The following is a 115,343-nucleotide window of genomic DNA, read 5'->3' on the forward strand; positions in this document are numbered from 1 at the left end:
TGCCACCTTCCATATGCAGGGCCACTGGGATGCCGACGGCACCCAGATGGCGGCAGCCATTTGCCGCGTGGTCACCAAACGCGGCGGCGCCAAGCCCGCGGTGCGCGCATTCCCTTGGTGGATGGTCGCGCTGGCATCACCCTTTGTGGCGACCCTGCGGGAACTGCGCGAGATGCGGTATTTGTGGCATGTGCCGCTGGGCATGGACAACACCAAGCTGGTGGCGACGCTTGGGTATGAGCCGCACACACCACTGGACGAAGCGGTGGAGGCTGCGCTGGAAGGCATGGGTTGTTTTGCGGCTGAAGCCGCCGCCGCGATAAAGTCCGGCGTTGTGCGCATAGCCGCCCATTGAGCGATAACAATAGGGGCTGCACCGCAACAGTCAGGCAGACAGACACACAGCCCCCATCGCAAGGAGTTCTTTCCATGGCAGCAACGGCATCCGAAAAAATCAAAGGCCCCGCGTCGTATTTCCCATCCATCGAGAAAACCTACGGCCACCCCATGGACCATTGGTTTGGCCTGGTGCGTCAACAGCAACAGAGCATGAAACACATGGAGATCGTGAACTGGCTCAAGGCGGAGCATGGCATGGGGCATGGGCATGCCAATGCGGTTGTGGCGTTTTGTTTGGCGAAGGGGAAGACCTGAGCTTGAATCGTTCAAGTAGATAGCCCCAACAGATTCCCGCTTTGGACCTTACTCAAGCCCAAGAATACTGTTGACGGATTGCTCCAGCATTTCGACGAGCTCCGGGTCCATGTATTTGTATTCATCTGGAATGTCCAGAACATGGATTGGCTTGTTGTCCAGCAGCCGGGTGAACTCGGCCTTGAGCCTGGATTTGTGCTTTTCTTCCATGACCATGATCACGTTGGCCCATTGGATGTCCTCGGCAGACACTGTGTGGCGGGCGTTGGGGCTTGTCCCCGCTGAGCGCGCCGAGACAGTTGGGTGCTTTCGCCACAGTTGTTCAGCGGTTGGGCTGCGCCATTGATTTTTGCTGCAGATGAACAACACGTTGCGCTTCACGTCAGACTTTGGTCTAGTGGTTGTCTGCACCATCAACCATCCAGGCGGGAATATCGCGCTTCATATGCAGCACCCGCCAAACGTCGATGTGGTCCTCATGTTCTACGTAGAACACGAGGTACGGGTATTTGTGCAAAGACCAGGAGCGTAGTTCAGGAATACCCAACTCATGCGCATAGCGCGGTGAGCCCGTTGCGGGGTGCTTGCCGATGTGTGCGTAGGCACGTTCCAGCGCGTCCACAAATCCAAGCGCAGCAGTCGGCGCGTCCTGTTCTAAGTAATGCGCAATGGCCTGCTCGGTATCGCCCAGTGCCAACGTGCGCTGAATCAGCGCCTTGGACTTCACTTGGATTTCTTGCTGGTGATGCGCTTGCGCAGGGTATCGAAGTAGTTGGCATCTACAGGTGCCGTTGGTGCAGATTGGGCACCTGCAAGTAACAGACCGCGCAGCTGTTGCCGATCCTGATCTTTGCGGATCAGTTCACGCACGTACTCGCTACTGGTTCCGAAGCCACGCGAGCCAACTTGCGTATCAACGAATTCCTTGAGGCCTTCGGGCAGGGAAATGTTCATGGTGCTCATGCTGGCCATTTTAGGGAGTTTGGCAAAATTTGCCAAACTAGGCGTCATATGTTGACGGGATCAGCAAGTTCTTGGAGTCTCCTAGCCTGCGGAATCAACACTTTCAGTGACACCTAGTCCAAGACATCAGGAGAAATCCGGAAGTGTCTTTGCAGTTTTGCCAGCAATTCCTCATTGGCGCCATCGATTGCTTTGAGTTTTTGTTCCTGGTTGGGCCAAGTGAAGAACTGATAGAGCTTAGTCGCGAGGTTTGTGTCTATTTCCAGTACTTCCTGGAAAACTTGCCAAGAACACTGAGAAGGTTCGTACAGCGGCCACCCGGTTTGGTCGCCGTTGTAGATCGCTGCGAGGCCACGCAAACTGGAGTGAGAAATTGCCATGCCCGACGGGTTGGCAATGTTCTCAATACCTGAAAGGTAATGTGCTATCCGGTCTAGCGTTTTGGTAGTTTTGCCAAGTGCATCTTCGAGCCTCTTTGCGTGTTGTTCGAGTGCTGTGGACTCCTGCAGAGTACCGAGCAAACTCTGCAAATCCATATGGAATGTTTCGGTCAAACGTTTTCCCTCACCTTGATGAAAGTAGGAAACTTCAACAGAAAAGTCCTGAACGATCTTGTCAGTGCCCAACCAAACACCGACGCCATAGAAAAATGATAGAAGTCGCTTTGGTGGGAGCGTTTTTATCCCACGGGATAGGGGTTTTGGTTCCCCATGCTCCCATTTCAAACGCTCTGAGAATTGAAATTCAACGTCTGTGGCTGAGTAGGTTCCTACATTCTCGACACAGAACTGGAGCAGTTGACCCTGAACTATGTCAATACGAACAGATATCAGCGGTGGAAGAGCTATCTGCCGATTTCGTACATCGCGTATCTCGTAGTCTTCCATCGGAGCACATTTGAAATTGTGTCGTTTGTAATACCGATGAGTGTGTCTGTCCTGGTGTGGGCCTCGATCACTTGCGGGCACGGAAACGGCGTAGATGAACCGGCTTTCAGAGAGGGCAATCTCGGTTATTCGCAGGCCTAGCAGTTTCGGGGCAACATTGCTTTGAATTTTGTTTTCTATCCATTCCTTGTGATTGCGGTCTTCATTCGACAAGCCCTCATCAACGCTTTCAGCGCAGTGGTCATTCTCAACAATGCCGTAAATGATGACCCCGCCGTCTGAGTTTGCGAATGCAGAGATGTCTTTTGATATTTCATCCAGCTTCCCTCTAACGAGTGCTTCGCTGGCCTTAAATTCAAGATGAAGTGACTCCGATTCACGAGCTGCAATGAGGGCGTGTACTTCGGATAAGGTGGTGGGATGTCGGTAGGGCGTAAGCGTTGTCATCATGTGCTTTTTTTGTGAAGAGTGGCTTTCCAAGCCTGCTCAGTCAATGTAAACGCAATGCCATTGATCTCAAACCACCCCAGCCCTCTCCAACATCGCATGCAGCAGCACATTGCACCCCGCCGTGATGTGCTCTGGCTTCGCATCCTCAATCTCGTTGTGGCTGATACCGTCCTTGCAGGGGATAAAAATCATCCCGGCAGGTGCCAGCTTGGCCATGTAGACGGCGTCGTGGCCAGCGCCTGACACGGCAGGCATATTGCTGTAGCCCAGCTTCTTGGCGGCGCGGCCCACGGCGTCCACGCAGTCCGGGTGGAAGGCGATGGCGTTGTAGCTGGACACCAGTTCAATTTTGACGTCCACGCGGTGTTCCTTGGCCACTTTGGCGGCGAAGGCCTTTACCTCGTCGGCCATTTTGTCCACCAGCACGTCGGTGCTGTTGCGCAGGTCGATGCTGAACTTCACACTGCCAGGGATCACGTTGCGGCTATTGGGGAAGACCTGCACCATGCCCACGGTGCCTCGGCCGTGGGGCGGGTGGCGGTGGGCGGCGGCCACCACGTCTTGCATGATGTGGGTGGCGGCCAGAAGCGCGTCTTTGCGCAGCGCCATGGGGGTGGGGCCGGCATGGGCTTCCATGCCGGTCACGGTGCAGTCAAACCAGCGGATACCCAGCACTCCACTGACCACGCCAATGGTTTTGTTGTTGTCTTCCAGCACCGGGCCTTGTTCGATGTGGGTCTCGAAGTACGCGCCTATGGGGTGGTCGCCGGGCTCTTGGGTGCCGATGTAGCCAATGCGCTCCAGCTCGCCCTTGACGGTCTTGCCTTCGGTGTCCGTCGCTGCATAGGCATGCTCCAGCGTGAAGGCCTTGGCGAACACGCCTGAGCCCATCATCACCGGCACAAAACGCGAGCCTTCTTCATTCGTCCAGAACGCCACCTCAATCGGCGCTTCGGTTTCTATGCACAGGTCGTTCAGCGTGCGCACCACTTCCAGCCCCGCCAGCACGCCGTAGTTGCCGTCGAACTTGCCGCCGGTGGGTTGGGTGTCGATATGGCTGCCGGTCATGATGGGCGGCAGGCTGTTGTTGCGCCCGGCGCGGCGCATGAAACCGTTGCCGATCTTGTCGATGGTGACCGTCATGCCCGCTTCCTCGGCCCAGCGCAGCACCAGGTCGCGGCCCTGTTTGTCCAGATCGGTCAGCGTCAGGCGGCACACGCCGCCCTTGGGCGTGGCGCCAATTTTGGCCAGTTCCATCAGCGAGGCCCACAGGCGGTCACCGTTGATGTGGATGTTGGAGATGTCCAGCACAGTGTCGATGTGGGTATCGATGTGGGTGTCGGCGTCGATATCGATGTGCGTTTTGCTGCTCATGGTGGTGATTCCTTTACCTATAACCTTACCGCTTTACGGCGGTGGGTGCCAAGGTCTCGGCGCGCAGCTTGGTCGCCGCAAAGTTGGTGCCAAAGGCCGGGCGTTTGATGTAGCGCCCCTTGCCCTGCACGGCGCGCAGGTCGCCCTGCACAAATACCAACTCGCCCTGGCTGATGGTGTGGCTGGGGATGCCTTTGACGGTACGGCCTTCAAAGATGTTGAAGTCGCCCTTGCTGAACTGCGTCTTGGCGGACAGGGTCTTGGTTCCCGCCGGGTCCCAGACCACGATGTCGGCATCTGCCCCCGCCGACACACTGCCCTTTTGCGGGTAGATGTTGAACAGCTTGGCGGTGTTTACCGAGGTGATGGCGACAAACTCGGATGGTGTCAGGCGCCCGGTGTTGACACCTTCGTCCCAGATGACGGCCAGGCGTTCTTCGACACCACCGCAGCCGTTGGGGATCTTGCTGAAGTCGTCTTTGCCCGCGGCTTTTTGCGCGGCGCAGAAGGTGCAGTGGTCCGTTGCCGTGGTGTGCAGGTTGCCGCTTTGCAGGCCGCGCCACAGAAAATCCTGGTTGCCCTTGGGGCGGAATGGGGGGCTCATGACGTGCGCGGCGGCGGTGGCGAAGTCGGGATGGCGGTAGACGCTGTCGTCTATGACCAGGTGGCCGGCCAGCACCTCGCCGTACACACGCTGGCCGCGGGCGCGGGCGCGGGCGATGGCCTCGGCCGCTTCAATGCAGCTGACGTGCACCACGTAGATAGGCACGTTCAACACATCGGCGATGGCGATGGCGCGGTTGGCGGCTTCGGCCTCGACCATGGGTGGGCGGGATAGGGGGTGGCCTTCGGGGCCTTTGATGCCCATCTCGGCCACGGTCTTTTGCAGCAAGAAGACCAGCTCGCCATTCTCGGCATGTACGGTGGGCATGGCGCCCAACTCGACGCAGCGCTTGAAGCTGTTCACCAGGGTTTCGTCGTCACACATGATGGCGTTTTTGTAGGCCATGAAGTGTTTGAAGCTGTTGATGCCCTCTTGCTGCACCAGCGTGCCCATGTCGCGTTTGACGCTCTCGTCCCACCAGGTGATGGCGACGTGGAAGGAATAGTCGCCCGCCGATTTTTCGGCCCAGCCGCGCCAGGTCTGGTAGGCCTCCATGATGGACTGCTGCGGGTTGGGGATGACGAAGTCGATGATGCTGGTGTTGCCACCCGCCAGGCCGGCCGCCGTGCCGGTGTAGAAGTCGTCCATGGTGGTGGTGCCCATGAACGGCAGCTGCATGTGGGTGTGCGGGTCTATGCCGCCCGGCATCACGTATTGGCCACCGGCATCCACCACGGTGGCGCCCGCAGGGGCGGCCAGGTTCTCGCCCACGGCGGTGATCTTGCCGTCTTGCGTGATCACATCGGCTTTAAAGGCCCTGTCAGCGTTGACGACCGTGCCGCCACGGATGAAGAGAGTTGTCATAAATACTCCTAATTTTGTAGCAATACACGAAGCATTCTCGGGGGCTAGAGGCCGATTTCGCTTAAAGACCCTAGGCTGAAGGGGCTACACGCATGGGGTTGTTGGCATGTGTTGTCCAGTCCGCGTATTTATCGCTCACAACCTGCCCGGTGCGCAAGTCTTTTTCGCCGGGTGCCAAGTCGCGCAGCGTGATGCATTCTGGCACCGGGCAGACGGTCACGCACAGGTTGCAGCCCACACATTCGTCTTCTTTGACCTCGAAGAAACGTTTGCCGTCCTTCATGTTGGTGATGGCCTGGTGGCTGGTGTCTTCACAGGCGATGTGGCAGCGCCCGCACTGGATGCAGCTGTCCTGGTTGATGACGGCCTTGCTGATGTGGTTCAGGTTCAGGTACTGCCAGTTGGTGACCGTGGGCACGGCCTTGCCGACGATTTCACTCACACTCTTGAAACCCATCTCGTCCATGTAGTTGGACAAACCGTCGCTCATCTCCTGCACAATCTTGAAGCCGTAGACCATGGCGGCCGTGCAGACCTGCACCGTGCCACTGCCCAGTGCGATGAAGTCCAGCGCGTCGCGCCAGTTGCCAATGCCGCCAATGCCGCTGATGGGCAGGCCGGCGGTTTGTGGATCGCGCGCAATCTCGGCCACCATGTTCAACGCAATCGGTTTGACGGCCGGGCCGCAATAACCGCCGTGGCTGCCCTTGCCACCAGTGCTGGGCGACATGGTCAGCGTGTACGGGTCCACACCCATGATGGAGTTGATGGTGTTGATCAGGCTCACCGCGTCGGCACCGCCCTTTTTGGCGGCGCGGGCCGGCATGCGCACGTCGGTGATGTTGGGTGTGAGTTTCACGATGACGGGCAGCTTGCTGTACTGCTTGCACCATTCCGTCACCATCTGGATGTATTCCGGCACCTGGCCCACGGCGGCACCCATGCCGCGTTCACTCATGCCGTGCGGGCAGCCGAAGTTCAGCTCGATGCCATCGGCACCCGTATCGACCAAGCGTGCCAGGATGTCTTTCCACGATTTTTCTTCACATGGCACCATCAGCGAGACGACCATGGCGCGGTCGGGCCAGTTGCGCTTGACCTCGGTGATCTCGCGCAGGTTGAGCTCCAGGTCGCGGTCGGTAATCAGTTCGATGTTGTTGAAGCCCATCAGCCTGCGGTCGGGCGTGAGCAATGCGCCATAGCGGGGACCATTGACGTTGACGACCGGTGGCCCGGCCTCGCCCAGCGTTTTCCAGACCACACCACCCCAACCGGCTTCAAATGCGCGGTTGACGTTGTAGGCCTTGTCGGTGGGCGGGGCGGATGCCAGCCAGAAGGGGTTGGGGCTTTTGATGCCGACGAAATTGGTGGCGAGATTGGCCATGGTGCTTCTCCAATACTGTGTTCGTGGCGCTTAGGCGTTGAGGAATGCGTGGATGGCGTGGGCCGATTGTTTGCCATGCTCCACCGCTTCCACCGTCAGGTCCAGCCCACCGGCACGGCAGTCGCCACCGGCCCAGACGCCGGTCAGGTTGGTGGTGCCCGCGGCATCTGTTGCAATACGGCCACCCTCCAGCGCGAAACCGGCTGCAGCCAGCACCGGGTTGCCGAGCTTCTGGCCAATGGCCTTGAGCACGGTGTCGGCCTCGAATGTGGTCTCTCGTCCGGTGGTTTGCATCTTGCCGTCGACCATGGCTTGCTCAGCGAAGCGCACGCCAGTCACATAACCATCGCGACCCAGAATATCTACCGGCGCCAGCCAGTGGTGGATGGTGACGCCATTGGTTTGCGCCCATTCCAGTTCTTCGGCAGAAGCCGACATGCCCTCGGGACCCCGCCGGTAGACCATGTGCACACTCTGGGCGCCCAGCAGCTTGCTTTGCACAGCAGCGTCTACCGCCGTCATGCCGCCGCCAATAACGACCACACGGCGGCCCACGGGCAAGGTGGACAGGTCCGGCGTCTGGCGCAGCGTGGCGATGAAGTCCACCGCGTCTTGCACGCCTTGCAGGGCCTCGCCCGGCACGTCCAGCGCGTGTGTGGTGGCCAGACCCAGTCCCAGGAACACGGCGTCGTAGTCCTTGCGCAGGGCTTCCAGCTGGGCGGTGGTCTCCAGCTTCCAGTTGGCTTGGATGGTGATGCCGCCAATGTCCAGCAGCCACTGCACTTCGCGCTGGGCGAAGTTGTTGGGCGTCTTGTAGCTGGCCAGGCCGTATTCGTTCAGGCCGCCGGCCTTGGGCTTGGCGTCGAACACCACCACGTCGTGGCCTTTGCGCGCCAGCGTGTAGGCACAGGCCAGGCCGGCGGGGCCAGCGCCGACCACAGCGATCTTTTTGCCGGTGGCCTTTTCGCGGGTGAATATCTGGGGTTTGTCGCTTTCCATCAGCGCATCCACCGCATGGCGCTGCAGACGGCCAATCGCTACCGGGCGGTCTTCTTGTGTGTTGCGCACACACACGGCCTCGCACAGGTTTTCGGTGGGGCAGACCCGGGCGCACATGCCACCTAACGGGTTGGACTCCAAAATGGTGCGTGCCGAACCGCGCAGGTTGTCGTCTGCAATACGCTTGATGAAGGACGGCACGTCGATGCTGGTGGGGCAGGCCGTGGCGCAGGGTGCGTCGTAACAATAGAGGCAGCGCTCGGCCTCCAGCAGGGCCTGCGTGCGGGTCAACCGCGGGGTGGCGTCGGCAAAACGCTGCGCGTAGTCGCTGGCGACCAGGCGGCCGGGGCGAACATCGGGTTGGGGAGAGGTGGACACGCTGGCAACTCCTGTTCAATAAAATCTGACCGTTTAGTCAAGTTCTCGCTGTCATGCTAGCAAGTGTGGTGCCAGTTTGTATCTAGGGGTTTATCCGCGGCCGGCGTCAGCCGTTGCCGCCAGCCATTCACGAAACAGCTTCAGGGCCGCGGGCTCATCGCCCCGCAGAGGCACCACCAGGTAATACGCCCGCTCGCCGCGCAGGGGTTGGTCGCAGGCCACCACCAGATCGCCACGCGCCAGCTCGGTCTCTATTAATAGACGCGGCACCAGGGCCACGCCCAGGCCGTAGATGGCGGCCGTAGCCGTCATCGAGAACAACTCGTAGCGGGGCCCGGATAAGGCGTGGGGCGTGGCAACCCCCATGGCGTCAAACCACTGGCTCCAGCCAAAAGGGCGCGTGCTTTGCTGCAGCAGCGGCAGCTCGGCGACAGCCTCGGGGCTCAATGGCCCGGTTTGGCCCAGCAGACCCGGCGCACACACCGGCAACACGTCTTCATGCACCAACAGCGTGGCCTGTGTGCCGGCCCAGTTGGCCACCTGCTCGGCGGTGCCGGCAAACAGCGCGCCGTCAAAACCGGTGTCGGCAAACAAAAAGGGCCGGGTGCGGGTCTCGATGTGCACCACGATGTTCGGGTGTTGTGCCTGCAATTGGGGCAGGCGCGGGATCAGCCAGCGGGTGGCAAACGTGGGTACCGCCGCCAGATGCACCGCACCTTGGGTGCCCTGGGTAGACATGGCGTTCAGCGTATCGCGCTCCAACGCCAGCAGGCGCTCGGCCACCTGGGCGGCGTACTCACGGCCGCGCGGGGTCAGCGCAACACCGTGGCGGGTGCGGGTGAACAGCGCCTGGCCCAGGTATTCCTCCAGCGCAGCCACCTGGCGCGACACTGCGCTTTGCGTCAAGGCCAGTTCCTGTGCGGCGCGGGTGTAACTTTCGTGGCGGGCGGCCGCTTCAAAACACAGCAGCGTGTGGGTGGCAGGAATCTTGCGTCGCATGGTGGGCCAGTGTAGCCAGCCCCAAAACACCCGTGTAAAGCACTCGGATGTTGACCTTTTGTAAGGCCGGCCAAGGGATGCAGACCCTAAAATGGCGGCCTTCGCAGTGGATGTTTCCGCCGATATTTTTTTTGTTAGCGCCCATGTCCGCCGTTAGTTTTTTGATTTCCGACCCCAGCCCTGCACTGCAAACCTTCACACAGCAACTGCTGTCCGGGTATGGCTTCGATGCCGCGGCGATAAAAACCGCTTCCACCCCGCATGCTGCCGCGGAAATTGCGGCATCACACAAACCCGATTTTCTGATCACCGACTGGTTTGCCAAGGAAGCCCTCACCGGTATTGCGCTGCACAAAACCCTGCTCAAAGACAACCCCAACTGCCAGTTTGCACTGCTGTCACAGGCCAGCAGCCCCACGCACCAACAAGAGGCCGATGAAGCAGGTGCCTTGTTTTTGCTGGCCAAGCCCTTCACTGCCGATGCCATGCGCTCGGCCGTACGCACCGCACTGGAGCAATTGGCGCCGCTGCATCCCGGCATTGCCAGCAAGCTCGGCGCCCACCAGGCCAGCGCCAAGCCCGCCCGACCCGTCTATGTGGCGCCCCCCAGCCTGCCGCAGTTCAAACCCGGCGACCGGGTGGTCTACGCCAACCGCACGGAGTCCGTCAAACACGTGATCCTGCGTCGCGGGGAACTGGTGTTGCAACTGGACGGCATTCCGGGCATGGTGGAAGCCACCAAGGTCAAACGCCTCTGATGTAGCCGTGCACATGGCCAGGTATGCGCCCAACGCATACCTGGGTGACAAACAATCGTTTGTTCTTGCCTGGGTTCGGCACTACGATGCGGGGTGAAACACCCCTTATTCGGAGACTCCCCCATGGCACACGCAGCATCCTTCAATTGGCAAGACCCTTTTTTGCTGGACAGCCAGCTCAGTGACGACGAACGCATGGTGCGCGATGCCGCTGCCGCCTACTGCCAGGACAAACTGCTACCCCGTGTGACCCAGGCCTTCCGCGACGGCACAACCGACCCCGCCATCTTCCGCGAAATGGGTGAACTGGGCCTGTTGGGCCCCACCATCCCCGAGCAATACGGCGGCCCCAGCCTCAACTACGTGTCTTACGGCCTGATTGCCCGCGAGGTGGAGCGTGTGGACAGCGGCTACCGCTCGATGATGAGCGTGCAAAGCAGCCTGGTCATGGTGCCGATTTTTGAGTTTGGCACCGAGGCGCAACGCCAGAAGTATTTGCCCAAACTGGCCACCGGTGAATGGATTGGCTGTTTTGGCCTGACCGAACCCGACCACGGCTCCGACCCCGGCTCCATGGCCACCCGCGCCCACAAAGTGGCCGGTGGCTACAAGTTGAGCGGCAGCAAGATGTGGATCTCCAACAGCCCGATTGCCGATGTGTTTGTGGTCTGGGCCAAAGAGGTGAGCGAAGGCGGCCAGGTCGGCCCGATTCGCGGATTTGTGTTGGAAAAAGGCATGGCCGGCTTGAGCGCTCCCGCGATCCACGGCAAGGTGGGCCTGCGCGCCTCCATCACCGGTGAAATCGTCATGGACGGCGTGTTCTGCCCCGAAGAGAACGCCTTTCCCGAAGTGCGTGGCCTGAAGGGCCCGTTCACCTGCCTGAACAGCGCCCGTTATGGCATTGCTTGGGGTGCGCTGGGTGCGGCAGAAGACTGCTGGCTGCGGGCACGCCAGTACACCATGGACCGCAAACAGTTTGGCAAACCCCTGGCGGCCAACCAGTTGATCCAGAAGAAGCTGGCGGACATGCAGACCGAAATTGCGCTGGGCTTGCAGGGGTGTCTGCGGCTGGGGCGGATGAAGGATGAGGGGACTGCTTCTGTGGAGATCACTTCTATCTTGAAGCGGAACTCGTGTGGCAAGTCGTTGGATATTGCGCGCTTGGCGCGGGACATGATGGGGGGCAATGGGATTTCGGACGAGTTTGGGGTGGCGCGGCATTTGGTGAATCTGGAAGTGGTCAACACGTACGAAGGCACCCATGACATCCATGCTTTGATTTTGGGACGTGCGCAGACTGGGATTGCTGCTTTCTGAATATGTTTTTTTGAGGGAGGCCGTGTGCTGCGCAGCTTTTGTAGGTCCCCACTCTCCCCCAACCCCTCTCGCCCCGCCGGGCGAGAGGGGAGCCTTAACAGCCGATCGGGTTGCTTCGCGCCGAATACGGAACTACAGGAGTGGCGTCGCCAACGAATGGGTAAACATAGAGTGGTTGCCAACGGTCGTAGAGGCCTCCAACTGTTGCGGTGCTCGCGCTGGCGGGCTCGCGTAGCGGCCCGCTTTGGGTGCGCAAGCCCCTCAGCCGTTGACTACGACCGCAACGCAAGAAGCATGAGCACACCAACACGTACCGCAACCTCACATAGGTAGCACCGTATTCGAAGCGAACAGACAAAATCGGCTGTTAAGGCTCCCCTCTCGCCCGGCGGGGCGAGAGGGGTTGGGGGAGAGTGGGGACCTACAAAAGCTGCGCAGCCAAAGCCCTAACTGCCAATAAACGTAGACGTAGAAAGCCAGCAATGAAAACTGAAGAAAAACCCTCCGCCCTCCCCCACATCAAGGTCCTGGACCTCTCCCGCGTCCTGGCCGGCCCCTGGTGCACCCAAATGCTGGCCGACATGGGCGCCGACGTCGTCAAGGTAGAAAAGCCAAAAGAAGGCGACGACACCCGCCACTGGGGTCCCCCCTTCCTGCAGGACGCCAATGGCAAAGACACGGAACACGCCACCTACTTCACCGCCTGCAACCGCAACAAACGCTCGGTCACCATCGACATGGCTAAGCCTGAAGGCCAGGCACTGATACGCCAGATGGCGGCCAACAGTGACGTGCTGGTGGAAAACTTCAAGGTCGGCGGCCTGGCCAAATACGGGCTGGACTACGAGAGCCTGAAGACCATCAACCCTCGCCTGATCTACTGCTCGATCACCGGCTTTGGCCAAGACGGACCCTACGCCGAGCGCGCCGGTTACGACCTGATGATCCAGGCCATGAGCGGCATGATGAGCATCACCGGCAACCCCCCAGGCACGCCGGGCGGCGGGCCGCTGCGGGTGGGTGTGGCGCTGACCGATTTGTTCACCGGGGTGTATGCCTGCAGCGCCATCTTGGCGGCCATCGAGGTGCGCCACCGCACCGGCGTGGGCCAGTACATCGACATGGCGCTGCTGGACGTGGGCATGGCGATTCTGGCCAACCAGGCGGCGGGGTTCTTGAACACGGGCAAGGTGCCGCAGCGCCAGGGCAACAGCCACCCTAGCCTGGTGCCCTACCAGTCGCTGCCAACCTTGGACGGTGCCATGCTGCTGGCCGTGGGCAATGACGGCCAGTTTGCCCGCTTTTGCGAAGTGGCCGGCCAGCCCCAGTGGGCACATGACCCGCGTTACACCACCAACACGCTGCGGGTGGCCAACCGCGAGTCCCTGATCCCGCAGATCGAGGCGGTAACACGCACCCAGACCACCGCCCAGTGGGTGGCCCTGCTGGAGCACAAGGCTGTGCCCTGCGGCCCCATCAACGCCGTGGACCAGGCCTTTGCCGATGCCCAGGTCGTAGCCCGTGGCCTTAAGGTAAATCAGCCTCTAGCCCCCGTGATTGCTGACAGTACCGCTATCACTTCAGTAGCAAGCGTGGCCAGCCCCTTGCGGATGCTGGATACACCACCGGTGTTGCACCGGCCGCCACCCGCACTGGGGGAACACACCGATGCGGTACTGGCCGGGCTGGGCCTGGACGCCGCGGCCATCACCCGTTTGCGCGACCAGGGCGTGGTCTAACAACGCGCCGCCGGGCCGCCCCAAGGCGCGTTAGCCCCCTTGGGGGGCAGAGAGCCACACGCAGTGGGCGAACGTGGGGGCCATATTGCACCCTTGGGGTTTCCAAATGCCTCTGCTATCCTGAGGCATGGTCACCCCCTTGCGTGACCTCCCAAGCCAGGTGGCATGAAGAAGTCCTCCGACCCGGTACACCTTTGTGCAGAAGTCGCGCTCATCGTAGCGCTGACGGAGAGCCTGGTCATGTTTGCCCTGCCCGAGCTGGCGCCCGGCCTGACCCCGCTGGGCAAGACCCTGGTCAACGTGATACTGCTGGTTCTGCTGGCCGGGCCCGCCGTGTACTGGCGTTGTGCCATCCACTTGCGCCGCCAACACAGCAGTGTGGAAAACACTACACCCCCGTCCGCTGCCACCAGCACTGCCAAGGGGGGCACACAGACCCCCTTCAATATTGGCGCCGCCATTGGGCTGACAGCCTTGGCCCAGGTGCTGGGCCTGGCTGCCACCGCGGCGCTGGTGGTGTGGCTCAAGCAGGATCTGGACAAGGACGCCCAGATCCTGTTTGACCGGGGGGCCGAGCGCATCGAAACCGAGGTCAAGCGCCGCTTCAACCAACCCTTGCAGGGGCTCAAGGGTGCACGCGGCGCCTATGCCGCCAGCAGGACCATATCGCGCCGGGAGTTCAAGGCGTTTGTGGAGTCGCGCGACCTGGCCGCCGAGCTGCCGGGCATACGGGGTTTTGGTTTTGTGGCCAGGGTGCCGCGGGACAAGCTGCGCGCCTTCATCACCGCTGAGCGGGCCGACTTTGCCCCCCACTTCGACGTGCGCACCCAGGGCGATGCGGCCGACCTGTTTGTTGTCAAGTTCATAGAACCCCTGACCAACAACTGGGCCGCACTGGGCCTGGACCTGGGGCAGGAGGCTGTGCGCCGCGAAGCGCTGGAGCGGGCCATGAACACCGGGCAAGCCGCCCTGAGCGGCAAGCTGACGCTGGTGCAGGATGCCAAACAGTCGCCGGGGCTGCTGTATTTTCTGCCGGTCTACCGCCAAGGCGTAGACCCCGTCACGGTGGCGCAACACCAGGCCGCGCTGGTGGGCCTGTTATACGCACCCATGGCCGCCAGTGAACTGCTGGATGGTGTGGCCCATATTGCCGATAACGGCATCCGTGTGGAGTTGTGGGACGGTGTGGTGGGCGACCCGCAGCACCTGTTGTATGACTCCGAAAGCAGCGCGCCAGCACAGGCGCCCGACGGCGCAGGGTCGCTGGGCACAGCGCAGGTCCTGGAGCAGGTCCACCCGGTTGCGGTTGGTGGGCGGGTGCTGCAGCTGCGCCTGCGCAGCAATGCCCTGTTCAACGCCACACAAGACCGCTCCAGCCTGGCGCTGGCCGCCATTTCCGGCGCCATGGCCAGCATGTTGGGCGCACTGAGTGTGTGGCTGCTGGCGCTGGGGCGTCTGCGTGCCCAGCGCCTGGCCGAGCGCATGACCGCGGACCTGGACCGCCTGGCCCGTGTGGTGCAGCACACCAACAACGCGGTCACCATTGCCGACCCCTTTATGCGTATCACCTGGGTCAACGAAGGTTTCACCCAGTTGACCGGCTACACGCTGGAGGAGGCACTGGGCAAAACACCGGGCGAGCTGGTGGGCAGTGGCAAGGCCGACCCTGCCGTCATCGCACGATTGCGGTCCGCCGTGGAGCGCGAAGAAGCCTGCCGGGTCGAGGTACTGAACCGCGCCAAAAACGGCAGGGAGTTCTGGGTGGACACCGAGGTGCAACCCACCCGCGACGCCGAGGGCGTGCTGATCGGTTTCATGGAAATCGGCACCGACATCACCATGCAGAAACAGGTCCAGCAAACCCTGGCCGAGATGTCGGACCGCATGGCGCTGGCCATAGAGGGCGGCAGCGACGGTTTGTGGGACTGGATGGACCTGAAGGCGCAACCGCAGTGGTGGTCGCCCAGTTATTACCAGCTCATCGGTTATGCACCCCACGAGCTGCCGGCGTCCGTAGAGGCGTTCAACCGCATCCTGCACCCCGAACATGTGCAGCGCTGCCACGATGCCGCCGCCGCGGCCATCACCGGCACCCGGGACTACGACGTGGAGCACCTGCTGCACACCCGGGACCAGGGTTACCGCTGGTTTCGCACACGGGCCAAGGTATTCCGCAATGCGGCGGGGCGTGCGGTGCGCATGGCCGGCTCCACACAAGACATCCACGACCGCAAGTTGGCCGAAGAACAGCTCAAGGACGCCGTGGCCCGTGCCGAGCAGGCCAGCGTGGCCAAGAGCCAGTTCGTGGCCAATATGAGCCACGAGATCCGCACGCCCATGAACGCCATTCTGGGCATGCTGCAGCTCTTGCAAAACACCCCCCTCACCGCTGAACAGCAAGACTTCGCCCAGAAGACCGAAGGCGCAGCCCGTTCACTGCTGGGCCTGCTCAACGACATACTGGATTTCTCCAAGGTGGAGGCCGGCAAGATGACGCTGGACCCCCGGCCCTTCAACCTGGACAAGATGCTGGGCAACCTGGCCGTCATCCTGTCGGCCAATATCGGCACCAAGCCCGTGGTGGTGCGTTACGAGGTGGAAGCTGCGGTACCCCGTGGCCTGCTGGGCGACGACATGCGCCTGCAGCAGGTGCTGATCAACCTGGGTGGCAATGCCATCAAGTTCACGCCCCAGGGCGAAGTGCTGTTGCGGGTGCGGGTGGTGGAGCGCAGTGCCGTGGATGTGGTGCTGGAGTTCACTGTCAGCGACACCGGTATTGGCATTGCACCCGAGAACCAGGCGCACATCTTCGGCGGCTTCTCGCAGGCCGAAGCCTCCACCACCCGACGTTTTGGCGGCACGGGCCTGGGGCTGTCCATCTCCAGCCGCCTGGTGCAGTTGCTGGGGGGTGCGCTCACCCTGCGTAGTGCGCTGGGGCAGGGCAGCCACTTCAGCTTTTCCATCCGGCTGCCCCTGGCAGACGTGGCAGACCCGCAGTTGCCACCACCAGCCCCCCCGGGCGACAGCACCCACGCACCCAAGCCCAAACGCCTGGCCGGCATGCGCCTGCTGGTGGTGGAGGACAACAAGATCAACCAGATGGTGGCCAAGGGCCTGCTCGTCAAAGAGGGGGCCGAGGTCACACTGGCCGATGACGGGCAGTTGGGCGTAGCCGCCGTGGCCGCGGCGCAGCCGCCGTTTGACGCTGTGCTGATGGATGTACAAATGCCGGTGATGGATGGCTACGCCGCCACCCGCGCCATCCGCCAGGAACTGGGCATGGCAGAGCTTCCCATCGTCGCCATGACGGCCAATGCCATGGCCTCGGACCGCGCGGCCTGCCTGGATGCCGGCATGGACGACCACATTGGCAAGCCTTTTGTGCTGGATGACCTGGTGCTGGTGCTGCTGCGCCTGACCCAGCACGCGCCGCATCTGGCAGACCGCACGGAGCACTGAGCCGTGGCACCACTGCCCACCGCGCTGACCCGCCGCATCCTTGTGTTGTGGTGTGCGTGCCTGTTGCTGTGTACCGGTGTGGGTCTGGGCGTGTTGGTGTGGCAGCTCGACACCGCTGGCGTGGCCGCCAGTCTGTGGCCCCAGGCGCAAGTGGCATTGGGCGCTGGTCTGGCTTGCCTGCTTGCCTGCGTGTTGCTGATCCGTATGACCCTGCTGCGCTGGCTGGGCGGCCTGCCCCGACTGCGCAGCATGGTGGAAGCGCTGGACCAACATGCCATCGTCAGTGTGGCCGATGCGCAGGGCAATATCGTCTACGCCAACGACCGGTTTTGCGAGATCACGGGTTACAGCCGCGCGGAATGGATGGGGCGCAGCCTGCGCGACCTGCGCTCGGGTGTGCACCCGCAGGCCTACTTTGACGAAATCTGGAGCACCCTGTTTGCAGGCCGGGTATGGCGTGGCGAAATCTGCAGCCGCAAACGCAATGGAGAGCTCTACTGGGTCGACGCCACCATGGTCCCCGTACGGGCCGACGACGGCCGCTCCCACCAGTACGTCGCCATCCGCACCGACATCACGGCCCGCAAACACGCAGAGCAAGAGCGTGAAGCGGCCCACGCCGTGTTGGCAAAACAGACCGCACAAATGCAGGCGGTGCTGGACCACATCTCCCAGGGTGTGGCCATGATTGCACCGGACAAAACCGTGGCCTTCCAGAGCCAGCGGGTCATGGAGTTGCTGGAGATCCCCACACACCTGCACGACGCCCCGCTGGCCGAGATCATTGCCTTCCAGAATACACGCGGCGATTTTGGCAAGGACTTTGAATTGGTCGAGGAATCGGCCCGGGCCTATCTGCGCGCTGTGGGCACTGCAACACCCCTGCCAGCGCCTTCGCGCTACACCCGGCGCACGTTGTCCGGGCGCACACTGGAAATCGGTTCTGCAACACTGCCCGACGGCGGCTCGGTACGCACCTTCACCGACGTCACCAGTTATGTGCAGGCCCAAGCCCAGGCGGAACAGGCCAGCATCGCCAAGGGCCAGTTCCTGGCCAATATGAGCCACGAGATCCGCACACCCATGAATGCCATTCTGGGCATGCTGCAGCTCTTGCAAAACACCCCGTTGACGCCGGAACAGCAGGACTTTGCCCACAAGACCGAAGACGCGGCCCGTTCGCTGCTGGGCCTGCTCAACGACATACTGGACTTTTCCAAAATAGAGGCCGGCAAGATGGTGCTGGACCCGCGGCCTTTTGACCTGGACAAGGTGCTGGGGAATCTGGCCGTCATCTTGTCGGCCAATATCGGGGACAAGCCCGTCGTGTACCGGTATGGGGTGGACGCCGCCGTGCCCCGCGGCCTGTTGGGTGACGACATGCGCCTGCAGCAGGTGCTGATCAACCTGGGCGGCAATGCCATCAAGTTCACCAAACGCGGCGAGGTGGTTTTGCGTGTGCGCGTGCTGGAGATGTCTGCCACCGATGTGCAACTGGCGTTTGCGGTCAGCGACACCGGCATTGGCATTGCCGCTGAAAACCAGGCCCACATCTTCGACGGTTTTTCGCAGGCGGAAGCCTCCACCACACGGCGTTTTGGCGGCACCGGCCTGGGCCTGTCCATCTCCAGCCGATTGGTGCGCATGCTGGGTGGTGAGTTGACCCTCAACAGCACGCTGGGTCAGGGCAGCACGTTTTCGTTTCAGGCCCGCTTTGCGCTGGACGGTTCTGCGGTGGCACCGCTGTCATCCCGATTGGCCCCCGCCGCGGTCGCGCCTGTCAAACCCCAACGCCTGGCGGGGATGCGCCTGCTGGTGGTGGAAGACAACAAGATCAACCAGATGGTGGCCAAAGGCCTGCTCGTCAAAGAGGGCGCCGAGGTCACATTGGCCGACGATGGGCAACTGGGTGTGGCCGCAGTGGCCGCCGCGCAGCCGCCGTTTGACGCCGTGCTGATGGATGTACAAATGCCAGTGATGGATGGCTACGCCGCCACCCGCGCCATCCGCAGCGACCTGGGCCTGGTGCACCTGCCCATCATTGCCATGACGGCCAACGCCATGGCCTCGGACCGTGCCGCCTGCCTGGAGGCCGGCATGGACGAACACATCGGCAAGCCTTTTGAGCTGAACCACCTGGTGGCCACGCTGCAAAGGCTGGTGCATGCCAGGGTGAGTTAGGCCGGGCGGCCCAATGCCTCCCAGCGCTCCAGTGCCGCCATCAGCTCGTCGTCGATCTGGGCATTGCGGGTGGCCAGCTTCATGGCGCGCACATTGTCGACCGCGTACAGGCTGCCATCGGCCAGGGCCGCGTTGATCTCCGCCTGCTCGGCCTCCAGCGCGGCGATCAGGTCGGGCAGGCCGTCCAGCTCGCGTTGTTCCTTGAAGCTGAGTTTTTTGGCCTTGGCGGGTGCGGGTGCAGCGGGGGCCTGGGCACTCACCTGCGCCGTGGCTTGCTCCTGCTTTTGTAGCTGCTCGCGTTCGTAGTTAAAGGGCTTGGCCGTGGTTTTGCCCTGGGCGGCGTTGATGGCGTTGGCGCGTTTGGTCTGTATCAGCCAGTCGCTGACGCCGCCTTCGTATTCGCGCCACTTGGCGTCACCCTCGTACGCAATCGTGCTGGTAACCACGTTGTCCAAAAAGGTCCGGTCATGGCTGACCAGGAACACCGTGCCGTCGTAGTTTTGCAGCAGGTCTTCCAGCAGTTCCAGTGTGTCGATGTCCAAGTCGTTGGTGGGCTCGTCCAACACCAGCACGTTGGCGGGGCGGGCAAACAGGCGGGCCAGCAGCAGGCGGTTGCGCTCGCCACCGCTCAAGGAACGCACGGGTGACGTGGCACGTGCCGGCGAAAACAAGAAGTCGCCCAGGTAACTCTTGCGGTGTTTCTTCTGGTTGCCAATCTCGATCCACTCGCTGCCAGGGCTGATGAAGTCTTCCAGCGTGGCGTCCAGATCCAGCGCGTTGCGCATCTGGTCAAAGTAGGCCACGGTGATGTTGGCGCCCTGGCGCACCGTGCCCCAAGGGCTGTGGCCGGGTTCAGGCTTGGGTGCGTTGGCGGGTGCCGGGTCGGCCTGGTGGTCGCCCAGGATGAGTTTGAGCAACGTGGTTTTGCCGGCGCCGTTGGGGCCCAGCAGGCCAATCTTGTCGCCGCGCAGGATGGTGGCGGTGAAGTCGTCCACGATCTTGCGGTCACCAAAGGTCTTGCTGACATGCGTCAACTCGGCCACCAGCTTGCCGCTCTTGTCGCCGGTGTTGACGTCCATGTTCACGCTGCCCACCACGTCACGGCGCGCGGCGTGTTTGGCGCGCAGTTCGTCCAGGCGCACGATACGTGCCGTGGCGCGGGTGCGGCGGGCTTCCACGCCCTTGCGTATCCACACCTCTTCTTGCGCCAGCAGCTTGTCGGCCTTGGCGTTGATGACGGCCTCTTGCGCCAGCTGCTCTTCCTTTTGTGTCAGGTAGGCGGCAAAGTTGCCGGGGTAACTCATCAGCTTGCCGCGGTCCAGCTCCACGATGCGGGTGGCCACGTTGTCCAAAAAGGAGCGGTCGTGGGTGATGGTGATGATGGAGCCCTTGAAATCGACCAGCAGGCCTTCCAGCCATTCGATGGAGTCTAGGTCCAGGTGGTTGGTCGGCTCATCGAGCAGCAGCACATCGGGCTGGGCCACCAGGGCCTGGGCCAGGGCCACGCGTTTCTTGGTACCGCCCGACAGGGTGTTGATGATGGCGTCGGGGTTCAGGTGCAGGCGCTGCAGGGTTTCGTTGACCCGTTGTTCCCAGTTCCAGCCATCCAGGGTTTCGATCTCGCTTTGCATGGCGTCCAGGTCGCCATGACCCTGGCAGTACTCTTCGATCAGGCCTATAACCCTCTCCAAACCTGCGCGCACAGCTACAAAAACCGTAGCATCACCATCCAGTATGGGCTCTTGCGCCACGTAGGAGATACGTGTGCCGGTTTGCACCTGCAAGGTGCCATCGTCCGGGCGCTCCATGCCACCCAGAATCTTGAGCATGGAGGATTTGCCCGCGCCGTTGCGGCCGATCAGGCCCACGCGCTCCTGGGTTTCGAGGGAAAAGTCAGCGTGGTCGAGCAGCGGGACGTGCCCAAATGCCAGCTGGGCGTCAAGTAGAGTGATAAGTGCCATAGGGTTCCGGGTTAGCCCCCGATTATCGCCGCCCGGGGCAAATAGCCCCGTACAAACCCCAGCCATGGCTTTTTTCGACAAGCGCTATACACTGGACTTTTACCCTCCTTGTACCCTCGCATGCAATTGAACGTCGGGTTTTTGATCACATGGGCGCTAGTGGTGCCGTTGGCACAGGCCGCAACGGTGGCAGTGCAGGTGCAGGACGGCGCTGGCAAACCCCTGCCAGGTGCGGTGGTGTTTCTGGAATCGCGTGAAGCCCGGCAGTTGGCCAAGCCGCTGGCTGGCGCCGAAATCGCCCAGGTCGGCCGCCAGTTTGTGCCACGGGTGCTGGTGGTGCCGGCAGGCACGGCGGTAACTTTCCCCAACCGCGACACGGTGCGCCACCATGTGTATTCCTTCTCGCCCAACAAACAGTTCGAACTCAAGCTGTATACCGGCACGGCCGCCAACCCGGTGGTTTTTGACAAACCAGGCATCGCCGTTCTGGGCTGCAACATCCACGACAACATGAGCGCCTGGGTGGTGGTGGTGGAAACGCCGTTTTATGCATCTGCCGACCCCCAGGGCGCCACCAGCCTGCGGGATGTGCCGGCGGGCAACTACCGCATGCGCGTCTGGCACCCCGGCCTGGCCGTGGGGGCACCCGCGGCTGAGCAGGCCTTGGTGGTCAGCGCCACCGATGTTGCACTGACCTACCGCCTGGGCGGTGTCACCCCATGAAATGGCAGTGGCGGCCGGATAACTGGGGCCTGTCCTCGCGCATTGTTGCGCTGTCCCTGTTGCTGTTGCTGATCGTGCAGGCCGCGGTGTTCAGTGTGGTGCGCATCAGCATTGAGCAAAGCGCCAAACGCCAGGTGCAGCAGGAGCTACTGGTGGGCGAGCGGGTGTGGCGCCGCCTGCTGGACCAGAATGCACAAAAGCTGCAACAGGGGGCCAGTCTGCTGGCGGCGGACTACGGCTTCCGCGAAGCCGTCAACACCAAGGACGACGAGACCATTCGCTCGGTGCTGGAAAACCATGGCGCCCGCATAGGCGCAACCGTCACCGCACTGATGGACACCGGCATGGCCCTGCGCGCCGTGGGCGAGGGGCAAGACAGCACGGATCTGCAAGGCCTGCTGGGCCGCCTGACCAGCCCCGGCCAGCGTGACACCCAAGGCAGCCAGGTGGCGCTGGTGGGCCGCACGCCCTACCAGTTTGTGCTGGTGCCCATCAAGGCGCCCGTGGTGGTGGGCTGGGTGCTGATGGGTTTCCCTATCAACCAGAAACTGCTGGACGACATGCGGGCCATCTCCGACATGCACCTGGCCCTGGTTAGTGAAGCCACCGGTGAGAAGCGCCAGATCGTCTCCACCACCCTGCCAGCCGGAGCCCTGCGTGCGCTGGAGGCCACCGCGGCCGATGTGGCCGAGCTGGCGGTAGACGACGACCGCCTGATTGCACGGAGCGTCAAGCTGGATGCCGGTTCCTTTGGCAGCGTGCGCACCCTGTTGTTCCGCTCGGTCAACGAGGTGGTGGCGCCTTTCCGCCAGGCCCAGGTGGCACTGGCCTGGATCACCGGCCTGGGTGTGGTGTTGTTTGCCATTGGCAGCGTGTTTGCCGCACGGCGCGTGACCACGCCCCTGCGCTCCCTGGTCCACGCCACGGAGGTCCTGGGGCGCGGCCAATACGACCTGCCCATGCAGCACACCGACCGGCATGACGAGATTGGCGACCTGGCCAAGGCCTTTGATGCCATGCGCATCAACATTGGCGCGCAACAGAACGAGATCCGCACGCTGGCCTATTGGGACCGCCTGACAGGCTTGCCCAACCGGGCGCGCTTTCGCGAGGCCGTGCAGACGCAGATCCAGACCGGTAGCGCAGGTCGGCCGGACTCCGGCAACAGCATGGCCATCCTGATGCTGGACATTGACCGCTTCAAACATGTCAACGATGTGCTGGGCTACTCCTTTGGCGACCAGTTGCTGATCGCCGTGGCCAAGCGGCTGACCGAGCAGGACATGCGGGCCGACGACATGGTGGCACGCCTGGGCGGTGATGAATTCGCCGTGATGCTGACGGGCAGCGATGCGGACGCGGCCCTCACCGTGGCCCGGCGCATCGCCAAGTCGTTCGAGCAGCCCCTGGCCTTTGAAGAACAAACGGTGGACATGAGCGCCAGCATGGGCATCGCCTGCTTTCCGCAACACGCGCAGGACGTGGACGCCCTGCTCTCGCGTGCCGAGGTGGCCATGTACGCCGCCAAGTCGCGCACCACACTGATGCAGGTGTACGACGCCTCACTGGACTCGTCGAGCACCGAGACCCTGTCCATGTTGTCCGAGCTGCGCAATGCCGTGGCCCAGGGCGAGCTGCGCCTGTTTCTGCAACCCAAGATCAGCCTGGCCACGGGCCGCGTCTCCGCCGCCGAAGCGCTGGTGCGCTGGCAACACCCCCAGCGCGGACTGGTGCCACCCATGGAGTTCATACCCTTTGCCGAGCAGACCGGCTTTGTGCGCCAGTTGACCACCTGGATGTTTGAGGAATCCGCCCGCGTCAGCAAAACGCTGCAGGGCCTGGACGCGGGTTTCAAGCTGGCTATCAACCTCTCCACCCGCGACCTGCTGGACCTGGAGTTCCCGGCCCGCCTGGACGCCCTGCTGGCCCAGTACCAGGTACCCGCCAGCGCCTTTTGCCTGGAGATCACCGAGAGCGCCATCATGGACGACCCCCAGCGCGCCCAGAACACGCTGAACCTGCTGTCGGAGCGCGGCTTCAAGCTATCGATCGACGACTTTGGCACCGGCTACTCATCACTGGCCTACCTGAAGAGCCTGCCGGTGGACGAACTCAAGATCGACAAGTCGTTTGTGATGAATATGGAAAAGGACGAGGACGACGCCAAGATCGTGCGCTCTACGGTAGACCTGGCCCACAACCTGGGCCTGACCGTAGTGGCCGAGGGCGTGGAGAACGCGCTGATCTGGGACAAGCTCAAAGCCCTGGAATGCGACGAGGCGCAGGGGTATTTCATGAGCAAGCCAATTGCGGCGCACACGTTTGCGGCGTGGTGTGAGGGCTGGAATGCGAAGCAAGAGCAGGTGGCGTGAAAGCCGCCCTGCTTCTAAGCGACGTGACTAGCGACTGCTGGGGAACGCAAACACGGTCCCCTCGCGCACGCCCGCACTGGGCCAGCGCTGGGTAATCGTCTTGCGCTTGGTATAGAAGCGCACCGCATCGGGGCCATAGGCGTGCAGGTCGCCGAACAGCGAGCGCTTCCAGCCCCCAAACGAGTGGTACGCCACAGGCACCGGCAGCGGCACGTTGACGCCCACCATGCCGACCAGAATGTTGTCGGTGAAGTAACGTGCGGCCTCGCCGTCGCGGGTGAAGATGCAGGTGCCGTTGCCGTATTCGTGGGCGTCGATCATGTCCATGGCTTCTTGCAAGGTCTTCACGCGCACCACACCCAGCACGGGGCCGAAGATTTCTTCCTGGTAGATCACCATGCCGGGTTTGACGTGGTCAAACAGGCAGGGGCCCAGGAAATAACCGTCTTCATGACCACTGACGCTGACGCCACGGCCGTCCACTACCAGCGTGGCGCCTTCCTTCACGCCCTGGTCTACGTATCCCTTGACCTTCTCGAAGTGTGGCTTGGTGACCAAGGGGCCCATGTCGCTCTTGGCGTCGGTACCGGGGCCGACGTGCATCTTGGCAATCTCGACTTTCAGCGCGGCCACAACCGCGTCGGCGGTGGCATCACCCACGGCCACGACAAGTGGGATGGCCATGCAACGCTCGCCACACGAACCATAGGCCGCGCCCATCAGCGCATTCACTGCATTGGCGATGTCGGCATCGGGCATCACCACCGCGTGGTTCTTGGCGCCGCCCAGGGCTTGAACACGTTTGCCGTGTTTGCAGCCTTCGGCATAGATGTATTCGGCAATCGGTGTGGAGCCGACGAAGCTGACGGCCTTGATACGCGGGTCGGTCAGCAGCGTGTCCACCGCTTCCTTGTCGCCGTTGACGACATTCAGCACGCCGGGTGGCAAGCCGGCTTCCAGCGCCAGCTCGGCAATGCGCAGCGTGGAACTGGGGTCGCGCTCGGACGGCTTCAAGACAAAGGTGTTGCCGCAGGCCACGGCCATAGGCCACATCCACAGCGGCACCATGGCCGGGAAGTTAAACGGGGTGATGCCTGCTGCCACGCCCAGGGGCTGGAACTCGCTCCACGAATCGATGGCGGGGCCGACGTTTTTGCTGTGTTCACCCTTGAGCAGCTCGGGCGCGTAACTGGCGTATTCGACGTTCTCGATGCCGCGTTGCAGTTCCCCAGCGGCGTCGCTCAGCACCTTGCCGTGTTCGGCGGTGATCAGCGCGCACAACTCTTCGGAATGCTTTTCCAGCAGCACTTTGAGATTGCCCATGACGCGCGCGCGCTTCAGCGGCGGCGTGTTGCGCCAGGCCGGGAATGCGGCTTGCGCGGAAGCGATGGCCTGTTCCACGGTGGTCTTGTCGGCCAGCAGCAAACGCTTTTCGGCGCGGCCGGTGGCGGGGTTGTAGACGCTTTGTGAACGTGCACCGGCGTTGCCGTCGGTCAGCTTGCCGTCGATCAGATGGCCGATGGTGGGGAGTTGGGACATGGTGTTTCCAGAGTGTCTATATGAAGAAATTGGCTATAGCCCCCGAATTGATTGACTTTTACGCTATCAATACAGGAGCATTTAATATCAGGCTGTTGCGTTCAGTGCCTCACCCAGTGCGTTAACCAGGCTGTCGATTTCGGCCTTCTCGACGATGAAGGGCGGGGCCAGCTGGATGGTGTCGCCACCGTAACGGACGTAAAAACCTTTGTCCAGGCAGCGCATGGCAATCTCGTAGGGCCGCTTGGCGGGCTCGCCCGGCAGCGCAGCGATGGTGATACCCGCAGCCAGCCCGTAGTTGCGGATGTCGGCTACGTGTTTGGCGCCCTTCAAGCTGTGCACGGCCTGCTCGAAGTACGGGGCCAATGCCGCGACGCGTTCCACCATGTTTTCCTTGACCAGCACATCCAGCGCCGCAATGCCGGCCGCGCAGGCCACGGGGTGGGCGGAGTAGGTGTAGCCGTGCGGAAACTCCAGCATGTAGTCCGGGCCGCCCTGGGCCATGAAGGTGTCGTAGATGTCTTTCTTGGCCACCACGGCGCCCAGCGGCTGCGCGCCGTTGGTGATTTGTTTGGCCACGTTCATGATGTCGGGTGTGACGCCAAACGCCGCCGCACCGGTGTAGGCACCCATGCGGCCAAAGCCGGTGATGACTTCGTCAAATATCAGCAGGATGTTGTTGGCCGTGCAGATCTCACGCAGGCGCTGCAGGTAGCCTACCGGCGGGATAACGACACCGGCCGAGCCGGACATGGGTTCGACGATGACGGCGGCGATATTGGAGGCGTCGTGCAGCGCGATCAGCTTCAGCAGCTCATCAGCCAACTCGGCTCCGGTGGGTGGCATGCCTTTGTAGAACGAGCCCATCGCTGGCTGGGTGTGGGGCAGGTGGTCCGCCTCGATGCCCTGGCCAAAGGTCTTGCGGTTGCCGACGATGCCGCCCACCGAGATGCCGCCGAAATTGACACCGTGGTAACCCTTTTCGCGGCCGATCAGGCGCGTCTTGGTGCCCATGCCCTTGGCTCGCCAGTAGGCACGGGCCATCTTTAAGGATGTGTCGGCGGACTCGGAGCCGGAGCCGGTGAAGAACACATGGTCCAGCCCTTCGGGCGTTAGTTCACGAATTTTGTTGGCCAGCTCGAAGGACAGCGGATGGCCGAACTGGAAGGCAGGCGAATAGTCCAGCGTGCCGATCTGGCGGCTGACGGCTTCGGTAATCTCGGCCCGGCCGTGGCCTAACCCGCAGCACCACAGGCCCGACAAACCGTCCAGGATCTTGCGACCGTTGCTGTCGGTGTAATACGCGCCCTGGGCGCTGACCATCATGCGGGGGTTGGCCTTGAAGTTGCGGTTGCCGGTGTAGGGCATCCAGTGCGCTTCCATCCAGGCCGCGTCGCCGGGGAAGGCGCTGGTGGTGGTTACGGCGGTGGAGGGCGTGGTGTCGTTGAGCTTCATGGCGGAGGGTCTTTCTGCTGTGGGCAATGGACCATTGTGGTGCGCTCTGTTACTCTTATAAAGTAACAATTATCACTATTTGGTTCGCAATTTATGCAAATAACTAGTGCGCCCACGCTCCCCCACTCCGTGTGGGTCGCTGCCCCCCGCGGGAGCGCAATTCATCTTGGGGCGGCCCGGGGATGAATATCAAAAAGAAGGCCGTGCTAGGCCAAATCAGCGACATGGATCTGCGCCTGCTGCGCGTGTTTCGCGCAGTGGTCGATTGCGGCGGCATGGCGGCAGCAGAGCTGGAGCTGAACATTGGCACGTCCACTGTCAGCCGCCACATCAAGGACCTGGAAACCCGGCTGGGCCTGACCCTGTGCCGCCGCGGCAGGGCCGGTTTTGCGCTGACGCCCGAGGGGCAAAAAATCTACGACCAGACCACGGCCCTGCTGGCAGCGACCGACGCCTTTCGCAGTGGGGTGGACGAAATCCACGAACGTATGGGTGGCCAGTTACACGTGGCCATGTTCGACAAAACCGCCAGCAACCCCCAAGCCCATATTGCCGAGGCTATTGCACGGTTCACCGAACAGGCGCCCGATGTGGCGCTGAACCTGCACGTGGCCACGCTGACGGCCATCGAGCGCGGCGTGTTGGACGGGCAGTACCAGATCGGTATCATCCCTGGCCACCGCAGCTCCGACACGCTGGAATACACGCTGCTGTTTGACGAGGTGATGCTGCTGTACTGCGGCAGCGCGCATCCGCTGTTTGCGGCGAAAAAGCAGCCGCTGGATTGGGACAGTCTGCGCGCCCACCAGTTTGCCGGTCTGGGCTACCACTCACCCAACATGGAGATCAGCCAACAGGTGCGGCTGGCGCGCAAGGCGACGGGCTTTGACCAGGAGGCCATCGCCACCTTGATTCTGTCGGGGAAGTTTTTGGGCTTTTTGCCCGACCACTACGCGGAGAGTTTTGTGCGCGGCGGCCAGATGCGTGCGATTGATCCGGCAGTGTTCAGATACGACTGCCAGTTTTTTGCGATTACGCGGAGGTCACCGCAGATTGCCAGGGCAACGCGGGCGTTACAGGAGTGCCTGGAACAGGCACATGCACTGGATTAGCCCCCGAGGGGGCCGCGCGACTTTAACGGTGGCGCTTGCCAGGGTTCTTCTTGCTGCGGGTCGCGACGCCGCGCTCCAGGCTGATGCGCTGGCCACGGCCGCCGGTGGGCAGCGTGAAGCCTGGCAGGGTTGCGGGACGGGGAGTGGCTTTACGGTCTGCTTCGGTGACGATTTTGTTGCCCATTTTTACGGTCCTGACTAAGTTTGCAAAGGCAGTATTAGGCCATAAGTTGGCATCGGGGGCCAATAACGCGCCCTTCCACCGTCCGCTGCGCATGCCAAATCCCCACGTCTGACGCCCTTCAAAACATTAGTTAAACTAATGAGCAACAGGGCGCAAACGGCAAACGCGCCATTTTGATAGGCAAATGGCCACTGTTTTATTAGCTGGTTGGAAAATTTACTATGCGAACCTTTGACTCGGACGCGCTGGAGTGCCTGGCTGCCATTGTGGAAGAAGGCGGCTTTGAACGCGCGGCGTTGCGCCTCTCGGTCACCCAATCGGCCGTGTCCCAGCGCCTGCGCGCACTGGAGGCCCAAGTGGGCACCGTGCTGCTGGTGCGCAGCCGCCCCATCAAGCCCACATCGGCCGGGCGCCTGCTGATCAAACATGCCATGCAGATGCGCCTGCTGCGCGCCGACCTTGAAACCGACCTGCAAGACCTGACACCCGGCACCGGCGCCCTGCGTGAAGAAGACCGCATCTCGATTGCCATCAATGCCGACAGCATTGCCACCTGGGCCTTGCCTGCCCTGGGCGAGATGGTCGCCGAAGGCCTGCCCCTGGAGATCATCACCGACGACCAGGACTTCACCCACGAATGGCTGCGCGAGGGCCAGGTATTGGGTTGTGTCACCACCCTGAAGCAGGCGCTGCGCGGGTGCAAGGTGCTGCCGCTGGGCGTCATGCATTACGTGGCGGTTGCCAGCCCGGCCTATGCGAACGCCCACTGTCCACAAGGCCTGACCCCGCATAACTTCCGGTCCCTTGCCTTTGTTGCCTTCAACCGCAAGGACGATCTGCAGACCGAATTCGTCAGTCGGGCCTGCGGGCTGCGCCGCGTGGCGCTCAGCCAGCGGTTTGTGCCCAGCGTGGAGGGCCAGGTGCAGGCCACCCTGGCGGGCTGGGGGGCCTGTGTATTGCCGGAGCTCAAGGTGGCCCACCTGCTGGCCAGCGGAGAGCTGGTCAATCTGGCACCCAAGGTGACGCTGCCCATCAACCTGTACTGGCACTGCTGGAACCTGGATTCGGTCGTCATCGACCGGTTGACGGCGGCCTTGTCCAGCGCCGCGGCGGTTGCATTGAAAACGCAGCGGTCATAAATTAGCCTCTTGCTGTATTTTTAGACGGGTGTGGCTAAAATGTAGGCATGCAATCCCGATCTGACGTCAAAGTGTCCTTCAAAGCCCAGATGCTGCAAGCGCGTGAAGACGCGATCATGCGGGTCGTCAACCAATTGCTGGCCGAAAAAGGCTTTGATGCCATGACGGTGGACGAAGTGGCCGCCAACGTGGGCATCGCCAAAGCCAGCCTTTACAAACACTTCCCCAGCAAGGAAGACCTGGCCGCTGCGGCCATGGTCCGTGTCATGCGCCGTGCCCAGGCCTTTCTGGAGGGCCTGGCGCCAGACGCTCCGGCATTGGAACAGTTACGCACCGTGGTTCGCTGGACCATGGAACTCAAGCTGGCGGGCGAGATGCCCTCGTTGCCCAGCCAGAACTCTAGCCTGCGTGCCACGCTGATGGCCAACAAAGACTATATGGATGGTTTGATCGAGGTCAGCGACCGTCTGGGCGCCTGGATCGAAGCGGCACAAGCCCAGGGCGCGATCAACACCCAGCTACCCGCCATTGCCGTGCTCTACACGCTGTACGCCCGAGCCTGTGACCCGGTGCTGGAGTTTTTGAAGATGGGCGGCCAGCACAGCGACGCAGAAATCGTCGACCTGGTGATGTCCACCTGTTTTGACGGCCTGAACGCCCGCTAGCCTGTGGCTTAGCGCACCATCAGCACGGGCACCTTGCAGTGTGCCAGTACCTGGGTCGCCACCGAGCCCATGACCAGATTGGCCCAGGCGCCGTGGCCATGTGAGCCCATCACCACCAGGTCAAACTTACCGTCTTCTGCCAACTTGGCAATCAATGCGCCGGCCTGGCCCACCTTCCAGCTGCCCTTGGCATTGATACCGTGGCGCAGCAGAAATTTGCTCACCGGGGCGATCACTTTTTCACTTTCATCGGCGTAGTAGCTCTCCACCACCTCTTTGCCGACGACTGAGCGTGCCCGCGAGGGCAGTGCAGCCTGGGCAGTAAACACTGTGTAGTCGTTGCTGGGGGAAAACATGCCATCGTGGGTAGCAAGGTAGGCCAGCATTTTTTTGCTGTACGGGCTGCCGTCTACGGCCAGAAGAATTTTCATGGGGTACTCCTTGGATATGGCGCAGTGTAGCCATGCCACCGACACTCCGTTTGATATGTGTCAACTGGGCTGGGGCAATTACCACCCCGCCTGCGCCACCGCTTGGTATGCTGCCGCTGACCATACCCACCGGAGAGCACACCATGCACCTGCCTTTGCGTCTGAACCGCCCACTGGCGACACTGGTTTGCCTGCTGGCGCTGTGGAGCGTGGGTGCCAGCCTAGCTGCGGCGGCGCAGGCACAGACCTCTGGCGCACCTGCGCTGATGCTGGCCAAGGTTTACCACCCCGGCATCGATCTGGCCGACTACTGGGTCAGCGAAAAATACGATGGCATCCGCGGCTACTGGGATGGACAACAATTGTTCACCCGGGGCGGAGAACGTGTCCAGGCACCGGCCTGGTTCACGGAAGGCTGGCCCGCCGTACCACTGGACGGCGAGTTATGGGCGGGCCGCGGCCAGTTTGCCCGGGCCAGCGCTACCGCACGCCAGCAGGTTCCGAACGATGTCGCCTGGCGCGGCATGCGATTCATGGTGTTTGATATGCCGGCACACGGCGGCACGTTCACCGAACGCATCACGGCCCTCCAGGCCACGGTGGCACACATCGCACAACCCTGGGTGGTGGCGGTAGCACAAACGCGGGCCACAAGCCACACGGCCTTGCAGGCGCAGATGCGCCGTGTGGTGAAGGCCGGTGGTGAGGGTCTGATGCTGCACCGCGGCGCGTCCCTGTACAGCGCCACCCGCAATGGCGATTTGTTGAAGGTCAAACCCCATGAGGACGCCGAGGCCCGCGTGATCGGTCACCAGACGGGCCAGGGCAAATACACGGGCATGCTGGGCGCCCTGCTGGTTGAGACGGTAGCCAGCGGGAATGCCGCCGCGCCCGGCGTGCGTTTCAAGATTGGCACCGGCCTGACAGATGCACAGCGCCGCGATCCACCGCCCGTGGGCAGTGTGGTGACCTACCGTTACCGGGGTTTGACCGACGCGGGTGTGCCGCGTTTCGCCAGTTTTGTGCGATCACTATCAAAAGGATAGCATTACACGCAGCGCCAACGCGGGCTAGAGGCCGATCTTTATCAACTGCCTAGGCTGGAAGCTGACCTGCTCATTCTTGCGCGCATACCCCAGCGGGTTGGCGACCACACGACAACCGCGGTGCACATAGTCGCTGGGTGCATGCAGGTGGCCGTGCAGCCACAACTGCGCATGGGGCAGCAAATCATCCAGCGCGTTGCAAAAACCGGCGGTGCCAGCCGTCAGGCCGTAACGCGGGTCCGCGCTCATCAGGCTGGGTGCGAAGTGGGTGATAACGACGGTGGGGCCGTCGAAGGGCTGATCGAGCGCCGTGCGCAGCCAGTCCTGGCAGACCAGAGCCTGTTCGCGCAAACCATCCGCCAGCCAGGGCTCGCCCCGCCGGGTTGTCAGGGTTTTGCGCAGGTAATAGTTGGCGGCCCGAAAGGCTTTGTCGCGTGCCTTGAGCAACTGTGCCAACGGGTTGACCTGTGCACCGTGTTTGGCAGCGGGCGGCGGCGGCGTGGTGGGGCCCAACGCGTCAAAGTCAGACCACAGGGTGGTACCCACCAAACGCACGCCCTCCACCACCAGCGTCTCGCGCTCCAGCCAGACCAAGCCCAGGCGCGCACAGGTCTCCCGCAGCCGGGCATGGGCCACGTCGAAGTCCATGCCATCGTATTCGTGGTTGCCCGGCACAAAAATCACCGGCGTGGGCCAACCGTTGTGCGGTGAAAACTGCCCCAAGCCAAAGTCGCTGTCCCCCAGTTGTGAACCGCTCTGGTAAGAGCCAATATCACCGGCCAGCACCAGCAGATCCGCGCCGGGTGTGGGTTCGGCCTTCCAGTGTGGATGGGCCTCCAGGTGCAGATCGGATAGCAGTTGGATGTTCATGCGGTCAAAACGCCTTGGCCGCCAGGTTGGCGATCTGGTCACGCAACCAGGCGTGGGAGCGGTCGGCGTCTTTGCGCAAATGCCATAAGGCATCCACCTGGATCGGTGGTACCAGGAACGGCAACTCACGCAGCACCAGGTCCTGGGCGAAGCCGGTCACGCCGACAAAGTGGCGTGGCAACACCGTCAACACATCGGACTGCGCCACCACCTTGCCCGCGGTGAAAAACTGGTTCACCGTCAGCACCACATGGCGGCGCTGGTCCAGGGCGGCCAGCGCTTCGTCGATAAATCCATAGGGCCGGCCCGAAAAGCTGACCAGCATGTGTCGGGCTTCGCAGAAGCGCTGCAGCGTGAGCGGCTCGCGCGCCAGCGGGTGGCCCTTGCGCATCACACACACATAGTCACCCGAAAACAGGCGGTGGTGCAGAAAGCCCGCGCTGTCTCCCGCCTGGGCTCGTGCCGTCAAGTCGGCCAATACGGCCGGAAAGTGTCCCACCGCCAGGTCGGCATGGCCATCCTCCAGCAGTTGCCGCGGGTCGCGGGTGGTCAAGGGCACCACCCGCAGGGACACATGGGGCGCCTGGGCCGTGATGATGCCCAGCAGGCCCGGCATCATTTCGGCGGCTGTGGCGTCGGCCATGGTTAAAACAAAAGTCGACGTGGCGCTGGCCGGATCGAACCCCGGAGGCGCCAGCGAGGCCTGCAGTTGCTGCAGGCAGCCCCGCACGGCAGGCCACAGGGTCTCGGCCCGCGGCGTGGGCTCCAGCGTGCGGCCCTTTCGCACCAGCAGCTCGTCGCCCAAGGCCTCCCGCAGGCGGCGCAGCGCATTGCTCACTGCGGGCTGGGTCAGGGCCAGTTGTTCGGCGGCGCGGGTCAGGCTGCGCTCGGACATGACCATGTCAAACACCTTGAGCAGGTTCAGGTCCAGGTTTCGCAGTGAGACGTCGCGCATGGCGTCAATCATAACTATTGTGAATACCAAACATCACCAACATAAAGTAGACCGATACTAGTGTTAACCCTTAGTATTCAGGCCATGTTAGTTCAAGACCCCTCTTTCGATTCGCCTTCCGTCAACTCTGCAAAGGAATTTGCCATGACACAGCTCGCACACGCCACTTCTACACCCGCTGCGCTTATCCGTAAGCCTGCGCAGGCTGTAATGCCCAGCGCACCCGCCATAGAAACCGAAGAAAAAGCCCGTCCATTGGCCGGTATGTTGCTCGCTGCCGGCATGGCCGCCTTGTTGGTCACAGCAGACCAGGTTATCGACAGCTGGACCGACGGCCACATGCTCGCCGCCTGGGTTGCCTTGTGGACTGTCACCTTTGCCGCGCTGGCCATCCTGGCTACACCTCTGCGCAAGATGTCCAACACCGGCGCAGCGTGGCTGAATGCCTACCTGCAAGCCAGCAAGGAACGCCGTGAAGAAGCCCAGATGTGGGAACTGGCCCGCCACGACCACCGTGTGATGGCCGAGATCCGCATGGCCTCGATTCGCCAGACACAGGGCTAATCACCTCCCCTCGCTGATCCGTCAGCGCACAAAAAGAAAGCCACCCGCGGGTGGCTTTTTGCATGGGGCTTGCGCCCCACGGGTTGACGCTAGACAGCCAGCTTGGCTTCCAGGCGGGCCTTGGTGTCGACCAGGGCCTGTGGCAGGTGGTACGCCAACTGCGTGAACAGCTCGCTGTGCAGTGCGAACTCGTCTTTCCAAGCCGCTTTGTCCAGGCTGGTCACCGACGCAAACTGGGCGGGCGTGAAATCCAGGCCTGTCCAGGTGATTTCGGAATAAGCAGGGCTGACGCCAAAGCCGTTTTCGGTGCCGGGGGTTGTGCCTTCGATGCGGTCAATCATCCACTTCAGCACGCGCATGTTTTCGCCATAACCGGGCCAGACGAACTTGCCGTCGTCACCCTTGCGGAACCAGTTCACGGCGTACATCTTGGGCAGCTTGGCACCGCTTTGGGCCAGCTTGTCGCCCATATTGAGCCAGTGCTGGAAGTAGTCGCTCATGTTGTAGCCCATGAAGGGCAGCATCGCAAACGGGTCACGGCGCACGATGCCAGCCTGGCCGGTGGCGGCGGCTGTGGTCTCGGAACCCATGGTCGCGGCCATGTAGACGCCTTCGGTCCAGTTGCGCGCTTCAGTGATCAAGGGCACGGTGGTGGAGCGGCGACCGCCGAACATGAAGGCGTCGATGGGCACGCCGTTGGCGTCGTCCCACTGGGCGTCCAGTGCGGGGTTGTTGGTGGCAGCCACGGTGAAGCGGGCATTGGGGTGGGCGGCCTTGGCGCCGGTTTCTTTGGCAATGGCAGGAGTCCAGTCCTTGCCTTGCCAGTCGATCAAGTGAGCGGGCATGTTGCCAGCGTCCTTCTCCATGCCTTCCCACCAGACGTCGCCGTCATCGGTCAGCGCCACATTGGTGAAGATCACGTTCTTGTCCAGGCTAGCCATGCAGTTGGGGTTGGTCAGCGTATTGGTGCCGGGGGCCACGCCAAAGTAACCGGCTTCAGGGTTGATGGCGTACAGCTTGCCATCGGAATGTGGCTTGAGCCAGGCAATGTCGTCACCGATGGTGGTGACCTTCCAGCCTTCGAAGCCTTCGGGCGGCACCAGCATCGAGAAGTTGGTCTTGCCGCAGGCACTGGGGAAGGCCGCTGCCACGTGGTATTTCTTGCCCTGGGGGTTGGTCACGCCCAGGATCAGCATGTGTTCTGCCAGCCAGCCCTGGTCGCGGCCCATGGTGGAGGCGATGCGCAGCGCAAAGCACTTCTTGCCCAACAAGGCATTGCCACCGTAACCGGATCCATAGGACCAGATTTCGCGGGCCTCGGGGTAGTGGACGATGTACTTGGTCTTGTTGCAAGGCCACTTCACGTCGGCCTGGCCGGGTTCCAGCGGGGCGCCGGTGGTGTGCATGCAGGGGACAAAATCGCCATCCACACCCAGCACGTCGTACACGGCCTTGCCCATGCGGGTCATGATCTTCTGGTTCACGGCCACATAGGGGCTGTCGGTCAGTTCAATGCCGATGTGGGCGATGTGCGAACCCAAAGGGCCCATGGAGAACGGCACCACATACATGGTGCGGCCGCGCATGCAGCCGTCAAACAGCGCCTTTTCGCCGTCCTTGCCGGTTTCCAGCAGGGCACGCATCTCGGCTGGGGCCATCCAGTTGTTGGTGGGGCCGGCGTTTTCTTTTTGTGCGCTGCAGATGTAGGTGCGGTCTTCGACACGGGCCACGTCGGTGGGGTCGGAGCAGGCCAGGAAACTGTTGGGGCGTTTGGCGGGGTTGAGCTTTTTGAAGGTACCGGCGTCGACCAGTTGCTGGCACAGGCGTTGGTATTCTTCTTCGGAGCCGTCACACCAGTAAATGGCGTCGGGCTTGGTCAGTGCGGCCATGTCGGCCACCCAAGCGATCAGCTTGGGGTTTTTGACGTAACTGGGCGTGTTCAGTTTCAGGCCCTGCATCATGGGTGCGTTCATACGGTAGCTCCTAGTTTGAAAATCGTCTTTTCAAAATAAAGGCCGCCCTTTGACTTTGAGAAAACGTTTTGCAGAAACACGTGGATACAACCGTCCCCCGGTCTCGCGCAGACTGCAGGGGCGGGTACAGCATTTTAAGAACTGGTACCGCGGTTACATGTGGGTTACCTGCAACATTCATGCAAAGCTTGCATGAGGTTATGCATGGATTCTGGCGGGCGGCGCTTGTCAAACGCGCATGGCTATGCCGCGCGGGCATGCGCAGTAACAAACCAAGGACGGGGAGAAAAAGTGGTGTGGTGGGTGCACCGCGGGCAGGGCCGCGGGCTATTCACACCGTATTGTCAGGCGCTGAGGCGGCCTTACGCCATGTACACGGCGATAAACGCCAACAGGAAAATCAGCACACCACCCACGACGGGCAAGACAACGGGAATCAGGGGAACGATGGCTTCGACAGCATCGACTGGGTGGTCGGGTGTGTGAGCAGGCGTGGGTGCAGACATGGGGTATTCCTTGTAGGCGTCAATCAATAAGAACTGCGGCGATTTTACCTACAGGCGGGGTTCAACCCAGTTGGGCGTCAAAACCGGCCTGCCGCAGCACGGTCAACACCTCCTGCACATGGGCGTGGCCACGGGTCTGGACCACCAGTTCCACCTCAGCATTCTGGGCCGACAGCGTGGTGAACGCCCGCTGGTGGTGTACCTCTTCAATATTGGCCCCGGCCTCGGCCACTGTGGCGGTGATACGTGCCAGCGAACCCGGCACATCCCGCGCGCCGACGCGAATCCGCGCCAGCCGCCCGGCGCGCACCATGCCGCGCTCGATGATGGCGGCCAGCAGCAGCGGATCGATATTGCCGCCACACAGCACCAGGCCCACGCGTTTGCCCTTGAAACGCTCGGGGTACTTCAGCAAGGCAGCCAGCCCGACGGCACCAGCGCCTTCGACCAAGGTCTTTTCGACCTCCAGCAACATGACCAGGGCCTGTTCGATATCACCCTCGTCGACCAAGAGCAAATCGTCCACCCGCGCGCGGATGACATCCATGGGAATGCGCCCTGGTGTGCCCACCGCAATACCTTCGGCAATGGTGCTGGTGCCCTGGGGGTGCTGCGTGCCCTGGATGGCGTTGAACATGGCCGGGAAACGCACGGTCTGCACGCCCACCACTTCCATGGTCGGCTTCAATGCCTTGGCCACTGTGGCCATGCCAGAGATCAGCCCACCGCCGCCAATGGCGATGATGAGGGTGTCCAGATCGGGCACGTCTTCCAGCATCTCCAGTGCCACGGTGCCCTGGCCGGCAATGATGGCATCGTCGTCATAGGGGTGCACAAACGTCAGTTGCCGTTGCTCAGCCAACGCGTAGGCATGGCTGCGGGATTCTTCCAGCGTATCGCCATGCAGAATGACCTCGGCTCCAAAACCCCGCGTGCGCTCGACCTTGACGCCCGGTGTGAAGCGCGGCATCACGATGACGGCGTGCAGGCCCAGGCGTTGCGCGTGGTACGCAACACCCTGGGCATGGTTACCCGCGCTCATGGCAATGACGCCGCGCGCTGACTGCTCCGGCGTCAGCTGGGCCAGCTTGTTGCAGGCGCCGCGTTCTTTAAAAGAGGCCGTGAACTGCAGGTTCTCAAACTTGAGAAACACCTGCGCGCCGGTGATGTCGGACAGGGTTTGCGACGCGACGCAGGGTGTGCGCAGCAGGTGGCCTTGCAGCCGTTGTTCGGCCGCCTGGATGTCTTGGTATTCAATCATCCCGCCATTGTGCAATTATTTTCCGGTCCGTAAATCTTGTCCCCAAGACTTCCATCTTGCGCCAGTCTGCTGTATGGTGGCCCCGTAAACAACTGTGCTGGAGGCATTTGATGGCCAAGCGTTTGTTGTCCCAGCCCCTGGGCGGGCATCTGATCCCTTCACCGGGCCTTTTAGAGGCGCCGGTTTTGGATTTGATGTGCTCGCATTTTGTACTCACCCTGGCCACACGCCAGGGCGCGGGCCTCAACGTGCGCCGCGACTTCAATGGCATCGTGGGCCTGGCTGGCCGTCACCTGGTGTGGCCGGTATCGGTGCTGTCACGGTTGCGTGAATTCCTCGCCCGGCGCTGTGTCAGCAACGAGTTGTGGCGCGGCCACGAAGCCTTGGACGCCACCGAGTTCCTGGCCCGCCACGGCGCCTGGCGCGGCCCGTATGACGAGGCCACGCTGTACTTCTTTCTGGACGAATACGCCAAGGACCAGCCCAAGGACCTGATCTCGGTGTTGACCGTGACCGGGGAATGGTTGCGCAATTCTTTAAAGCGCCAGTCCACGCTGGTCGAGAAAAACATCAACGCCCTGGCCGGCCTGCTGCAACTGAACAAGGCCGAACGTGCGCTGCTGCTGTACGGCACGCTGGCACGTTACCAGCGTGACATGCGCAGCATCCTGGTCGAGTTCAAGGTCAACAACGCACCCGAGGCCTACGCAGCCATTGCCGAAGTGGCCGGCGTCAACCCCGACCAAGTGGCCGAAGCCTTGCGTGCGGGCTCCCGGCTGGAACGTATTGGCCTGGTCGAAAACCTGATTTCCGAACACAACATCACCGACCTGGCCGACCTGATGAAGGTCAGCGAAAAGCTGCCGCCGGTGCTGATGCGCCCCTACCGCGACCAGGCCGAGCTGATGGCCGTATTCACGCGCCTGTCGACCAAAAGCGCGCTGGGGCTGGACGACTTTGCCTTTGTCGCCGACGACGCCCAGGTGTTGTGCAACCTGCTGGCCAATGCCGTGGCCCGGCAGGAGGTCGGCATCAATGTGCTGCTGTACGGCCCACCCGGTACCGGCAAAACCGAACTGGCCAAGGTGGTAGCCCAATCGGCCGGCCTGGAACTGTTCGAAGTGGAATACGCTGACCGCGACGGCAACTCACTGAGCGGTCGCGACCGTTACCGCTCGCTGCAAATCGCCCAGGTGTTTCTGAAAGGCAGCTCCCAGGCCGCCCTGCTGTTTGACGAGGTGGAAGACGTGTTCCCCCCCATTTCCAGCGAGGCCGCCCAGTGGATGGCCAGGGCCGACGCCACCGCCGCGCCGCCCAATGGCAGCGTCAGCGGCAAGGCCTGGGTCAACCAGGTGCTGGAATCCAACGTGGTGCCCACCATCTGGGTGACCAACCGCATCGAGCAGATCGACCCGGCCTTCCGGCGCCGTTTTGCTTACCACCTGGAGCTGAAATCACCGCCGCCCGGCGCCCGCGAAGAACTGGTGCGCAAGACGCTGACGGGCGTTGCGGTGTCGGACGCATTTGTAGGCCGCCTGGCCAAGCGCAAAGGCCTGACCCCGGCACAGATCCGGACGGCAGTGCGTTTTGCCGGACTGGCGAGTGCGGAAACACGCGCCACTAACAGCGCGCAAACCGCACTGGAAGCCCTGATTGAGCGGCAACTCAAAAACGCCGACCAGGCCCTGGGCAACCGCGCCGTGGATGGCGCGCGCCTGCTGGCGGCCAGCCACTATGACCCGGCCCTGCTGAACGTGGAAAGCCGGTTTGAGATACCCCGCATGGTGCAGGCCCTGCAGGCCCGCGGCCATGGCACCCTGTGTTTTTACGGCCCCCCGGGCACCGGCAAGACGGCGCTGGCCGAACACATTGCCACGACGCTGGCCCAGCCCCTGCATGTGCGCCAAGCCAGTGACCTGATGGGCAAGTATGTGGGGGAGACCGAGCAAAACATGGCCGCCATGTTCCGCGAGGCTGAGACCGAAAACGCCATCCTGCTACTGGACGAGGCCGACAGTTTTTTGCAGGACCGCCGGGGCGCCCAGCGCAGCTATGAAGTGTCCGAGGTGAATGAAATGCTGCAGGGCATGGAGCGTTTTCACGGCATATTCATCTGTACGACCAATCTGATGGACCGCATAGACCAGGCCGCTTTGCGCCGGTTTACCTTCAAGATCCAGTTCAAACCACTGACCCGGGTCCAGCGGCTGGCCTTGTTTGTGACCGAGGCCTGCGCCGGGGACGCGGACCGGCTGGACCGGGACCTGGAGAAGCGGCTGGCGGCGCTGGACCAGCTCTGTGTAGGCGACTTTTCAGCCGTCAAGCGCCAGAACGCCATCCTGGACGCCCATCTGGAACCCGCCGAGTTTCTGGAGCAGCTGGAGGCCGAACACCGCATCAAACCCGAGGTGCGCGAGACCCGTGGAATAGGGTTTGTGCACTAAATCCGCACGGTTTTCCCACAAAAAGTGCGGAGACCGTGTCAACCGGTTGTAGCCATCAACCGTCATATCTGCATGCGGATGCAATCAATCGCCGGCCCGTTGGAAGTGAAGCCAGGCGCCTTGAGCAGTATCCATTCTTCTTCATTTTGACGTGTTGATATGAACAAAGAGACGATCAAGGTTCCTGAAAAAGGCACTTACCAGTGGCAACTGTTTGACTACTGGTCCGACGAATTCCGCCATACGCATGCCGACCATTCCGCGTATATCGCCCTGAATTTCGCCGGTGTATTGGATGCCTGCCGCAACAAATTCCACTCTTTGATCCAGCACCACAGCCAGCACCTGTGTGATGCTAAGGGTGGCAAGCGCCACAGCCGCGCCATTGCCCGCTTGCAAAACACCATGTCCGGTGCGGCGATGTCTTACGAGACATGTTTCCGCCGTTCTGCGGCGTAAAAGGTGTTTCTGCGGTGCGCGCATCATGTGCGCCCGCCACCGAACGGGGGTAAACGCCGCCGTTCGTGTCCTCCGGCCTTCGGCCTCCCCCTTTACCTCACTTTGGCGTTCACCCCCGCCCGGTGGCTCGGTACGTTGGTATAGCCGACCCGAAGTTTCCCCGTTCTAGCCCTGGTTCACCACGCGCAGCACCTCTTGCGCATAGGCTTCCAGTTTTTTGGCACCAATCCCGCTGATACCCTGCAGATCGTCCAAGGTCTGAGGCGCCCGTTTGGCGATCGCCGCCAATGTGGCGTCGTGAAAAATCACATAAGCGGGCAAATTGTGCTCCCGCGCCACCTCGGCGCGCCAGGCCTTCAGGGCCGCGTACCGCACCAAACCCTCTCCGTCCAGCGCAATGGGCGCCTTGACCACGGCCGAACCGGCGCCCGGGCGTTTGCTTTTGTTGCGGCTTGCGGGGGTGGAGACCGATTCCCTTAGTTGCACCTGGACTTCACCCCGCAGCACGGCGCGGGATTGTTCGGTCAAACGCAGGGTATTAAAAGCCTCGGCATCCACCGCCACGGCGCCCATGGCGATCAGCTGGCGCAGCACGCCGCGCAGCTGGATTTCGGTGAATTCAGCGCCCAGACCGAAGGTGCTCAAAGCCGTATGGCCGTGTTGGGTGACCTTTTCAGTGGTCTTGCCCCGCAAGATATCCATCACATGGCCAGCCCCGAACGACATACCGCTGGACTGTTGGATGCGGTAAATGGTGCTGAGTAACTTGCGTGCTGCGTCGGTACCGTCCCAGATATCGGGCGGGTTCAGGCAGTTGTCGCAGTTCTGGCAACGGTAGCCCGGGCCATCACCCAGTTGCTCGCCAAAGTAGGCCAGCAGCCGCACGCGGCGGCAATCGGTCGCTTCGGCCAGGCCCAGCAGCGCATCCAGCTTGCCGCGCAGAGCCTGTTTAAATTCCTCGCCGGCCGGGCTTTCGTCGATCATGCGGCGCTGGTTGACGACATCTTGCAGGCCATAACCCATCCAGGCGTAGGCTGGCAAACCGTCCCGCCCGGCGCGGCCCGTCTCCTGGTAATAACCTTCAATGTTCTTGGGCATGTCCAGGTGGGCGACAAAACGCACGTCGGGCTTGTCGATGCCCATTCCAAAGGCGATGGTGGCGACCATAACGATGCCCTCTTCCCGCAAAAACCGGTTCTGGTGGACCTGGCGCACCTTGCTGTCCAGCCCCGCGTGGTAGGGCAAGGCGCGGATGCCGGCGTCCACCAACGTCTGCGCTACGTCTTCGACCTTTTTACGCGACTGGCAGTAGACGATGCCGGCGTCGCCTTCATGCTCCCGCTCGATGAAGCGCAGCAATTGCTGCACAGCCTCACGCTTCTCGACGATGGTGTAACGAATATTCGGGCGGTCAAAGCTGCTGACAAAGGCTTCAGCGTCCTGCAACTGCAGGCGCTCCACGATGTCGGCACGGGTCAGGTCGTCGGCCGTGGCGGTCAGCGCCATGCGCGGCACACCGACATACCGCTCGTGCAACACGGTCAGCGCGCGGTATTCGGGGCGGAAATCGTGGCCCCACTGGCTGACGCAGTGCGCCTCATCAATGGCGAACAGGCTCAGCTGGTTGCGCTCGTACAGCGAGTCCAGCAGTGCCAGAAAACGCGGGTTGGTCACCCGCTCGGGCGCGGCATAGAGGCAGGTGATGTCGCCGCGCAGCAGGCGCTGCTCAATTTGGTAGGCCTCTTCACCGCTCAGCGTCGAGTTCAGGAACTCTGCGCTGACACCCGCCTCGTGCAGGGCGCCCACCTGGTCGTGCATCAGCGCAATCAGCGGCGAGATGACCAGCGCCACCCCCAGCCCCGCGCGCTGGCGGGCAATGGCCGGGATCTGGTAACACAGGGACTTTCCTCCCCCCGTGGGCATCAGCACCAGCGCGTCGCCGCCATTGGCCACGTGTTCGACGATGGCCTGCTGCGGGCCCCGAAACTGCGCATAGCCGAACACCTCTTCCAGGATGGCGTGCAGGGTGTGGCTGGAGATGGATGGGTCGATTGCTATCAAAACAGTAGCTAATTACGCAGTATTTACGGGGGCTATGGTCATAAATCCTTCGGATGATTCGGGGAAAACACCGTCGGACCCCCCCTATTGTCGGGCATGGGCGCGCCAGGAGCCTGGGTGGCTGAGCGTTCTGCGCAGGTAAAGGAGGAGCCCGCAGGCGCAAGCCGGAGGGCGGGGGACGCGAAGCAGAACGCTCAGCCACCCAGGCGCTTTGGAGGATGCGGTGGCCCCTCACCGCGCCGTGGTCTAAAATGCAGCCATCCCAAGGAGCGCTGCAGCGGCCCGGCACTGTGCACAACAGTTCGCCACAGGTTGCCAGGCTTGGGTTTGCCAACCGCGCTCACTTGTCTGTACCCAGAGAAAGTGAGCCGCATCCATGACCTCCAAAACTTTGTCCTACACCCGTGGCCAGGCCCTGCCCGGCATTCTGGCCAGCCGCATCGCCATCCTGGACGGCGCCATGGGCACCATGATCCAGCGCTTCAAGCTGGGCGAGGCGCAGTACCGCGGTGAGGGCTATACCGGCCCCGGCGCGCAAGGCACCCGTTTCACCGACTTCCACCGCGATGTCAAAGGCAACAACGAGCTGCTGAGCCTGACGCGCCCAGATGTCATCAGCGACATCCACGAGCGTTACCTGGCCGCCGGCGCCGACCTGATCGAAACCAATACCTTTGGCGCCACCACCGTGGCCCAGGCTGACTACGACATGGCCGACCTGGCCGTGGAAATGAACCTGGTATCCGCCAAACTGGCCCGCGCCGCCTGCGACAAATATTCCACACCCGACAAGCCCCGTTTTGTCGCCGGCGCCCTGGGCCCAACACCGAAGACCGCCAGCATCAGCCCCGACGTGAACGACCCCGGCGCCCGCAATGTGACCTTTGAAGAGCTGCGACAGGCCTATTACGACCAGACCAAGGCCCTAGTCGAGGGCGGTAGCGACGTGCTGCTGGTGGAAACCATCTTCGACACGCTGAACGCCAAGGCCGCACTGTTTGCGATTGACGAATACTTCGAAGCCAGCGGCGAGCGCCTGCCCATCATCATCAGCGGCACGGTGACCGACGCGTCGGGCCGCATCCTCAGCGGCCAAACGGTGACCGCCTTCTGGCACAGCGTGCGCCACGCCCAGCCGCTGGCAATTGGCCTGAACTGCGCGCTGGGTGCGGCACTGATGCGCCCCTATATCCAGGAGCTGAACCGCGTGGCGCCGGACACCTACATCAGCTGCTACCCCAATGCCGGCCTACCCAACCCCATGAGTGACACCGGCTTTGACGAAACGCCGGACGTGACCAGCCGCCTGGTGCGGGAGTTCGCCGCCGAAGGCCTGGTGAACATCGTTGGCGGCTGCTGCGGCACAACGCCAGACCACATTGGTGCGATTGCCCATGCGGTGGCGCCGTTGCCGGGGCGCAGCGTGCGGCGCAATTTCTTCTACAAGGAAGCGGCTTAAAGGCTGAACCTGGGAAGGAGTCTGGTCGGCAGCATGTTCTGCTCCGTGTCCCCCGTCCGCTGCGCGGCCTCCTCCTTTACCTGCGCAGAACACACTGCCGCCCAGACTCTCGGCGACTTACAGATAAACGCTATGCTTTAAGTAGCACAACACCAAGCACTCTCGGGGGCTAGAGGTACTTTTTACCAATCTTCATGGCCGCTGCAGCAAGGCCCGGTCGATCTCCAGCTGCATGGCCTTGGCCAGCTTGGCGTAGAGGCGCAGCTTGCGGGCGTTGTCACGCAGGCGCTCGGCCAGGCGGGCGGCGATGGCCAGCAGCAGTTTGGAGCCTATGCGCGGCTCCTCGTTGATCAGGGCCTTGAAGGATTCGCGGGTCAGGATGGCGCACAGCGAATCGGCGCTGGTGGTGCAAGAGGCCGACCGCGGCTCCTCGTCCACCAGGCCCACCTCACCTACCAGGCTGCCAGCGCCCAGCACACGAATGGTCAGCGGCTCGGTGCGGCTGACGGTCACGCTCTCCACGACCACCTCGCCCTCCAGCAGCAGGGCCATAAAACCCTCGTCGGCGGCGTCGCCTTCGCGGATAAAGGTGGTGTTGGCCGGGATGAACTGTGGCGTCATGTAACCGACCACGACCCGGGCTTCCTCCAGCGTGAGGTGTATCAGTGCGTTGGGCGCCGTCAGCAGCTCGGCCGCGGTTTCAAACGCGCGTATGCGCTGGGTGTCGGGGGGGTTGTCCGGGGAAGTGTCGTCAGGGTTCATGACCGTGGTGCCCGCCTCTGTGCCGCGCAAACAACCGTTGTTTGCGGGGGGTTGGGGCTATGGTAAACCACGGCGAGGCGCCCGGCACGGAAGTTCTCCCTTAAAATTGGAGCATCCAAGGAGCGTTGCAGCAGGCCACACGGTGGTCTTGTCAGGCTTGGATGTTCCCAACGACGCTCACCTGGTTCGCTTTTTACAGGTGAGATGCATGTCTTCTATTTCCACAGTCCCTCCGATGATGCTGTCCGGCCTGGAGCCGGTGACCATCGGTATTGCCCCTTCTGACGACGGCGCCGCGCCCCGCGCCACCTTTGTCAACATCGGCGAGCGCACCAACGTAACGGGCTCCAAGGCCTTTGCCCGCATGATCCTGAACGGCGACTTCGAGCAGGCCCTGGCCGTGGCGCGCCAGCAGGTGGAAAACGGCGCCCAGGTGATTGACATCAACATGGACGAGGCCATGCTGGACAGCCAGGCGGCGATGGTCCGTTTTCTGAATTTGATAGCGTCTGAGCCCGACATTTCGCGGGTTCCGGTCATGATCGACTCCAGCAAATGGAGCGTCATCGAGGCCGGCCTTCGCTGTGTGCAGGGCAAGGGCATCGTCAACTCCATCAGCATGAAGGAGGGTGAGGAAGCCTTCCGCCAGCAGGCCAAGCTGGTGCGCCGTTATGGCGCCGCCGCGGTTGTGATGGCCTTTGACGAAAAGGGTCAGGCCGACACCTATGCCCGCAAGATCGAAATCTGTGAGCGGGCCTACCGCATCCTGGTGGACGAAGTGGGCTTCCCGGCGGAAGACATCATCTTCGACCCCAACATCTTCGCCATCGCCACCGGCATTGAGGAGCACAACAACTACGCGGTCGACTTCATTGAGGCCACGCGCTGGATCAAGCAGAACCTGCCGGGCGCCAAGGTGTCCGGCGGCGTGTCGAACGTGTCCTTCAGCTTCCGCGGCAACGACCCGGTGCGCGAGGCCATCCACACCGTGTTTTTGTACCACGCGATTGCCGCCGGCATGGACATGGGCATCGTCAACGCCGGCATGGTCGGCGTGTACGACGACCTGGAGCCGGTGCTGCGCGAGCGCGTCGAAGATGTGGTGCTGAACCGCCGCGAGGACGCGGGTGAACGCCTGGTCGAAATCGCCGAGACCGCCAAGAGCGGCGCCAAGGACGAAAGCAAAAAGCTGGAATGGCGCGGCACACCCGAGGCGCCTGTCTCCGTCGGCCAGCGCCTGAGCCATGCCATGGTGCACGGCATCACCGACTTCATCACCGAAGACACTGAGGAAGCCTACCGCGCGATATTGGCCACCGGCGGACGCCCGCTGCACGTGATTGAAGGCCCGCTGATGGACGGCATGAACATCGTCGGTGACCTGTTTGGCCAGGGCAAGATGTTTTTGCCTCAGGTGGTGAAAAGTGCGCGGGTCATGAAGTCCGCCGTGGCGCACCTGATTCCTTACATTGAAGAAGAAAAGCGCTTGGATGAGGCGGCGGGGCGCGATGTCAAGACCAAGGGCAAGATCATCATCGCCACCGTCAAGGGCGACGTGCACGACATTGGCAAGAACATCGTCACCGTGGTCCTGCAGTGCAACAACTTTGACGTGGTCAACATGGGCGTCATGGTGCCCTGCCACGAGGTGCTGGCGCGCGCCAAGGTCGAGGGTGCGGACATCATCGGCCTGTCGGGCCTGATCACGCCCAGCCTGGAAGAAATGCAGTACGTCGCCGGCGAAATGCAGAAGGACGACTACTTCCGCATCAAGAAGATCCCGCTCTTGATCGGTGGCGCCACCACCAGCCGCGTGCACACTGCCGTGCGCATTGCGCCGCACTATGACGGCCCAGTCGTCTACGTGCCCGATGCGTCGCGCAGCGTGGGTGTGGCGCAAAGCCTGCTCAGTGACCAGTCCGGCCAATTCCTGGACGAGCTAAGCGCCGACTACGAACGGGTGCGCACCCAGCACGCGAACAAGAAACAAACGCCGATGTGGACGCTGGACAAGGCGCGGGCCAACAAGACCACCATCGACTGGAGCAGCTACACCGCCACGAAGCCCAAGTTCTTCGGCCGGCGCGTGTTCAAGAATTTCGACCTGGGTGAACTGGCCAAATACATCGACTGGGGCCCCTTCTTCCAGACCTGGGATCTGGCCGGACCCTTCCCTGCCATTCTGGACGACGAAGTGGTGGGTGTGGAGGCACGGCGCGTGTTTGCCGATGCCCAGGCCATGCTGAAGAAGATCGTGGACGGTCGCTGGCTGACGGCCAATGCCGTGGTCGCGCTGTACCCGGCCAACAGCGTGGACGAGGACGATATCGCCTTCTACGCGGACGAGACCCGGACCGAACGGGTGCTCACCTGGTACGGCCTGCGCCAGCAGACCGAAAAACCGGTGGTGGATGGTGTGACCATGCCCAGCCGCTGCCTGGCGGATTTTGTCGCCCCCCGCTTTGCTCCTAATTCAGGAGCACATAGTATCCATTCGACGGGGGCTAGTGCCCAAAATCGCCAAACCGTTTCCGACTACGCCGGCCTGTTTGCCGTCACCGCCGGTATTGGCGCTGACAAACGCGCCCAGGCCTTTGAGGCCGCGCACGACGACTACTCGTCCATCATGCTCAAGGCCTTGGCCGACCGGTTGGCCGAGGCCTTTGCCGAGGCCCTGCACGAGCGCGTGCGCACCGACCTATGGGGCTATGCGGCACAGGAGTCGCTGGATGCCAAAGACCTGATCGCCGAAAAATACAAGGGCATTCGCCCCGCCCCCGGCTACCCGGCCTGCCCAGACCACAGTGTCAAGCAGGACATGTTCGCACTGCTGCAGTGTGAAGAAATCGGTATGGGCGTGACCGAGAGCCTGGCCATGACCCCGGCCGCCAGCGTCAGTGGCTTTTATATTGGCCACCCGGATAGCAGCTACTTCAATGTCGGCAAAATTGGCGATGACCAGTTGCAGGATCTGGCCCAGCGCCGCCAGATGAAGGCGACCGACTTGCAGCGCCTGCTGGCACCCAATTTGTAAACCATAACTCTCGCAACAGGACCGAGGTCGCAGAATGATGATGACAAAGACGCAGGGAAAAGTGGCCGCCACACTGGCCGGTGCCGTTCTGCTGGTACTGGCATCTGCCGCGCAGGCACAGGGTGTTTACAAATGGGTGGACGCCAATGGCAAGGTGCACTACGGCTCACAACCGCCGGCCACCGAAAAGGGGCCCGAGCCGGTCAAGATGCACAACAGCAACAGCGGCTTTGGCGGCAATAACAACACCAGCAGCAGTAGCGACAGCGGCGCCAAGACGCAGTACAACGCCGACGGCACCAAAAAGATCCCCAAGGGGGTTGAAGAGATGCGTGATGGTCTGGTCAAAGGCCTGCAGCAGGTGGACCCCAAGACCGAGGCCTTGTCCTGCGTGAAGGCCGTGGACAACGTGCGTTACCAACTGGACCTGATGCTGGAAGTGGGCCAGCGCAACACCAAGGACGGCTACATCACCCAGGCAGAATACGATGCCACGGCCGCCAAGCTGCGCCAGGCCAAGTCGGAGATTTCACTGACCGATTGTGACGGCGCCACGGGTAACAAGCGGGCGTTTTACCAATGTATGTCGAGCAGCCGCAACCATGTGAGTGGGTGCGGGGCGAAGTACAAGTTCTAAGCCTCTCAACAGGAGGAAAAAAGAACCACCCTTGGAGGGTGGTTTTGATGGCCCGAGATTACTCTAGCAATTGGCTGTCGTCGCCGCAGCATTTAATATGATAGCGGGAGCCCCGTTGGCAACGGGTGCCCATGTATAGGTGAAATTGCATGAGGCGGGCGCAGACGCTCCCAGGGGCGAAACGGTCATCACGTTACCCGCAAACGTCAAGGTGTAGTCAGTTGCCAGGAGTTGCGCTGCAACCTGAATACCTAGAGCCGCCGCTGTCGGGTAGGAAAACCCGGTCAACACATTTGCGCCATCCATGATGACGCCGACCGTACCGCCCGCGGCAACGTTGCAACCACCAGCCATCAGTTGCGTTGTGGAGCCTGTAGCAGTTTGGGTCAGACAAATAGCTTTGGCCAAGGCCGCCGCCGATTTAACGCTACCCATCGCGGCCTGCAGTTTGGCCACCCGCGCATCGGCCTGCAGAGCTACATACCTAGGCAACGCAATGGCCGCCAGAATCGCAATGATGGTGATGGTGATCACCAGTTCAATGATGGTAAAACCGGTTTGTTGTTTGCGTGCCATACGACGTCTCCTAGATTTAATACGTTCAGTATATAGATTAGGGTAAACCAGACAACCCTCGATATACGCAGCAAACCCACTTCATCTCTGCGTCCCGTGCTATTATTTTTGCTCTACCCAGAAGGAACACGCGCATGAATATGGCAGCCAGCGCCCCCCCCGCGCCAGACGCTCCACGCCCAGCGCCAGGTCGTCCTGAGAAACTACGTCTGGGCGATGTGCTGGTACAGCAGCGCCTGATCTCGCAAGAACAGTTGCAGCAAACCCTGGACCTGCAGCGCACCACCGGCAAGAAGATGGGCCGGTTGCTGATCGAAACCGGCATCATCACCGAAGAGCTGTTGGCCAATGGCTTGGCGCGCCAGCTGCGCATTCCCTTCGTCAACCTCAAGACCTTTCCGTTCCGGGCCGACGTGGTCAAACTGCTGCCTGAATCGGCCGCGCGGCGCTTCAAGGCCCTGGTGCTGGAGGACAAGGGCGACAGCCTACTGGTGGCGCTGGGTGACCCACTGGACCTGTTTGCCTATGACGAACTGGCCCGCATTCTCAAGCGCAACATCAATATTGCCGCCGTGCCCGAGAGCGGACTGGTGCCCGCCTTTGACCGCCTGTACCGCCGTACCGAAGAGATCAGCGGCTTGGCCCGCGCCCTGGAAAAAGACCTGGGCGACGCGGTGGACTTTGGCGAACTCAGCGCCTCGGTAGGCCTTGAGGGTGCGCCCGTGGTGCGCCTGCTGCAGTCCCTGTTTGAAGACGCGATGCAGGTCGGCGCGTCCGACGTGCACATTGAGCCCCAAGAAGACGGCCTGCAAGTGCGCGTGCGGGTAGATGGCGTGCTGCAGGTGCAAACCCAGGCCGACAAACGCATTGGTGCTGCGCTGTTGCAGCGGCTCAAACTGATGGCTGGGCTCGATATCTCGGAGAAGCGCCTGCCACAAGACGGCCGCTTCAGCGTTCGTATCAAGGACAGCACGATAGACGTTCGCCTGTCTACCCTGCCTACCGCTTATGGTGAATCGGCGGTGATGCGTCTGCTGAACCAGGGCGCCGGCATGCGCCGCCTGGACACCATTGGTATGCCAGACGCCATGCTCAAGCGCTTTCGCGAAGTGCTGGGCCGCAGCGCAGGCATGGTACTGGTCACAGGCCCAACAGGCTCCGGAAAAACCACGACGCTGTATGCGGCGTTGGCCGAAATCAACGCCACCGAACTCAAGGTCATCACGGTCGAAGACCCGATTGAATACCGCTTGCCCGGCCTGACCCAGGTGCAGGTGAACGAAAAGATTGAGTTGAGCTTTGCCCGCGTGTTGCGCTCCGTGTTGCGCCAGGACCCGGACGTGGTGCTGGTGGGTGAAATGCGCGACGCCGAGACCGCCGAAATCGGCATGCGGGCGGCCATTACCGGCCACTTGGTGTTGTCCACCTTGCACACACGCGATGCCATGAGCACACCCTTTCGCCTGCTGGACATGGGTGTGCCGCCGTTTATGGTGTCTACGTCCCTACAGGCTGTGATTGCACAGCGCCTGTTGCGCATGAACTGCAAGGAGTGTGCTGCACCCCATAACCCCACCCCGCAGGAAACCGCGTGGCTGGAGGCCATGTTGCCCCCAGGAGAAACGGTGAAGCCCAAGCGGGGCATGGGTTGCTCGGCCTGCAACGGCACAGGCTACTCAGGCCGCCAAGGTGTTTATGAACTGCTGGAAATGGACACCGAGCTGACCCATGCGGCGTCCACCTCCGACCCCGCCGCCTTTATGCGCCTGGCGCGTGAACGCATGAAGGGCCACACCATGGCGTTTCATGCCTTGGACCTGGTGCGCCAAGGCCGCACCTCGCTGGCTGAGGCGCTGCGCGTAGGCTTTGATGTGGGTGATTCGGACGAGGCCATGGGCTAAACCAGCATGGCCATCTACGACTGGCGGGGGCGCAACAACCGCGGCGAAGCGGTCGATGGCCAACTAGAGGCCATGACCGAAGGCGGCGTGGCCGACCAGCTCAAGACCATAGGTGTTGTGCCGGTCTACATCGCACTGGCCAAGGCTGTCGCCGAAGTCCAAACCGAGAACTGGTTTGACCGGCTCAACCGCAAGCCGATTGTGGATGAGGACCTGATGGTTTTCTCGCGCCAGATGTACACGCTGAACAAGGCCGGTGTGCCAATACTGCGGGCGTTTTCGGGTCTGCAAGCCTCGGCTACCAAACCTGCCATGGTGGACATGCTGCAAGACATACGCTCCAGTCTGGACCAGGGGCGTGAGTTGTCGGCTGCCATGGCCCGTCACCAGAACCTGTTTGGCGGCTTCTATATTTCCATGATCCGTGTCGGCGAAATGACCGGGCGCCTGACCGAAGTGTTTTTGCGGCTGAACGAACACATGGAGTTTGAACGCGATGTACGCGAACGCATCAAGCAGGCCACGCGTTACCCCATCTTTGTGGTGGTTGCGATGATCATCGCAGTGGTCATCCTCAATATCTTTGTCATCCCGGTTTTTGCCAAGGTGTTTGCGGGCTTCAATACCCAGCTGCCACTGATAACCCGAGGTCTACTGGCCTTCTCAGCATGGATGATCAAGTGGTGGCCGCTGTTGATTGCTGGCAGTATTGGCGCGGGCGTCGCCTGGCGCGCCTATTTGCGCACGACCGAGGGGCGCTACCGCTGGGATGCACGCAAACTCAAGCTGCCCATCATTGGCGAAATCATCCTCAAGGCCACCTTGGCCCGGTTTGCCCGCAGTTTTGCGCTGTCCAGCCAAAGCGGTGTGCCCTTAGTGCAGGCACTCACCGTGGTGGCGCAGACGGTGGACAACGCCTTTATCGGCGCCCGTATCGAACAGATGCGTGACGGCATTGAACGGGGTGAAAGCATTTCGCGCTGTGCTGCGGCCACGGGTGTGTTTACCCCGGTGGTACTGCAAATGATCAATGTGGGTGAAGAAACTGGCGAATTGGACAACCTGTTGTTTGAAATTGCCGGCATGTACGAGCGCGAAACCGACTACAACATCAAAGGCCTGTCTGCCGCCATCGAGCCTATTTTGCTGGCCGTCATCGGCGTGCTGGTGCTCTTGCTGGCACTGGGTGTGTTCCTGCCCTTGTGGAATCTGGGGCAAGCGGCTATGGGCAAGGGCGGCTAGAAAGCGTCAGATTGGCACGCGACCCAGCCCCACCATTGCAATCGCCGCTATGGAGTCGGCGCCTGACCGAGTGGTGCCTGGTGGCCCTGATTCTGCTCGGATTGGGCTTAGCGTTTGAACGCGAAATACGGTCGCTGCAAGCCCAAAGCGAAAAAGTTCTCGTGTGGTCCACCATGGCTTCGCTGCGGACGGCCTTAGTGCTCAACCGCCTGGCGCGACAGGTGCGTCCGGATGACCCGAGCTTGGTGGAGAAGAATCCCTTTCGGTTATTACAACAACTGCCCGCCAGCTACGCGGGTGAAATGCCCATGGGGGAGGTCTATCGGGTTGCACCAGGAAGCTGGCTGTTTGACCCGGACTGCCCGTGTGTGGGTTATCGGCTGCTGTACCCGGAGTGGCTGGAGCCAAGCAAGGACGTTGGCGCCATCTGGTTTCGCATTGGCAAGGCCGAAGGTGGCCCCAGCCTGTCCCCATTGATGGACTACCGGTGGCTGGGAACGCCCTTAAAGTGAGATAAGCCACGATTTGTGGCAAATTCGTGAACTAATTCATACGTTTACTGCCCAAACTTTACGCACAGCATGAGATAAGAGGACTAGAATTTCTTCGAGAGCTCGGCCCTTTTAGGTCGTTGGACCTAGGCTTTGTAGCCGGGTGGATTGAAATACTTATTAAGAGGTGACTACGATGAAACAGACACAACAAGGCTTTACGCTGATTGAATTGGTGATGGTGATCGTTATCTTGGGCGTGCTGGCTGCGACGGCGTTGCCCAAATTTGTGGATTTAAAGGGTGATGCGACCACAGCCGCAACGCAGGGGGTTGCCGGAGCTCTGTCTTCCGGATTCGCAATTAACTATGCATCTCGCAGCGTTAGCTCCACACGTGGGACGGCAGTTACTAATTGCTCGGATGGAACGAATGTCAACATCCTGCAAGGCGGCATGCCTGCAGGGTACAGTATTACCGCTGCAGGGGTTACGGCTGGAAACTCAGTCAATTGCACGTTGAGCAATACCTCCGTTACACCTAACGTGACCGCTTCCTTTACCGCCATCGGTATTCCCTGATTTGAGTTGATGCTTCGAGAAAGGCCACCCAATTGGGTGGCCTTTTTACATGCGGTCCCGAAACGGCTGTGGCACTTGCTGGCGGTAGTTTTCTCTCTGTTCAAGTGGAACTTGGAGCAGACCAGACTTGAATGCCGCTAGCGCCTTGGCATCTTCGTGCACGGCTGGATTCGCATAAATAAGACCCAATCGGAAGTACCCATCGGCCGCCTGCTGGGGCCATGCCGCTATACGCAACTCCAGTGACCGGATCGCAAGTGGCCAGTTTTGAGCCTGGTACCCAATCGCATAACCGACTTGCACCATGTCATACCCAAAGACCCCTTGGTCAAAGCTTTCGTTGAGTCTCATGATTGCTTGGCCCTGATGTCCGGAGCGGTTCAACAAAACAACCTCTAGCGTGCGTGTAGGTAGCGCTTCGGGCTTTAGTCGCTGTACCTGTTTCAAGGCGCCGTTGGCGCGGTCATGCTGGCCCAACTGCGAGTAGCCCATCGCAAGTCCCGTCCAGAGCGCAGCCACATGGGGGCGAGAGGCCACGACCGACTCGAGAATCCAGACGGCGTTGCGCCAATCACCACCCGCTGCAAGGGGTTCCGCCAGTTCGGCGGTCAACTTGCGGTAGTGCGGATTGACTGCCACGCCCTGCCGTATGCTCTGCAGCATTTCAGCCTTGAGAGCATTCCGTTCGCGAACATCTAGACCTGTGTCACGTGACAGCCTGTTGGCTATATGGATGGCTCGCACGAGTTTGAATTCAGCTTGTACAGCCTGCTGCACGATATATGCAGTAGTGCCCAAGAGCCCAACCAGCAAGAAGAGCATAGGCAAACGGTCAACTCCCCGCCATGTTGCAGTACGCGCAAAGAATGGCTCAAATTTCTCCAGTCGTGCGTCGGAGCTGGCGAGAACCCCCAAGCACAAGGCGAACAATGCTCCGGTTCCAGCAAGATGCCACGGGAAACCCGCACAACTCACGATAAGCAGCGCCAGCAAGCTGGTCAGCGCGATGCCACGGAGGGGGGCTTCCTGGCGGCCAGTGCCTTGCAGGTTCCAAGTGCTTCCCGCACTGTGGAGCAAGTAGGCCAGCAGAGTGGCCAATGCCAGCCCCCCAGCCAAACCGTACTCGCTGAGTAACTGTAGTATTTCGTTATGCGCGTAATAATCCGTTTCCAACGTAGCGTCTATCCGCTCGTACCGCGGGATCTGGACCTCCCACGATCCTGCCCCAACCCCCGTCCACGGATTTGCCATCACCATGCGTGCTGTCGCTTTCCACATGGCAACGCGGGTTGAAAACGTGCCGTGGGTGTATTCCTTGACCTTGGTGACGGAACTGATACGCGTAAAACTACGCTGCAAAGCAGTTGTGCCCAGTTGTTCGATATCAATTTGCAGGTTGTTGCTTGGGATTGTGGAAAGCACGACAACAGAGACGAAGAGACCACCGGCTACAAGGTATCGGCAACGCGCACTCCACCGGACGAATTCAAAATTTTCCCGGAATCGCAACAAAAGAACGATCAGCACGATGCCCGTTATGAGCAGGGCCGTAAGGGCGGAACGTGTTCCCGTCATCATTAATGTGACGACATTGAGGCCAACCGTCAGCGTCACCAACCCCAGCCAACGCGAGGCGCGCATGTTTGCCAGCAGCCAGACCGAAAAGGGCAGTGCACACACCGCGTATTCAGCGAAAAAATTCCGGTTGATAAATGTCGAAGCTGGGAAATACGCCTGAGGGAAGACGGTGAGGTCCAGCCAGAATTGCATGGCGGCCCAAAGGGAGGCTACCGTTGCGCCAATGTGGATGCCCCATGCCAGGGTTGGAAAGTTGTCACGGTCGCTGGTATTCAGTCCCAACCATAACAACAGACCCAGCAAAAACCACCGAATGGCCTCCACCGATGCGAGGTAGGTGTGTGCCCACGCCATGCTGCCAACCGCATGGACCATCAGCAGAAGTGGCAGCCAGATCAAACCGTGCCACAGCAGCTGGCTGTCTCGCGGTCGCACTGGTAAAACGAAACACACTGCCGCACCCAGAACCCCGAAAGCGACGAGGGTGGACTTCAACGTGTCTTGCAGCACCAGTTCGCTCGGCACGCCCAAAGCTGGCACCAACAGCATCATGCAGGCAAGAATGGCAACGGATCGATTGGTCGAAGGAAGCGTGCTGGGCTGAGCTGGTGACATGGCAACATTGTCCGCTGTGTTGCGCCCGCCATATCTGCTCAAAAAGACAATATATAGAGCGCGTAGTTGGGGGCACAATCGAGGCATCATGCAAGTAGTTGGATCAACATGCAGAACTGTGCGCCGCGGGTGCAGCCGACGCGTATTTCAGCACGGCTTTACTTTGATCGAGTTGATCATGGTGATTGTCATATTGGGCGTGCTGGCAGTGTTTGCCGCGCCGCGCATGTTCGATAACGCTGATATGAACGCACGGGGTTTTCACGGCGAGTTGCTGGGGTATTTACGCTACGCTCAGAAAACTGCAATTGCACAACGGCGCACGGTGTGCGTTACCTTTGTGGGGACAACGGTCACGCTCACCATTGCAGCAGCTCCAGCGACTTTTACCTGCGCGGTTGCCGGGTCCCTTAGCGGTCCCAATGGACCACCTCCTGTCACCCTGAGTGCTAAGCCCGGCGTGAGCTACGTCACAGCGCCGACAAGTTTCAACTTTGATGGCCTGGGCCAGCCCATCTCCAGCACCGGCGCCGCATCTCCCCAAACCTTTCGGGTGGCCAACGTAGCCAACTCCATCACCGTTGAAGCCAGCACGGGGTATGTCCATGACTAGGCGTTACCACCTGGGCTTCACCTTGATCGAAGTCATCATCTTCATTGTTGTAGTAGGCGCAGGACTGGCAGGCATACTTTCGGTCACCAATACCGTTGTCAAGTCCAGCTCCGATCCTGTCGTGCACAAACAGGCAATGGCAATAGCCGATTCCATTCTGGAGGAGGTCCTACAAAAAGAGTTCCAGGACCCTGACGGCGTGGGAGGCGAAGCCACCCGTGCAACGATGGACGACGTCAGCGACTACAACGGCAGAACGCAAGTCCTGTTCAATAGCAGCAGTGGAGTCGGTGGCTGGTTGCCGGCACTGGATGTTTATCAGGTCGCCATTACCGTAGTCTCCGACACGACCGTGATTGGCACAGCGCTCAACCCTGCTTGGCGTGTGACGGTCACCGTTACACGGGGGGCAGACAGTATCGTCCTGTCGGGATATCGGGCGAACTACTAGTTATTGCCGTCATGTCACAAACCACACCCACTTTTCGTCCCAAGCAGAAAGGTTTTACGCTTGTAGAACTTGTGATGGTGATCGTCATATTGGGCGCGATCGGTGGTACTGTGGCCGTGTTCATGAAAGCCCCAATCGACGCCTACTTCGACAGCGCCCGGCGGGCGGCTCTAACAGATGTGGCGGACACGACCGTGCGCAGAATTTCGCGTGACCTGCACAGGTCTTTGCCCAACAGCATTCGCAATCCGGACAACGGAAGCCTGCAATGCCTTGAATTTATACCGACAAAAACCGGCGGGCGGTACCGCGCAGAAGAGTCTGCACCGGGAAACAATCTGGACTTCAGCATCGAAGACACCACATTCAACATGCTGGGCAGCAATACAACGTTCGCCGGGCTCCCTATACCCGCCGACCAGCAAATTGCCGCCGGTGATCGTATCGCGGTGTACAACCTGGGCATTGCCGGTGCCAGCGCGTACGAGGTTGGAAGGACTGGCGTGGTCAACGGCGTGGTGTCTGGCGCAGAGACGGCGATCACATTGACTACAGGCATACGATTTCCACTGGCATCTCCCAGCAAACGGTTCCATGTGATAAATGCGACCGAGCAGGTCGTGGGTTATGTTTGTACCGGCGACGGAACGCTGCGGCGCTACACCATGACACTTCCCAACGCGACACCCGCAAGCTGCCCGCTGGCGGCTGCGGTAGTTGCCAGCCCCGTCCTGGCTCGCAACGTTGCGTCTTGCAGCTTTGATTACATTGGCCCTGACTTGCTTCGCAATGCATTGGTACGAATGACCCTGGAGTTAACCGATAGTGGAGAAACGGTCACTTTGCAGCATGAAGTGCATGTGAACAACACCCCATGAAACGCCATCTACACGATCAGCGCGGTTTTGCCGCCGTCGCCGCTATCTTCCTGGTGCTGATGCTGGCTGCGTTGGGGGCGTTCATGATCAGTTTTTCCAACACGCAGCAGCTGACCTCAGCACAAGACGTGCAAGGCTCACGCGCCTACTGGGCAGCCCGGGCCGGACTGGAGTGGGCTGTAACCACCCACATACCGGTAACGACCGTGGATTGCAGTTCCGCCTCGACCGACTTGGCCATTGAAGGCTTCACCGTCACCGTGGCTTGCACCAGGGCTACGTATACGGATACGGGGCTCCGACCCGGCGAACAGCCCAGAGTATTCCAGTTCACCGCCACCGCACGATCTGCTGGTACGGTGGGCAGCATAAGCTACATAGAACGCAGCGTGTCAACATCTCTGGAGATATAAGCATGCACCAAGCCCGACCGTATTTCCAATCGCTGATCCGGTGGTTCACTTTGCTTTTGTGGGCTTTGCTGGGCTTGGCGGTTGCCCCCGTACAAGCCCAGACCTACGCCTACCGCGCGGACACCTTCGCTTACGACACACCCAGTGGTGCAGCAACCAGCGTGGTCTGGCACAACTCCAGCCCAGCCCCGGCCTGCACCGGTTATCCCGATGGGGATGACGACTGGGCAGACATCCCTTTTCCGGCGGGCTTTAATTTCCGGTTTGGGGGGGTGGCCTATTCCAGCGTGCGCGTTTACTCCAACGGCATACTGGCCTTTCCCACTGACGTGTCGGGCTTTCACCGCGATTACACCTCTCAGGCCTTGCCCATCACTGCTGCACCAGGTGCCTATGGCGGCTGCGTGAATGCCGTACCCCAGCGATTGATGCTTGTGTACTGGCTGGACATTGTTGCCGGTACCGCCAATGGCACAGCTGGTGCCTCGGTGCGGTATGAAATGCTGGGCACCGCGCCCAACCGGCGCTTCGTCATCTCCTGGGTGAATGTCAAGCTGTACAACACCACCACACGCTACAACTTCCAGGTCGTGCTGATGGAAAGCACCGCCGGTGTGAATGGCAACTTCAAATACCAGTACACCACGGGCTCATCTACTGGCGCCAATGCGGCGGTGGGTGTGCAGCTCACCACAACCGATTTCACGCAGTACGCGTTCAATCAGAACTTCATTGATACCACGCTGGGTACAGCCATCTTGTGGTATCCCGCCAACCAACTGGCTGCAAAAAGTGCTGAATACCGGTTTGACGAGGGCTCATGGTCGGGCGCAGCGGGTGAGGTCAAAGACACCTCCGGCAACCTGCAACACGCCTCTTTAGTGACGACCAACGTGGCCAATATCGCAGGCGGCAGGCTGTGCCGCGGGGCAACATTTACCAACAACACGTCCAACGCCACGCGGGACGCAGTTGCCACACCCATAGTCCCGGCAAACCAGGGTTCGGTGGATTTTTGGTTCAGGTCCAACAATGCCTGGAATACGTCTGACGCCATGCTGTTGGACGCCACTACGGTTGCAGCCCGGCCGTTTTTCCTGCTGAAACGCTCCACTGGTGCCCTGCGTTTTTCGGTTACCGATAGTGCAGGGACAGTCCACACCGCGAATACGACTACCAATTACACATTTGCGGCGTCCACCTGGCAACACATTGCCGTCAGCTGGAGTCTCAAGGCGGGTACCAACCAAACGGTTTTGCAAATCATGGTGAATGGCGTGCTGGCCGCTACAACCGGAACCACGCCATTCCGCACCACGTCCACCGGTACGATAGCCACGCTGAGCACTTTGTATGTGGGTGACAACCGGACATCCGGCATCACGCCCACCGGCGGATCCCCCAACGGGGCCAACGGGACCATTGACGAGGTGTATACCTACGCCGTGGACATCAATGCGACCCAAGCAGCGGCCGACATGGCGTTGACCCGACCCAGTTGCACGTCTTTGGACCATTTCCACATCGTTCACGATGGGGCGGCATCAAGCTGTACAGCCCCGGGCGAGATCACCATTGAGGCGCACGACGCATCACACGCACTGTTCTCGCTGGCGGGCACCAGCATGAATCTCACGACCACCCCTGCGCGGGGGACCTGGTCCAATGTGGCGGGTGGTGCCGTCAACTCCCTGACGGCTATTGGCGCGGGCACCGGCACCGCCACCTATACCTTTGCCAACGAGAGCAGTGTTACGTTTGGCTTGAGTGACAACCTGACGGGGGCCCTCAACATCAACGTCACATCTGGCTCCATCACAGAACATTCAGGGACGGCGTCAGCCTGTGTAGCCGCCGACTACACCACCGGCACCACCTGCGATGCCAGCCGCAATTTTGTATGCGCTGTGCCGTTTGGGTTCAACTGTGTCGAGAGTGGAGCCACCGCACTGACGGGGCGGCTCTTCACCAAGCTGGCTGGCGCAGCCTTCAGTTTCGATGTGGTCGCACTCAAAGATGCCGACAGCAACGGCACGGCGGACAGCGTGGAAACCCTGTATGCCTCGGACAACGACAAAAATGTGACCGTGGAATTGGTGGACGGATCGGGCGCCACAGCCTGTGCCGCGCGCACACCCATCAGCCCCGCGGTGAGCCAAACGCTGACCTTTACCAAGCTTGGACAGCCCACGGACTTGGGGCGCAAAAGCAGTGCTGCCATGACGGTGACCAGGGCATACCCTGACTTGCGCTGCCGGGTGACCGATGCGAACCAGGTGCCCAGTGTTGTAGGCTGTTCGACGGACAACTTTGCGGTGCGACCCTCGGCGGTTACGCTGGTGACCAGCGCCACAGCAGCCGCCCCGTCATCCACGGCCCTGCCGACCATTCGAGCGGGGGCCAACTTCACGGTGCAGGCGACTACCAGCCCCAGTGCTAGTTACGCGGGTAGCTTGGCGCGCGATGCCACCAAACACAGCGCCCAGACCACGGCCCAAGATTCGACCCAAGCAGCGGGCGGTGCCATAGGTGTCTTGACACCGGCGGCACTGGTCGCCAACGCAGCCGCAACCAATGCCACCTACACGGAGGTGGGTTATCTCTATTTGGCTCCCGGTGCCTACCGCGACGATAGTTACACGGCAGTCGACAGCGGCGGGGGTGACTGTGTGACCAGTACAGTCAGCGACGCCAATCTGGCGGACACGCTGTCAGGCGGCAAATATGGCTGCAGTATTGGTAACAAAACGACCGTGTCTTTGGGACGTTTTATTCCCGACCACTTTGATACGGTGGTCACGCAGGGATGTGTTGCCGGAGCCTTCACCTATTCCGCGCAACCGTTCACCGTTGTAGCCACGGCGCGCAACACGGCCGGCGGCGTGACACAGAACTACGCGGGTAATTTCTTCGCCAAGGCAACCACCCTTTCCAATGCGGGGGTCACGACCAATATGACAGGCAACACCATAGCAGCTAACGCATTTGCCGCCGGTGTTGGCACTGCCAACGGTGTACGGTTTACGTTCCCCGTTGCCACCACCGCGCCGGTAGCCTTGGCCCTGAGGGCGGTGGATACTGAAGCGGTGAGCTCTCTCGGCTTTACCGAGGGCATTGCCAACATCCGCAGTGGAAGGCTGCAGTTGCAAAACGCTTACGGTTCAGAGTTCCTTGCTTTGCCCATCCCCATTGCGATCCAGTTCTGGAACGGCGGCTGGCAGCCCAACTTGGCAGACACCTGTACCGTCATACCGGCATCCGCATTCTCCTGGCAGTTCCCGGCAGGCGCAGCGCCCCGCCCCAACAACCTTGCGGCTTGTGAATCCCGGATTACAGTCGGCGGGGCAGCGCCTTCCTATACGCTGACGCTCAGCGCGCCCGGGGCAGCCAATGCCGGTTGGGCGGACCTGACCCTGAACCTCGGTGCCACTGCACTGGCCGCCAATAGCCAATGTACGGTGGTCGGCGGCCCGGGCGCGACGGATGTGCCTACCAACATGCCCTGGCTGCAATTCAACTGGACCGGCGCCGTGGGCAACCCGCGCGCCCGAGCTACCTTTGGTTCATTCAGAAGCCCCCTCATTTACCGCCGCGAGAACTATTGACGCAAATTGGCATCGAATTCTTGTGCCATCGCGCCAAAGCGGCTCAATCAGTGACATGATTGCGCAAGTAGCTATTAAAATGAGAGCAAATTTCAATGGGCATGCCAAACATGATTGAAGCAATGCGAACGAACAACCGCACCAGCCCGCAGGAGCGCGCGTAAGCATGCGCTGGCCCTGGAAACGCAAGTCCTCTCAAGATCAGCTAGTCGTATCCTGGTCTGCAGGGACATTTGCGTTTGTTCGGGCGCGTGCCGGGGCCGATGGTGTGTTTGCACTGCAGCAAATGGGCATAGAGCGCCAGGGTGCCGACAGCAAAGAAGACTTTGTGCGGCGCTTGCAGGCACTAGGGCTCAAGGGCTTGGCGGCGCATTCCATGCTGCGCCCCGAACAATACCAATTGCTGCAAATAGATGCCCCGCCGGTTGCGCCAGAAGAGTTGCGTGCGGCCGCGCGATTTCAGATCCGTGAAATGGTCAATGTGCACATAGACGACATCACGCTGGATGTCATGCAGGTCGGCGATGGACAACAAAAGGGCCCGAACAACCTGTTTGTCGTGGCCGCTAAAAACGAAGTGGTGCGCGAAGTAATCGCGCTGGGTGACGCCCTGAATTGGGAAATTTCCGTTATCGACATCCAGGAAACGGCACAACGCAATTTGCAAAGCGCACTCGCCCAGCAAGACGGGCGACTGGAACGTGCAGATGCGGCGCTGCTCATTACCGATGAACTCCAGGCCGTGCTGACCATCAGCGCCAATGAGGAGTTGTTCTTCACCCGTCGGCTGGATTTGCCACAGGGTTTTTTGGGCATGCAGTGGGGGTCTACACACGATGTCGCCGCAGAGGGCATCCCTGATGGATTTACCCCAGTGAGTGAGTACGTGCCGGAATACGCGGGTGGTGGCAGTAACAGCGCGGCCACCAGCTCGGACCAGGGTGATGCCGAACGTATTCAGCGATTTGTTGTGGAGGTACAGCGGTCTTTGGACCTGTGGGACCGCACCTGGTCCAGCATGCCATTGGGTGGCCTGCGCGTCTATGCCGGCGAGCGCTCGCCGGAACTGGCGACGTGGCTCAGCCGCGAATTGGGTCAAACCGTTTCTGCCATGAACCTGGGGGCATCCTTCCCGGGCCTGGACACCATGGCCCTGGCCGACCAGACCTATTGTTTGCCGCTGCTGGGGGTGTTGTTGCGCACCGAATCCCGCAAGCTATAGGCCCGCAAGCTCAGAGCCCGCACCTACGCACACGCCACCATGCCCCAGCAAATAAACCTGTGTACGCCGATACTGCTGACGCAAAAGCGTTACTTTTCTGCGCACACCATGGCCATTGCGCTCGGCGTATTTCTGGTTTTGGGTGCGGCCTTGTGCGGTGCCTGGGTTTGGAATCTGGACCGCGCCAGCGCGTCCTATAAACAATCTCTCGCAAACCACGCGGTGGAGTTGACCAGTCTCAAGGCCGCCATCCAGCGCAGCCAGGCCAGTGCGGCGCCTGTGGACCCGGCACTGTTGACACTATTGACGGAGCGGCGTAATGCAGTCGCGCAGCGCGAGAAGTTGAAGGAAGCCCTGAATGAAGGCATGCTCCGGCCAGGCTGGGGGCATTCTGACCGCATGGCCTGGGTGGCTCGCAGCATCCCGGCACCGGTCTGGATCACGCACATGCGCATGGATGGCACACGATTCGAGGTCAGCGGCTTCACCCTGGAACCCGCGGCACTCAATGATTGGGTAGACAAGTTGTCGGTCAGCCCGTTAATGCAAGGCCTCAAGCTGGCCACGGTCAAAGTGCAGAACGCAACCGCCACGACACCTGCCGTGCCCGCACCAGCGGCCTCCACCGCATCCGCTGCGGCGGCCCCCGCCCGGGCCGTTTGGTCTTTCACACTCGTCAGCGTAGAGCCTGTTGCCCATGCACCGGCGGCACCTGCAAGTACAGCCGGGGCCAGACCATGAAACAGCGATGGCAACAACTGGCGCTGCGTATCGATGCCATGCAGCTGCGGGAACGGGTGTTTTTGTTCCTCACGGTCATCATCAGCTGCGCAGCATTGGCCGACACCCTGTGGCTGTCCCCAGCGCAAACGGCGCACAAGCAAGCCATACAGCGTTACACAACGCAAGAAGCCGAGTTGCAACGCCTTCGAAACGATTTGAAATCCATGGCGCAGCCTGTGGATGCCAACAAATCTGTGCAACAGGAAATAGCGGAGGCCAACCAGCGCTTGGACGCCGTCAACCAGGAAATCCGAGCCGTGGCGCCACTGGCAGAAGGTGGCCCGGCCATTGAGCAGGCGCTGGTGCAGTTCCTGCGTAAGCAGGATGGTCTGACCCTGCTGGGCACCGGAACCCTTCAAAGCGATGGCGCAGGCCAGGCTGCTGCGGCCAATGCCCCACCCGCGCCAGCAGGTACACCAGCCGTTTTGTCCCGCCGGGGTCTGGAGTTGACTGTGGCGGGTAGCTACGCAGATATGGTGCGTTATGTGCGCACGCTGGAGAGCGCACTGCCTACGCTGCGCTGGGGCACTTTGCAACTCAAGACGACCCAGCAGACACCCGAAATGACCTTGCAGGTCTTCGTAGTGGGAGTACCTCCATGAACGCCGTCCGATACCTGGCGTGGTCAGGTTGTGCCCTTTTTGTGCTGCTCAACACCAGTTATGCCGCCGCGCAAGAGGCCTCGCGCGATCCCACGGTCGCGCCGCCTGACACGGGAACAGAAACAGCCTCCCCCACCGGCGTCGAAGGCATGACCGTTCTGGTGCGCGACGACAAGCCGTATCTGGTGGTCGGCGCGCGTCTGTACGCACCGGGTGACAAAGTGGGCAGTTGGCGGGTAGAGCGCATTACAGAACGGGACATCTGGTTCCATGATGGCAACGCGCTGATCAAGGTGCCCCGTTTTGCCGGTATTACGCGCAAATCCATTGTTACCCCATCGACATGTCCAGCCTCTGCAAAGAGTACGCCTTCCACAGTCGCACCGTGCGAAGATACCCAACCGTGAAGCTCACGCACATGACTACCCCATCTGCCACCATGACGAAAATGTTCCCAGTCGGCACCGTGCTGATCGCCAGCCTGCTCGCCGGTTGCGCTGCAGACCGCCCTCTGCGTACGCCGGACGTCAGTGAAACCGTCCGCGCCGAGTTGGCTGCCTCACCGGCTCGCAGCCCCGTTGACGTGCCGACCAAAGTAAGCGATGCCTTGGCCGAGCCCGCGCCCAAGGCCATGCCAGCCCCACCCGAGCCGCGCCTGGATTTACTGGTCAACAATGCGCAGGCCCGTGAAGTGTTTTTGGCCATCGTGGCGGACACCCGCTACAGCATGTTGATGCACCCTGATGTGTCGGGCACCTTGTCCGTCACATTGCGTGGTGTGACAGTGACCGAAGCTCTGGAAGCCATTCGTGATGTGTATGGGTATGACTTCAAGATCGAAGGCAGGCGCATTGTGGTGTATGCACCCACCTTGCAAACACGCGTCTTCACCATCAACTATCCGCATGCCTTGCGCGTGGGCAATAGTGAACTGCGGGTGACCTCGGGATCCAGCGGCTCCAACAACGGCGGGAACAATAACAGCGGCGCAAGCGCCGCCAGCGGTGCGTCAGGCGCTTCGGGGTCCAGCGGCAGTGGCTCAACACAACAAACCAACAGCCGTGTCACCACAAGCTCAAAGACGGATTTTTGGTCCGAGTTGACCGAAGCGGTGAAGGGCATGGTGGGCACGGGCACCGGTCGCAATGTCATCGTGAGCCCGCAAGCCGGCATCATGGCGGTACGCGCCATGCCAGAGGAGCTGCGGCAGGTGAGCCAATTTTTGAAGGCGGCGCAGCTTGCGGTGGAACGCCAAGTCATGCTGGAGGCCAAGATTGTCGAAGTGGAGTTGCGGGATGGCTACCAGAGTGGTATTGATTGGTCCGCCCTGCGCAACAGCGGGCGTTACACCGGGGTCATGGGCTCGGTCGGTGGCGGTACGTCCAACAACGTCTTGATCAACGGTGTCACCACCAATGTGCCTGGCTTCCCGACCGGTGCTGCCCCTGCCGTGGCAGACACCTTGTCGCTGCCAATAGGTACCGGCGGCTTGTTTGGACTGGCACTGGCCACCGACGGTTTTCAAGCGGTATTGGGTTTCCTGGAAACACGGGGCGACATACAGATTCTGAGCAGCCCCCGCATCGCCACCATGAACAACCAGAAAGCCCTGTTGAAGGTCGGTACAGATGACTACTTTGTGACCAATGTCACTGGCGGCACGGCTGGCACAGGCGCCACCTCCGGCACGGCAGCAACAGCGCCGACGCTGCCCACGCTGACGCTGACGCCGTTTTTCTCCGGTATTGCGCTGGACGTGACGCCACAGATTGATGAGGGCAACAACATCACCCTGCATGTGCGTCCGTCCGTGACCACGGTCACAGAAAAAACCAAGCAGGTTGATCTGGGTTCCGTAGGCAACTACAAGCTGCCCGTGGCCTCCAGCTCCGTCAATGAGTCTGACACCATGGTGCGTATCCAGGACGGCAATATCGTGGCCATCGGCGGGCTGATGCAGATGGAATCCAACCGCACCGCGTCCGGCATGCCCGGCACCTCGGATGTGCCCTTCCTGTCGTCCATTCTGGGTAACAGGGCCACCTCCGGCCGCAAGAAAGAGCTGGTGGTACTGATCAAGCCCACCATCATCCGCACCGCCGAAGACTGGGAGGCACAGACCCGCCGCACACGCTCCGCGCTGGACGATATGGATGCCAGCCGCGCACGGGTCATCCGCATGGATGGCGCTGCCTACAACGTCGAACCAGCACGGGCGAAGTAAACCACTATGTACCTGGGGCATTTTTCGCTGCGTGAGGCCCCGTTTTCGATCACGCCCGATTCGTCTTTTTTCTACCCGCATGAAAGTGCGCAGGCCGCGCTGAACACCCTGCTGGTGGCGCTGCGCAGTGGCGAAGGTTTCTTGAAAATTGTGGGTGAAGTGGGTTGTGGCAAAACCGTGTTGTGCCGCCAGTTGCTCAAGACCCTGCAGGGCGAGGCCTTTGTCACCGCCTACATCCCCAACCCCGACATGGGGCCCGACGATCTGTTGATGGCGCTGGCGCTGGAGCTCAGCATCAAACTGGTACCCCCCATCAGCCGCCACAGCGTGCTCAACGCCCTGCGCGATTGCCTGTTGCAGCACGCGCTGGAGGGTCGCCAGGTGGTGGTGTGTATTGACGAGGCCCAGGCCATACCGCTGCGCACCGTGGAGAGCCTGCGCCTGTTGTCCAACCTGGAAACCGAAAAGCGCAAGCTGTTGCAACTGGTGCTGCTGGGCCAGCCCGAGCTGGATACCAAGCTGGCGCGACCCGAGATACGGCAGTTGATGCAGCGCATCACCTTCAGTGAGCACCTAGGCCCCATGCCGGCCGACCGCGTGCCCGTCTACCTGGCCCACCGCATGAGCACCGCGGCGGTGGACACCCATACCGACGTGCAGGTTTTCGAGGCCGACGCGGCCAAGGCCATCGCCCGAGCCAGCGGCGGTGTGCCCCGCCTCATCAATGTGCTGGCCCACAAGTGCCTGATGCTGGCCTATGGTGAAAACCTGCACCGCGTCAGCGCGGCCCATGTGCGCCTGGCCGCTGCGGATACACCGGGCATCGTCACGCCCCCGCCCTGGTGGCGCCGCCTGTGGCCCTGGCCTGCCAAGGTGCCAGCCCTGGTGCCATTTGCCGAAAGTGAATTGCGCACACCGGCCAGGAGCAAGCTGTGAGTGTGATCAACAAAATGCTGCGGGACCTGGACCACCGCGCCAACCCGGCGGCCAGCGCACACCCCGGCCCCGCCGCGTTGCGCCAGGGCACGGCCAGTGTGGCCATGGACACCCTCGCTGCACAACAGCCTGCGGTCGGTGGTGCCCGCCTGTGGCTGGGTCTGGGCCTGCTGACCGTTGCAGCCGCATCGGTGGGTGGGTGGCTGTGGTGGTCTTCCACCGTTGCGCCACCTGCTCCTGTGGGTGATACCGCCGCTGCACCACTTGTTGTGGTGCCGCCAACCGTGGTGGCCAGCGCCGCACCCCCCGTGGCCAGTGAACCCACGCCCACCGCAGCACCGGCACCCCTGGCTGCTGCCAGCAGCACTGGTGGTGATGGGGCCACCGAACCGTCACTGGCCTCTGTCATTCTGCGCATGGAGCCCAGTCTGTCGGCCCGCAAGGCGCTGGACGCGCTGTTGTCCACACCGATGCCGGTAACCGCCAGTGCACCCAGCACCGCCAACACCCGCGTGGCGGCAGCGCCCGCTCCGGTTCCGGCGCCTGCACTGGCCCCTGTCTCGGTACCCGCAAACACGGCCCCCGCCGTGGCTGCCGTCGCCACCACACCCGTCCCGGCCACACCAGAACGGCCGGCAGCCCGCGCCACCGGCTCCAAATCCACCTCCTCGGCCACCACCAGCGCTACCGGTGACAGCACACCCATCCTGCAGCGCCAGCAACAGGCCGGCGGCGACGCCCTGGCGCAGGCCCAGGCCCTGTGGAGCAATGGCTCGCGCGATGCCGCCATCGACCTGATGCAGCAATCCATTGCGGCCGCCGAGCGCAGTGCCAAGGCCGGCACCCCGGGCACGGCCGGCACTGCGGTTCTGCTGCCACTGGTGCGCGAAATGGCCCGTATGCAGCTGGCCGAAGCCCGCTTTGGCGCAGTCTGGGAAATGCTCACGCGGCTGGAGCCGCTGTTGGGCAACCCGCCGGATCTGTGGGCCATACGTGCCAACGCCGCCCAGCGCCTGGGCCGCCACCAAGACAGCGTACATGCCTACATGATGGCCTTGCAGTCACGCCCCGACGAGCAGCGCTGGCTGCTGGGCACGGCCGTGTCCTTGGCGGCCCTGGGCCAGACCAGCAGTGCGGCCGAGATGGCCGAGAAGGCCCGTGCGGTGGGCCCAATCAGCAAAGACATTCTGGCCTACCTGCGCCAGACCGGCGTGCCGATACGCGAGCAATAATCACTTGGGACGCGCCCTGCCCGGTGGTATGGTGCGCGGTATGACTGATAGGGAATTTGCGTGAAGATTCTGGTCGCCGAAGACGAAACCGCCATCCGCAACAACATCGTGTCGCTGCTACGCATGGAGGGCTTTGACGTGGTCGAGGCCCCCAATGGCCGCATCGCGCTGGCGCTGGCGCGTGAACACCTGCCGGAGCTGGTGTTGTCCGACGTCATGATGCCCGAGCTCGATGGCCTGGGCCTGCTGGAACTGCTGCGTGCCGACCCGCTGACGGCCGGTATCCCACTGATTTTTCTGTCCGCCCGCACCGAGCGTGCGGACCGGCGCAAAGGCATGAACCTGGGCGCGGATGACTACCTGGGCAAACCCTTCTCGCGCGACGAACTGCTGGAAGCCGTCAGTGCCCGCCTCAAGCGCCACCAGGCGGCAGCCAAATCGGATGCATCGCTGAAAACGGCGCCAGCAGCCACCGCGTTGGCCAACACCAAACAACGGCCACCGGTGACCGTCAAGGGTTACCGCATCCTGCGCAAGATCGGCAGTGGCGGCATGTCCGAGGTGTTTCTGGCGGTGCGCGAGTCCGACCAGCGGGAGCTGGCGCTCAAGGTGCTGGACACGGCCATCAACGACGACGGCGCGCTGTTGGACCGCTTCTTGCAGGAGTACGCACTGCTGGCGCAGATCGACCATCCCAATGTGGCGCGCATCTTCGACCAGGGCATCACCGACGCCCACGCCTTTTTGTCGATGGAATATTTCGTCCGGGGCGACATCAAACAGCGCATCGCCGCCGGCCTGACCCAACACGAGGCGCTGGGCGTGACCGTGCAGGTGGCGCTGGCCCTGGCGCAGATCCACGCCCGGGGCATCGTGCACCGCGACGTCAAACCCGACAACCTGATGATGCGCCGGGATGGCACCGTTGCGCTGATCGATTTCGGTATTGCCAAACACGCCGACCACGCCATGGGCCATACGCTGCACGGCGAGATTGTGGGTTCGCCCTTCTACCTGAGCCCTGAGCAGGCAGCTGGCCGGCCGGTCAGCGCCGCCAGCGACATCTACTGCCTGGGTGTCATCTTCCACGAGATGCTGACCGGGCAACGCCCCTACACCGCCGACCGCATGGAGGTATTGTTGGCCCAACACCTGTTCTCGCCGCCACCCCGTCTGGCACCACAACACAGCGACATGCAGGACCTGCTGGACCGCATGATGCACAAAGACCCGGTGCAGCGTATGGGCACCGCACAGGCTGTGGTCAAGTACATCACCGAACGCTGGCCGCTGGCCAGCTCAGCCCGGATCTAAGCGGCTCCAGCCGAATAATTTAAGCGTTTTAGGGCTCTAGCCCCCGTGTAATATACCTATTACGCTATTTATTTGATAGTGACTACAAGCTACCGGGATTGCGCCGGTACTGCATGGCTTCGGCCAGATGCGCCACCTGCGTGTGTTGTGCGCCGGCCAAGTCCGCAATCGTGCGGGCGACCTTGAGGGCGCGGTGCGTGCCCCGCGCCGACCAGCCCAGGCGGCTGGCCGCCACATTCAAAAACTTCAGCGCATCGGCATCGAGCTGCACGTGCTGGTCTATGGCCTGGCCCTGCAGGGCCATGTTGCTGCTGCCCTGGCGCTCCACGGCTCGGGCGCGGGCCACATCACAGCGTGCACGGATGCTGTCCGTGGATTCACCGGCCGGAGCACCCAGCAGGTCTGCGTGCGCCAGGTTGGGCACCTCCACATGCAAATCGATACGGTCCATCAGCGGGCCGCTGAGTTTGGCCTGGTAGCGGTGGATCTGGTCGGGCGTGCAGCGGCAGGGGTGGGCGCTGGAGCCCAGATAACCGCAGGGGCAGGGGTTCATGGCGCCAATCAGCTGGAAACGGGCCGGGAACTCGGCCCGCTGTGCCGCGCGCGAGATGGTGATGCAGCCGGTCTCCAGTGGTTCGCGCAGGGCCTCCAGTGCGGCCCTCTGGAACTCGGGCATTTCATCTAAAAAGAGCACCCCGTTATGGGCCAAAGAGACCTCACCCGGCCGCGGGGGTGTAGGCTTCCAAAGTTAGTGTCATTTCGAGTTTTCTGTGTCCGGAAGATTCCCGAAGTTATTGTCAAAAACCTACACTGCAGTTGCAAAGCATTGCCGCTGGTCTCCAGCGAACTTCGCCTGCGGCTTCAATGAAATCAAGGGGTTATGGCAATAATTACGTATTGCTTCTAAGGCTGACGCCCATTGACTACTATGCACCCGGCCATCAAGATTTCGCGAGTAGCTTTAAGTCGTGAAGTTGCCCGGAAGTCATTCACCCTTGAGAAAAGCAACGGATTCACACATTCGGGGGATGACCCAGGCCCGGTGGAACGTCTAAACTTCGCGCCGTTCGGTGCAGGTTTTTTCGATTTTTTGCCAGTGCAATTTCCTAATATCCCGCCCGGAGTGTTGGCACCGACGCGAATTTGACGGGCAGCATGGGAATTAAATGACGAAGCCCCGCAGGCCTGCCGCCCGCAATCAGACTGTATTTATTTGATTCTCAGGCGTGCCAGCAACTGTCGGCACCCCATATCAAGTTGACATTGGCGCAAGTGACCGAATGAATTCAGCAGCCAAGGCAATCGCATCTTGGCAAACCTGAGGGAAGATGGGATACTGTACAAATAGACAGCAACAAAAAATATATGTAATGATCACCATTGGAATCCGAGCGTCCCCGTCCGCCGTGACCTTTGTAATTTACGACATAGGTGCAGACTCGATCGTTAATGTGGAAGCTCTCCAAATTCCGATTGCCTTTGCAGTTCCGGACGCGCTGAAATATGTGCGCAACAATCTGATCGACATTCTCCGCGAGTACGAAGTCACATACGCTGGCATTCGAACAACGGAGCCAAACTCACAAAGAATGAGCATTGAACGCATCCAGCTCGAAGGGGTTATTCAGGAGGCATTTGCAAGCAGTACGGTCAAAGGCTATTACGTTGGGCAAATCTCTTCTATTGCCGCAAGGCTCGGAATACCCAGGGCAGATTTCAAGCTCTATGTGGCTGGCTCAAAGAGTTGGCCTGTTGACGGCTGGGATGAGCTTTCAGAGAACGCGCGCGAAGCAATGCTTTGCGCAATTGGCGCCGCAAAATGTCAGTAATCAAGCCATACAGCAAAGGTGAGGTCTCCTTTCACCTTGACACTGAAATTGGCCATGAGGGTTCCAATTCGAAGACCTTCATTGCCCACGACGATCAATTGGATGCAAAGATAGTCATAAAGAAGGTTTTGAAGACTAGTATTTCTTCACTGGATCAGTATTTCGAGGAATCTAAGACCCTCTATCTGAGCAGTCACCCGAATGTTGTGCAGGTTCACTACGCGTGTCAGGATACGGATCACATTTACATTGCGATGCCGTATTACAGGCAAGGTTCACTGAACTCCCTCATGACCAAGCGGTACTTGAGCGTTCGGGAGATTGTTTCGTTTGGATGCCAGATTGCAACAGGCTTGCACAACATTCACTCCAAGAACTTAGTTCATTTCGACATTAAGCCGGACAACGTACTTTTGTCGGATCGGGGAGAAGCCCTAGTTTCAGACTTTGGCCTTTCTAAGCGAGTAGGCACATCGGGTACGGCCGAACAAGATAGGCTCTACTTCAAAATGTGCCCTCCTGAGGCATATGTAGATCAGCCTCACGGCCCAGCGTTTGACATTTACCAATTAGGTCTGACCTTGTATCGCATGTGTGCCGGCAATGAAGAGTTTTATAGGCAATTTGCTGCCTATGGCACTTCACCGGCTGCATTTGACAGAAGTAGTTTCAAGGTCGCGGTGCGGAATGGCCAATTTCCGGATCGCGATAAATTCCCAGAGCACATCCCAGCGAGGCTGCGTTCAGTCGTTAAGGAATGCCTGGAGTCAGACCTACCAATGCGTTTTCAAAGCGCTTCATCTCGTCGTCCGCGTTCCATTCACGCAATTTGCGGCGATGGCTATCCTCCCGCTCTTGGGAATGCGTCAACCGCTCGCCCGGATTTCTCTGCTCACACGGCCAACGGCCTAAACGCAAAGGCTTGATCGAACAGGTTCTCAAGCTGTTCATTCGTGCCACGCATCCCGTCCACCACGGCCTTAGCCCAATCGAAGTATTCAATTCGTCGATCCAGCGACCAGTCAGAAGGTGGGCTCGCTGCCATGTCTCGCAGATTGCATATCTTGTCCGCCAGCTTCACCAACTTTGCCGACCTTGACAAGCTGGGCGCGTGTTCTATTTGCAGAACTTTTCTCTGCGCCTTGGGCAAGGTTTTGTCATCCGTGACCTCTAGGACTACATCCAGAACCGCACGGCCAAACTCCGCTTCGATTTCGGCGTGAGATGTATCGGTATCCTCAATTGTGTCGTGCAACAGGGCTGCACAAACCACATCCTGGTCTTCAATTCCAGTCACTTCATTGCATAAAACGTTCGCCAATGCCAACGGATGATTGATGTATGGCGACGCCTGCTGATCCTTGCGGCGCTGGTCTCTGTGTTTATGGGCCGCAAATGCCGCGGCTTTTATTACCTTTTGCATATCTGACCTCCTGATCGCTATTAGTCTTTCTCGAAACCGGGTGTTTTCGCCTTGGCGACCTCGCGCCACCGTTGTCGCTACAACACAGTAATGTAATCTGCATAGGGTCCTACTCAATGCGACATGTCGCCGCCAAAAGTGGTTGGACCCCTGGTGTATTCGACCTATTTGAACAGGACTTTGTGCAACAACGTGAGCACTGGGGTGAACACATGTTGAACGCTCGCTCGAACGTCTGCATGCTGAAGGACGCAACATTTTCGACTGGGAAAATGTTCGTGAGACCAACGACAGATTCCAAGTACTTCTCGGGTATCCTAACGCCCTCAAAGTGAACGCCATGCAACGATCATGATCCAGGTAATGCTGAACCGCCACTCGCATTTGGTCGGCAGAGTATTTGCCACTGGAGCGGACATAGCCTACCTGCAAGTCCCGGTCTTGCTCGTACTCTCGATACCAGCCAATAAGTGAGTTCTTTGTTGGGTAACCCAACTGGCGGATGGTTGCACCTAGGCGCCGTCCGAGTTTGATGTAGAGCTTGACTGCCCGAATTCGCTCTTCGTATGAGTACATGAACTACCTCCAAGTAGTCCAAGTTATTGTCCTCACCCCCACTGGGGCAGTTTGTCTCTGGAATCAACACTGCGCGCCATGGCGCTGGCGCGCGTGTCTTGTCACGTTCTTCCTGCCGCACCCATGTAGAGCGAGTTGATGTCCACGGCCGAGAATCTACGCCTGTTGCGGGGTGCTTGAAGCCCAAGATTCTCAGAATGCGCCATGGCACGACCAAGCACGCGTCCTGGACGCAAAAGTACACCGGTTCATCCCTGGCCCGGTGTAGCGAAATGCCAGCTCGAATTCGCTGGCCGACAAGAGGCGGTACTCGAACGGATAACTTTCGGCGGTGCCAATCGGCGGGCTGAGCGCCTTGCTGTCTATGTAGCGCGGAACAAGCGTGGCAAGTGTTTCTGGGTACCGCCTTTGGTCATCGTGATAGCGATAGAGTGCTTCAATGACCACTGCACTGCGCGCGTATCCGTTTTGGGCTCGCTCGCCGTCGCCGGGCCGTTGGCATCCTGCCAACGTAGTCACTGCTGCGATTAGCAATCCGACAAGCGCGCGTTCTGGTTTACGGTAGAAGCAAGGCCGTTTAAAGGTCTGCGTAGCCCAACTCTGGCCACGCTGTCGAAGAGTTGCGCAGCTGCGGCACTCAGTATGTATCTCAGAGATGGCCATCGGCAGCCTTACTGATAGTAGGGTTCGAGCGTGGTATTTCCTGGTCCTGGCTGGTAATGCTGGTCGCTCGTGACTTGTTGGAAGAGCCACACCGATAGAAACTCGACCACGCCAAACGTTGCGGCGCGTTGCTGCGCGATGTGTCGCAGCTCGTGCGCGAGAGTATTCACCGAGCCTTGGCGCAACTCGTTCATCGTCCCCGAATCAGTGGATACCATGTCGCCCAGCGCAAACGCGCGGCCGCCGTTCAGGTAGCTGAGTATTCCGCCCGTCCGGAATGTGACGCTGGACGGATTTGGCATGCCGGCCTTCGCAACGTCAGCAGCGAGATACGAGTTGTCATGGACGTTTTGTCGCCCGAACTGCTTAGCCGCTTCGGCGTGGAAATCTTGCTTGATCGACGACGGGTCGTACCTAACGCCTAGCAGCGCCACCTTGGCTGCCGACATGGCGGCGCCGATCACCAAGCCGCCGCGGAAGCCATCCTCGAAGCTCCGTCCCTGCAGCGCACTGTAGGTTCCACCCGCCAGCCCGCCAATCAGTGCATCGCTCCCAATCTCGATCATTGCATTCGCGGTCATCGAACCGATGCTGTCGCCACCGGCCACGGGTAACCAGCCTGACACGACTTCGCCGAGTGCCCCGAACGCGAATCCAACGGCGGCCCCTGTCCAGATGTCCCGCGACGTTCCGCCCGTGGCCCAAGCAAACCCCGCGTTCAACGCTGCGCCCTTTAGCGCTGCCGCGAGAAAAGGTGCTCCGGCCGCCCCGACCAAGCCCCCGACCAGGCCCCCGACTAACGCGCCAACCCATGGGTTTTCACCGTTCTCCTTAGCGGTCTGATACCCGATCGCGCCGCCAATCAGCGCGCCCGCTATGACTACCAGCCAGACGAAACGTCCCCGTGGATCGCGAAAGCGATACGGGTTGTTTAGGGAGTAGCCGTAGACATTGAACAGAGATGGGTCAGCTAGCGCCAAGTCCGGCCGTTCCACGACGAGCAGGTCGCCAGAGATGAATCGCGCAGTCAGCGGCTCGTAGTAGCGAGCACCGAGTTGGATCAAGCCAATGGCCTTGTCCGGCGTTTTCCCCGTGAATGCGCCCCGCAGTGACAAGAATGCGACATCCAGACCAAAACTTGTGTACGAGAAGCGCGCAGTGATCGAACCCCGCGTATCGGTGCAAAGCCGCAGGTTTCCTTGCGGATCGTGATGCCAGAACGCCGCTTCTTGCCCGCCGGTGCGAGTACGAAGAACAGCCACGACACCACCTACACCTCTCACGTAGACGACCCGTTCGTCGGCGGTCTCTTCGTAGAGATCGTCAAAGATGTCGCGTGCGAATGGCGTCGACCCGTCGTTGGGCTCGGTGCGAATCCGCGCGCGATGGCCGTGCGCGTCGTAGCGCATTTCCTCGACGTGTCCCGAACGCGTGGCGCAGCGTATTAATCGGTCAGCGGTGTTCCATCCCAGTTCGGTCAGGGTCTCGCTGGCTATGAGGCGCCCTGCCGCATCGTATCGGCGATCCCGCGTTTCCGATCCGGAAGTCATGACTAAGCCGGTCAGAAGGCCCGTTCGTGCCTTGTCCTCATAGAGGCACCGCGCAATACCGTGCTCGGAATTTTCAAGTACGTTGCCAGAGCCGTCATAGGCGAATCGGTGCGCGATGGTCGCCTGCCCACTCCCCCAACGTGAAGCGATGAGCCGGTTCAATGCGTCGTAGTCCAGCCGGCGTTCCTCGTCGAGTGCACCCGCTATCTGCGCAGACGTGAACGTCGGATTGCCGACGGCGTCGTATGTCTGTGCGAACCGCGCTAGGAGACCGTTGCGGCCCCCTGTCGCGATCGCAGCGAGGCGCTCCGAGTCGTCGTAGTCGAATCGGCTTTCAACACCGTTCGCATAAACGATGAGTGTCGGCCGGCCGCGCTCGTCATAGCCGAAACGGTCGATGATTCCGTCAATGCGAACGACCTCACCTTCGGCGCCATACTCATACGCGATCCTGGTGCGGTCCGGATACTCGATCGCTGACACCAGACCGCGAAAGTTGTACTCGAAGGAGAAGGCCAAGCGCTTACCCTCTGGTGTTGTTCGCTCCTTCTTTGCGAGGCGGCCGTCGGCGGTGTAGTGAAACACGGTTGTTCCGGCGTCGTCCTCTATTGCGCAGAGCCGCCCGCCGCAGATCGACTGACCGTTGGGCGACGCGTCGTAGTGGAATCGATCCGTCGATTCGAGCGTGTCGTCCGGTCGATAGCGCCGCACGCCGACCAGGCGCATGATGCGGTCGTAAGAAAACTCCGTTCTCCCACCAGTCGGATGCCTGCTGCATACAAGGTTGCCTACCGCGTCATACGCGTATGTGTGCTCGCCGAGGTCGCGATGGCGCATGCGCGTACGGCGGCCAAGACAGTCGTAGCTGTAGTCAATGAGTAAGTCCCCGGCCTCGTCGCGTACGTGCTCGATGCGGTGTTCCGTGGAGTAGTCGAAGTAGTGTTGCGCGAAAGAACTGGAGTCGATTCGCTCGCGCACGCTGACCATCCGGCCGAGGCTGTCGAACTCTCGAATGACGCCATCTTGAACGCCCGCCGCAACCGCATTTGCGTCGGCGAGAAGGGTACGAAGTGGCTCGAATCGCTGCTCGCGGTGTCCCGCAGGAAAGGAGATCTCTACCTCGCGCCCGCTGCCGTCGTAGGCGCGCGAATACAACGTCTTACTCATCCCTCGCGGCAGCGACGCAAAGCTCGCCACGCTCCGAGGACGCCCTTCGGCCGCAACCTTCCCCTGCGCGTTCAGCCTCCGCTCACCGCTGTGAACCGGCAGTCGTCGCCCGTCTTCACGTACCGGCCCACTCGAGACAGCGCCAATCTCAATTCCACTTGCCGCATAGAAGCGCCGCATGACGGTTACAGCCGTCAGCGTCCCAAGGGGTAGCGATGGATCCTCCAGTTCTGCGGGGTCCCGCCCGGCCTCCCAAGGCGTCAGTGTCGTGATAGATGGCGGACGCGTCCCACTGTTGTTGAAGTCACCGGCATCGTGGCGTACGACCGCAACTAGCTCCAAAGCGCCGCTCTGAGTCGTGCGTAGGACCCTGCGGCACCGTCCGAGTGCATCGTAGATGCGTCGCTCTGTCACTCCGCTCGGATTGGTGACTGCGCTTACGCGTTCGACGGATCGATCGACGATTGCATTCGTGGCCAATCCTTCGGCATCTTCGCTCCGCACAGGATCGATCTGCCACTCGTCGTACGTGATGGTGGACTCGTTTCCGAGAGCGTCGCGCACCGCGGTAACCTGACCGCTTGGCATGTTCGCCGTCCGGCTGCGATTGCGGTACCAGCCTGCGGTTGCGATGCCGGGCCCACTCAGGTAGTGATGCCCGAGCACTGCCATCTCATCCGTTCCCGCAGGCCCGAATTCGGCGCGACGGACGAGTTCCTCGATACGTGTGACGACGCCGCGTTCTGCCTCGCCGTTGGGCAGGCCTTCAAACTGTGTGCCATCGTAGAAGATACGCACACAAGCGATGACCTGCCCCCTAGCGTCAAGTGTTGATCGCTGCCGAAGGAGTCCGGGCATCCAGGGCGAGGCAGTTGGTGTTGGGCGGCTGATGTAGTCCAGAACCTCGCGATGGAGGCCATCGACCTTGTACTCGCCGTCTGGGCTGAGGGTGCCGGCCTCGGTCTCCATCCAGGTTGGATTGCCAATCTGGTCCGGCTTGCCGTGCCGCACGATAGTGCGCCGCCCCCCTCCACGTACCAGATCGTGCTCGTCGGTCGTGGCGGACACCGCAAACGGAACTACAACGCGCGCCGCGCCGATGCGATGCTCAATACGCGTGTCGACATGGTGGTGGGAGACCTCTTTGAGCACCCACGTTGCGTCGGGATGCTGCTCATAGCGATCAATCCGCAGTGGTGTTCCCTTGAGCGCACGCTTCGACAGACGATCGTCGGGATCGAGCTGCCGCCGTTCCGCCTCTGGCATCGTGGGGTCCGTACCCGGGTGATAGTCTGTTCGTGTAGTTACCGATGGGCTAGTGTCATCTCCGGAGACCGTCTGTTGCACGGTGCCGAACCCGTTGAACATTCTCTCGATGCCATCAAAATGACCATCGCGATACTGGAACTGGGTGATTGCTTTAATGCCGCCCGGCCCATCGAGGCACTCGATGCTGTCCACGACAGGTAGGCTACTTGGGAGGAAGGTCCTCCAAGGCTGCCCCAGGTCCTCGTCTCGCTGGCGGTGAGCGATCGAAGTTCCATACGAAATGTGCGTTGTGTGCCCAAGTTCACCTTGGATTTTCGTGAGCAGGCGGTGGTCAGGGCCAGCGCCAAGCCGGAGAAAGCGATGCCGGCGCGAGCCAGCAATACCCGAGCTCCAGAACACACCAGGTCGACCGTCACCGTTGAGATCCACGACGACCGCATCCTCACGCGAAAGGCCCGGCGCTGGAACCGAAATCGGCCCACTCCACCGCACTCCGTGCTGGTTGAACCACACCAACACTTCGTCCACACCCAGGTACACGAAATCAGCAAGGCCGTCGCCGTCTAGATCGATCAGCGTGACGTTTCGTGGGGCGAAGTCGTCAGGAGGCAGTAGGGGCGGGTTGGTCATTTCGATACGATCTGACCACCGACCTAGGCCCTCGCACGGCCAGTACGCGAAGCTACCGTTTCGAACTACGACGATGTCGGTCAAGCCGTCTCCGCTCATGTCGGCGGTGAACACCTCGGGCGCGGATAGCGACACGTCAGGGAACGACGCCGGGTCATGTCGCCGCGGGACTCGAATCGCTTCGCCACTCCATCCTTCGCGCCCGAGATTGAGAAACACCAGGAACTCATGCGGCCTCGAAACGAGTACGTCGATCTTCCCATCGCCGTCTGCGTCGTACAGGCGTAATTCGGGATCGGTGAGGTCGAACGGCACGTCGGACCGATACGGCACGAAGTCTTCCCAGCGCCCGCCGGCTGAGTTTGGGAAGAAGCCGGAGCTACCAGGTTGTGCCCACAACAGATCGACGGTGCCATTGGCCTCCAGATCCAGGAACCTGACGCGGTGGTCGTCAAGTGACATGGCGGGCGGTACGTTGGGCAAGATTCGCGGCGCACCAAATGCGCCGCGACCCAGGTTTGACCAGTACACCCAGCCCGCCGCCGTGCCTTGAATGACTCCTGGGCGCCCGGATCCATCTAGGTCAACCAGGTCCACAGTGCCGTTGCCGAGCGCCGGGAGAGAGCCGTCATGTCTCACGTCAATGGTGTAGATCTCACCAGCCGACCAAGCACCGTAGCCGAAGCGGGCATCCGGCATTGAGACGCGTTCCGCGCCTTCACCCGCTTCGAGAACGACGCGGCACAACTGTGAGTCCCCCGCATCGTTCGCGTACTCGAGCAGGTATCGACGGAGCCAACGGCGCGTCGATCGATCCGACTCGATGCGTATCTCGCGGCACCGGAGGCCGTGGATCAAAGGAAATCCCGTCCGTCTTGAGACAAACCGATCCGGCCGAAGTTCGTACTCGAAGATAACGCGGAAGGGGCCGTAGGTGATGGTGTCTGGGATGGCGACGCCACCATCATGAACGTAGCTGAAAGTGGCCTGCTGGCCAGTCGGCGTAGTCATGCGCTCAATGAGCCACGAGAACACGCCGACATCCGCAGGGTGCTGCACTCGACTGTTCGGTGTTGCTCCGAGTGTGTGAACCACCCCGTCTTTTGTTGTGACCGTCCAGGAATCGTCAACGCGGCGAATTCGCCAAGCCTTAGTGTCGCAACGCGGCCTGTAGAAGCCGTTCCCGACCGGCACTAGATCATCGTTGAAGACAAACCCGTCGCTGGCGTCGTCATAGGTGGGGAAACCTCGGCGAAGCGATCGCTGAATGGCCATCAGCGATACATCCCAACCATGACCAAAGGGTCCGTTGCCCGCGCCAGTGGAGTACTGCAGGAAAAGTTCAGGCTTAAAGCCGTTCTGAGCGGCGGGAAGATCTAGTGGAATTGCATAGGCGCCGGTACCTGTGTACAGGTCGGTTCGGAACGTTTCGCCGATACCCTGGAGGCTGGCGCCCGTCGGAGGCAGAGCCAGCAGGGTGGAAGATGTGCCGGGGTCTTTGTTCATGTCAAGGTCCGGGGACGAGAGTATGCAAGCCGCCGGCTTCGTCGGCGACGACGATCGACTCCAGAGCGACGATCGGTGAGGCAAAGACCGGTGCGCCAATCGGGACACGGCGCCGGAGCGTGCCGGTGAATATGTCGAGCACATCGAGTGTCCCAGCCATCGTGCCGACATACAGTTCGCCGCCAAGCCAGGCGGGACGGCCACGCACGGCGCCCGCTACCGCTACCTGCCAGTCGATCGATCCGTCCTGGAGCAGCAGGTGATAAACCTGCCCACTTTCGTCGCCGATCCACACATGATCCGTGTGCTGCAGCGCGCTGCTCGTGCGGATACCACCAGCGAGTTTGCGATGCCACTTTAGTGCGCCAGTTGAGGCATCGAGAGCGAAGAGGTGACCACTGGCATTACCGACGATCACAAGGTCGTCAGCGACGAGAGGGGTGCTCTTGATCTCGTCGATCTCGGGGTCGCTGGGAACGAACTGCCACACCAGTTGGCCGTTGGCGTCAAGGGCATACACCTTTCCGTCGGCACTGCCAGCCACGTAGAGCCCGTTGTACAAGGCTACGCCGCCCTCGACAAACCCTTGGGTCTGAACGGTCCAGACTGGGCTGCCGTCCAACGGCAGAAGCGCACGAATGGTGCCGTCGCGACAGCCGAAAACCACGGCCTGCGGGGTTGCGAGGATTGGTGATGTGACTGGCTTTGGCGTTTGCATCGACCAGATCTGCTGGCCCGACTGGATGTCGAATGCCGTGACGCCGGCGCCGTGACCGACAAAGGCGCGCCCCTGTTGAATGGCACCGCCGCCTTCGAGCGCACCGCCCACATTGCGTGTCCATCGCGTCTGCCCGCTCTCGAGCGCGACTGCAGTCAGACGTCCGTCTGCGTTGCCGACCAGGACTGACGTACCGGCGTACATAGGCGTACCGCGGACGGCACCGGTGAAGCTTGTGGTCCAGAATCGCCTGGTGTCCACCGCAATCAGACCGGTCCCATAGCCGAAGAGCGCGCCCCCATCCTCGTCGGGAATGGCCCAAACCGACCTTCCGGCATGCTGGAAGCGGTACAACTCACTGCCATCGCGCACCTTTAATGCAACCGTCAGGTCCGTGCCGTCTTGCACTATCAAGGAGCCATGGAAAACTGCAGTGGGTCTGCTGGCACCTGGTGCGGCAACCCTCCAAACAACACCACCGGAGGCCAGATCGACTCGCCAGATCTCGCTGGATATCTGAGTGTCGTGCGGGAGGAGGAGACAAAAGTATGCGGAGTCCTCATCCATATGAGTCCACACTAATTTCTTCTCTCCCAAGCTTAGCGTCCACTCCTGAAATCCATCAGCAAGACGAACTGCTGCGATTCCGAAACTGTGATTGCTCTCGCTGTACGTCAGATAGGACCTACCAGCGCCTCCCGCGTCGGCATAGACTGGCCCCGCGTCGGCAACGATTGGCCCCGGCGCTTCATAGATCTTCGTGAGAGTTAGGGTGCTCGGATCCAACAACTCAAGGCTTGCTTGATGAAGAGCGGCGGTAGCAATGAGGTCACCGAGGCGCCCGCGATGCGTCCGCGAGGACTTAGAGATTTCGCCGGAGCGGATCAAGACTCCGGTGTTCCTGTCAAATACGCCAACGGTAGTTCTGTTGAGGTCTGCCTTGCTATCACCAAAAAGTACAACCGTATCATTGACGAGCGATGGCGGGCCCGGCTGAAAGTTGACCGGACTAACCCAGTTCTGCTCACCGGTTCGCCCATCGATGGAGTACAGAAACTGCTGATTGGTATTCGGATCGCTAGCACAAAAGAACACGGCCAGCTGGTCTCGCATGAGAAGGCCAACAGAGCCAACGGCTCGATGCCAGACTCGTGAACCATCCTGCGTGCGAACGGCAAGAATGCCTCCCGTGGCTCCGTACGACCCGAGTAGAAACATGCCCTGCACGACTACAGGCCTCGCATTGTTGCTATTGATTGGGATCGCCCACTTGACACTCTTCAATGATGGCATGGCTGCTATCCAATGTCGGCGAGGCCTACAGGCACGCAGTCCGTAATGGCCGGGAGAGAGAGGCCAGCGGGGTCGAAGATGTGCCGGGGTCTTTGTTCATGTCAAGGTCCGGGGACGAGAGCATGCAAGCCGCCGGCTTCGTCGGCGACGACGATCGACTCCAGAGCGACGATCGGTGAGGCAAAGACCGGTGCGCCAATCGGGACACGGCGCCGGAGCGTGCCGGTGAATATGTCGAGCACATCGAGTGTCCCAGCCATCGTGCCGACATACAGTTCGCCGCCAAGCCAGGCGGGACGGCCACGCACGGCGCCCGCTACCGCTACCTGCCAGTCGATCGATCCGTCCTGGAGCAGCAGGTGATAAACCTGCCCACTTTCGTCGCCGATCCACACATGATCCGTGTGCTGCAGCGCGCTGCTCGTGCGGATACCACCAGCGAGTTTGCGATGCCACTTTAGTGCGCCAGTTGAGGCATCGAGAGCGAAGAGGTGACCACTGGCATTACCGACGATCACAAGGTCGTCAGCGACGAGAGGGGTGCTCTTGATCTCGTCGATCTCGGGGTCGCTGGGAACGAACTGCCACACCAGTTGGCCGTTGGCGTCAAGGGCATACACCTTTCCGTCGGCACTGCCAGCCACGTAGAGCCCGTTGTACAAGGCTACGCCGCCCTCGACAAACCCTTGGGTCTGAACGGTCCAGACTGGGCTGCCGTCCAACGGCAGAAGCGCACGAATGGTGCCGTCGCGACAGCCGAAAACCACGGCCTGCGGGGTTGCGAGGATTGGTGATGTGACTGGCCTTGGCGTTTGCATCGACCAGATCTGCTGGCCCGACTGGATGTCGAATGCCGTGACGCCGGCGCCGTGACCGACAAAGGCGCGCCCCTGTTGAATGGCACCGCCGCCTTCGAGCGCACCGCCCACATTGCGTGTCCATCGCGTCTGCCCGCTCTCGAGCGCGACTGCAGTCAGACGTCCGTCTGCGTTGCCGACCAGGACTGACGTACCGGCGTACATAGGCGTACCGCGGACGGCGTCCCCCACGCCAACGCGCCAAAGTGAGGTGGTTTCGATTGCCACAAGGAAGTCGAAGTGACTTGCGAGCGCAACGCCGCCGCCAGCGTCGACGACCCACGCGGCGCTAAAGGGATGATCGAAGCGAAGGCGCTCTTGGCCGTCTCGCAGGTCTAGAGCGGAAGTTGCCGTTGAGTCCGGCTGATCATTTCGTTGGCGAATCTGAGCAAACAGCAGGTTGCGCAATACCGTACCGAAGTAAGGCTTCCTATCGCCTGCAGCAACCGTCCACAGCACCGTGCCGTTCTCGGCATCCACGCGCCAGATCTGCGCCAAGGAATCCAGCCTCTGTTCTCTCCGCATTCCGAGTGCAATGACATCCCCTTGCGCGAAGATATTCTCGGCAAACCCTTCGTGGGTCGACCGCCAGATCTCGGCGCCCGTGACCAGGTTGACTGCGGTGACCCGGGCGCGCCCTACGCCCTGCGCGTTGTCCACGGTATAGCAGCGATCGCCACTGACCGCCGCCGCGTCGATCGACCCAGGCAACTGGGCGATAATCGTGATCGATAGCGATACAGGGTCAAGAAGTTGCAGATCGGAGCTGCCTTTACGAGCGATGAGCACTGCGTTGTTCCACAGCGCAAAGAGAGTGACATGGCCTGATCCAATGTCGATCTGCCGTAGATCCGAGCCAGTCTGTTGGTCGCAGGTCACCACTGTGGACGGCGTGGGCGTCAGGCCGGAGTCGCGAGTTCCATAAAGAAGTACCCGACCGTTCCAGAGCAGCACGTTTGAACCTAGCCATAGCGCTATCCGCTTGCGCCATCTTTGGGTACCTGTTGCCGCATCGACGGCAAATAAAAAGGATTCATAGTGCGTCCCGGAACTAAGAAAACTGCCCGAGAAGTAGACGATTCCTTGATGAAGCTCGACATCTCCGTTGACAAATGAGGCGGTGGGAAGGCGCCAGACATCAGTGCCGTCCGTAAGTCGGACAGCTCGGCAGCTCCCTGCGGCATTGCCCTCGTTCTGTCCGAAGATGACAAGGCCCTTGGAGAGTGCCGGGCGCCCGAAATTGTTCTCGATCGGTATCCCCCACCGCGGCGTAGTATTTGGTCTCAACTCAGTCTCCTTCAGCGAAAAGCATGTCGATAGGAGACGACCATGACAATGTCGTGCACCGTGGAGAGGTCGAGCACGTTGGGGGGCGTTCCCTGAAGCGCAGGGTTCAACGTCGGGTCGATCGCGATGCGGTAAGACCGCGCCGGCGTGACATGGTGAAACGCCCCCGGGGCGTCTCGCCGCTCTATGCGTGTGATGGCGTCTGCATCGGGCTGAACGACACGCTGTGGATCCCCGGCTCCGGCGCTCCACATCCGAAGTACCAAGGGCAGTGGCGTAGTTGCTTTTCGAACGCAGAACACGGACAGATCCTCGATCTCGAACTGCTCGAAGTTTCGCGGCAGCCAGTCCGGCCGAAGCTCGAACGCCGCCTCGCCGTTCTTTGACAGAGAGGCGAAGGCCGGGACGTCGTCCGCGCTCCGTCCCTGTTCACGCAGGCTAAACCAGAGTTCAGCTTGACCCGTGGTCGGCGGGTTCTGGCGGTCCCGCTGGTCAAGCGCCGGATCGTGCTGCCACAAGTAGGCGATGACCAGACCGACATCAGCCGCCGACGAGAGTTGCAGGTCGTTGGCGCGGAGCGGCACATCTAATCGCCAACTGCACTGCACTCCGACATTCTCGAACACTGCCGTCTCCCCGGTGGGAGGCGCTAGGCCAGCACGATCGAGCTGAGCGAGCGAGCGCTCGGGAACCAGCGGTGACAGCATGAGCGTCTCTGAGGTATGCACCTTCTTTGCGTCCGAACCGTCCTGGAGTCGCACTGAGGAAACGCCACCACAGGTCAGGGATCCAATCAGCCCGCCGGTACTCGAGATGCCGGCGAACTCAACGGAAACGCGTTTTATGCGCGCGTTGAACGACCCTGGTGCATCGATGTGAAACTGGTCGAGAGTGGTCTGGAAGATCATCGTCCCGGTGCGGAGGAACTCGGCATACTGCAAAGGAAACTCACGCCGCAGAGAGATGAAGCGGATCGCGATCTGAGACTTCGAGGTTGTTTGCAGCAAGGTGTCGAAGAGAAAAGCGTCGATATCGCGAAGCAGAAGGTCAGCCGCGTACAGGTTGCCGACGCCACTAAGGTCGCCGTAGTCGCTGCGAATGCGCCTGATCGCCGTCGTGTTCTCGAAGTTGTAGGCCTGCTCCATGGCTAACGCTACGCTGACGGCACGATCCATGTAGATGCGGGCCGTATCACGTATCAAGCGGGCGAGCGCAAAGAACAATTCGGGCGATGTCTCCCGACTACGAGCGGCGATCAGGTTTATTCGCGCAAATTGATTTCGCCAGCGCGCGGCGTCGAGCGACGCCAACGCCGAGGGAAGCCGAGACTGTGCAAGGGCAGTCTGTTCATCGGCGGCCTGACGCGCTGCGTTCAACTCCGTCACTGCGTTGGCAAGACGTTGCTTTTCGATCTCGAAGCTGCGTGTCTCCCGCTGCCATGCAAGCTGATGGAGCAGGTCCGACCGCATCATCGTTCCTCGGATTCCAAGGTTCTCCAGTCCGCGGTATGTCTGTCTCATTTCGTCGTCGTCTGGGACCGATGCAGCGCTAGCCCATGCGATCGCTGTATCGAGGCGGACGCGATCCCAACCTAGCTGCTGGAACGACTGGAGGCTCTGCCGAGCAAGTTCAGCCCTGGTCTGGGCAAGCCTGCCCGCTTCGCTTGCGGCCTTGATCTCCGCCTGCACCTCGTTGATGTGCGCGATGTCAATCTGGATACTGGCTTCGCCTAGAGCGACTGCCTGTTCCATCTGCTGCACGTTCTGCGTTTGATCCTCAGCGCGTTGCGTGTAGGCGAGGTACTCTCGATTAGCTTGCGCGGCAAATTGCGCGAATGATCGGGCCGCTTCGCGCAGGTATGCAAACGAGAATATCGGACGCCATGACGGCGGGCGGCCGAAGAAGTCTAGTCTGGCCTCAAGTTGCGCAAGTCGCTGGATGGTTAGTGCCAACACCGCGATGTGTCGAGGAGGGGCATCCACAGTCGGCTGCGACATTGGATCTAGCGACAGCTTTGAAAGCCAGAATCGGACCTTGGCGATCATGATCGACAGGCTGTCCTGATAGAGAGGCGACTGTAGCGGTGGTGCCTTGTTCTTGACGATCAGTTCGTAGTTCGCGCGCGCCGCTGCAGTGTTGCCACTGCGATAGGAGGCATCCGCTTGGGCGAGAAAGGCCTCTGCGGTGTACAACCAGAGATCAGTCGTTTCGAACGGAGGGTTGGTGTAGGGATAGTTCAGTGGCCGTTGGTAGTACTGCAGTGCCGTGTCGAACTGCTGCCCAAGTTGCACCAAGCACTCGCCGAGGCCAAGAGGTATGTCGGCGAAGTAGAACCGGCCGAGTTCTACCGGGATCCGTGAGGGAACGAGCCTTTCTGAGAAAGGCGCAGCTTCGCCGCCACGGTCACCATCAACGAACGACGCGATGTGGCGGGCCATCTCAGGCAACGTGGGCCGTGAAGGGTCTACAGCCGGGAGAAGGGCCACCGTGTCGGACTGTCGCTCGCCACGTCGACGAAGTTCCGCCTCGATCTGCGAGAAATGTTCGCGCGACCGAACCGCGAGAAGTCGGGGCTCCGTTGTTGAGCGCAGTGAGACGCCGTCCGATGAAGCCACCATCGGAAATGCCTCCGCAATGGGCGATTCGAGCGCCAATTTCGCTCCGGCAGTGAAGAAGGCGCTGGCCAACTTTGCCCGGCCAACGGCCGGGGGACCAGACGGATTCGTGCCCCCTTCGCGAAGATCCTGTGGTACCTGTTCGAGGATCAGCTTCTCGGCTGCGGTGAAGGCCGCAATGGCGCCGAGATACCTCTGCCCATGCTTCTGCCGCTGCGCTTCAGCAAGGATTTGGGAGATTCTTTCGATAGTCGGCACGTCCGGCATGTGGCCACTTCTTTCAGCGTTTGGGGCGCGGCGCCGTGCCGGACCGTGTGCAAATTGCCGGTCCAGAGCGAGCACTCCTCGCAACCGGCCATGTAGCAAATGAAGGCGCACCTGCCAACTCGTGGTACTTGCGCACGCACATCCTCATTGGCGGTTTCCTGGATTGCGGGGAACGTACGTGGCCGGAGGCGCATCTGGAAGGCCCAGCGAGAGGACGGCCTTAGCGCCCGCGAGCTTCGAGGCGAGCGTCAACCCTTCCGGTTTTCCTTGCCGGGCTGGAAGCTTGCTAGCCAGATATCCTGCATGGCTGATGAGTAGAAGCACAACGAGCGTCTCGTTGAATTCAGGTAGCGCCGTCATGGCTGCACCCAGTTTCTTGATGTGACTGGCGGCGAGGGACACGTACGCTGTCACAAGAATCAACGTGAACCAGAAGTTCTGGAACTTTGTGATATCTATAGTCCTGTCCGCTAGCTCACCCTCTTCGACAAGAAAGACCTGAGAAAAGTGAGGGCGGTCCGACGCGTCGCTGGCAGCGATCCGCTCGGGAGCCTGCATGTCCTTGGTGGACTTCACGACAATCGCGCCCGCGGTTGATGCGATGCTGATGCCCATGACCGCGAGCAACGAAGGAGGGATTGAGAATGAGAGCGCATCGGCAACTCCAGCCAAGAGCCGGCCAGCCGTAACACCTGCAATAAGCGGGATGACGACAAATGTCCAAAGCACCATCTGCAGGTGAGACAGGCTGAACCGGCCCCGAGCATCAATGAGCAGCCCGAGGACGCTACCACGTACGATTGCGCCGAGGTACGCTGCAGCAAGTAACATGGTCAGCGTTGCCACTGCCCATGCCCAGTAGATAGTTACGATGCTCGCCTCCCGCAAGTGTGCGCATGCCGCAGCACTATCCGACCAACGTTACAGAGTTTGATCGATGCGCCGAGCTAGTGCGTTGCCGAGTGTGGTCGAGATGACCGAGATTTGTCAAGTCCTCCAATTCATACATAAACGCAACCCATTCAATCGGGTTTTCTCGCTTGGAAAGCATGGACATTTGTCTAGAGTGAGGCAATGCGATTTTGCCACCTTGCTTAAAGACCGCCGTCGCCCCACCAAAGACGTCCAGAAGTCACCTCAGTTTTTGATCATTCAATGTCGGCTTCGAGGCGCCGAATTCGCACTAGCCTACTTCTGATTTGGGTCGTTATGTAGAGCTCTACATAACGACCCCTATGCACAGATCTCAACTATGTGTAGTTTGCGGCCCAGACGGGAGCCACGTCGACGGACGAATAGACGGTGTGCCCGTCGCAGCTATGCATAGTTTTCGCGCTCTCCCACCGTCGATGCCAGTGGAAGCACAGGACCTCAAGCCCCCCGCCATTAACCCAGCAGTTCCCCGCACCCTGGGAAAAGATGCAGCAGGTCCGCCCCGGCATCGGTTCACCTGGAACTGGGCTGGAGCCTTGTCTCAGCCTGTGGCGCGGAAACTATGTGTAGGCCTGCAAGCGCCCTGCAACCGAGGGCGCCACCAAACTTGTCATAATTGAGATCTGTGCATAGGGGTCGAGAGCAGCCATCTATCTTGACGATGGTTTAGCGCTCCTTTGTTGAACACTCAGATCAGATCAAACAGGCTGGTCAGCAATTTCCAGAATATGCACTGAAATACGCGTCTACCCCGGCGAGAGCAATCTACCCGCATAAACTTGTCAGCGGCACGTTCAACGCAGTGGTGACACTAACTTTGGCACATTGATAGGTTTTTGACATTAATCGTGGCGTGCTCCAAAAATGCTGCGCCAAAGTTAGTGTCTAAGTCATTGACTTTATTGACCTAGCTCCGACACCAACTTTGGATGCCTACAGGGGGTGAACCCCCACCCACCAGGGCCACGGCACTGGCCGAGTGGTGCGGCGAGCAGGTGGGCCGCACGCCCCAGTTGGTGATGGAGAACCGGCCATTCAGGCTGCCGATGGCGGCGCTTTGCAGAGCCTCGTCACAGGACATGGGCGGCAACAAACCGGCAAAACGCTGGGCCAACATGGACTTGCCCGAACCCGGCGGCCCGACCAGCAGCGCGCTGTGGCCACCCGCCGCCGCAATCTCCAGCGCACGTTTGGCACCGGCCTGGCCTTTCACATCGGCCATATCCGGCCAATGGCCCACGCGGGCCTGCAGCAGATCGGGGACTATGCGTGCCCAGCCGTCATCGGCCGGCGCGATGTCGTTCGCTGCCAGGGCGTCCAGAGCGGCACCCGCAGGCACAAACTGCCGCACCACATCCAGCAGATGCCGCGCGCGGTAGACCTCGGAGCCTGGCACCAGGGCCGCTTCTTCGGCATTGCCCGGTGGCAGCACCAGGCGGGTGGCCACCTTGCCGGTGTGCAGGGCCAACGCCATGGCCAGGGCGCCCCGCACCGGGTGCAGGGCACCGGTCAGGGACAGCTCTCCGGCAAATTCGTACTGGGCCAGTTGCGCGCCGTCAATCTGCCCGCTGGCGGCCAGAATGCCCAGTGCAATGGGCAAGTCCAACCGACCCGAATCCTTGGGCAGGTCGGCCGGCGCCAGGTTGACGGTGATGCGTTGGTTGTGGGGGAAGGTGAGCCCGGCGTTCTGGATGGCACAGCGCACCCGCTCCCGCGCCTCCTTGACTTCCACGTCCGCCAAACCCACCAGCGTGAAGCTGGGCAGGCCATTGGCCAGGTGCACTTCTACCGTGACCTTGGCCGCGTCCAGCCCCCGCAGAGCCCGGCTCTGCACCAAAGATAAGCCCATTTCGCCTTCTCCCAAAACAGTGCGCACCGTATTGACTTGTCCCCAAATCGGTGCATACTTTTGTTTAATACCTGTTTATCTATACAGCAAGCATAACGCGTTGTGCGCGCCGTGGTGGACGTATTCGCAGTGTTGGTGCAGAAAAAAGCAATGGCATACATCCTGCTTAGGTGGTACATCCCGCAACCCTTCAGGACTATCCCCATGAACTTCAAAACCAAATCCATTCTTGTTCTTGCAACTGCTGCCCTGTTGGGCACCACGGCCATGGCCCAAACCGCGGCGCCTGCGTCCACGGTGAGCTTCAATGTGGGCGTCGTGAGCGACTACCGTTTCCGCAGCGTTGCACAAACATCGTTCAAACCCGCCCTGCAAGGCGGTGTGGACTTTTCCCATACCAGTGGTTTTTACGCGGGTGCCTGGGGCTCCAACGTCAGCTGGATCAAGGACTATGTGGGCGCCACCGATGGCACCTTGGAGATTGATCTGTACGGCGGCTTCAAGGGTGAAATCACCTCCGGCCTGAACTTCGACGTGGGTGTCATCACGTACCAATACCCCAACAACACGGCGGACCGCGTGCTGGTCAATGCCAATACGACTGAAGTCTATGGCGCGTTGACCTTTGGCATCGTGACCGTCAAGTACAGCCAGTCCACCGGCAACTTCATTGCCAACCCCAACAGCTCGGGCAGCGCCTACATTGAAGCGGCCGCCGCATTTGACCTGGGCAACGGCTTCTCGCTGACACCCCACGTGGGTCGCCAAACCATCCCCAACCAGGGTGGCAATGGTGACTACACCGACTTTTCCCTGACCCTGGGCAAAGACTTCGGCAATGGCCTGTCCGCATCCCTGGCGGCCTACACCACCGATGCCAAAGACGTCTTCTACAAAGTCGGCACCTTTGACAACCTGGGTAAGAACGCCGTCACCGTCGGCGTGAAGTACACCTTCTGATTCACAGTCCACCCTCCTTCAAGGAAACAGCAGTATGAAACTCGTAACGGCGATCATTAAACCGTTCAAGCTTGATGAGGTGCGTGAAGCCTTGTCCGGCATGGGCGTGCAAGGCATCACAGTCACCGAAGTCAAAGGCTTCGGCCGTCAAAAAGGCCACACCGAGCTGTACCGCGGTGCGGAATACGTGGTCGACTTCTTGCCCAAGGTCAAGATCGAGGCCGCCATTGACGACGCCCTGGTGGACCGTGTCATCGAAGCCATCGAAGGCGCGGCCCGCACCGGCAAGATCGGCGACGGCAAGATTTTTGTGTACGACCTGGAGCAGGTCGTCCGTATCCGCACCGGCGAGACAGGAAAAGAAGCACTATGAAAAAACTACTCGTATCCCTCGCACTGGGCTGGGGCCTGCTGACAGCCGGTTCCGCTGCACTGGCGCAAACCGCAGCACCGGCCTCGGCACCTGCGGTGACAGCATCCGCTGACGCAGCTGCCCCCGCCGCCGCACCAGCAGCTGCCGCTCCCGCCGCGGCAGAAGCCGCAGCCCCGGCCGCAGCACCCGCACCCGTTCCCAACAAGGGCGACACCGCCTGGATGATGGTCTCCACCCTGCTGGTCATCTTGATGACCGTGCCCGGCCTGGCCCTGTTCTACGGCGGCCTGGTCCGCAGCAAGAACATGTTGTCCGTGCTGATGCAGGTCATGGTCACGTTCTCGATGATTGTGGTGTTGTGGTTCATCTACGGCTACAGCCTGGCGTTCACCGAAGGCAACCAGTTCATCGGCGGCTTTGATCGGCTGTTCATGAAGGGCGTCTGGGACAACGCGGCGGGCACTTTTGCCAACGCGGCCACGTTCAGCAAGGGTGTTTACATCCCTGAAATCGTGTTTGCAGCCTTCCAGGCAACGTTCGCTGGTATCACCTGTGCACTGATTGTGGGCTCGTTTGCCGAACGCATGAAGTTCTCTGCCGTGTTGGCCTTCATGGTGCTGTGGTTCACCTTCAGCTACGCACCCATGGCCCACATGGTCTGGTTCTGGATGGGCCCTGACGCCTACGCCTCCAAGGAAGTGGCCGAAGCCATGACCGCCAAGGCCGGCATGTTGTGGCAATGGGGCGCGCTGGACTTCGCCGGCGGTACCGTGGTGCACATCAACGCCGCCGTTGCCGGTCTGGTCGGTGCCTACTTCTTGGGCAAACGCATCGGTTATGGCAAGGAAGCCATGGCACCCCACAGCCTGACACTGACCATGGTCGGTGCCGCTCTGCTGTGGGTGGGCTGGTTCGGTTTCAACGCCGGCTCCGCACTGGAAGCCAATGGTTTTGCTGCACTGGCCTTCATCAACACCCTGGGCGCTACCGCCGCAGCCGTGTTGACCTGGTCCATCGGTGAAGCCATGGTCAAGGGCAAGGCCTCCATGCTGGGTGCTGCATCCGGTGCGGTGGCAGGCCTGGTGGCGATCACACCAGCCGCTGGCAACGTTGGCATCGGCGGTGGTCTGGCCATCGGTCTGATCGCTGGTTTTGCCGGCCTGTGGGGTGTGACCGGCCTGAAGAAGATGCTGGGCGCTGACGACTCGCTGGACGTGTTCGGCGTGCACGGTGTCTGCGGCATCCTGGGTGCCCTGCTGACCGGTGTGTTTGCATCGCCCGCCCTGGGTGGCCCCAGCGCCATGGGCGACTGGGTCACAGCAACCATGATCCCCGCGGCGGACTACTCCATCGCCGGCCAGGTCTGGATCCAGGCCAAGGCCGTGGGCCTGACCGTGTTGTGGTCCGGTATCGTCTCTGCCATCGCCTACTTCATCATTGACAAGACCATTGGTCTGCGTGTCAGCGAAGAAGACGAGCGCGAAGGCCTGGACATCACCTCGCACGGCGAGACTGCTTACAACCGTTAATCCGGTTTCTCCCAGCGCAGTGCACGCTGCGCAAGCCATCAGGCCCTTGGTAACCAACTGGTTCCCAGGGGCCTTTTTTTTGGGCCGCTTGGGCGCACAATTTGGGGATGCAAAACCCCCTTACCTTGCGCAACGCAGACCTCGTATGCGACCTCAAACCCGAGCTGGGTGGCTGCATCGCTGGTCTGTGGTTCAGTGGCATCCCGGTGCTGCGCTCCACACCTGCGCACGAACTCCATTCGGTGCGCCAGGCTGGCAGTTACCCGCTGGTGCCGTTTTCCAACCGTGTCAGCCAGGCCACCCTGCAGTGGCAGGGCACGGACCACCCGCTGGTACAAAACTGGGCGCCCGACCCACACGCCATCCACGGTGTGGGCTGGGAGCGGCCCTGGGCGGTGCTGGAGGCCAGCGACACGTTTGCACTGCTGGCATATGAACACAAGGCCGATGCATCCTGGCCCTTTGACTTCGATTGTTCGCAGGCCTTCAAACTCGAAGCCAACGCCCTGGAGTTGTCGCTGAGCATCACCAACCAGTCGGCCCTGGCTGTTCCCGTGGGCCTGGGCTGGCATCCTTTCTTTGTCAAACGGCCCGACAGCCACATTCAGTTCGACGCCACTGGCCGCTGGGAGATGGGGCATGACAAGCTGCCCACCTACCGTGCGCCCAGTACGGGCATCAGCGCACCCTGCACCACACTGGACGTGGACCATTGTTTTGACGGCTGGGCCGGTGCGGTGCAGTTGCGCGACAGCGTGCTGGCCATACGCGTGACCTCCGGCCTGAGCCGCCTGGTGGTCTACAGCACACCCACCAGCGACAGCATTGCCATCGAGCCCGTCAGCCATGTGAACAACGCCGTCAACCGCATGGCCCAAACGGGCGCCAGCGCAGAAGACCTGGGTGTGTGCATCCTGCAGGCCGGTCAAACTTTTTCCAGCGCAATGCGCATCGAAGTGGAACACGCATGACAACACCATTACAAACAACACCGCAGACCTTGGCCCTGGATTGGCAGCCCGTTTGCCCCGACACGTTTCAGCTGGGCGAATCCCCCTTTTGGCACCCGCAGGAGCAGACCCTGTATTGGGTGGATATTCCCGGCCAGAAGTTGTGCCGCGCCAATGTGTACATGGGCACGGTTGACAGCTGGGACATGCCCTGCGAGCCCGGTTGTATAGCCCCCGCCACCAGCGGCGGCCTGGTCATTGCGCGGCGCGATGGTGTGTTCCGCGCGCGGGAGTGGCGCGGTGCGCTGGAGCTCATCACCACCCTGCCCTATGACACGGCAGCCGTGCGTGCCAACGACGGCAAGTGTGACGCACTGGGCCGCTTCTGGGTGGGCACCATCGACGAGCCCAAGGCCAGCATGGCGGGCGCCTTGTACTCTATTGATTGCCGCGGGGGCCGCACACCGTTGGTCACACAACACGCAGGTGACGCCCTGACCGGCAACGGCCTGGGCTGGAGCCCGGACGGGCGCACCACCTACTGGTCGGACACACCCAACCACGTCATCCACGCCTGGGATTTTGGTGTGCTGGCCAATGGGCTGAGCGCGCACCGCATCTTCCAGCAACTGCCACCCAAACCGGCCGACTGGCAGTGGGATGCGCCGCGCGGCACCAACGGCCTGCCCGCCTACCGGGGCCGGCCCGACGGGGCCGCGGTGGATGTGGAGGGCAACTACTATGCCGCCATGTTTGAAGGCCAGCGCATCTGCAAATTTGCGCCCGACGGCCGCCTGCTGGCCGAGATACCGGTGCCCGCCATGTGCCCCACCATGCCCTGCCTGGGTGGAGAAGATGGCAAAGCACTCTATGTAACCACGGCCCGCTACAAGCGCAGTGCGGCCGAGTTGGCAGCGTTCCCCCTGTCCGGCAGTGTGTTCTCCACGCGGGTGGATGTGCCCGGCCTGCCAGTCAACGCCTTCGCGGACTGAATCTGGGGAGCGTGGGGGCTATCCTATCTACTCTTGCTGCGGCTCGGGCGCCGTGCGAATGGTGTCGCGGCCGTGGCGGTCTTTGACACGGCCCAGCTCGGTATCCAGCAGGCGCACCAGCTTGTCGACCGCGTTGATAAAGGCGCCGGCCATTTTGTCGGCTTCGGCGGTGACCGATACCGGCGGGCGTCCGGCCACGCGGGCCTCCAGCCGGCAGCGTTTGTCATGGATGCCAGACTTGCCGCCATCCACATCGCTCAAAAAAACTTCGAGGCGGGTGATGCTGTCGCGCAAGCGGGCCAGTCGGCTGTTGGCTTCGTCCTGTACCCACTGGGCCAAGGATTCGCTGCCGTGGATATGGTCGTCGGTATTGACTAGTACTTGCATGTGGTTTCCCCTTGCTGCTGGTGTTGTGCGGGAATAGCCCCGGCTGGCCTGAACTCTAGGGCGAGGCAGGCGCGGTGACCGTGTGGTGGCGCACAGCGTGAGCGGTGCAGCATCAAAATTTTTGCGGGCCGGGGCTTCAAAAAATTCACGCCGCTGGGCCGGTGCCACCGCTACTATGCACGGCATGCAGACCACCATGGCCCAGACACTCCACACCCTCACCGACCAGATACGCGCCGCAGCGGCCGACGGCACGGCACTGCGCATCCGCGGCGGGGGCAGCAAGGATTTTTATGGCAACAGCTTGAAAGGCGAACTGCTGGACACCCGCGGCCTGAACGGCATCCTGAGTTACGAACCCTCCGAACTGGTGGTGACCGTGGCGGCTGGCACACCCCTGGCCGAACTGGAAGCCGTGCTGGCGGAGCGCGGCCAGTGCCTGGCCTTTGAGCCCCCCCACTTCCACTGGTCCCCCGGTAACAGCGGCACCACGGTCGGAGGCATGGTGGCCGCCGGTCTGAGCGGCCCGGCCCGCGCCAGTGCCGGCGCCGTGCGCGAATATGTGTTGGGCCTCCACATGGTCAATGGTCTAGGTGAACACCTGGTGTTCGGCGGCCAGGTCATGAAAAACGTGGCGGGGTATGACGTGTCCCGCATGATGGCAGGCAGCATGGGCACGCTGGGGCTGATCACCCAGGTGTCGCTGAAAGTCTTGCCGGTGGCACCGGCCGAAGCCACACTGGTGTTTGCACTGGACCAGGCCCGCGCGCTGGAGTGCCTGCACACTTGGGGCGGCCAGCCCCTGCCGCTGAACGCCAGTTGCTGGATACATGACAACACGGCCAGCCCCGCCGGGCAAGACCTGCTCTTTGTGCGACTGCGCGGCGCCGTGGCGGCCGTGGAAGCCGCCTGCCAGAAGATGCTGACCGAACAAACGGGCCAGCGCATGGACAACACCCAGGCCCAGGGTGACTGGGCCTTGTGCCGCGACCAGCAACTGCCCTTCTTCCAGCGCCCGGCCGACCCCGCGCTGGCCCTGTGGCGCATCAGCGTGGCACAAACCGCACCGGCATTCGATACCCTGCCCTGGCCCCAGATGGTGGAGTGGCACGGCGGCCTGCGCTGGCTGTGGGCGCCGGTGGATGCAGGCGCACAGCTGCATACCCTGGCACAAGCCCATGGCGGAAATGCTACTGTTTTTATAGCGTATTTGTCAGATTTGACGGGGGCTAGAGGCCCATTTTCCATAAATGACCCGGCCCAAATGGCCATCCAGCAGCGACTCAAGCAGAGCCTGGACCCCCACCGCATATTCAACCCCCAGCGCCTGTTCCCCGCCTGGTAAGGCTGGTACGCCGACACACGAGGCCACGGACCCACCCATGCAAACCCAGCTCGCCCCCGAATACGCCCACACCGCCGACGGCCAGGCCGCCGAAGCCATTTTGCGCAAGTGTGTGCACTGCGGCTTCTGCACCGCCACCTGCCCCACCTACCAGCTGCTGGGTGACGAGCTGGATGGCCCCCGTGGCCGCATCTACCTGATGAAACAGGTACTGGAGGGCCAGGAGCCCACCCGCAAAACCCAGCTGCACCTGGACCGCTGCCTGACCTGCCGCAACTGCGAGACCACCTGCCCCAGCGGCGTGGACTATGGCCACCTGCTGGACATTGGCCGCAAGCTGGTGGATGCCAAGGTGGAACGCCCCACGGCCGAGAAAGCCCTGCGCTGGGCGCTGAAAGAAGGCATCCCCTCACCGTTGTTTGGCCCGGCCATGGCGTTGGGCCAGATGGTGCGCCCGCTCTTACCCGCCAGCCTCAAGGTCAAGGTGCCACCCAAACAAAAAGCGGGCGCCTTGCCCACCCGAACGCATGCGCGCCGGGTGCTGGTGCTGGCCGGCTGTGCCCAACCCGCCATGGCGCCCAACATCCACAGCGCCACAGCGCGGGTGCTGGACGCGGCCGGCATCCAAACCCTGGTGGCGCCCAAGGCGGGTTGCTGCGGCGCGGTCAAGTTCCACCTGAATGACCAGGACGGTGGCAAGGCAGAAATGCGCGCCAACATCGATGCCTGGTGGCCCTATCTGCAGGACACGGGCTCTGATGGCGGCGGCGCGGTGGAGGCCATCGTGATGAATGCGTCGGGCTGTGGTGTCACCGTCAAGGAGTACGGCCACATCCTGCAGGACGACCCGGCCTATGCGGCCAAGGCCCAGCGCATCAGCGCGTTGACGCGGGACCTCAGCGAGTTATTGTCGGTCATTGTGGATGCCCTGCTGGCCCAGCAACCCGACCTGGCGCAGCGCGTCCGCAGCAAGGCCCCCACGCTGGCCCTGCACCCGCCCTGCACGCTGCAACACGGCCAGAAGCTCAAGGGTGGTATCGAACAACACCTGGGTGCACTGGGCTTTGACATCCGCACCGCCATGAACGAGGCCCACCTGTGCTGCGGCTCGGCCGGCACCTACAGCGTGCTCAACCCCGGCCTGGCCACGCAGTTGCGCGACCGCAAGCTGGGGCACCTGGGGGATTTGGGCCGTGAAGTGATTGTGTCAGCCAACATTGGCTGCATCACCCACCTGCAAAGTGGCACCACCACACCCGTGCGGCACTGGGTGGAGGTGCTGGATGCGGCCCTGGGTGAAGAGGCTGGCTCAGGAGTCTGACAGCGACAACTGGGTTTGTGCCGACGCCCGGTAGGCCGTCACAAAGGCCTCGAAGTCGGGTGCCAGCATGGGCTGGGCGTAGAGGTAGCCCTGCACATAGTCGCAGTCCACCGAGGCCAGCAGGTCGCGCTGCTGCGCGGTCTCCACCCCCTCGGCAATCACCCGCATGTCCAGCGCATGGGCCATCACCACAATGGCCCGGCACAGGGCCAGCTCGGTGGAATTGGCCGACAGGTGGCGCACAAAGGACTGGTCGATCTTGACAAAGTCGATGTCAAACTTCTGCAGGTACGACAGCGACGAGTACCCCGTACCAAAGTCGTCCAGCGACACCCCAATACCCGCGGCCCGCAGCGACAGCAGGGTCTCGGCCACGCTGGCATTGGTGTCCAGCAGCAGGCCTTCGGTGATCTCCACCACGATGCTGTCGCCCGGCAAACCCTGGGCACTGAGCTGCTGCGCCCAGCTGGTATCGGTGGCGCCGTTGTGGTGGAACTGCACCGGCGAGCGGTTGACGCTGATCTGAAAGTCGTCTGACAACACCGTGCGCCAGGCCTGCACCTGCCGTGCGGCCTGCTGGAACACCCAATCCCCAATCTCCACAATCAGGCCACTGGACTCGGCAATGGGGATAAACGCCGCCGGGCTGACCAGCCCCCGCGTGGGGTGGCGCCAGCGTATCAGCGCCTCGGCCTTGTGGATGGCACCCGTGGCCAGCTCCACAATGGGTTGGTAGACCACGTGGAACTGCTGCTCCAGCAGCGCGGTGCGCAGGTCACTGGCCAGGCGCACGCGGGTGAGCGCGGCCTCTTGCAGGGCCGGGGTAAAAAAGCTGAAGCGGTTGCGCCCCGCGCCCTTGGCCACATACAGGGCCTGGTCGGCGTTCTTGAGCAGGTCTTCGATCTCGGTGGCATCGGTCGGGTACATGGTGATACCGATGCTGGCCGACACAAACACCTGCTCGGTGCCGAGCTGGAACACGCCGCCCAGCGCCCGCAGCAATTTCTGCAGAATGCCTTCCAGGTGGCTGCTGCTGGGCAGCTCGGCCAGGATCACCGTGAACTCGTCACCGCCCATGCGGGCCACCGTGTCGGACGCCCGCACACAGGCCTGGATGCGCCGCCCGGCCTCGACCAGCAGCATGTCGCCGCGGTCGTGGCCCAGGGTGTCGTTGACTTCCTTGAAATGGTCCAGATCGATGAACAAAATGGCCAGCTCCTGCTGGTCGCGTTTGCTGCGTTTGATCTCCTGCTCCAGCCGGTCGCGCATCATGCGCCGGTTGGGCAAACCCGTCAGCGTGTCATAAAAGGCCTGCCGGCGTATCAGCGCCTCGGCGGCCTTGCGGCTGGAGATGTCGGTGAAGGTGCCGATCATGCGCAGCGGTTTGCCGTCCGCATCGCGGCTGATGACCATGCCCCGGCTCAGCACCCATTTCCAGCTGCCGTCCTTGCACAGGATGCGGCGTTCGCTGTGGTACAGCGGTGCCCGGCCTTCGAAGTGGTCCAGCCGCGCCTGGTGCAGCTGGTCCAGGTCGTCGGGGTGGGTGCGGTCGTCGAACTCGTCGGGGTTGCTGTTGAGGTCACCACCGCCGTAACCACACATCTGCAGCAAACGCTCGGAGAAAAATTCGGTGCCTTCCTGGATGTACCAGTCCCACACGCCATCGCCAATACTCTCCAGCGCCAGCTTCCAGCGCGCCTCACTCTCGCGGGCGGTGGCCTCGGCCAGGCGCAGTTCGGTGACGTCTTGCAGCACCGAGGTGCGCTTGAGGGGCCGGCCGTTCTCCCAACGGGTGGTGCCCTTGAAACGGACCCAGATGTGGCGCCCTTTCCAGGTCACCATTTCCAGCTCCAGGTCGTGGGTGGTTTCGGTCGCTGCATCGCTGGCTGGCAGCACCGGCTGTATCTTGGCGCGGGCCTCGGGTGTAAAAAACCGCTGCGTGGAGGCCAGGTCGCCCGGCGTGTACTCCTCGGGTGTGACCTCCAGGATGCGGTAGATGCCCTCGGTCCAATAAACCGCGCCGCTCACAAAATCACGCTCCCAGCCCCCCACTCCGGCGATGGTCTGGGTGGCGTCCAGCAGCTGGTTCAGGCGTTTGCGGTCGGCTTCGGCCTGCACATAGTCACTCACATCGGCAAAGGTGCGGACCTTGCCCCCGTCGGGCAGCAACTGGGTGCGTACTTCCAGCGTGCGTCCGCTCAGGGTCTGCCGCACATAACGGGTGGGCAGTGTCTCGGTCGGCCCGCTGGCGGCCTTGATCAACTGGCTGCGGGCATCCTGTTCCACCAGGTGTGCGTCGGGGCCAAAGTCACCCCGCTGCAGTTGGAAACGCACCAGCTCGTGTTCGGTCGGCCGGGTGGACAAAAACTCGATGGGCAGGTCCAGCAGCTCACACACCCGGGGGTTGAACTTGCGCACCCGCAGTGCCGCGTCAAACAGCAAAATACCCTGGCTGATACTGGTCAGGGTGGTTTGCAGCAGCTGGGTGTTTTCCAGCAGTTCGGCATTGACGGCGCGTAATTCTTCTTCGGCCCGCTTGCGCTCGGAAATGTCGGTGTGGGTGCCAATCATGCGCAGCGGCGAGCCGATCAGGTCACGCTCCACCACCGTGCCGCGGGTCAGTATCCACTTCCAGCTGCCGTCCTTGCAGCGCATGCGGATGTCGGCCGCGTATTCGGGGGTGCGGCCGTCCATGTAGGCCCGGGCGGCCGCCTGCACCATGGGCAGGTCATCGGGGTGGACCAGGGTTTCGAAGTCGCGGTAGCCATGGATGTTCTCACCCGCGGTGTAGCCCAGCATTTCTTCCCATTGGCGGGAGTGGGTCTGCGCGCCCGTGGTCAGGTTCCAGTCCCAAACCCCTACGCCCGAACCTTCCAGGGCCATCTTCCAGGGGCCCTCTGCGGTGGAGCTTGGTTTCGAAACATCGTTCACGGCTGCCAGTATCCCATGGGCATGCCCGCTATGGAAGCCGGGAAAGACTGGTGCTTCTACTGACACCGCGCTGTCAGTAGCCCTGGCGCACGATCACGACTTCAGCCCATCACACACAAGGAGTTACCCATGTCCCACCCCGCCACACCCACCCCCGCACATGCTGGCAAATGGTTTGAAATCCCTGCGCCTGCGCTGGACAAGTCGCAGGCCTTTTACGAAACGGTGCTGCAGCGCAAACTACGCCACGAGGTTATGGGGCCCAACACGATTGCCGTTTTCCCCTATGCCGACGGCGGCTCCAGCGGCTGCCTGCACAGCGGGGCCAACATGCTGCCACCCGGTCAAAGCGGCACGCTGGTGTACCTGGACTGCAACCCGTCGCTCGACGCCACGTTGGCGCGTGTCGTCGAGGCCGGTGGCCGCATCGTGTCCAGCAAACAAGCCCTGCCGCCAGGCATGGGTTTCATCGCCCACATCGTGGACGTTGCCGGCAATCGCGTCGGGCTGCACGCCCTGGCCTGACCCATGAGCGCAACAATGACCAGCCACCGGACCAGCCCCACCCAAGCCGAGCTTCTGCCCCGCATCCAGCAAACTTCTACGCCTATCGGAGGAACAAGCGGCCCCAAAAACTGGATTGCCGTGGCCAGCGCTGCGCATGCCCGTCAGGGTCGCGAAGGGGGCTACATGCAGGTGTGCCACGGCAAGCTATTCACCTTTGGCCTGTTCGGCATCAGCGACCACGCTATGCAACTGATCGCCCAGGCAATGGGAGCGGACGAAGGCGTGCTACGCTTTTAATAGCTATCTAATCATAATTGACGGGGGCTAGAGGCATAAAATGCCCAACACCTTATGCGCCGCGCCGACCGACTCTTCCATATCGTTCAACTCATCCGGGGCCGCCGACTCACCACGGCGGCCTTTTTGGCCGTACGCCTGGAGGTGTCCGAGCGCACCGTGTACCGCGACGTGGCCGACCTGCAGCACCAGGGTGTGCCCATCGAGGGCGAGGCTGGCGTGGGCTACCGGCTGGGCGCCGGATTTGAGTTGCCGCCACTGATGTTCAGCGCCGGTGAAGCCCGTGCCCTGGTCGCCGCCACCCGTCTGGCCCAGGCCTGGCTGGACCCGGAGCTGGCACGCGAAGCCGAGCAGGCCCTGTGCAAGATTTTGTCGATCCTGCCTCGCCAGACCCGGGCCGCGGCCGAAAGCCTGGCGCTGTTTGCGCCCACGTTCAGCGTCGAACCCGCCATCCAGCACACCCTGCAGACACTGCGCGAAGCCGTGCAACTGCGCCGCACGGTGACCATCACCTACCGCGACGTGGCCGGCCAAAGCAGCCAGCGCAGCGTGCGCCCGCTGGGCTGTTTTTTCTGGGGCAAGGTGTGGACGCTGGCCGCCTGGTGTGAAACCCGCAAAGCCTTTCGCAGCTTCCGGCTGGACCGCATGGATGCACTGCAGGTGCAGGACGCAGTGTTTCGGGATGAAGCGGGCAAGACCCTGGCCGATTTTTTGCGGCAGGCGGGGGCCGCGCCGGTTTGAAACCGGCTAACTATGCCAGCGCTGCCTCAATATCATCCGCAATGCTTTGGGGTGTATCGGTGGGGGCATACCGTTTGAGCACCTGGCCGTCCTTGGCCACCAGAAACTTGGTGAAATTCCATTTAATGGCCTTGGTCCCCAAAAGGCCAGGCGCCTCGGCGGAAAGCCACTGGTACAGGGGGTGGGCGTCGCTGCCGTTGACGTCGATCTTGGCCATCATCGTAAAACTGACGCCGTAGTTCAGCTGGCAAAACTCGGCGATCTCGTCGTTGCTGCCCTTGTCCTGCGCACCAAACTGGTTGCACGGAAAACCCAGCACCACCAGCCCCTTTTTGCCATAGGTCTTGTGCAGCTCTTCCAGGCCGGCAAACTGCGGGGTGAAGCCGCAGGCGCTGGCGGTGTTGACGATCAGCAGGGGCTTGCCTTTGTATTGGCTCAGCGGTACGGACTTGCCGTTGATGGTCAGGGCTTCAAAGTCGTAAACAGTGGTCATGGTGGGGCGACGCCTCAGGTGGTGGAGGGGGTTGACGTTAACACCCTGTAAAAGAACTTGCAGGGGTCTGACAATGGTGTGAAGATTTCGGTTCAATCAAGAGGAACACGTTGACCACTCTATCCCGGTTGGCGCGCTGGCAGGCCAGTGCCAGACATCTCAAACAGGAGTACGACCAGGTACAGGGCATGGGCACCATGGTGACGCTGCGCCGCGCCCGTGCCCTGGCGTGGCTGGGTGTGCCGCTGCACGCCGCCATTGCCGGGTGGCTGAGCCAGTACCAGGCGGCCGCAGACCAGCCCAAGATGCAGGCCTGGGCAGATGCACTGGTCGGACTGCAGGCGGGTGTGGCGCTGGGGCTGCTGGTGTTCGGGCTGTTGGCCCACGGGCTGCTGCGGCGCAAGGCCGGTGCCAGTGTGGCAGGCATCGTGGTGCAGACCGCGTTTTGCGCGACCTACCTGGCCTTTGGTGCGGCAGCCGCCATCCAGGACGTGGGCGTGGGCAACGGCATCGCCACGTTTCTGGTGATCTGCATGGGCACGGCCGTGGTATCCCTGATGCGCCCCGGATTTTCGGCACCGGTCTTTGCGGCGGCCTTTGTGGTCTTCTGGACCATTTTGCGCAGCAGCGCCATAGACACCGCACTGCTGGCCAGCTTGCAGATCCAGGCCATTGCGGTGGTGCTGATGGCCCAGTTGATCTCGGTGATGACGTGGCACCAGTACACCCGCACCGTGCTGTTGCAGCGCAAGCTGGAACGCAGCAACGCAAGCCTTCTGGTCAAACAGCAGGAGCTCGAACGCCTGGCCGAACGCGACACGCTGACCGGCCTGTACAACCGGCGCAAGTTCCTGCAGCTGGCGCAGCAGGAACTGGATCGCCGTGTGCGCATGCCCAGCGGCCTGTGTGTGCTGATGGTGGATCTGGACTACTTCAAACGGGTCAATGACCAGTACGGCCATCCGATGGGTGACCTGGTACTGCAACAGGTGGCGACCCGGCTTGCCGCCAACATCCGCAGCACCGACGTGCTGGCGCGCATTGGCGGCGAGGAGTTTATTGTGCTGATGCCCAACACCGAGCCCGCCGGTGCGCTGAATCTGGCAGAGAAAATTCGGGCCGCGATTGGCGGGCAGCCGCTGGAACTACCAGGCGGGCTCCGGGTTGCCATGACCACCAGCGTGGGTGTCACCGGCCTGCAGGCCAACCAAACAGCCCCCCTGAACAGCCTGTACAGCGCCGCCGACCAGGCCCTGTACAGCGCCAAGGCGCAGGGGCGCAACCAGGTGGTGTGGGGCGATGTGCCCGCACCCTAGAGCCTGCGCAGCGTGGGGGCAAAGCGCCACACGCAGTCGGCGAACGTGGGGGCTACAAATCCGCGCCGGGCCGCCCCAAGCGGATTTAACCCCCTCGGGGGGCAGCGACCCGCGCAGCGGTGGAGTGTGGGGGCTACACCCCTAGCCGTGCAAATTGTCGTGGCGGGCGATTTCCAGCAGGTTGGCAATGTCGGCGGCGTGTTCGCGGCAGTTGCGCTCATGCCAGCGTTTGATCAGCCACATGAAGCCGGCCACCACCACACCAAACACGGTGATGGCGCCAAAGGCCGACAGGCCCATACCGGTGGAGAGGCTGTAGAAGGCGCCCAGACCCAGGATGCAGGCCTGCTCGTTGAAGTTTTGCACGGCAATGGATCGGCCCGCGCCCATCAGGTTGTGGCCACGGTGCTGCAACAGCGCATTCATGGGCACCACCAAAAAGCCGCCCAGACCGCCCAGCAAAACCAGGAAGGGCGCGGCCACCCACACATTGGTGATGAAGTTCAGCAGGATGACCAGCACCCCCATGCCTATGCCCAGCGGCAGCACCAGGGTCGCCTGGTCCAGGCGCATGCGCAGCGACGCGGCCACCGCTCCCACCGCCGTACCAATGGCCACCACACCCACCAGAGCCGAGGCCTGGGTCACGCTGTAACCCAGCGCCGCCGAGGCCCACGCCAGCACAATAAAACGCAGGTTGCCGCTGACGCCCCAGAACAATGTGGTGGTGCCCAGCGAAATCTGGCCCAGTCGGTCGCGCCACAAGCGCATATTGCAGGTCCAGAAATCGGGCAGCAAACTGACCAGGCGGTTGGGCAGGGGCCGCATGGGCACGCCCGTCTTGGGGATCCGGGTGTTGAACCAAGCGGCCACGATGTAGACCAGTATCAACACGCTGATGGCAGCTTCGGGTGCTGTGGCAATGCCGGTGTCCAGCAGGGGCAGATCAAACGACAGCAGGTAGCCCGACACCATAGGCCCCACCAATTGCCCGCCCAACAAGACCCCCAGGATGATGGAGGCAATGGTCAGCCCCTCGATCCAACCATTGGCCTTGACCAGCTGGCTTGCGGGCAGCAGCTCGGTCAGGATGCCGTATTTGGCCGGTGAATAGGCCGCCGCACCCAGCCCCACAATGGCATAGGCCATGAGTGGATGGGTACCAAACAACATCATCACGCAGCCCACGATCTTGATGGTATTGCTGTACAGCATGACCTGACCCTTGGGCAGGGCGTCGGCAAAGGCCCCCACAAACGGGGCCAACACCACATAAAACAACGCAAACATGGGCACCAAGGCTGCCTGTTGCCACTCCGGTGCACCCCCGCTGCGCAGCAATTGCACGGCAGCGACGAACAGGGCGTTGTCTGCCAGCGAGCTGAAAAACTGCGCCGACATGATGGTGTAAAAACCGCGTTTCATGCGTGGGGTCTGCGCGCATCAGGAAAACTGATGCGAGGGGTTATTGTGGGTGTCTCCAAACGTCTCATGGTTATAGCACGCCAGGCAATGTCAGAATCCGTGCACAAACCCGTCACACCGCAGCTCCCAAGGTTTTGCCATGCCCCGTCCGATACTCGCCACCATCCACACCCAGGCCTTCCGCCACAACCTGGAGCGCCTGCGCCGCGCTGCGCCCGATGCGCGTGTCTGGGCCGTGGTCAAGGCCAATGCTTATGGGCACGGCATTGAACGTGTCTTTGAAGGCATGCGCGGGGCCGACGGTTTTGCGCTGCTGGATTTCAACGAGGCACAACGTGTGCGCGACCTGGGCTGGCGCGGCCCCATCCTGCTGCTGGAGGGCGCTTTTGAACTGCGCGACCTTGAGCTGTGTTCACGCCTGGACCTTTGGCACACCGTGCACTGCGAAGCCCAAATTGACATGCTGGCCGCGCACAAGACCAATGTGCCGCAGCGGGTGTTCCTCAAGATGAACACCGGCATGAACCGCCTGGGTTTTGCACCCGAGCGTTACCGCTCGGCCTGGGCCCGGCTCAACGCCCTGCCGCAGGTAGACGAAATTTCACTGATGACCCATTTCAGCGACGCCGACGGCCCCAAAGGTGTGGCCGAACAAATGGCCATCTTCGCCCGCACCACCCGCGACCTGCCGGGCGAGCGCAGCCTTTCCAACAGCGCCGCCACGCTACGCCACACGGTGGACCCGGCCCAAGCCGAAGCCCAGCCCGACCAGGTGGTGGTGTCCGACTGGGTGCGCCCCGGCATCGCCATGTATGGCAGTGCGCCGGACTTCCCCGAACACAGTGCGGCCGACTGGGGCTTGCAGCCCACGATGACACTTGCTGCAAAAATCATAGCAACACAAGACCTGGCGATGGGGGCTAGCGTCGGATATGGCTCAAGCTTTCTGGCGCCAGAGGCCATGCGCATCGGTGTGGTGGCCTGTGGGTATGCCGACGGTTACCCCCGCATCTGCCCCAGTGGCACCCCGGTGCTGGTGGATGGCGTGCGCACCCGCACGGTGGGCCGGGTCAGCATGGACATGATTACCGTGGACCTGACCCCGGTGCCGCATGCCGGCGCGGGCAGTGTGGTCACCCTGTGGGGGACGGCCGCCAATGGCGCCGTATTGCCCATCGACGAGGTAGCGGCCCGCGCCCAGACGGTGGGGTATGAGCTGATGTGTGGCCTGGCACAGCGTGTGCCGGTCGAGGTGGCTGTATGAAATACGTACCCATCCCGGTGGCCCTGCTGGAGATTGGCAAACCGCTGCCCGTGGATATCTGGAGCGCCAGCGGCCAGCTGCTGCTGCGCAAGGGGCAGCCCATCACCTCGGAAGACCACCGCGAAAAGCTGCACGCCCACAATGCCTCCAGCCTGCCGGCCGACGCCTACGCCTGGCAGCGCAGCTACGAGCGCATGGTGCACGCCATGCTGAGTGCGGGTGCCGATGTGCAATCCATCAGCCGGGCACCCATGCCTAGCGAGATCCGGGAAAGCGACTATGTGGTGGGCGAACAGCTCAACGGCGGCTGGCTGGACCTGCAGGAGGTGTTGCGCGGCATCCTGTACCAGGGCGGCCTGGCCATCAACCCACTGGAGCGCTTGGTGGGGCTGGAGAAAAAGGCCTTGGCGCTGCTGGCCGCCGACACGGATGACAGCCTGTTCTGCCTGTTCCAGGCCCTGGCCGACACGGCCCAGGGTTATAGCGCCACCCATGCCCTGTTGTGTGCCGTGGTCTGCCATATCACGTCAAACAAACTGGCGGTAGCCCAGCCACAGCAGCAAGCTTTGTTCACCGCTGCCCTGCTGATGAATATCGGCATGGCACGCGACCAGGACAGCCTGGCCCGCCAAAACACGGCGCCCACCGCCTGGCAACGCACACTGATCCAGGAACACCCCGAAAAAAGCGTCGCCATCCTGCAAGGTTTTGGCGTTGACGACCCCGAGGTGCTGGACATCGTGCGCTGGCACCACGCACCCGATGCGCCCCAGGGCCTGCCCAGCACCCTGACGGCGCGCCGCGTGTTGGCCATGGCCGACAGCTTTGTCGCCAAGATGGCGGGGCGCAAGACCCGTGCATCGTTATCCCCGTTAAAAGCCGTCAAGTCCATGGTGATGGGTGCGGAGGGTGTGACACAGGGCATTGCCTCGGCCATGGCCCAGGCAGCGGGCTTTTACCCGCCCGGCACCTACGTGAAGCTGGCCAATGGTGAAACCGCTCTGTCCGTGCAGCGTGGCGAACGTGCCAACACACCCTGGGTCATCCCCGTACTGGACAAAGACGGTGTGGCCATCGCCAAACACCTGTGCAAACAAACCACAACCCCGGCCACCACGATTGCCGCCGCCGTGTCGGCCGAGTCCATGCGGGTCACGCTCAGCGTGGACAAGGTGCGCAAGGCGCGGTTGGGCATCAAGGGTCTGTAGTTTTATACAGTAACATGGTGGCATGGCCAAAGAGAAAACCGTTTACACCTGCACCGAATGCGGCGGCACCAGCCCCAAATGGCTGGGCAAATGCCCCAGCTGCGCGGCCTGGAACACGCTGATTGAGTCGGTCGCCGAATCGGCCGCACCGGCCAAAAACCGCTACACCTCGCAATTCCAGGCTTTGGCCAAGACGGCCGAAGTGGCGGTGCTGGCCGACATCGAAGCCAACGATGTGCAACGCACACCCACCGGCCAGGACGAGCTGGACCGCGTGCTGGGCGGCGGCATGGTGGAAGGCGCGGTGGTGCTGATTGGTGGCGACCCCGGCATTGGCAAGTCCACGTTGCTGTTGCAGGCGCTGGATTCCTTGCAGCGCAGCGGCCAATCCACTTTGTATGTCACCGGGGAAGAAAGCGGCGCCCAAGTTGCCTTGCGTTCGCGCCGGCTGGGGCTGGATGCCTCCCAGGTCAAGGTGCTGGCCGAGATCCAGTTGGACAAGATACTGGCCACCATCGACAGCCTGCAGCCAGATGTGGCAGTCATCGATTCCATCCAGACCGTGTATTCCGATCAGCTGACATCCGCCCCCGGCTCGGTGGCCCAGGTGCGCGAATGTGCGGCCCACCTGACGCGTTGCGCCAAGTCCAGCGGCACGGCCATCGTGCTGGTCGGCCATGTGACCAAAGAGGGCGCACTGGCCGGGCCCCGCGTGCTGGAGCACATGGTGGACACGGTGCTGTATTTCGAAGGGGAAACGCACAGCAGCTTCCGCCTGGTGCGGGCCATCAAGAACCGTTTTGGCGCCGTCAACGAGATCGGCGTGTTTGCGATGACCGAGAAGGGGCTCAAGGGCGTCAGCAACCCCAGCGCGATTTTTCTGAGCCAGCACACCGAGCCCGTTCCGGGCAGCTGTGTCATGGTCACGCTGGAGGGCACACGCCCGCTGCTGGTGGAGATACAAGCCCTGGTGGACAGCGGCGGTCCCTCGCCCCGGCGCCTGAGCGTGGGCCTGGACCGCGACCGCCTGGCCATGCTGCTGGCGGTGCTGCACCGCCATGCCGGTGTGGCCTGTATGGACCAGGATGTGTTTGTTAACGCGGTGGGGGGGGTGCGTATCAACGAGCCCGCGGCCGATCTGGCGGTGCTGCTGGCCATTACCTCCAGCCTGCGCGGCAAGCCGCTGCCCAAGGGCTTTTTTGCGTTTGGTGAGGTGGGGCTGGCCGGCGAAGTGCGCCCGGCGCCGCGCGGCCAGGAGCGCCTGAAAGAAGCCGCCAAGCTGGGCTTTACCGTGGCCATTGTGCCCAAGGCGAATGCGCCCAAGAAGTCTGGTGGCAAGGAGTTTGAAGGGCTGACCATCCACGCCGTAGACCGGGTGGAGCAGGCCATGGACATCGTGCGCGGACTCGGTTGATCAACCATGCAATTTCCACCACTTCAAAAATATCCGGTTCTGACCCGCGCCGTGGTGCTGCTGGTGCTGGCTGGCATTGGTGTGATGGCCTATCGGGCCTATGGCTGGGGCGGCATCGCGCTGGCAACCGGCGGCCTGGTGATGTGGGTGCTAATGCACATGAGCCGCATGTTGGTTGTGTTGCGGCGCACCACGCAGCGACCCGTGGGCACCGTGGCCAGCGCCGTGATGCTGCATGCACGCCTGGCGCGGGGCATGGCACTGTTGCAGGTGTTGGCGCTGACACAGGCCCTGGGGCAAAGGGTGGACGATGCGGACACACCACCCGACCACGAAAGCTACCTGTGGACCGATGCATCACAAGCCACGGTGCGCTGCAGCTTTGCCCACGGCAAACTGGTGCATTGGGAATTGCAGCGGCCCTGAGACGCCTTGTCGGTGCGGCCTGGGCAGAGCATCCCCCCAGTCGTAAAATCGGTGTTTCTTCCCACGACCCTGACCCCAAGGAACCCGCCATGAGCCTGCAACCCCCTTCAATGTCCGACCGCGATGGAAAAATCTGGATGGATGGCCAGATGGTGGACTGGCGCGACGCCAAGATCCACGTGCTGAGCCACACCCTGCACTATGGCTGCGGCGCGTTTGAGGGTGTGCGCGCCTACAAGGGCGTCAACGGCACGGCCATCTTCCGCTTGGAAGAACACACCGAACGACTGTTCAACAGCGCCAAGATATTGCGCATGAAGATCCCGTTCACGCAGGCGCAGGTGAACGAAGCGCAGTGCGCGGTGATACGCGAAAACAAGCTTGAATCCGGCTACCTGCGCCCGCTGACCTGGATTGGCGACAAGAAGCTGGGCGTCTCGCCCAAGGGCAACACCATCCACCTGATGGTTGCCGCCTGGCCATGGGGTGCCTACCTGGGCGAAGAAGGCATGAAACGCGGTATTCGTGTCAAGATCTCCAGCTACACCCGCCACCACGTCAACATCACCATGACCCAGGCCAAGGCGGTGTCCAACTACACCAACTCCATCCTGGCCAACATGGAAGCCACCGATGACGGGTACGACGAAGCCATGCTGCTGGACGCCAATGGTTTTGTGTCTGAAGGCGCGGGCGAGAACCTGTTTGTGGTCAAAAACGGCGTGGTCTACACCCCCGATTTGTCGGCCGGCGCTCTGAACGGCATCACCCGCAACACCGTGATGCACATCTGCCAAGACCTGGGGCTGGAGCTGGTGCAAAAACGCATCACCCGTGACGAGGTCTATATCTGCGACGAGGCCTTCTTCACCGGCACCGCCGCAGAAGTGACACCCATCCGCGAGCTGGACCGCATCGAACTGGGCAAAGACGACTATGTAGGTTCGCGTGGCCCCATCACCGAAAAAATCCAATCGGCCTTCTTTGACATCGTCAACGGCCGCAACCCCAAATACGCCCATTGGCTCACGAAAGTCTCGTCATGAAATCCGCTACCGTTGAACTACTCGCCAAAGACCTGAACCACCAGGGCGGCGTGTTTTGCCCCAGCCCCCTGGCCCAGATGAAAACTTGGGACACGCACCCCAAGGTCTACCTGGATGTCGGCCACTCTGGCGAAGCCAAGTGCCCGTATTGCAGCACGGTGTACCGCCTAAAAGCAGGCGAGCACTTCTCCTCGGGTCACTGATCCACGCCACCGGATGACCCGCTCCCTGGTCATCGCCCCGCAATGGATAGGCGATGCGGTCATGACCGAACCGTTGCTGCGCCGCCTGCGGGCGCGCGGCGAGAGCCTCACGGTGGGCGCCCTGCCCTGGGTGGCACCGGTCTACCGCGCCATGCCAGAGGTGGTTGACGCGGTCATAGAACTGCCTTTTGCCCATGGCGGACTGCAATGGAAAGAACGCCGCAGCCTCGCCCGCGCATTGCGAGGGCAGTTTGATGTGGCCTATGTTTGCCCCAACTCCTTCAAAAGCGCCTTGCTGCCCTGGTGGGCCGGCATCCCCAAACGGGTGGGCTACCACGGCGAGTCGCGTTATGGGGTGCTGAACCAGCGCCTGCCCAATCCCCCGGACGGACACCGCCCACCCATGGTGGCGTTTTACTCGGCCTTGAGCGGGGAAACCGGTACCGCGCAAGATCGCCCCCAATTGCAGCTGGACCCCATCAAGGTGGATGCAGCACTGGCCGGCATGCATTTGCAACGCCAGGGCTACTACGTATTCGCCCCCGGCGCGGAGTACGGTCCAGCCAAACGCTGGCCGGCACGTCACTTCGCGGTGCTGGCCGAACAATTGAATCTGCCGGTGGTGTTACTCGGCTCTTCCAAGGAATCGGCACTGTGTGCGGAGATCACCCGCACCGTGAACGCGGCACAACCGGGCCAGTGCCTGGACTGGTCCGGGCGGACGTCGCTGGACCACGCGCTGGCCGCCATTTCTGCGTCCAAGGCCATGGTCAGCAACGATTCGGGGTTGATGCATGTGGCAGCGGCCTTTGGCCTGCCGCAGGTGGCGCTGTTTGGTTCGTCCAGCCCCTTGCACACACCGCCGCTGAATCCGCAGGCCCATGTGATCTGGCTCAAGAACGATCCGGGGTATGTGCCGGCGCTGGACTGTGCGCCCTGTTTCGAACGGGAATGCCCTTTGGGCCACACCCGTTGCCTGGTGGACCTGACGCCTGACGACGTGCTTCACCTCGTACAACCCTAGACCGTTTCAGCCATAAAAAAACCACCCGAAGGTGGTTTTTTTATTGGGCGGGGTTCGCCTTATTCGAGCTTGAAAACAAACTCTTGTGTTGCCAGCAGCTCGCCGCTGCCAGCACCGGTGCACTTGTACTGCATCATCGCAGCCTTGACAGCCGCGTGGAACACGCGCGGTCCGGACAGGATGGTCACGTCACGCACCACGCCGTCACGTATCGCAGCCTGGGCCTTGACCACACCTTCGGTACCGTCCTGGGTTGCCTTGCGGGGCATCTCAGGGGCGACCTGGGTGGGGCAAGCGACCCGAATGTCTGAGCGGTTAGGCGCAGGTGCAGGCGGGGCAACCGGTGGTGGTGGCGGAGCAATCACAGCCGGTGTGGGCGGTGGTGCAGCAACCGACACAATAGCCGGGGCAGCAGACTCAACCGGTGGTGCCACGTCAGGTGGTGGCACAAACGGAGGAGGTGGTGCTTCAACCTTGGGCGCTTCAGGTGGTTTGATTTCCTTGGGCGGTGGCGGTGGTGGCGGTGGAATGATGACCTCCTGGATCACCACAGCTTCCAATGGCTTCTTGATGACTTTCAAGGCATCGTGGGCCGTACCGGAAATAAGGCCCCAGATCAGCACAACGTGCAAGGCGATAACAATGGCAATGCCCTTGTACCGCTTGGACGGGTCTTTCGGCCGGTAGACCGGGTGCAGACCAACCGTGTTCATGTTGATTGTGGTCATTGGACGAACTGCTCGCTTCCGATCACCGCCATCTTGGTCAAGCCTTTGCGCTTGGAGGCAGACAAGACATTGGCGAACACCGCATAAGACGACGACTTGTTGGGCCGGATGTGCACCTCGGGTTGCGCGGCCTGTTGGCTCACGGTTTCCATGTTGACATCCAGCTCTGCCGCAGACACCGGCAAACCTTGCCAATACACGATGCTGTTTTCGTCGATATCAATCTGGATTTTTTCAGGCTTGATATTGTTGGTGGGTGGTGTGCCCACTGGCATATCCAGGCTGACCGCGTGCAACTGGATGGGGATGGTGATGATCAGCATCACCAACAACACCAACATCACGTCAATCAAGGGCGTGGTGTTGATGTCCATCAGTACTTCGAAGTCGCCTGAGCCAGAGCTTCCTACATTCATAGACATATTGCTATTCCTCCTGGCAGGGCTTTAACCGCCCAAAGCTGGCGGTTCAGTGATGAACGCCACTTTGACGATGCCCGCACGCTGGCATGCATAAAGAATCTTGCCAACACCTTCGTATCGGGAAGCCATATCGCCGCGAATCTGTACCTCAGGTTGCGGCTTGACGGTCGAAACCTTCTTCAGTTTGTCGACCAATGCTTCCACATTGGCCACCTTCTGGTCGTACCAGAAGATGCCGCCTGCGGTGTCAACCGAAATAATGATGTTTTCTGGTTTGGTTTCCCGAACCTCTACCCGTTCTTTGGGCAGGGTCACGGGAATCGAGGTTGTGACGACGGGAATGGTGATCAGGAAAATGATCAACATCACCAACATCACGTCCACCAGGGGTGTCGTGTTAATGGCTGATATGACGGCGTCTTCTTCGCCGTCAATACTGCCTACGTTCATGGACATAGAGCTAACTTTCTGCGCGTTTACCGCACGTGTTTAGCTCTTGGAAGCCGAACCCAACAGGACCGAGTGCAAATCGCTGCCGAAGCTACGGACGTCGTCCATGACGGTCTTGTTGCGGGCGATCAGCCAGTTGTAGGCCAGAACGGCAGGAACGGCAACTGCCAGACCCAGGGCCGTCATGATCAGCGCGGAACCCACGGGGCCGGCCACCTTGTCGATGGAGGCTTGGCCGGACATACCGATTTGTGTCAAGGCGCCATAGATGCCCCACACCGTACCGAACAGACCCACGAATGGAGAAATCGAACCCACGGTAGCCAGGAAGGACAGGCCGCCTTGCATTTCGCGGTTCACGCGGTCCACGGAGCGCTGGATGCTCATGCTGATCCAGTCATTCAGGGGGATGTGACCCATCAGGCCACCGTGCTTCTTGGTGGCTTCGACGCCAGCGGCGGCGATGAACTGGTAAGGGCTGTCCTTGTGCAGTGCGGCAGCACCTTGTGCAACCGTACCCGCGCTCCAGAACTTTTCGGTGGCTTCGCGGGCGAACTTGCCGGCTTTGCGCTGCTCCAGCATCTTGATCGCCAGGATGTACCAGCTACCCATGGACATGATGGCCAGGATGATCAACACACCCATGTCCACGGAGTGGGCGTTGTGCCACAGGGCGGCAATGCCGTAGGGATTGTCTGTTGTGCCTTCGGCCTTTTTGACTTCTGCGGCGGGAGCGGCAGGTGCAGCAGCGGGGTCAGCGGCCACTGCAGTAGATGCGGGAGCGGCGGTCTGGGCCATGGCGGAGGTAGAAACACCAGCCACCGATACAACGGCCAGACTCAGGGTCAGGGCCCAGGCGCGGACCAACACTTTGAACTTTGTATGCACAATCATTTCCTTATAGAAAAAATACTAATGGCCGTCTGGATGCCGGGTCGGCACCCGCAGCACAGCGTCCGCGAACTGCTAAACTGAAAGACGGCTATTGTAATTTGCCCGAGTGGCGCTTTGTACCTGGGTTACGGAACTCCACTTAGCGTTTTCGCTATCAGGGTTTCCACCAGATTACACCTCTAAGGCAACGTCCATGCGACTCCAAACCACCACTGACAGCACACCCAATCCACTGCTGCAACCATGGGGTCCGCCGTACGGACTACCGCCTTTCTGCCAAGTCGATTCAGCACATTTCGTGCCAGCCTTCGAGCAGGCGCTGGCACAGCATCTGGCAGAAATTGAGACCATTGCCAGCCGCCCAGACGCACCGTCCTTTGAGAACAC

94 protein-coding genes, 3 pseudogenes and 2 riboswitches (2 of these 99 only partly in view) are annotated in these 115,343 nt (G+C 61.5%); of the genes and pseudogenes, 57 read left to right on the top strand and 40 right to left on the bottom strand.

Features of this window, described 5'->3' with window-relative positions:
- Nucleotides 1–355 carry the 3' end of an SDR family oxidoreductase gene (locus HZ993_RS14045; RefSeq protein ID WP_209393363.1) on the top strand. 686 nt of this gene lie to the left of the window's left edge, so only the last 355 of its 1,041 coding nucleotides appear in the window; its start codon lies beyond the left edge, outside the window; it ends in the stop codon at nucleotides 353–355.
- Between the two features lie 74 nt (nucleotides 356–429).
- Nucleotides 430–654 (top strand): DUF4287 domain-containing protein, encoded by a 225-nt coding sequence (locus HZ993_RS14050; protein WP_209393364.1) that lies wholly within the window; start codon nucleotides 430–432, stop codon nucleotides 652–654.
- Nucleotides 655–702: 48 nt separating this feature from the next.
- Here the strand turns inward: HZ993_RS14050 and HZ993_RS14055 are convergent, their stop codons facing one another.
- The 9 genes from HZ993_RS14055 to HZ993_RS14095 all read right to left on the bottom strand — a co-directional run bounded on the left by HZ993_RS14055 (nucleotide 703) and on the right by HZ993_RS14095 (nucleotide 9,556).
- Complete coding sequence (locus tag HZ993_RS14055; RefSeq protein WP_371816931.1) at nucleotides 703–1,035, bottom strand: low molecular weight protein tyrosine phosphatase family protein; 333 nt, start codon at nucleotides 1,033–1,035, stop codon at nucleotides 703–705.
- 13 nt (nucleotides 1,036–1,048) lie between these two features.
- Nucleotides 1,049–1,381, bottom strand: coding sequence for a type II toxin-antitoxin system RelE/ParE family toxin (locus HZ993_RS14060; RefSeq protein ID WP_209393366.1), 333 nt, complete (start codon nucleotides 1,379–1,381; stop codon nucleotides 1,049–1,051).
- On the bottom strand, nucleotides 1,378–1,617 hold the full coding sequence (locus HZ993_RS14065; RefSeq protein WP_209393367.1) for a type II toxin-antitoxin system ParD family antitoxin: 240 nt from the start codon (nucleotides 1,615–1,617) through the stop codon (nucleotides 1,378–1,380). The genes HZ993_RS14060 and HZ993_RS14065 overlap by 4 nt, the downstream gene beginning before the upstream one ends.
- Nucleotides 1,618–1,730: 113 nt before the next feature.
- Nucleotides 1,731–2,954, bottom strand: a complete 1,224-nt coding sequence (locus HZ993_RS14070; protein ID WP_209393368.1) for a helix-turn-helix domain-containing protein — start codon at nucleotides 2,952–2,954, stop codon at nucleotides 1,731–1,733.
- A gap of 66 nt (nucleotides 2,955–3,020) precedes the next feature.
- On the bottom strand, nucleotides 3,021–4,211 hold the full coding sequence (locus HZ993_RS14075; protein ID WP_245213985.1) for a Zn-dependent hydrolase: 1,191 nt from the start codon (nucleotides 4,209–4,211) through the stop codon (nucleotides 3,021–3,023).
- Between the two features lie 142 nt (nucleotides 4,212–4,353).
- Entirely contained in the window at nucleotides 4,354–5,796 is a 1,443-nt protein-coding gene (gene hydA, locus HZ993_RS14080) for a dihydropyrimidinase (protein WP_209393369.1), read from the bottom strand.
- Between the two features lie 70 nt (nucleotides 5,797–5,866).
- Complete coding sequence (gene preA / locus HZ993_RS14085) at nucleotides 5,867–7,180, bottom strand: NAD-dependent dihydropyrimidine dehydrogenase subunit PreA (RefSeq protein WP_209393370.1); 1,314 nt, start codon at nucleotides 7,178–7,180, stop codon at nucleotides 5,867–5,869.
- A gap of 30 nt (nucleotides 7,181–7,210) precedes the next feature.
- Nucleotides 7,211–8,557, bottom strand: a complete 1,347-nt coding sequence (locus HZ993_RS14090) for an NAD(P)-dependent oxidoreductase (RefSeq protein ID WP_209393371.1) — start codon at nucleotides 8,555–8,557, stop codon at nucleotides 7,211–7,213.
- A gap of 90 nt (nucleotides 8,558–8,647) precedes the next feature.
- Nucleotides 8,648–9,556, bottom strand: coding sequence for a LysR family transcriptional regulator (locus HZ993_RS14095; protein WP_209393372.1), 909 nt, complete (start codon nucleotides 9,554–9,556; stop codon nucleotides 8,648–8,650).
- 143 nt (nucleotides 9,557–9,699) lie between these two features.
- Between HZ993_RS14095 and HZ993_RS14100 the strand changes: the two genes are divergently transcribed.
- The 5 genes from HZ993_RS14100 (at nucleotide 9,700) to HZ993_RS14120 (ending at nucleotide 19,010) form a co-directional block, all read left to right on the top strand.
- Nucleotides 9,700–10,314 (top strand): response regulator, encoded by a 615-nt coding sequence (locus tag HZ993_RS14100; protein WP_209393373.1) that lies wholly within the window; start codon nucleotides 9,700–9,702, stop codon nucleotides 10,312–10,314.
- Between the two features lie 123 nt (nucleotides 10,315–10,437).
- On the top strand, nucleotides 10,438–11,631 hold the full coding sequence (locus HZ993_RS14105) for an acyl-CoA dehydrogenase (RefSeq protein WP_209393374.1): 1,194 nt from the start codon (nucleotides 10,438–10,440) through the stop codon (nucleotides 11,629–11,631).
- Between the two features lie 482 nt (nucleotides 11,632–12,113).
- On the top strand, nucleotides 12,114–13,370 hold the full coding sequence (locus tag HZ993_RS14110; protein ID WP_209393375.1) for a CaiB/BaiF CoA-transferase family protein: 1,257 nt from the start codon (nucleotides 12,114–12,116) through the stop codon (nucleotides 13,368–13,370).
- Nucleotides 13,371–13,535: 165 nt separating this feature from the next.
- Nucleotides 13,536–16,829 (top strand): CHASE domain-containing protein, encoded by a 3,294-nt coding sequence (locus HZ993_RS14115; protein WP_209393376.1) that lies wholly within the window; start codon nucleotides 13,536–13,538, stop codon nucleotides 16,827–16,829.
- 3 nt (nucleotides 16,830–16,832) lie between these two features.
- Nucleotides 16,833–19,010 carry an ATP-binding protein gene (locus HZ993_RS14120; protein WP_209393377.1) on the top strand — a complete coding sequence of 726 codons (2,178 nt, stop codon included), beginning with the start codon at nucleotides 16,833–16,835 and terminating at the stop codon, nucleotides 19,008–19,010.
- Here the strand turns inward: HZ993_RS14120 and HZ993_RS14125 are convergent.
- Entirely contained in the window at nucleotides 19,007–20,971 is a 1,965-nt protein-coding gene (locus tag HZ993_RS14125; RefSeq protein WP_209393378.1) for an ATP-binding cassette domain-containing protein, read from the bottom strand. The two genes, HZ993_RS14120 and HZ993_RS14125, sit on opposite strands and share 4 nt — an antisense overlap.
- A gap of 120 nt (nucleotides 20,972–21,091) precedes the next feature.
- Here HZ993_RS14125 and HZ993_RS14130 point away from each other — a divergent pair, with 120 nt between their 5' ends.
- Together HZ993_RS14130 and HZ993_RS14135 are read left to right on the top strand one after the other, a co-directional pair.
- Nucleotides 21,092–21,694 (top strand): methylamine utilization protein, encoded by a 603-nt coding sequence (locus HZ993_RS14130; RefSeq protein WP_209393379.1) that lies wholly within the window; start codon nucleotides 21,092–21,094, stop codon nucleotides 21,692–21,694.
- Nucleotides 21,691–24,066, top strand: coding sequence for a bifunctional diguanylate cyclase/phosphodiesterase (locus tag HZ993_RS14135; protein WP_209393380.1), 2,376 nt, complete (start codon nucleotides 21,691–21,693; stop codon nucleotides 24,064–24,066). The genes HZ993_RS14130 and HZ993_RS14135 overlap by 4 nt, the downstream gene beginning before the upstream one ends.
- Nucleotides 24,067–24,093: 27 nt before the next feature.
- Here HZ993_RS14135 and HZ993_RS14140 read toward each other — a convergent pair whose 3' ends face one another.
- Nucleotides 24,094–25,605: a CoA-acylating methylmalonate-semialdehyde dehydrogenase gene (locus HZ993_RS14140; protein ID WP_209393381.1), complete on the bottom strand. Its 1,512-nt coding sequence runs from the start codon at nucleotides 25,603–25,605 to the stop codon at nucleotides 24,094–24,096.
- Nucleotides 25,606–25,692: 87 nt separating this feature from the next.
- Nucleotides 25,693–27,060: an aspartate aminotransferase family protein gene (locus HZ993_RS14145; protein ID WP_209393382.1), complete on the bottom strand. Its 1,368-nt coding sequence runs from the start codon at nucleotides 27,058–27,060 to the stop codon at nucleotides 25,693–25,695.
- Nucleotides 27,061–27,242: 182 nt separating this feature from the next.
- On the opposite strand from HZ993_RS14145, the gene HZ993_RS14150 reads away from it, so the two are divergent.
- Nucleotides 27,243–28,172 carry a LysR family transcriptional regulator gene (locus HZ993_RS14150; protein ID WP_209393383.1) on the top strand — a complete coding sequence of 310 codons (930 nt, stop codon included), beginning with the start codon at nucleotides 27,243–27,245 and terminating at the stop codon, nucleotides 28,170–28,172.
- Between the two features lie 22 nt (nucleotides 28,173–28,194).
- Here the strand turns inward: HZ993_RS14150 and HZ993_RS14155 are convergent, their stop codons facing one another.
- The gene (locus tag HZ993_RS14155) at nucleotides 28,195–28,356 is read right to left on the bottom strand and encodes a hypothetical protein (RefSeq protein ID WP_209393384.1); all 162 of its coding nucleotides are present in this window, start codon (nucleotides 28,354–28,356) and stop codon (nucleotides 28,195–28,197) included.
- Between the two features lie 221 nt (nucleotides 28,357–28,577).
- Here HZ993_RS14155 and HZ993_RS14160 point away from each other — a divergent pair, with 221 nt between their 5' ends.
- Both HZ993_RS14160 and HZ993_RS14165 read left to right on the top strand, forming a co-directional pair.
- Entirely contained in the window at nucleotides 28,578–29,495 is a 918-nt protein-coding gene (locus tag HZ993_RS14160; protein WP_209393385.1) for a LysR family transcriptional regulator ArgP, read from the top strand.
- Between the two features lie 47 nt (nucleotides 29,496–29,542).
- On the top strand, nucleotides 29,543–30,160 hold the full coding sequence (locus HZ993_RS14165; protein WP_245213628.1) for a TetR/AcrR family transcriptional regulator: 618 nt from the start codon (nucleotides 29,543–29,545) through the stop codon (nucleotides 30,158–30,160).
- 8 nt (nucleotides 30,161–30,168) lie between these two features.
- Here the strand turns inward: HZ993_RS14165 and HZ993_RS14170 are convergent, their stop codons facing one another.
- On the bottom strand, nucleotides 30,169–30,591 hold the full coding sequence (locus HZ993_RS14170) for a universal stress protein (protein ID WP_209393386.1): 423 nt from the start codon (nucleotides 30,589–30,591) through the stop codon (nucleotides 30,169–30,171).
- Between the two features lie 143 nt (nucleotides 30,592–30,734).
- Between HZ993_RS14170 and HZ993_RS14175 the strand changes: the two genes are divergently transcribed.
- Nucleotides 30,735–31,637 (top strand): DNA ligase, encoded by a 903-nt coding sequence (locus HZ993_RS14175; protein ID WP_209393387.1) that lies wholly within the window; start codon nucleotides 30,735–30,737, stop codon nucleotides 31,635–31,637.
- A gap of 24 nt (nucleotides 31,638–31,661) precedes the next feature.
- On the opposite strand, the gene HZ993_RS14180 is transcribed toward HZ993_RS14175, so the two are convergent.
- Nucleotides 31,662–32,507, bottom strand: coding sequence for a metallophosphoesterase (locus HZ993_RS14180; protein WP_209393388.1), 846 nt, complete (start codon nucleotides 32,505–32,507; stop codon nucleotides 31,662–31,664).
- Between the two features lie 4 nt (nucleotides 32,508–32,511).
- On the bottom strand, nucleotides 32,512–33,462 hold the full coding sequence (locus tag HZ993_RS14185) for a LysR family transcriptional regulator (RefSeq protein WP_209393389.1): 951 nt from the start codon (nucleotides 33,460–33,462) through the stop codon (nucleotides 32,512–32,514).
- 144 nt (nucleotides 33,463–33,606) lie between these two features.
- Here HZ993_RS14185 and HZ993_RS14190 point away from each other — a divergent pair, with 144 nt between their 5' ends.
- Nucleotides 33,607–34,026, top strand: a complete 420-nt coding sequence (locus HZ993_RS14190) for a hypothetical protein (RefSeq protein WP_209393390.1) — start codon at nucleotides 33,607–33,609, stop codon at nucleotides 34,024–34,026.
- An 89-nt stretch (nucleotides 34,027–34,115) separates the two neighbouring features.
- Here HZ993_RS14190 and HZ993_RS14195 read toward each other — a convergent pair whose 3' ends face one another.
- The 3 genes from HZ993_RS14195 to HZ993_RS14205 all read right to left on the bottom strand — a co-directional run bounded on the left by HZ993_RS14195 (nucleotide 34,116) and on the right by HZ993_RS14205 (nucleotide 37,766).
- Nucleotides 34,116–35,999 carry a phosphoenolpyruvate carboxykinase (GTP) gene (locus tag HZ993_RS14195; protein WP_209393391.1) on the bottom strand — a complete coding sequence of 628 codons (1,884 nt, stop codon included), beginning with the start codon at nucleotides 35,997–35,999 and terminating at the stop codon, nucleotides 34,116–34,118.
- Nucleotides 36,000–36,361: 362 nt separating this feature from the next.
- Nucleotides 36,362–36,505 (bottom strand): hypothetical protein, encoded by a 144-nt coding sequence (locus HZ993_RS14200; RefSeq protein ID WP_209393392.1) that lies wholly within the window; start codon nucleotides 36,503–36,505, stop codon nucleotides 36,362–36,364.
- A 61-nt stretch (nucleotides 36,506–36,566) separates the two neighbouring features.
- A complete protein-coding gene (locus HZ993_RS14205) occupies nucleotides 36,567–37,766 on the bottom strand; it encodes a threonine ammonia-lyase (RefSeq protein WP_209393393.1) in 1,200 nt (399 codons plus the stop codon).
- Between the two features lie 110 nt (nucleotides 37,767–37,876).
- On the opposite strand from HZ993_RS14205, the gene HZ993_RS14210 reads away from it, so the two are divergent.
- Together HZ993_RS14210 and HZ993_RS14215 are read left to right on the top strand one after the other, a co-directional pair.
- Complete coding sequence (locus HZ993_RS14210) at nucleotides 37,877–40,210, top strand: ATP-binding protein (protein WP_209393394.1); 2,334 nt, start codon at nucleotides 37,877–37,879, stop codon at nucleotides 40,208–40,210.
- 159 nt (nucleotides 40,211–40,369) lie between these two features.
- A complete protein-coding gene (locus HZ993_RS14215) occupies nucleotides 40,370–40,669 on the top strand; it encodes a hypothetical protein (RefSeq protein WP_209393395.1) in 300 nt (99 codons plus the stop codon).
- 165 nt (nucleotides 40,670–40,834) lie between these two features.
- Here the strand turns inward: HZ993_RS14215 and recQ are convergent, their stop codons facing one another.
- A complete protein-coding gene (recQ, locus tag HZ993_RS14220; protein WP_245213629.1) occupies nucleotides 40,835–42,730 on the bottom strand; it encodes a DNA helicase RecQ in 1,896 nt (631 codons plus the stop codon).
- 258 nt (nucleotides 42,731–42,988) lie between these two features.
- Nucleotides 42,989–43,079: riboswitch (S-adenosyl-L-homocysteine riboswitch) on the top strand.
- A gap of 27 nt (nucleotides 43,080–43,106) precedes the next feature.
- On the opposite strand from recQ, the gene HZ993_RS14225 reads away from it, so the two are divergent.
- The gene (locus HZ993_RS14225; protein WP_209393396.1) at nucleotides 43,107–44,189 is read left to right on the top strand and encodes a homocysteine S-methyltransferase family protein; all 1,083 of its coding nucleotides are present in this window, start codon (nucleotides 43,107–43,109) and stop codon (nucleotides 44,187–44,189) included.
- Nucleotides 44,190–44,381: 192 nt separating this feature from the next.
- Here HZ993_RS14225 and HZ993_RS14230 read toward each other — a convergent pair whose 3' ends face one another.
- Nucleotides 44,382–44,951 carry a cyclic nucleotide-binding domain-containing protein gene (locus HZ993_RS14230; RefSeq protein WP_209393397.1) on the bottom strand — a complete coding sequence of 190 codons (570 nt, stop codon included), beginning with the start codon at nucleotides 44,949–44,951 and terminating at the stop codon, nucleotides 44,382–44,384.
- A 111-nt stretch (nucleotides 44,952–45,062) separates the two neighbouring features.
- Nucleotides 45,063–45,137, top strand: a riboswitch (S-adenosyl-L-homocysteine riboswitch).
- A 22-nt stretch (nucleotides 45,138–45,159) separates the two neighbouring features.
- On the opposite strand from HZ993_RS14230, the gene metH reads away from it, so the two are divergent.
- Nucleotides 45,160–47,985, top strand: a complete 2,826-nt coding sequence (gene metH / locus HZ993_RS14235) for a methionine synthase (protein WP_209393398.1) — start codon at nucleotides 45,160–45,162, stop codon at nucleotides 47,983–47,985.
- Nucleotides 47,986–48,019: 34 nt separating this feature from the next.
- Complete coding sequence (locus HZ993_RS14240) at nucleotides 48,020–48,622, top strand: DUF4124 domain-containing protein (protein WP_245213630.1); 603 nt, start codon at nucleotides 48,020–48,022, stop codon at nucleotides 48,620–48,622.
- Nucleotides 48,623–48,685: 63 nt separating this feature from the next.
- Here HZ993_RS14240 and HZ993_RS14245 read toward each other — a convergent pair whose 3' ends face one another.
- Nucleotides 48,686–49,198 carry a prepilin-type N-terminal cleavage/methylation domain-containing protein gene (locus HZ993_RS14245; protein ID WP_209393399.1) on the bottom strand — a complete coding sequence of 171 codons (513 nt, stop codon included), beginning with the start codon at nucleotides 49,196–49,198 and terminating at the stop codon, nucleotides 48,686–48,688.
- A gap of 134 nt (nucleotides 49,199–49,332) precedes the next feature.
- Between HZ993_RS14245 and HZ993_RS14250 the strand changes: the two genes are divergently transcribed.
- The 4 genes from HZ993_RS14250 to HZ993_RS24875 all read left to right on the top strand — a co-directional run bounded on the left by HZ993_RS14250 (nucleotide 49,333) and on the right by HZ993_RS24875 (nucleotide 53,412).
- Entirely contained in the window at nucleotides 49,333–51,099 is a 1,767-nt protein-coding gene (locus HZ993_RS14250) for a GspE/PulE family protein (RefSeq protein WP_305847088.1), read from the top strand.
- 6 nt (nucleotides 51,100–51,105) lie between these two features.
- Nucleotides 51,106–52,341 (top strand): type II secretion system F family protein, encoded by a 1,236-nt coding sequence (locus tag HZ993_RS14255; RefSeq protein WP_209393400.1) that lies wholly within the window; start codon nucleotides 51,106–51,108, stop codon nucleotides 52,339–52,341.
- A gap of 35 nt (nucleotides 52,342–52,376) precedes the next feature.
- Nucleotides 52,377–52,853 (top strand): hypothetical protein, encoded by a 477-nt coding sequence (locus HZ993_RS14260; RefSeq protein WP_209393401.1) that lies wholly within the window; start codon nucleotides 52,377–52,379, stop codon nucleotides 52,851–52,853.
- Between the two features lie 175 nt (nucleotides 52,854–53,028).
- The gene (locus HZ993_RS24875; protein ID WP_209393402.1) at nucleotides 53,029–53,412 is read left to right on the top strand and encodes a prepilin-type N-terminal cleavage/methylation domain-containing protein; all 384 of its coding nucleotides are present in this window, start codon (nucleotides 53,029–53,031) and stop codon (nucleotides 53,410–53,412) included.
- 45 nt (nucleotides 53,413–53,457) lie between these two features.
- Here the strand turns inward: HZ993_RS24875 and HZ993_RS14270 are convergent, their stop codons facing one another.
- Complete coding sequence (locus tag HZ993_RS14270) at nucleotides 53,458–55,605, bottom strand: O-antigen ligase family protein (RefSeq protein ID WP_209393403.1); 2,148 nt, start codon at nucleotides 55,603–55,605, stop codon at nucleotides 53,458–53,460.
- A gap of 88 nt (nucleotides 55,606–55,693) precedes the next feature.
- On the opposite strand from HZ993_RS14270, the gene HZ993_RS24880 reads away from it, so the two are divergent.
- From HZ993_RS24880 to HZ993_RS14335, 13 genes are all read left to right on the top strand, one after another.
- Complete coding sequence (locus tag HZ993_RS24880) at nucleotides 55,694–56,218, top strand: prepilin-type N-terminal cleavage/methylation domain-containing protein (protein WP_305847097.1); 525 nt, start codon at nucleotides 55,694–55,696, stop codon at nucleotides 56,216–56,218.
- On the top strand, nucleotides 56,211–56,669 hold the full coding sequence (locus HZ993_RS14280) for a prepilin-type N-terminal cleavage/methylation domain-containing protein (protein ID WP_256440903.1): 459 nt from the start codon (nucleotides 56,211–56,213) through the stop codon (nucleotides 56,667–56,669). Before HZ993_RS24880 ends, HZ993_RS14280 begins: the two co-directional genes overlap by 8 nt.
- An 11-nt stretch (nucleotides 56,670–56,680) precedes the next feature.
- Nucleotides 56,681–57,547, top strand: coding sequence for a prepilin-type N-terminal cleavage/methylation domain-containing protein (locus tag HZ993_RS14285; protein WP_209393405.1), 867 nt, complete (start codon nucleotides 56,681–56,683; stop codon nucleotides 57,545–57,547).
- The gene (locus HZ993_RS14290; RefSeq protein ID WP_209393406.1) at nucleotides 57,544–57,960 is read left to right on the top strand and encodes a hypothetical protein; all 417 of its coding nucleotides are present in this window, start codon (nucleotides 57,544–57,546) and stop codon (nucleotides 57,958–57,960) included. The genes HZ993_RS14285 and HZ993_RS14290 overlap by 4 nt, the downstream gene beginning before the upstream one ends.
- 2 nt (nucleotides 57,961–57,962) lie before the next feature.
- Nucleotides 57,963–61,565, top strand: coding sequence for a DUF6701 domain-containing protein (locus HZ993_RS14295; protein ID WP_209393407.1), 3,603 nt, complete (start codon nucleotides 57,963–57,965; stop codon nucleotides 61,563–61,565).
- Nucleotides 61,566–61,731: 166 nt separating this feature from the next.
- Complete coding sequence (locus HZ993_RS14300; RefSeq protein WP_209393408.1) at nucleotides 61,732–62,787, top strand: hypothetical protein; 1,056 nt, start codon at nucleotides 61,732–61,734, stop codon at nucleotides 62,785–62,787.
- Nucleotides 62,788–62,826: 39 nt separating this feature from the next.
- Entirely contained in the window at nucleotides 62,827–63,528 is a 702-nt protein-coding gene (locus HZ993_RS14305; protein ID WP_209393409.1) for a PilN domain-containing protein, read from the top strand.
- A complete protein-coding gene (locus HZ993_RS14310) occupies nucleotides 63,525–64,172 on the top strand; it encodes a hypothetical protein (protein WP_209393410.1) in 648 nt (215 codons plus the stop codon). Before HZ993_RS14305 ends, HZ993_RS14310 begins: the two co-directional genes overlap by 4 nt.
- Entirely contained in the window at nucleotides 64,169–64,579 is a 411-nt protein-coding gene (locus tag HZ993_RS14315) for a hypothetical protein (RefSeq protein WP_209393411.1), read from the top strand. Before HZ993_RS14310 ends, HZ993_RS14315 begins: the two co-directional genes overlap by 4 nt.
- A gap of 32 nt (nucleotides 64,580–64,611) precedes the next feature.
- A complete protein-coding gene (locus tag HZ993_RS14320; RefSeq protein WP_209393412.1) occupies nucleotides 64,612–66,396 on the top strand; it encodes a pilus (MSHA type) biogenesis protein MshL in 1,785 nt (594 codons plus the stop codon).
- A 6-nt stretch (nucleotides 66,397–66,402) separates the two neighbouring features.
- Nucleotides 66,403–67,332, top strand: a complete 930-nt coding sequence (locus tag HZ993_RS14325) for an ExeA family protein (RefSeq protein ID WP_209393413.1) — start codon at nucleotides 66,403–66,405, stop codon at nucleotides 67,330–67,332.
- On the top strand, nucleotides 67,329–68,564 hold the full coding sequence (locus tag HZ993_RS14330; RefSeq protein WP_209393414.1) for a hypothetical protein: 1,236 nt from the start codon (nucleotides 67,329–67,331) through the stop codon (nucleotides 68,562–68,564). Before HZ993_RS14325 ends, HZ993_RS14330 begins: the two co-directional genes overlap by 4 nt.
- 60 nt (nucleotides 68,565–68,624) lie before the next feature.
- Nucleotides 68,625–69,878 (top strand): protein kinase, encoded by a 1,254-nt coding sequence (locus HZ993_RS14335; RefSeq protein WP_209393415.1) that lies wholly within the window; start codon nucleotides 68,625–68,627, stop codon nucleotides 69,876–69,878.
- Between the two features lie 82 nt (nucleotides 69,879–69,960).
- On the opposite strand, the pseudogene HZ993_RS14340 reads toward HZ993_RS14335, so the two are convergent.
- Nucleotides 69,961–70,614: pseudogene (locus HZ993_RS14340) on the bottom strand (ATP-binding protein); the annotation flags it as partial.
- A 634-nt stretch (nucleotides 70,615–71,248) separates the two neighbouring features.
- Here HZ993_RS14340 and HZ993_RS14345 point away from each other — a divergent pair.
- Nucleotides 71,249–71,707 carry a hypothetical protein gene (locus HZ993_RS14345; RefSeq protein ID WP_209393416.1) on the top strand — a complete coding sequence of 153 codons (459 nt, stop codon included), beginning with the start codon at nucleotides 71,249–71,251 and terminating at the stop codon, nucleotides 71,705–71,707.
- Nucleotides 71,698–72,633, top strand: coding sequence for a serine/threonine-protein kinase (locus tag HZ993_RS14350; RefSeq protein WP_209393417.1), 936 nt, complete (start codon nucleotides 71,698–71,700; stop codon nucleotides 72,631–72,633). The genes HZ993_RS14345 and HZ993_RS14350 overlap by 10 nt, the downstream gene beginning before the upstream one ends.
- Here HZ993_RS14350 and HZ993_RS14355 read toward each other — a convergent pair.
- From HZ993_RS14355 to HZ993_RS14390, 8 genes and pseudogenes are all read right to left on the bottom strand, one after another.
- Nucleotides 72,600–73,130: an HD domain-containing protein gene (locus HZ993_RS14355; protein WP_209398483.1), complete on the bottom strand. Its 531-nt coding sequence runs from the start codon at nucleotides 73,128–73,130 to the stop codon at nucleotides 72,600–72,602. The two genes, HZ993_RS14350 and HZ993_RS14355, sit on opposite strands and share 34 nt — an antisense overlap.
- 309 nt (nucleotides 73,131–73,439) lie before the next feature.
- A pseudogene (locus tag HZ993_RS14360) lies at nucleotides 73,440–73,706 on the bottom strand (IS3 family transposase); the annotation flags it as partial.
- 671 nt (nucleotides 73,707–74,377) lie between these two features.
- Complete coding sequence (locus HZ993_RS14365) at nucleotides 74,378–80,491, bottom strand: SpvB/TcaC N-terminal domain-containing protein (protein WP_209393418.1); 6,114 nt, start codon at nucleotides 80,489–80,491, stop codon at nucleotides 74,378–74,380.
- Nucleotide 80,492: 1 nt separating this feature from the next.
- Nucleotides 80,493–82,322, bottom strand: coding sequence for a PQQ-binding-like beta-propeller repeat protein (locus HZ993_RS14370; protein ID WP_371816932.1), 1,830 nt, complete (start codon nucleotides 82,320–82,322; stop codon nucleotides 80,493–80,495).
- A 281-nt stretch (nucleotides 82,323–82,603) separates the two neighbouring features.
- On the bottom strand, nucleotides 82,604–84,646 hold the full coding sequence (locus HZ993_RS14375; RefSeq protein ID WP_209393420.1) for a PQQ-binding-like beta-propeller repeat protein: 2,043 nt from the start codon (nucleotides 84,644–84,646) through the stop codon (nucleotides 82,604–82,606).
- 11 nt (nucleotides 84,647–84,657) lie between these two features.
- Nucleotides 84,658–87,528 (bottom strand): hypothetical protein, encoded by a 2,871-nt coding sequence (locus HZ993_RS14380; RefSeq protein ID WP_209393421.1) that lies wholly within the window; start codon nucleotides 87,526–87,528, stop codon nucleotides 84,658–84,660.
- Nucleotides 87,529–87,672: 144 nt separating this feature from the next.
- Nucleotides 87,673–88,374, bottom strand: coding sequence for a hypothetical protein (locus HZ993_RS14385; protein ID WP_209393422.1), 702 nt, complete (start codon nucleotides 88,372–88,374; stop codon nucleotides 87,673–87,675).
- Nucleotides 88,375–89,398: 1,024 nt separating this feature from the next.
- A pseudogene (locus HZ993_RS14390) lies at nucleotides 89,399–90,310 on the bottom strand (YifB family Mg chelatase-like AAA ATPase); the annotation flags it as partial.
- 204 nt (nucleotides 90,311–90,514) lie between these two features.
- Between HZ993_RS14390 and HZ993_RS14395 the strand changes: the two are divergent.
- The 5 genes from HZ993_RS14395 to HZ993_RS14415 all read left to right on the top strand — a co-directional run bounded on the left by HZ993_RS14395 (nucleotide 90,515) and on the right by HZ993_RS14415 (nucleotide 95,114).
- A complete protein-coding gene (locus tag HZ993_RS14395; RefSeq protein ID WP_209393424.1) occupies nucleotides 90,515–91,270 on the top strand; it encodes a TorF family putative porin in 756 nt (251 codons plus the stop codon).
- A 34-nt stretch (nucleotides 91,271–91,304) separates the two neighbouring features.
- A complete protein-coding gene (gene glnK, locus HZ993_RS14400; protein WP_209393425.1) occupies nucleotides 91,305–91,643 on the top strand; it encodes a P-II family nitrogen regulator in 339 nt (112 codons plus the stop codon).
- A complete protein-coding gene (locus tag HZ993_RS14405) occupies nucleotides 91,640–93,172 on the top strand; it encodes an ammonium transporter (RefSeq protein ID WP_209393426.1) in 1,533 nt (510 codons plus the stop codon). Before glnK ends, HZ993_RS14405 begins: the two co-directional genes overlap by 4 nt.
- Before the next feature lie 107 nt (nucleotides 93,173–93,279).
- Nucleotides 93,280–94,143, top strand: a complete 864-nt coding sequence (locus HZ993_RS14410; protein ID WP_209393427.1) for an aldose 1-epimerase — start codon at nucleotides 93,280–93,282, stop codon at nucleotides 94,141–94,143.
- Nucleotides 94,140–95,114, top strand: a complete 975-nt coding sequence (locus HZ993_RS14415; RefSeq protein ID WP_209393428.1) for an SMP-30/gluconolactonase/LRE family protein — start codon at nucleotides 94,140–94,142, stop codon at nucleotides 95,112–95,114. The genes HZ993_RS14410 and HZ993_RS14415 overlap by 4 nt, the downstream gene beginning before the upstream one ends.
- Nucleotides 95,115–95,141: 27 nt before the next feature.
- Here HZ993_RS14415 and HZ993_RS14420 read toward each other — a convergent pair whose 3' ends face one another.
- Nucleotides 95,142–95,501, bottom strand: coding sequence for an HPF/RaiA family ribosome-associated protein (locus HZ993_RS14420; protein ID WP_209393429.1), 360 nt, complete (start codon nucleotides 95,499–95,501; stop codon nucleotides 95,142–95,144).
- Nucleotides 95,502–95,697: 196 nt separating this feature from the next.
- On the opposite strand from HZ993_RS14420, the gene glcE reads away from it, so the two are divergent.
- Entirely contained in the window at nucleotides 95,698–96,846 is a 1,149-nt protein-coding gene (glcE, locus tag HZ993_RS14425; protein ID WP_209393430.1) for a glycolate oxidase subunit GlcE, read from the top strand.
- A gap of 37 nt (nucleotides 96,847–96,883) precedes the next feature.
- Entirely contained in the window at nucleotides 96,884–98,167 is a 1,284-nt protein-coding gene (gene glcF, locus HZ993_RS14430; RefSeq protein WP_209393431.1) for a glycolate oxidase subunit GlcF, read from the top strand.
- Here the strand turns inward: glcF and HZ993_RS14435 are convergent.
- Nucleotides 98,156–101,098 carry an EAL domain-containing protein gene (locus HZ993_RS14435; protein ID WP_209393432.1) on the bottom strand — a complete coding sequence of 981 codons (2,943 nt, stop codon included), beginning with the start codon at nucleotides 101,096–101,098 and terminating at the stop codon, nucleotides 98,156–98,158. The genes glcF and HZ993_RS14435 overlap by 12 nt on opposite strands.
- Before the next feature lie 129 nt (nucleotides 101,099–101,227).
- Between HZ993_RS14435 and HZ993_RS14440 the strand changes: the two genes are divergently transcribed.
- From HZ993_RS14440 to HZ993_RS14450, 3 genes are read left to right on the top strand one after another with little or no spacing between them, the layout of a single operon-like run.
- Nucleotides 101,228–101,623, top strand: coding sequence for a VOC family protein (locus HZ993_RS14440; RefSeq protein ID WP_209393433.1), 396 nt, complete (start codon nucleotides 101,228–101,230; stop codon nucleotides 101,621–101,623).
- 3 nt (nucleotides 101,624–101,626) lie between these two features.
- Complete coding sequence (locus HZ993_RS14445; protein WP_245213631.1) at nucleotides 101,627–101,902, top strand: hypothetical protein; 276 nt, start codon at nucleotides 101,627–101,629, stop codon at nucleotides 101,900–101,902.
- 54 nt (nucleotides 101,903–101,956) lie between these two features.
- Entirely contained in the window at nucleotides 101,957–102,643 is a 687-nt protein-coding gene (locus HZ993_RS14450) for a YafY family protein (RefSeq protein ID WP_209393434.1), read from the top strand.
- A gap of 10 nt (nucleotides 102,644–102,653) precedes the next feature.
- On the opposite strand, the gene HZ993_RS14455 is transcribed toward HZ993_RS14450, so the two are convergent.
- A complete protein-coding gene (locus tag HZ993_RS14455) occupies nucleotides 102,654–103,136 on the bottom strand; it encodes a glutathione peroxidase (RefSeq protein WP_209393435.1) in 483 nt (160 codons plus the stop codon).
- A 110-nt stretch (nucleotides 103,137–103,246) separates the two neighbouring features.
- Here HZ993_RS14455 and HZ993_RS14460 point away from each other — a divergent pair, with 110 nt between their 5' ends.
- On the top strand, nucleotides 103,247–104,452 hold the full coding sequence (locus HZ993_RS14460; protein ID WP_209393436.1) for a GGDEF domain-containing protein: 1,206 nt from the start codon (nucleotides 103,247–103,249) through the stop codon (nucleotides 104,450–104,452).
- A gap of 141 nt (nucleotides 104,453–104,593) precedes the next feature.
- Here the strand turns inward: HZ993_RS14460 and lplT are convergent, their stop codons facing one another.
- Nucleotides 104,594–105,877, bottom strand: a complete 1,284-nt coding sequence (lplT, locus tag HZ993_RS14465; protein ID WP_209393437.1) for a lysophospholipid transporter LplT — start codon at nucleotides 105,875–105,877, stop codon at nucleotides 104,594–104,596.
- 139 nt (nucleotides 105,878–106,016) lie between these two features.
- On the opposite strand from lplT, the gene alr reads away from it, so the two are divergent.
- The 7 genes from alr to waaF all read left to right on the top strand — a co-directional run bounded on the left by alr (nucleotide 106,017) and on the right by waaF (nucleotide 112,462).
- A complete protein-coding gene (gene alr, locus HZ993_RS14470; RefSeq protein ID WP_209393438.1) occupies nucleotides 106,017–107,141 on the top strand; it encodes an alanine racemase in 1,125 nt (374 codons plus the stop codon).
- Complete coding sequence (locus tag HZ993_RS14475) at nucleotides 107,138–108,349, top strand: HD-GYP domain-containing protein (protein WP_209393439.1); 1,212 nt, start codon at nucleotides 107,138–107,140, stop codon at nucleotides 108,347–108,349. The genes alr and HZ993_RS14475 overlap by 4 nt, the downstream gene beginning before the upstream one ends.
- A gap of 22 nt (nucleotides 108,350–108,371) precedes the next feature.
- Entirely contained in the window at nucleotides 108,372–109,763 is a 1,392-nt protein-coding gene (radA, locus tag HZ993_RS14480; protein ID WP_209393440.1) for a DNA repair protein RadA, read from the top strand.
- 6 nt (nucleotides 109,764–109,769) lie between these two features.
- Complete coding sequence (locus HZ993_RS14485; protein ID WP_245213632.1) at nucleotides 109,770–110,189, top strand: glycerate kinase; 420 nt, start codon at nucleotides 109,770–109,772, stop codon at nucleotides 110,187–110,189.
- Between the two features lie 89 nt (nucleotides 110,190–110,278).
- Nucleotides 110,279–111,235 (top strand): branched-chain amino acid transaminase, encoded by a 957-nt coding sequence (locus tag HZ993_RS14490; RefSeq protein WP_209393441.1) that lies wholly within the window; start codon nucleotides 110,279–110,281, stop codon nucleotides 111,233–111,235.
- Entirely contained in the window at nucleotides 111,232–111,438 is a 207-nt protein-coding gene (locus HZ993_RS14495) for a zinc-finger domain-containing protein (protein WP_209393442.1), read from the top strand. Before HZ993_RS14490 ends, HZ993_RS14495 begins: the two co-directional genes overlap by 4 nt.
- A 13-nt stretch (nucleotides 111,439–111,451) precedes the next feature.
- Nucleotides 111,452–112,462 (top strand): lipopolysaccharide heptosyltransferase II, encoded by a 1,011-nt coding sequence (waaF, locus tag HZ993_RS14500; protein WP_209393443.1) that lies wholly within the window; start codon nucleotides 111,452–111,454, stop codon nucleotides 112,460–112,462.
- Nucleotides 112,463–112,521: 59 nt separating this feature from the next.
- On the opposite strand, the gene HZ993_RS14505 is transcribed toward waaF, so the two are convergent.
- The 4 genes from HZ993_RS14505 to HZ993_RS14520 are packed head-to-tail and all read right to left on the bottom strand — an operon-like array spanning nucleotide 112,522 to nucleotide 114,956.
- Complete coding sequence (locus HZ993_RS14505) at nucleotides 112,522–113,190, bottom strand: energy transducer TonB (protein WP_245213633.1); 669 nt, start codon at nucleotides 113,188–113,190, stop codon at nucleotides 112,522–112,524.
- The gene (locus HZ993_RS14510; protein ID WP_209393444.1) at nucleotides 113,187–113,612 is read right to left on the bottom strand and encodes a biopolymer transporter ExbD; all 426 of its coding nucleotides are present in this window, start codon (nucleotides 113,610–113,612) and stop codon (nucleotides 113,187–113,189) included. Before HZ993_RS14510 ends, HZ993_RS14505 begins: the two co-directional genes overlap by 4 nt.
- A 24-nt stretch (nucleotides 113,613–113,636) precedes the next feature.
- Nucleotides 113,637–114,068 carry a biopolymer transporter ExbD gene (locus HZ993_RS14515; RefSeq protein ID WP_209393445.1) on the bottom strand — a complete coding sequence of 144 codons (432 nt, stop codon included), beginning with the start codon at nucleotides 114,066–114,068 and terminating at the stop codon, nucleotides 113,637–113,639.
- 33 nt (nucleotides 114,069–114,101) lie between these two features.
- On the bottom strand, nucleotides 114,102–114,956 hold the full coding sequence (locus tag HZ993_RS14520) for a MotA/TolQ/ExbB proton channel family protein (protein ID WP_209393446.1): 855 nt from the start codon (nucleotides 114,954–114,956) through the stop codon (nucleotides 114,102–114,104).
- A 298-nt stretch (nucleotides 114,957–115,254) separates the two neighbouring features.
- Between HZ993_RS14520 and HZ993_RS14525 the strand changes: the two genes are divergently transcribed.
- A protein-coding gene (locus tag HZ993_RS14525; RefSeq protein WP_245213634.1) for a M3 family metallopeptidase crosses the window boundary here: on the top strand, nucleotides 115,255–115,343 show its beginning. Its footprint extends 1,879 nt past the window's final position; 89 of the gene's 1,968 nt are visible here — the first part of the coding sequence; the start codon lies at nucleotides 115,255–115,257; the stop codon falls past the right edge of the window.

This window comes from Rhodoferax sp. AJA081-3 (assembly GCF_017798165.1).
In the GTDB taxonomy this organism is placed as follows: Bacteria; Pseudomonadota; Gammaproteobacteria; order Burkholderiales; family Burkholderiaceae_C; genus Allorhodoferax.

What these genes read in the sequence shown, in the direction of transcription:
- HZ993_RS14495 (WP_209393442.1), top strand. Translation starts at nt 111,232, where the DNA reads ATGAAATCCGCTACCGTTGAACTACTCGCCAAAGACCTGAACCACCAG.
- HZ993_RS14350 (WP_209393417.1), top strand. Translation starts at nt 71,698, where the DNA reads ATGTCAGTAATCAAGCCATACAGCAAAGGTGAGGTCTCCTTTCACCTT.
- HZ993_RS14325 (WP_209393413.1), top strand. Translation starts at nt 66,403, where the DNA reads ATGTACCTGGGGCATTTTTCGCTGCGTGAGGCCCCGTTTTCGATCACG.
- HZ993_RS14245 (WP_209393399.1), bottom strand. Translation starts at nt 49,198, where the DNA reads ATGGCACGCAAACAACAAACCGGTTTTACCATCATTGAACTGGTGATC.
- HZ993_RS14135 (WP_209393380.1), top strand. Translation starts at nt 21,691, where the DNA reads ATGAAATGGCAGTGGCGGCCGGATAACTGGGGCCTGTCCTCGCGCATT.
- HZ993_RS14355 (WP_209398483.1), bottom strand. Translation starts at nt 73,130, where the DNA reads ATGCAAAAGGTAATAAAAGCCGCGGCATTTGCGGCCCATAAACACAGA.
- waaF (WP_209393443.1), top strand. Translation starts at nt 111,452, where the DNA reads ATGACCCGCTCCCTGGTCATCGCCCCGCAATGGATAGGCGATGCGGTC.
- HZ993_RS14225 (WP_209393396.1), top strand. Translation starts at nt 43,107, where the DNA reads ATGACCTCCAAAACTTTGTCCTACACCCGTGGCCAGGCCCTGCCCGGC.
- HZ993_RS14250 (WP_305847088.1), top strand. Translation starts at nt 49,333, where the DNA reads ATGAATATGGCAGCCAGCGCCCCCCCCGCGCCAGACGCTCCACGCCCA.
- HZ993_RS14115 (WP_209393376.1), top strand. Translation starts at nt 13,536, where the DNA reads ATGAAGAAGTCCTCCGACCCGGTACACCTTTGTGCAGAAGTCGCGCTC.
- HZ993_RS14270 (WP_209393403.1), bottom strand. Translation starts at nt 55,605, where the DNA reads ATGTCACCAGCTCAGCCCAGCACGCTTCCTTCGACCAATCGATCCGTT.
- HZ993_RS14255 (WP_209393400.1), top strand. Translation starts at nt 51,106, where the DNA reads ATGGCCATCTACGACTGGCGGGGGCGCAACAACCGCGGCGAAGCGGTC.
- HZ993_RS14145 (WP_209393382.1), bottom strand. Translation starts at nt 27,060, where the DNA reads ATGAAGCTCAACGACACCACGCCCTCCACCGCCGTAACCACCACCAGC.
- HZ993_RS24880 (WP_305847097.1), top strand. Translation starts at nt 55,694, where the DNA reads ATGCAAGTAGTTGGATCAACATGCAGAACTGTGCGCCGCGGGTGCAGC.
- HZ993_RS14505 (WP_245213633.1), bottom strand. Translation starts at nt 113,190, where the DNA reads ATGACCACAATCAACATGAACACGGTTGGTCTGCACCCGGTCTACCGG.
- radA (WP_209393440.1), top strand. Translation starts at nt 108,372, where the DNA reads ATGGCCAAAGAGAAAACCGTTTACACCTGCACCGAATGCGGCGGCACC.
- glnK (WP_209393425.1), top strand. Translation starts at nt 91,305, where the DNA reads ATGAAACTCGTAACGGCGATCATTAAACCGTTCAAGCTTGATGAGGTG.
- HZ993_RS14445 (WP_245213631.1), top strand. Translation starts at nt 101,627, where the DNA reads ATGAGCGCAACAATGACCAGCCACCGGACCAGCCCCACCCAAGCCGAG.
- HZ993_RS14200 (WP_209393392.1), bottom strand. Translation starts at nt 36,505, where the DNA reads ATGTCTGCACCCACGCCTGCTCACACACCCGACCACCCAGTCGATGCT.
- glcF (WP_209393431.1), top strand. Translation starts at nt 96,884, where the DNA reads ATGCAAACCCAGCTCGCCCCCGAATACGCCCACACCGCCGACGGCCAG.
- HZ993_RS14160 (WP_209393385.1), top strand. Translation starts at nt 28,578, where the DNA reads ATGCGAACCTTTGACTCGGACGCGCTGGAGTGCCTGGCTGCCATTGTG.
- HZ993_RS14195 (WP_209393391.1), bottom strand. Translation starts at nt 35,999, where the DNA reads ATGAACGCACCCATGATGCAGGGCCTGAAACTGAACACGCCCAGTTAC.
- HZ993_RS14320 (WP_209393412.1), top strand. Translation starts at nt 64,612, where the DNA reads ATGACGAAAATGTTCCCAGTCGGCACCGTGCTGATCGCCAGCCTGCTC.
- HZ993_RS14095 (WP_209393372.1), bottom strand. Translation starts at nt 9,556, where the DNA reads ATGCGACGCAAGATTCCTGCCACCCACACGCTGCTGTGTTTTGAAGCG.
- HZ993_RS14475 (WP_209393439.1), top strand. Translation starts at nt 107,138, where the DNA reads ATGAAATACGTACCCATCCCGGTGGCCCTGCTGGAGATTGGCAAACCG.
- HZ993_RS14515 (WP_209393445.1), bottom strand. Translation starts at nt 114,068, where the DNA reads ATGTCCATGAACGTAGGCAGTATTGACGGCGAAGAAGACGCCGTCATA.
- HZ993_RS14300 (WP_209393408.1), top strand. Translation starts at nt 61,732, where the DNA reads ATGCGCTGGCCCTGGAAACGCAAGTCCTCTCAAGATCAGCTAGTCGTA.
- HZ993_RS14280 (WP_256440903.1), top strand. Translation starts at nt 56,211, where the DNA reads ATGACTAGGCGTTACCACCTGGGCTTCACCTTGATCGAAGTCATCATC.
- HZ993_RS14070 (WP_209393368.1), bottom strand. Translation starts at nt 2,954, where the DNA reads ATGATGACAACGCTTACGCCCTACCGACATCCCACCACCTTATCCGAA.
- HZ993_RS14510 (WP_209393444.1), bottom strand. Translation starts at nt 113,612, where the DNA reads ATGTCTATGAATGTAGGAAGCTCTGGCTCAGGCGACTTCGAAGTACTG.
- HZ993_RS14180 (WP_209393388.1), bottom strand. Translation starts at nt 32,507, where the DNA reads ATGAACATCCAACTGCTATCCGATCTGCACCTGGAGGCCCATCCACAC.
- HZ993_RS14125 (WP_209393378.1), bottom strand. Translation starts at nt 20,971, where the DNA reads ATGGCACTTATCACTCTACTTGACGCCCAGCTGGCATTTGGGCACGTC.
- HZ993_RS14420 (WP_209393429.1), bottom strand. Translation starts at nt 95,501, where the DNA reads ATGCAAGTACTAGTCAATACCGACGACCATATCCACGGCAGCGAATCC.
- alr (WP_209393438.1), top strand. Translation starts at nt 106,017, where the DNA reads ATGCCCCGTCCGATACTCGCCACCATCCACACCCAGGCCTTCCGCCAC.
- HZ993_RS14380 (WP_209393421.1), bottom strand. Translation starts at nt 87,528, where the DNA reads ATGCCGGACGTGCCGACTATCGAAAGAATCTCCCAAATCCTTGCTGAA.
- HZ993_RS14370 (WP_371816932.1), bottom strand. Translation starts at nt 82,322, where the DNA reads ATGCGAGACCAGCTGGCCGTGTTCTTTTGTGCTAGCGATCCGAATACC.
- preA (WP_209393370.1), bottom strand. Translation starts at nt 7,180, where the DNA reads ATGGCCAATCTCGCCACCAATTTCGTCGGCATCAAAAGCCCCAACCCC.
- glcE (WP_209393430.1), top strand. Translation starts at nt 95,698, where the DNA reads ATGGCCCAGACACTCCACACCCTCACCGACCAGATACGCGCCGCAGCG.
- HZ993_RS14190 (WP_209393390.1), top strand. Translation starts at nt 33,607, where the DNA reads ATGACACAGCTCGCACACGCCACTTCTACACCCGCTGCGCTTATCCGT.
- metH (WP_209393398.1), top strand. Translation starts at nt 45,160, where the DNA reads ATGTCTTCTATTTCCACAGTCCCTCCGATGATGCTGTCCGGCCTGGAG.
- HZ993_RS14210 (WP_209393394.1), top strand. Translation starts at nt 37,877, where the DNA reads ATGGCCAAGCGTTTGTTGTCCCAGCCCCTGGGCGGGCATCTGATCCCT.
- HZ993_RS14140 (WP_209393381.1), bottom strand. Translation starts at nt 25,605, where the DNA reads ATGTCCCAACTCCCCACCATCGGCCATCTGATCGACGGCAAGCTGACC.
- HZ993_RS14170 (WP_209393386.1), bottom strand. Translation starts at nt 30,591, where the DNA reads ATGAAAATTCTTCTGGCCGTAGACGGCAGCCCGTACAGCAAAAAAATG.
- HZ993_RS14315 (WP_209393411.1), top strand. Translation starts at nt 64,169, where the DNA reads ATGAACGCCGTCCGATACCTGGCGTGGTCAGGTTGTGCCCTTTTTGTG.
- HZ993_RS14130 (WP_209393379.1), top strand. Translation starts at nt 21,092, where the DNA reads ATGCAATTGAACGTCGGGTTTTTGATCACATGGGCGCTAGTGGTGCCG.
- HZ993_RS14105 (WP_209393374.1), top strand. Translation starts at nt 10,438, where the DNA reads ATGGCACACGCAGCATCCTTCAATTGGCAAGACCCTTTTTTGCTGGAC.
- HZ993_RS14395 (WP_209393424.1), top strand. Translation starts at nt 90,515, where the DNA reads ATGAACTTCAAAACCAAATCCATTCTTGTTCTTGCAACTGCTGCCCTG.
- HZ993_RS24875 (WP_209393402.1), top strand. Translation starts at nt 53,029, where the DNA reads ATGAAACAGACACAACAAGGCTTTACGCTGATTGAATTGGTGATGGTG.
- HZ993_RS14440 (WP_209393433.1), top strand. Translation starts at nt 101,228, where the DNA reads ATGTCCCACCCCGCCACACCCACCCCCGCACATGCTGGCAAATGGTTT.
- HZ993_RS14490 (WP_209393441.1), top strand. Translation starts at nt 110,279, where the DNA reads ATGAGCCTGCAACCCCCTTCAATGTCCGACCGCGATGGAAAAATCTGG.
- HZ993_RS14405 (WP_209393426.1), top strand. Translation starts at nt 91,640, where the DNA reads ATGAAAAAACTACTCGTATCCCTCGCACTGGGCTGGGGCCTGCTGACA.
- HZ993_RS14365 (WP_209393418.1), bottom strand. Translation starts at nt 80,491, where the DNA reads ATGAACAAAGACCCCGGCACATCTTCCACCCTGCTGGCTCTGCCTCCG.
- HZ993_RS14050 (WP_209393364.1), top strand. Translation starts at nt 430, where the DNA reads ATGGCAGCAACGGCATCCGAAAAAATCAAAGGCCCCGCGTCGTATTTC.
- HZ993_RS14240 (WP_245213630.1), top strand. Translation starts at nt 48,020, where the DNA reads ATGATGATGACAAAGACGCAGGGAAAAGTGGCCGCCACACTGGCCGGT.
- HZ993_RS14345 (WP_209393416.1), top strand. Translation starts at nt 71,249, where the DNA reads ATGATCACCATTGGAATCCGAGCGTCCCCGTCCGCCGTGACCTTTGTA.
- lplT (WP_209393437.1), bottom strand. Translation starts at nt 105,877, where the DNA reads ATGAAACGCGGTTTTTACACCATCATGTCGGCGCAGTTTTTCAGCTCG.
- HZ993_RS14450 (WP_209393434.1), top strand. Translation starts at nt 101,957, where the DNA reads ATGCGCCGCGCCGACCGACTCTTCCATATCGTTCAACTCATCCGGGGC.
- HZ993_RS14100 (WP_209393373.1), top strand. Translation starts at nt 9,700, where the DNA reads ATGTCCGCCGTTAGTTTTTTGATTTCCGACCCCAGCCCTGCACTGCAA.
- HZ993_RS14165 (WP_245213628.1), top strand. Translation starts at nt 29,543, where the DNA reads ATGCAATCCCGATCTGACGTCAAAGTGTCCTTCAAAGCCCAGATGCTG.
- HZ993_RS14155 (WP_209393384.1), bottom strand. Translation starts at nt 28,356, where the DNA reads ATGGGCAACAAAATCGTCACCGAAGCAGACCGTAAAGCCACTCCCCGT.
- HZ993_RS14215 (WP_209393395.1), top strand. Translation starts at nt 40,370, where the DNA reads ATGAACAAAGAGACGATCAAGGTTCCTGAAAAAGGCACTTACCAGTGG.
- HZ993_RS14205 (WP_209393393.1), bottom strand. Translation starts at nt 37,766, where the DNA reads ATGATTGAATACCAAGACATCCAGGCGGCCGAACAACGGCTGCAAGGC.
- HZ993_RS14485 (WP_245213632.1), top strand. Translation starts at nt 109,770, where the DNA reads ATGCAATTTCCACCACTTCAAAAATATCCGGTTCTGACCCGCGCCGTG.
- HZ993_RS14075 (WP_245213985.1), bottom strand. Translation starts at nt 4,211, where the DNA reads ATGGAACTGGCCAAAATTGGCGCCACGCCCAAGGGCGGCGTGTGCCGC.
- HZ993_RS14230 (WP_209393397.1), bottom strand. Translation starts at nt 44,951, where the DNA reads ATGAACCCTGACGACACTTCCCCGGACAACCCCCCCGACACCCAGCGC.
- HZ993_RS14065 (WP_209393367.1), bottom strand. Translation starts at nt 1,617, where the DNA reads ATGAGCACCATGAACATTTCCCTGCCCGAAGGCCTCAAGGAATTCGTT.
- HZ993_RS14520 (WP_209393446.1), bottom strand. Translation starts at nt 114,956, where the DNA reads ATGATTGTGCATACAAAGTTCAAAGTGTTGGTCCGCGCCTGGGCCCTG.
- HZ993_RS14175 (WP_209393387.1), top strand. Translation starts at nt 30,735, where the DNA reads ATGCACCTGCCTTTGCGTCTGAACCGCCCACTGGCGACACTGGTTTGC.
- HZ993_RS14455 (WP_209393435.1), bottom strand. Translation starts at nt 103,136, where the DNA reads ATGACCACTGTTTACGACTTTGAAGCCCTGACCATCAACGGCAAGTCC.
- HZ993_RS14285 (WP_209393405.1), top strand. Translation starts at nt 56,681, where the DNA reads ATGTCACAAACCACACCCACTTTTCGTCCCAAGCAGAAAGGTTTTACG.
- HZ993_RS14305 (WP_209393409.1), top strand. Translation starts at nt 62,827, where the DNA reads ATGCCCCAGCAAATAAACCTGTGTACGCCGATACTGCTGACGCAAAAG.
- HZ993_RS14150 (WP_209393383.1), top strand. Translation starts at nt 27,243, where the DNA reads ATGAATATCAAAAAGAAGGCCGTGCTAGGCCAAATCAGCGACATGGAT.
- HZ993_RS14295 (WP_209393407.1), top strand. Translation starts at nt 57,963, where the DNA reads ATGCACCAAGCCCGACCGTATTTCCAATCGCTGATCCGGTGGTTCACT.
- hydA (WP_209393369.1), bottom strand. Translation starts at nt 5,796, where the DNA reads ATGACAACTCTCTTCATCCGTGGCGGCACGGTCGTCAACGCTGACAGG.
- HZ993_RS14290 (WP_209393406.1), top strand. Translation starts at nt 57,544, where the DNA reads ATGAAACGCCATCTACACGATCAGCGCGGTTTTGCCGCCGTCGCCGCT.
- HZ993_RS14415 (WP_209393428.1), top strand. Translation starts at nt 94,140, where the DNA reads ATGACAACACCATTACAAACAACACCGCAGACCTTGGCCCTGGATTGG.
- HZ993_RS14185 (WP_209393389.1), bottom strand. Translation starts at nt 33,462, where the DNA reads ATGCGCGACGTCTCACTGCGAAACCTGGACCTGAACCTGCTCAAGGTG.
- HZ993_RS14110 (WP_209393375.1), top strand. Translation starts at nt 12,114, where the DNA reads ATGAAAACTGAAGAAAAACCCTCCGCCCTCCCCCACATCAAGGTCCTG.
- HZ993_RS14310 (WP_209393410.1), top strand. Translation starts at nt 63,525, where the DNA reads ATGAAACAGCGATGGCAACAACTGGCGCTGCGTATCGATGCCATGCAG.
- HZ993_RS14410 (WP_209393427.1), top strand. Translation starts at nt 93,280, where the DNA reads ATGCAAAACCCCCTTACCTTGCGCAACGCAGACCTCGTATGCGACCTC.